The following is a 111,216-nucleotide window of genomic DNA, read 5'->3' as shown; positions in this document are numbered from 1 at the left end:
GGCGGCAAGGTCGCGGTGGACGCGGCGCTGGCCCACCCGGGGCGGATCTCGGCGCTGGCCCTGTTCGACGCGCCGCTCTCCGGCAACGAATGGTCGGAGGAGACCGAGCAGCTCTGGGAAAGCCTGGTCGGCGACGTGGACCCGGCGGACTTCGACGCGACCGCCGCCGGCGAGGTGCGCTTCTGGGTGGTCGGCCCGGGCCGCCGCCCGGAGGACGTGGACCCGGAGCTCGTCCGGTTCGCCGAGGAGATGGACCGGCGGGCGCTCGCCGCCGAGCTGGCGCTGAGCGCGATCGAGGTCGGCGAGCTCGACCCGCCGGCGATCGAGCGGCTCGGCGAGCTGCGGATGCCGGTGCTGGTCGGCGCCGGGGCCGCGGACGTAGCGGACCTCAGCCGGCTCGCCGACCGGATCGCCGCCGAGGCGCCCGGCGGGGTACGCCTGCCCGACGTCCCGGACGCGGCTCACCTGCTGCCCCTGGAGCGCCCCGGACCGGTCAACGCCGCCCTGCTCGACTTCCTGCCCTGAGCTGGCCCGCCACGCCGGTCGGACCGCCACCCGCCGGGCCCTGCCGGCGGGTTGACCCGGCGCCGGGCCCTGCCGGCGGGTGGACCCGGCGCCGGGCACTGCCAGCGGACCGCCCGACGACGGCGACGATCGAGGGGCAGCGGGCGTGTCGCGTCGGCGAGGCGACATGACCGACGAGCGATATACCTGAGAGGCATATTCATACCTCTGCGTCATACGGCTCGCTGACCTACCGGTCGAGGGCGGCGGCGACCAGCCGTGGCCGGCCACGCGCAGCGTCACCCGCGGCGGGTCGAGGACGGGAGCGGTTACCAGACCGCGCGGACCGCGCCCACCGGAAGGCCGCCGCCGAGCAGCGGCACCTCGGCGTACTCGGTCAGCACGGGAGCCGCCACGCCGAGCCGGCGCAGCGCCGAGACCAGCACGGGCATCCGGGCGCGGGCCGCGCCGTCGTCGATCTTGAGGGCGACCGCGCCGACCCCGGGGACGGCCGCCGCGATGACGCCCTCGGCGCCGACCTTGGCCAGCAGCCCGGGTACGCCCCGCATCAACCGGGTGTCGTCGGCCTGGGTGCCGCCCACCAGTTCCGGGTACGCCCGCATCGCGTTGGCCACGGTCCGCTCGACCGTGCCCGGCTCCGCCGCGACCAGCCGCAGGTACGCCCGGGCCAGCCCGGTCAACGAGACGGCGAGCACCGGCGCGCCGCAGCCGTCGACCCCGACCGCCGCCGCCTCCTCGCCGGTGAACTCCTCGATCGCGGCGGTCAGCCGGCGCTGCAGCGGGTGCTCCGGCCGCCAGTACCCGTCCAGCGGCCAGCCGGCCGCGACACAGGTCGACAGCATCCCGGTGTGCTTGCCGGAACAGTTCATCTGGATCCGCGTCGGCCCGCCGCCGGCGCGCAGCACGGCCTCCCGGGCCGCCTCGCCCACCGGCAGGTCGGGCGGGCAGTGCAGCGCCGACTCGTCGAGCCCGGCGCGGCGGAGCAGGGCGGCGACCCGTTCCAGGTGGAACTGCTCGCCGGCGTGGCTGGCCGAGACCAGCGCCACGTCGGCCGGGTCGGTCAGCGGCAGGCCGGCGCGGAGCATCCCGATCGCCTGCATCGGCTTGCTGGACGAGCGCGGAAAGACCGGCGAGCCGACGTCCCCGGCGCCGGCCACCGTCGCGCCGGCCGCGTCCAGCACCACCACCGAGCCGCGGTGCAGCCCCTCCACGAAACCGGAGCGGACCACCTCGACGAGCGGCACGCCACCCTCGTACGTCTTTGCCACGAGGTGGACGGTACCGACGGGCCCGGCCGACCCGACACCGGGGTGACCAGCGACGTCGGCCCCGGGCGTACAGGAGTGCGGGGCGGGGGTGGGCTTACAGGCCGAGCAGCTGCCGGGCCTCGGCCGTGGTCAGCGGCGGACGCTGGGCGAGCTGGGCGAAGCCGACCGCCCGGGCGACCAGTTGCATGTTCGACTCGACCGGCCGGCCCTTGGCGTACGTGACGGTGTCCTCCATGCCGACCCGCAGGTGACCGCCGGCCGACAGCGAGGCCAGCAGCACCGGGATCGTGCTGCGGCCGATGCCGGTGGCCGAGAAGGTGGTGCCCGCCGGCAGGTCGCGGAGCATCTGCTGGGCGGCGACCAGCGTCGCCGTGGTGCCCGGCATGCCGCCGGGCACGCCCATCACGAAGTCGACGTGCACGTGCCCGCCGTGCGGCAGACCGTACTTGCCGAGCAGGCGCTGCAGGGCGGTCAGGTGACCGAGGTCGAAGATCTCGTACTCCGGCACGATGCCCTTCTCCTGCATCCGGGTGTGCAGGCCGACGATGAACTCCCAGCGGTTGAGGAAGACGTCGTCACCGAAGTTGACCGTGCCCATCGTGCAGGAGGCCATGTCCGGCCCGGCGTCCAGCACCGCCAGCCGGTCGGCCTCCGGGTCGGTCACCGCGCCGCCCGAGGAGAGCTGCACGATCAGGTCGGTGCTGTCCCGCAGCGCGGACACCGTCTCCCGCAGCCGCCCCTGGTCGAGGGTGGGCTTCGCCGCGTCGTCCCGGATGTGGACGTGGATGACGGCGGCGCCGAGCGCCTCGCACTCCTTGGCGGTCAGCAGCAGCTCGTCGAGGGTCACCGGCAGCGCCGGCACCTCCGCCTTGGCCGACTCCGCACCGGTGGGGGCAACCGTGATCAACGTCCCTGTCGTCATGCCGGCGATCCTAACCGTCCCGCTCGCCTCCGGTCGACGGCCGGAGCGCGTCGCGACGGAAGAATCATGCGTGCCGGCCCGCAGAAGAGGAAAACTTCCCGCGTTACGGGCGTCAGCAAGGCACCCTTACGCCGGGTCGATGGCGGCGGCCGTCTCCCCCACCAGCAGCCGGGCGTCGTCGGGGACGTTGCGCTTGATCACGGCGAGGGCGACCTGGCCCAGCTCGTAGTGGTGCACGGCGGTGCCGACGAAGCCGACCGCCCGGCCGTCCAGGGTGACCGGCGTACCGGCGGTCGGCGGCTGGTCGGTTGTCACCCCGTCCAGGTGCAGCAGGACGAGGCGACGCGGCGGCTTGCCCATGTTGTGCACCCGGGCCACCGTCTCCTGGCCCCGGTAGCAGCCCTTTTCCAGGTGCACCGCCGGGGCGATCAGCCCCACCTCGGCGGGGATGGTCCGGTGGTCGGTGTCCACCCCGGCCCGGGGCTGCCGGGCGGCCACCCGCACCGCCTCGTACGCCCACAGCCCCGCCACCGGCACCCCGGCGCCGCGCAGCTCGTCCACCACCTGGGTCATCGCGTCCCGGGGCAGCAGCAGGTCCACGCCGAGCGCCACCCGCCGGGCCCACCCGCCGATCGCCAGGGGCTGCACGTCGTACACGATGGTCGGCCGCGGGGGAAGCTCGCCGGAACGGAACTTCGGACCCGGCACCGCGACCAGGTCGGGCTCGGCGAGGCTGCCGGCGACGCCGAGCGCGCCGAGCGCGCCGACCGCCTCCGGCCCGACCAGCGAGAGCAGCGCGTGGTCGGCGGTGGCGTCCCGCGGGTCGACCTTGCTGAAGAACCGCATCCGCTCCAGGTATGACAGGAGGCCGGCGGTGGCACCCGGCTCGGTGTCCAGCCAGGTGGTCTCGCCGTCCTCGGCGACCATCGCGTGCTGCTCGACGTGCCCGTGCGGAGAGAGCACCAGCAGCTCGGTGCCCTGGCCGGCGGCCAGCGTGGCGAGGTGCTGGCTGGTCAGCGTGTGCAGCCAGCCGATCCGCTCCTCGCCGGGCACCGCGATGACGCCCCGGTGCGACCGGTCGACCAGACCCACGGCGGTGGTGAGGGTGCGCTGCTCGCGCATCGGGTCGCCGTAGTGGGCGGCGACGCCCCGCACCCCGGCCGCCCGGTGGGCCGGCTCGGGCTGGTCCCGGGTCTCCTCGTCGATCGCCTCGGCGGCCACCGCTCCCGCGATGTCGATCATTTCCGTTCCCCGTCCTCGCAGTGGCCGCAGACGCCGAAGAGCGCCACGTGCCCGATGTCGACCTGGAATCCACGCTGAGCGGCCAACTGGTCGGCGAGCGGGCGGAGCAGCTCCGGATCGATCTCGTCGATCGCGCCGCACTCCCGGCAGACCAGGTGGACGTGCTGGTGCTCGCCGGCCGCGTGATAGGTCGGCGAACCGTGCGAAAGGTGGGTGTGGGTCACCAGCCCGAGCCGTTCCAGCAGCTCGAGGGTGCGGTAGATGGTGGTGATGTTGACCCCGGCGGCCACTTCCCGGACCGCGGTGTGCACCTGCTCCGGCGTGGCGTGCCCCAGTTCCAGCACCGCCTGCAGAACCAGCTGCCGCTGGGCCGTCAGGCGCAGCCCGCGGGAGCGGAGCAGTTCCGCCAGGGAGGATTCGGACACCGTCCGATCATAGTTCGGCCGCCGCGCCGGACCGGGCGCCGCGGGCGTACGCCACTACGCTCGGCGGCCATGGTGGCATCACGGATGGCCGTGCTCGGGCGGGGCGTCGTACCGGCCGGGGAGCCGGTGCTGCGTGGCGACGACCGCGGCGCGCTGCACGGCGACGGGCTCTTCGAGACGCTGCACCTGCGCGGCGGGCGGCCGTGGCTGCTCGACGCCCACCTGGCCCGGCTGCGCGCCGGCGCGGCGGCCGTCGAGCTGCCGCTGCCACCCGACGGCGTCCTGGTCGAGCTGCTGGACGCGGTCCGGGCGGGCTGGCCGGCCGAGGTGGAGGGGGCGCTGCGGCTGGTCTGCACCCGGGGGCCGGAGGGCGGTCCGCCGACCGTCTACGCCACCCTGGGCGAGGTGCCGGCGGAGGCCAGGCGCGCCCGGCGGTCCGGGGTGACGGTGGCCACCCTCCCCCTGGGCGTGGCCGCCGCGACCCGCCCCGCCCTGGACTGGCTGCCGGCCGGGATCAAGTCCACCTCGTACGGGGTGAGCACCGCGGCCCGCCGCTGGGCGGCCCGCAACGGCGTGGACGACGTACTCTGGCTCTCCACCGATGGCTACGTGCTGGAGGGGCCGACCGCGAACGTGGTCTGGCTGGCCGACCGCACCCTGTGCGCGGTGCCCGCCGCGACCACCGGCATCCTGCCCGGCGTCACCGCCCGCTGGCTGCTCGACCACGCCGGGGAGCTGGGCCTGAGGGCTGCCGAACGGATGGCCACCCCGACGGACCTGCGCGGATCCGCGGGCGTCTGGCTCACCTCGTCCCTGCGCGGCCTGACCGAGATCCGCACCCTGGACGAGACCCCCCTGCCCCGCTCCCCCCACACCGAGGCCCTCCGCACCCTCCTCGCCTTCCCCTAGCCCGCGTTGATCCGGCGGGTCAGCCGGCCACGCGGATGAGGCGGGCGGAGAGGTGGGGGCTGAGGGGGTGGCCCAGGGCGGCCATCTCCTGGGCGTAGAGCAGGGCGCCCTCGACGATGCCGAAGAGGCGGGCACCGGCGGTGACCTCCTTGGCCGTCGCCGTCCGGATCACCGCGTCGGTGGCGAACTCGATCTGGGTGCCCTTGCGCTTGCCGATGTGCAGCTCCATCACCCCGGTGGGCACGGTCATCAGGGCTTCCAGCTCGTCAGTGACCCGGTCGCCGTCCATCACCGGACGCCACCAGCCGACCTCGCGACCGGCCGGGCGCACCGGACGGCTCTGCTCGTCGAGGATCCACGCCCGGGACTCGTAGAACAGGAACGGCCGGCCGTCGTGGCTGATCCGGATCTCCTGCGCGAAGTCGAAGTCCTCGATGGTCGGGAAGCCACCGCGGCCCCGGCCGCGCCACACGCCGATGTACGGCAGCAGACCGTCCAGGCTGGGGTGCAGCTTCGGGCCGACGCGCAGGTCGTGGCTCTCCTCGAACGGGTACGGATCGACCGGCGGCGCGTTCAGCCACGGCGGCTGCAGCGGGTTCTCCTCCGACGGGTTCGCGCTCACCCGGCCACCTTCGTTCGCGACTGCGGGGCTCGCAAACCCGGCTCACTCCTCGCGCTCACCATTTACCTCTCGAAATCCTCACAGCCAGATAGACCAGGCCGCCCGCGAGCGCGCCCAGGCCGGCGACCAGCAGGCTGACGAACCCGATCTCGGTAACCATCCGGGCCATCCTATGCTGGCGCCATGGCCCGCACTCTCGTCGTCAAGGCCACCGCCGGCGCGGACGCTCCGGAGCGGTGTGCCCAGGCATTCACGGTCGCCGCCACGGCGGCGGCCGCCGGGGTCGACGTCTCGCTCTGGCTGACCGGCGAGTCCACCTGGTTCGCGCTGCCCGGGCGGGCGCAGGAGTTCGACCTGCCGCACTCGGCGCCGCTGGCCGAGCTGCTGCACGTGATCCTGACCACCGGGAAGGTCACCGCCTGCACCCAGTGCGCCGCCCGCCGGGACATCGGCCCCGGCGACGTGCTCCCCGGCGTACGCATCGCCGGGGCGGCGGTCTTCGTGGAGGAGGCGATGACCGAGGGCGCGCAGGCGCTGGTCTACTGACGCCAGCTCGACCCGGCGCATGTCCGTTCCGGGTGGAGTGACGATACTGACCCGACATGTCCGCCCGCTGCCTACGATTCGGGTGTGGGCGAGGCGATCGAGCAGTTCTTCGCGTCACTGCCGGCGCGGGCCCCGGCGGTGCTGCGCGGCCCGACCACCGGAGCCATCCAGCTCGACCTGACCACCGGCAACCGGACCGACCACTGGCTGGTCGAGATGCGACCGGGGGCGGTCCGGGTCACCCACGGACGCGGCCCGGCGGACGCGATCTGGAACAGCAGCGCCGACCTGTTCGAGCGGCTGGTCACCGGCCGGGCGGCGGCCATGGCCGCGGTGCTGCGCAACGAGAGCACCTACAGCGGCAGCGTGGTCCTCTTCCTCGACTTCCGCCGCTTCTTCCCGGATCCGCCGGGCACCCGGGACCCCCGCGACACCGCGCGTGAGCGGCTCGGACGGTCGGGATGAGGGAGCGGGTCAGCATCCTCGACGGCAACACCTTCCTGGTCTGCGACCGCCGGGGGGACATCGAGCCGTCCTTCGACTTTCCCACCGGGCTCTTCTCCTTCGACACCCGCTTCATCTCCACCTGGCTGCTGACCCTGAACGGGGAGCGGCTGCACGCCCTCTCCATCGACGACGCGCAGTCGTACCGGACCCGGTTCTTCCTGGTCCCCGGCGAGCCGACGCACTACCTGGACGCCAAGGTCTCGGTGATCCGCAGCCGTTCGGTCGGTGGCAGCTTCGACGAGGAGTTGACCGTGCTCAACCACTCGGGTCAGGAGGTCGAGTTCACCCTCCGGCTCGACATCGGCGCCGACTTCGCCGACCTGTTCGAGATCAAGCACAAGCGGCACAAGAAGGGGCGGACCACACCGTCGGTGGCCGGGGGTGAGCTGCGGCTCGCGTACCGCCGCGAGAAGTTCCACCGCGAGGTGGTGGTCAACACGAGCACGCCGGGCAACATCGACGAGTCCGGCATCACCTACCGGATCCGGGTCGGGCCGCACGGCGAGTGGACCACCCAGCTGCACATCGCGACCGTGATCTACGGGGCCCGGGGCGAGGACATCCGGGCCACCCTGCCGCTGGGCGGTCACCGTTCGGCCGCGGCGATCCACGCCGAGCAGGACGAGCTGATCGCGCGGGCGCCGAAGCTCGGCTGCGACTGCGCACCCCTGGCCGGGGCGTACCGGCGGAGCCTGAACGACCTGGCCGCGCTCCGGTACGAGTCGATCGCGCTCGGCGTCCGGCTGCTCGCCGCCGGCCTGCCCTGGTTCATGACCCTCTTCGGGCGGGACAGCATCTTCACCTCGCTCCAGGTGCTGCCCTTCCTGCCGGAGCTGGTCCCCCCCACCATCCTGATGCTCGCCGCCCTGCAGGGCAGCCGGCTCGACGACTTCCGGGACGAGGAACCGGGCAAGATCCTGCACGAGCTCCGGTACGGCGAGACCGCCGGCTTCGAGGAGCAGCCGCACTCCCCGTACTTCGGGTCGGCCGACTCCACCGCGCTCCTCGTGATCCTGCTCGACGAGTACGAGCGGTGGACCGGGGACGGCGACCTGGTCCGGCGGCTGGAGTACCAGACCCGGGCCGCGCTGGACTGGATCGACACGTACGGCGACCTGCTCGGCACCGGCTACGTCTGGTACCGGACCCGCAATCCGGAAACCGGCCTGCAGAACCAGTGCTGGAAGGACTCCTGGGACGCCGTCTCGTACACCGACGGCCGCCTGCCGGAGTTCCCCCGGGCCACCTGCGAGCTCCAGGGCTACGCCTACGACGCCAAGCTGCGCGGTGCCCGGTTGGCCCGCACGTTCTGGAACGACCCCGCGTACGCCGACCGGCTGGAACGGGAGGCGGCGGCGCTCAAGGAGCGGTTCAACCGGGACTTCTGGATCCCGGAGCGGGAGTACTACGCGCTGGCCCTGGACCCGGACGGCCGGCACGTGGACGCCCTCTCCTCCAACATCGGGCACCTGTTGTGGAGCGGCATCGTCGACGAGTCCCGGGCCGCCGCGGTGGTCGGCCACCTGCTCGGGCCGCGGCTCTTCTCCGGCTGGGGGGTGCGCACCCTCGGCGACGACCAGGGGCGGTACAACCCGATCGGCTACCACGTCGGCACGGTGTGGCCGTTCGACAACTCGATCATCGCGTGGGGCCTGTGGCGGTACGGCTTCCGCGAGGAGGCCGGCCGGATCTGCGAGTCGATGCTCAGCGCGTCCCGGTTCTTCGGGGGGCGGCTGCCGGAGGCGTTCGCCGGCTACGACCGGGACCTCACCGACTACCCGGTGCAGTACCCGACCGCGTGCAGCCCGCAGGCCTGGTCCGCCGGGACCCCGCTGCTGCTGCTCCGGGTGATGCTGGGCCTCGACCCGCAGGGCGAGCACCTGATCATCGACCCTGCCGTTCCCGAGGGGATGGGCCGGGTCGAGCTGCTCGACATTCCCGGGCGCTGGGGGCGGGTGGACGCGCTCGGTCGGAGCCGCACCCCGCGCGACCACGCCCGCGGCCACTGACCGGGGTCACCGGATCGCCCGGGCACGTGGGCGCCGGAGCCGACCGGGCGCGAGCGGTGGGCGCGAGCGGTGGGCGCGAGCGGTGGGCGCGAGCGGCCCGATTCAGCCGGCGCAGCCGGTGGAGGCGGCGAGGCGCAGCCGCTCGCCGGTGACGTCCGCGACGACGACGGCCGGGCCGCGCCGGTAGGCGTACACCTCGGGGGTGTCGAGCAGGGCGGCGCCGGCGGCCAGCGGCTTCAGTCCGGCGAGCGGGGCCGGCGCGGCGCCGGCGGTGGCCCAGCGGGTCCGCGCGTTGCCGCCGCCGGGGCACGGCGCGGCGAGTGATCCGGCCCCGGCCTCGGCGGTCCGCCCGAGGGCGCGCAGGGCCTCGTCCAGAGCGGGTTCGCCGGGGGGACCCGGCAGCAGGTCGGCGAAGTCCGTGTCGGCCGGGCGGCAGCCGGTCTCGGCGGCGAACCGGACCCGACCCGGGCTCGCCACCCACCCCTGCACCAGCACGAACTCCCCGGCGTCGGCGCGCAGCCGCGGGCCCGAGGAGGAGCTGCGCACGCCGGCCCGCCAGTCGCCTGGAAGGCGGGCAGCCACCCTGTCCAGCAGCGCCCGCTCACCACCCTCGGGCAGCACGACGTCCACTCCGCGACGGTACGCGGCCCCGTCGGCCATCGGAGTCACCCGGCAGCCCCGGTCGAGCCGCGGCTCGGTCAGCACCCACGCCGCCTCGCCGGTCGCGGCGACGAGCTGTCCGACCGCCCGGTCCGTCACCCGGGCGGCCGCGGACAATGGGCGCTGCTCCCGCACCGTCGGCGGGTCGTGCCGGACCGACCACCAGGTCAGGCCGGCCAGCAGCACCGCCCAGGCCACCGTGGCGGCCAGCAGCCAGCGCGGCCGGCCCCGCTCCGGCGCCGGCTGCGGGGGACCACTCGGCGGGGCCCACCCCGCCTGGACAGCACCGCTCACCGCCCCATCGTGTCACGCACCCGCCCCTTACCCACCGGCAAGGGGCTCATGATCCGTTGCCCGTCAACGGGCCGACGCGCCGCGGAGCCCGGCGGAACGTCAGACGCTCCTGGCGGCCGCGCGGGACCCGGAGCGGGCCGCGGCCCACCGCCCCGGGGGGGGACGGCGGGCCGCGGCGCCGGTCAGAGCGTGGGTCAGGCGGCCACCGTGACGGTGACCTCGTTGATCCCGCGGGCGGCGGTGACGGCGGTGTCGCCGTTGCCGTGCCGGGAGAGCGCCCGCAGGGTCCAGTTGCCCGGCGCCGCGAAGAAGCGGAACTGGCCGGCCGGGGAGGTGACCACCTCGGCGGTGAACTCGCCGGTGGAGTCGAGCAGCCGGACGTACGCGCCCGGCACGACCTCGCCGGACTCGGCGGTGACCAGACCGGTGATGACGGTTTCCTTCTCCAGGTCCAGGCTGGCCGGCAGCGGGGCGGCCTGGTCCGGAGCGGCGCAACCCGCAGCGGTGGGAGCAGTCATGACTCAGGCCTCCCCAGGTTCGTCGCCGAGCGCGACCGGCACGCCGACCAGCGAGCCGTACTCGGTCCAGGAACCGTCGTAGTTCTTTACGTTGGCGTGGCCGAGCAACTCCTGGAGCACGAACCAGGTGTGCGAGGAGCGCTCGCCGATCCGGCAGTACGCGATGGTCTCCTTGCTGTCGTCCAGGCCGGCGGCGGCGTAGATCTTCCGCAGCTCGTCGTCGGACTTGAAGGTGCCGTCCTCGTTGGCCGCCTTGGACCACGGCACGCTGATCGCGGTCGGCACGTGGCCGGCGCGCTGCGCCTGCTCCTGCGGCAGGTGGGCGGGGGCGAGCAGCCGGCCGGCGTACTCGTCGGGGCTGCGCACGTCGACCAGGTTCTTGGTACCGATCGCGTCGATCACCTCGTCCCGGAAGGCGCGGATCGAGGTGTCCGGCTCCTGCGCGACGTACTGCGTCGCCGGGCGCTCGACCTTGTCGGTGACCAGCGGGCGGGCGTCCAGCTCCCACTTCTTGCGGCCGCCGTCGAGCAGCTTGACGTCCCGGTGGCCGTAGAGCTTGAAGTACCAGTACGCGTACGCGGCGAACCAGTTGTTGTTGCCGCCGTACAGGACGACGGTGTCGTCTCCGGCGATGCCACGCTCGGAGAGCAGCGCCTCGAACTGGGCCTTGTTGACGAAGTCCCGGCGGACCGGGTCCTGGAGGTCGGTGCGCCAGTCGAGCTTGATGGCGCCGGCGATGTGGCCGGTGTCGTAGGCCGAGGTGTCCTCATCGACCTCGACGAAGACGACGCCCGGGCCGTCGATGTTCTTCTCGGCCCATTCGGCCGAGACGAGTGCGGTGTCGCGACTCATCAGATCACTCCCTGTGAGGATGGATGGTGAGCCAGCGCGCGGAGATCGAAGTCGCTGATTGTCGCACCACGCGCGGGACCCAGAGCTAGGAACGGGATCACGGGTTCGTGCGACGGCGCCGCTGCCGGGCGATCAAGGGAGCACCGGAGGGTACGCGGACCCTGCGTGCCGGTGGCCGCTAGGCGGCCGAGGACAGCCCCGCCGTCAGATGACGGGGCGACACAGGCAGGTGGCCACGCGGCACAGGTCGACCGCGCGCCGTTTGGTGAGGAGCGTCCCCATGGGCAGGGAGCCTACCAGCCGGCCCTCCGAGCACCACCGGACCGACCAGCATCCGGGACGCCGATCCCGGCCGGAGGACACCGACGGCCCGACCGGTGGGTCGGGCCGTGCGGGGGCGTACCGGTGGTGGTCAGCCGGCCGAGTTGATCGGGACGTTGCGCGCGTCGGCCGTCACCGTCAGCCCCTCCGGGCGCGGCTCGACCTTGCGGACGTTGAGCTGGAACGGCAGCTCCGGGAGGGGAACGTCGACCGAGATGCCCTTGGCGTAGTTGGCCAGCAGCGTCCGGGCCAGCGGCACGTTCGGCAGCCCCTGGGCGTCGAGGTCGTTGAAGCGCAGCGCCACCTTGCCGTCGTTGACGGCCACGTCGGCGGTGCCGACCACGGTGAGCTTGACGCCGAGGATGTCCACCGGAGCGGTGACGGCCAGCTTGCCGCCCTGCTCCCCGAGCGTGAGGCCGGGCCGGTCGAGCAGCTTGGCCAGGCTGTCGTAGGCGATGGTGCCGCGACCGTCGACGCTCTCGGCGACCACGTCGCCCTGACCGGAACGGAGGGTGTCCAGCGACGCCTTGACGTTGTGGGCGTCCACATCGAGCCGCGGCACGCTGACGGTGTCGCCGCGCACCGGGCCCTGCACGTCGGTGAGCACGATCGAGATGTGCTCGTACTTCCCGGCCAGCACCTGGGTCAGGAATGGGAAGCCGCCGACCTCGACCTGCGGCGCCGCGGACTGCGCGTCCTGCTTGGCGACCTCCTGCTTCACCTGGTCGGCGATGGCCCGCTCGGCCACGCCGGCGGCGACCCGGTCGGCGACCACCAGCAGCCCGGCCAGGACCAGTAGCAGGACGACGAACCCGATCAGCACCTTGCGACCGCGCCGCCGGGGCCGTTCCTCGTACGCCGCCTCGGCCTGTGCCACGCCGCCTCCTGTGTTCGCTGTCGGTCGCCGCAGTGCGGCGCACCGGTAGTACCCGATGGCTGGATCGCTCAATCGCCGGCTCAGAGGAAGAGCACGCACATGGCGTACGCGGCGGGCGCGGCCAGCGCGAACCCGCCGAGCGGGCCCTGCATGTGCCGGGCCACCCACATCGTCGGCGGCTCGCCGGCCATCAGCCGGCCCGCCTCCGCGTACCCCACGGCGAGGTCGGCCAGCACGGCGGTCGCGGCGGTGACCAGGCCGATCACGGCGGCGCTGGTCGGGGTGAACCCGACCAGGTAGCTGCCCAGGACCGCGCTGACCAGGGTGCCGATCATGGCGCCGCCGACCACGCCGGCCGCGCCCCGGGGCACCTGGGGGGCGAGCCGGGGCCACGGCGCCACCGCGTCGGTCAGCCGGGCCACGAAGAGGGCGGCCCCGGTGGCGGTCAGGCAGACGGTGATGGCCTGGGTGCCGGCCGGGATCCGGCTGAGCACGATGAGGGTCCCGAAGGCCACCACGCCGACCACGATGAGCAGGGTGCCGCCGAGCGAGTCGGTCACCCGTACCCGGTCGACCCGGCGGACGAGCTGGCCGAGCACGCCGAGGACGAAGCCGCCGACCGCCACGTACCCGAGGGGGGCCAGGCCGGCGATCTCCGACTGCACGGCGGCGGCGTCGGCCGCCGCGGCGACGCCGGCGCTGAGCAGGGCGACCAGCAGCAGCGCCGGCGGCCGCATGGCCATCGTCCAGGCGAGCACGAAGAGCAGTTGGACGCCGAAGATGATGAACGCGAACGGCAGCCGGTGCCCCGGCCCGGCCGTCTGCGCGCCGAGCACCAGGCCGACGCCGAGCAGCGCGGCGAACCCGGCCACGGTGAGCGCGAGCGGCCGGCGTACCTCGACCGGCTCCACCTCGTCCTCGACGGCGTCGTCGGCCGGCTCGTCGTCGGGCCGCCGGGCCGGGCCGCTCTTGCGCAGCCGGCGGGGCCCGCCCCGCTCGCGCCGCTCCCCGGCGTCGTCGGCGGCCGGGCCGGTGCGCGGGCCCGGCGGGTAGCCGCGGGAGGGGTCGGCCGGTCCCGGGCGGGCGGCGCCGGCCCAGGAGTCGCGGCCCGTCTCGGGCGAGCTGGAGGGAAACACGCCCCGATCGTGCCAGACCGGGCCGCCCCGGCGGAGGTCACGGTTTCAGCAACGTTAAAACCTGGGCCGCGATCAGGGGCAGATCAGACAAAGGGGAAAGGGCACGGAGGTGCAGGGCGGGCCATCGGTTACGCTCAAGCCGTTACCCGCCCGTCAGCGACGCCGGGACCCACGCAAGTTCTCAGCGCCACCCCGGTCGGGCGTGCCGCTGGTCGCGCGCGGTCGAAGGACCGCCGGGACGGAGGTGATCGTGTGGAGCTCCTGCTGCTGGTGACCGCGCGTGCAGGTGAGCCATCGGCGGTGCTGCCGGCACTCGACCTGCTGCCGCACTCGGTCCGGACCGCGCCACGCGACGTCCGCACGCTGGTCAGTGGCCCCAGTCCGGACGCCGTCCTGGTGGACGCCCGCTCCGAGCTGAGCGAGGCCCGGGCCACCTGCCGGATGCTGCACGCCACCGGGCTCGGCGTGCCGCTCGTCGCGGTCGTCACGGAGGCCGGCCTGATCGCGCTGAACGCCGACTGGGGCGTGGACGACGTGATCCTGGCCGGCGCGGGCCCCGCCGAGGTGGAAGCCCGCCTGCGGCTCGCGGTGGGCCGGCTGAGCAACGCCACGGCGGGTGCCGGCGGTTCGATCCGGGCCGGCGAGCTGACCATCGACCCGGACACCTACGCGGCGAAGCTCAAGGGCCGTCCGCTCGACCTCACCTACAAGGAGTTCGAGCTGCTGAAGTTCCTGGCCCAGCACCCGGGCCGGGTGTTCACCCGGGACCAGCTGCTCCGCGAGGTCTGGGGCTACGACTACTTCGGCGGCACCCGGACGGTCGACGTGCACGTCCGGCGGCTGCGGGCCAAGCTCGGCTCGGAGTACGAGTCGATGATCGGCACGGTCCGCCAGGTCGGGTACAAGTTCGTCGTGCCGCCGTCGCGTTCGCTGCCCGAGTCGGAGCCGGCCCCGCTGCCGGTCTGACCTCGGCTCCACCACTGCTCACCCCTTAGGGGCATATTTCCTATATGCCCGTTTTTGCCTGCCTGGTCGATCTTATTCTGACTGCCGGGTTACGGACAAAAGGGGGCGACGGTGCGTGCGGTGACCACGGGGGCGACGACAGGTCCGTGCCGGGATCCGAACGGTCGGGGCCTCTGATGCCGAGCCGGACACTGCGGGCCACCGGCATCGTGACCCTGGTCGCGGCCGCGCTGCTCGGCTCGGCGTACGCCCTGGGCCGCAGCCTCGTCCCCGACCAGCCGGGGCACGACACCGGCGTGCCGGCGAGCGTGCACAGCCCGCACTACGCCGATCAGCCGCCGGCCCCGGTCGGCTCCCCCGCGACGACCGGGGCGCCCGCGTCGCCGATGGAGCACGGGCAGGACCCCGCCGACGACGACCAGGGACCCTTCGGCAGCCTGGTCTCCACCGGCACAACCCGGGTCGCGCTCACCTTCGATGACGGGCCGGACCCGCAGTACACGCCCCAGGTACTCGCGCTGCTGCGGGAGTACGGCGTCAAGGCGACCTTCTGCGTGGTCGGCGAGAACTCGGCGGCCCACCCGGAGCTGATCCAGGCGATCGTGGCCGAGGGCCACACCCTGTGCAACCACTCCTGGGACCACGACATCACCCTCGGCAAGCGTCCCCGGGACACCATCCGGGCCGACCTGCTCCGCACCAACGCGGCGATCCGGGCCGCGGTGCCGGACGCGCGGATCGAGTACTTCCGGCAGCCCGGCGGGGCGTGGACGTACCCGGTGGTGGCGGCCTGCGAGGAGCTGGGGATGGCGCCGCTGCACTGGACGGTCGACCCGTCGGACTGGCAGGCGCCCGGCGCGTTGAGGATCACCGCAACGGTGATGACCGAGACCGCACCCGGCGCGATCGTGCTCCTGCACGACGCGGGCGGCGACCGCGCCGGCACCGTCGAGGCGCTGCAACGCCTCCTGCCGGAGCTGATGGTCCGGTTCCAGCTGGAGGCGCTGCCCAACGGCACGACGTGACGCGCGTCGCGGCCCGCGCTCGTCGCGTCCCGGGTGAGTGGCCCGGCGGGGGCCGCTACGGTGACGGGATGAGCAGCACCGAGCCGACCGCCGACCGTGTCGCCCGCGCCGACCGGCTGGCGCCGGTCGAGGTCGCCGAGGTGCTGGCGCTGGCCCGCACGGCCGGGGACGCCGACGGCGCAGACCCGCTCGACGAGCACGTGCTGCTGCGGCTGCGCGAGCCGGAGGCGCCCGCGGTGCACCTGACCGCCCGGGCCACCGACGGGACCCTCACCGGGTACGCCCACCTGGACACCACCAACCCGGCCACCGGGATCGGGGTGGAGCTGGCGGTGCACCCGACCTTCCGGCGGCGCGGCACCGGCCGGGCGCTGGCCCGGGGGGTGCTGGCCGCGGCGGCCGGCCCGCTGCGGGCGTGGGCGCACGGCGACCACCCGTCCGCCGCCGCACTCGCCGTGGACCTGGGCTTCACCCGCGCCCGGGTGCTCTGGCAGCTGCGCAGGCCGCTCACCACCGCGCTGCCCGAGGTGCGCCTGCCGGACGGGGTCGAGCTGCGGGCCTTCCAGCCGGGCACCGACGACGACGCCTGGCTGACGCTGAACAACCAGGCCTTCGCCGCCCACCCCGAACAGGGCCGGTGGACCGAGGCCGACCTGCGGGTACGCCTCGCCGAGCCGTGGTTCGATCCGGCCGGCTTCCTGCTCGCCGTGCAGTCCGCCACCGGCCGGCTGCTCGGCTTCCACTGGACCAAGGTGCACGAGCGCCCGGGGTCGGCCCGGATCGGGGAGGTCTACGTGATCGGGGTGGACCCCGCCGTGCACGGGGGCGGCCTCGGCAAGGCGCTGACCACCGCCGGGCTGGCGTACCTACGGGACCGGCGGGGCCTGGACCGGGTGATGCTCTACGTGGACGAGTCGAACGCGGGCGCGGTGCGGCTCTACGAGCGGCTCGGTTTCGCCCGCTGGTCGGCCCACGTCAACTACCACCTGGGCTGACCCCGCCCGGGCGGCCCCGGTGGTCGCCGGGGGCCCGAAGATCCGTCACGGCGGTGTCACACGGTGGACTCGACGGGATAACGAGTGCCCGGATAAAAGACGCTATTAGCGATAGCGGGCCGCGAGTTCACGAAACGGACAACCCCCACTCAGCTCCCGGTCACCGCGCCGCGCGGACCTGTTCATCTCTCGTTCACTTCCGACCGGCGAACCGTCCACCTGGCACTTCTAACTTCAAGTCAGCCGGTCAGCGCCGGCACCCGGCTCCGTCCGGGCGACCTGACCAAAGACGTGAAGGGAACCCCCCAGGTGAAGCTCCAGCGGCACGGCGCCATTGCCTGCCTCGCTCTTACCGCGGTGCTCGGTCTCAGCGCTTGCGGTTCGGACAACAACGAGCCGACCGGCACGTCCGCCTCCGGCTCGGCCGCCGCGGTCGACTGCGGCAAGGGCACGCTGAACGCGCAGGGCTCCTCCGCCCAGAAGAACGCCATGGCCGAGTGGATCAAGGCCTACCAGCAGGAGTGCGCCGGCACCACGATCAACTACGAGCCCACCGGCTCCGGCGCGGGCATCCAGGCCTTCATCGCCGGCACCGCCGACTTCGCCGGCTCGGACTCCGCCCTCAAGCCGGAGGAGCAGCCGCAGGCCGACGCCAAGTGCGCCGGCGGTCAGGCGCTCAACCTGCCGATGGTGATCGGCCCGGTGGCGGTCGTCTACAACGTGAGCGGGGTGGACAACCTCCAGCTCAAGCCGGCCACCCTGGCGAAGATCTTCGCCGGCAAGGTGACCAAGTGGGACGATGCGGCCATCAAGGCCGACAACCCGGACGCCAAGCTGCCGGCCACCGCGATCCAGGCGGTGCACCGCTCCGACGAGTCGGGCACCACCGACAACTTCACCAAGTACCTCACCAAGACCGCCGAGGCGGACTGGACCTTCGGCAACGCCAAGGCGTGGAAGGCCCCGGGTGGCGTGGGCGCCGCCAAGTCCGACGGCGTGGCCAGCAAGGTCAAGGGCACCGACGGCACGATCAGCTACGTCGAGTGGTCGTACGCCGAGAACGGCGGCCTGAAGAAGGCCAAGGTGCAGAACGGCGCCGGCGAGTGGGCCGAGCTGACCGCCGAGTCGGCCGGCAAGACCATCGCCGGGGCCAAGTTCGAGGGCCAGGGCGACGACCTGAAGATGTCGATCGACTACAACACCAAGGCGGCCGGGGCCTACCCGATCGTCCTGGCGACCTACGAGATCGTCTGCAGCAAGGGCCTGGCGGCCGACAAGCTGCCGCTGGTCAAGGGCCTGCTGAGCCACGCCGCCAGCGCCGAGGGTCAGGCCGACCTGGTCGAGCTGGGCTACGCCCCGCTGCCGGACTCGGTCCGCACCAAGGTCGAGGCCGCGGTCAAGAACCTCTCCTGACCGTCGAAGAGCAACACCACCTCCTCAATTCGAAGCGAGCGAGCAGATGGGTGAAACCCCTCACCGCTCGGCACACGCCGGCACCGGCGGGACCCGCGTGACCTCCGGTCACGACTGGCCCGCCGGTGCCTCGGCGCGGTTTGCCGAGACCTCAGGCAATCCTCGTACCCCGACCGGGAACGGGCTGGGCGGCGGCGGTGGCCTGCCCCGGGCCCGCGCCTTCGGCGCGGAACGGGCCTTCCGCGGCCTCACCGTGGCCGCCGGCGCCGCCGTGCTGGTCATCATCGCGGCGATCGCGGTCTTCCTGATCGCCAAGGCCGTGCCGGCCCTTCAGGCGAACACCGAGGACTTCTGGACCTTCGAGGGCTGGTTCCCGAACGACAACCCGCCCAAGTTCGGCATCGGCGCGCTCGCCTTCGGCACCGTGCTCACCGCGCTGCTGGCGCTGCTCGTCGCGGTGCCGGTGGCGCTGGGCATCGCCCTCTACCTCACCCACTACGCCCCGCGCCGGATCGGCACCGGCCTCGGCTTCGTGATCGATCTGCTGGCCGCCGTGCCCAGCGTGGTCTTCGGCCTCTGGGGCCGGGACTACCTCGTCGGGCCGGTCACGGACCTGTCCACCTGGCTGAACCGGTACTTCGGCTGGATCCCGATCTTCGGCGACGGCCCGTACGGGAACTCGATCCTGCTCGGGTCCCTGGTGCTGGCGATCATGGTGCTGCCGATCATCACCTCGCTCTCCCGCGAGGTGTTCCTGCAGACCCCGACCGCCAACGAGGAGGCCGCCCTCGCGCTGGGCGCCACCCGCTGGGAGATGCTGCGCACCGCCGTGCTGCCGTACGGGCGGCCCGGCATCATCGCCGCGGTGATGCTCGGCCTGGGCCGCGCGCTCGGCGAGACCATCGCGCTGGCGCTGACCCTCGGGTCCACCTACGCCATCTCGTTCAACGTCCTGACCAGCGGCGGCAACACCATCGCCGCCAACATCGCGAACCGGTTCGCCGAGGCGAACGACACCGGCCGGGGCGCGCTGATCGCCTCCGGCCTGGTGCTCTTCGCGATCACGCTGATCGTCAACATCACCGCCCGGGCGATCATCTACCGCCGTCGCGAGTTCACGGAGTCGGCCGCATGAGCAGCCTCGTCACCAGTCACCGCACCCGGCCGCCGGCCCAGCCGGCCACGCTGCGGGCCAAGCGGCTGCCGCGGTACGCCGCACCCGTCATCGCCGTCGCGGCCCTGCTGGTCGCCGCCGGGGTCGTCTACGGCCTCGGCATCGGCGGCCCCGTCCTGGTGGTGGTCCTCGGCGCGCTCCTCTACCTGGCCGGGCTCTTCACCGCCGCGAACGCGGTCGAGGGGCGGCGGGCCGCCCGCAACCGCACCTGGAGCGCGCTGATCCACTCGGCCTTCGTGCTGGCGGTGCTGCCGCTGGCCTCGGTGGTCTGGACCCTGGTCAGCAAGGGCGCCGAACGGCTCGACGGGGACTTCTTCGGCACCTCGATGAACAACATCGGGGCCCGGGACGCGAACGGTGGCGCGTACCACGCCATCATCGGCACGCTGGAGCAGGTCGGCATCGCGACCCTGATCACGGTCCCGCTCGGAGTGCTCTGCGCGATCTACATCGTCGAGTACGGCCGGGGCAGATTCGCCTTCGCCATCCGGTTCTTCGTCGACGTGATGACCGGCATCCCGTCGATCGTCACCGGCCTCTTCGTGCTGGCGTTCTGGGTGCTGATCGTCTCGCCGTGGTTCAACGACGGCCAACCGGGCTTCTCCGGCTTCGCCGCCGCGCTGGCCCTGAGCGTGCTGATGCTGCCGACCGTGGTGCGCTCCACCGAGGAGATGCTGCGGCTCGTCCCGGCGCCGCTGCGCGAGGGCGCTTACGCCCTCGGCGTGCCGAAGTGGAAGACGATCCTGCGGGTCGTGCTGCCGACGGCGCTGCCCGGCATCGTCACCGGCATCATGCTCGCCATCGCGCGGGCCGCCGGTGAGACCGCCCCGGTGCTGCTCGTCGCCGGCGGCGGCGCCGCGATCAACTTCAACCCCTTCGAGAACAACCAGTCGTCGCTGGCCCTCTTCGTCTACCAGCAGGCCGGCGAGGCCTCGAAGTACTCGCCGGCGCGGGCGTGGACCGCGGCGCTGACCCTGGTCGCCCTCGTACTCGTCCTGACCATCGCGGCGAAGCTGCTGGCCCGTCGCAACCGGCTCGGCCGATGAACCCCGGAGGTACCGCCACCATGGCCAAGCGCATCGAAGCCACGAACGTCAGCGCCTACTACGGCGCCTTCAAGGCGATCGAGAACATCAACCTGACCGTCGAGCCGAAGACGGTCACCGCCCTGATCGGCCCCTCCGGCTGCGGCAAGTCGACCTTCCTGCGGTCGATCAACCGGATGCACGAGGTGCTGCCGGGCGCCCGGGTCGAGGGCAGCCTGACCATCGACAACCAGGACATCTACGACCGGGACGTGGACGTCACCGCGGTCCGCCGGATGATCGGCATGGTCTTCCAGCGGCCGAACCCGTTCCCCACCATGAGCATCTTCGAGAACGTGGTGGCCGGCCTGCGGCTGAACGGGGTCCGCAAGAAGTCGATCCTGGAGGAGACGGCCGAGAAGGCGCTCCGCTCGGCGAACCTGTGGGACGAGGTCAAGGACCGGCTCGGCAAGCCGGGGGCCGGCCTCTCCGGCGGTCAGCAGCAGCGGCTCTGCATCGCCCGGACCATCGCGGTCGAGCCGCAGGTGGTGCTGATGGACGAGCCCTGCTCGGCGCTGGACCCGATCTCGACGCTGGCCATCGAGGACCTGATGTTCCAGCTCAAGGACAAGTTCACCATCATCATCGTCACCCACAACATGCAGCAGGCCGCCCGCGTCTCGGACCGCACGGCCTTCTTCTCGATCGAGAAGACCGGCGACCCGGGCCGCCTCATCGAGTACGACAACACCCAGAAGATCTTCAGCAACCCGAGCGTGAAGAAGACCGAGGACTACATCACCGGCCGCTTCGGCTGAGCCGCTGGTCCCCGGTCCGCGAGGGGCGTCGGTCGCACTGACCGGCGCCCCTCGGCGTGTCCCCGGATCAGGACAGGAGGAAGCGGGGCTTGTCGTCGTCGGTCAGGTCGAGGCGAGGGGTGACCGGGTTGGCGGCGTCCCGGGTGGCCGCCGCGCGGGCCACGCCGGCCAGGTCGCCGGCCGCGGCAACCTGGGCCAGGGTGACCAGGGTGGGCGGCAGCATGGTCAGCTCGCCGGCCTCGGCGCGGGCCAGGGCGTCCGCGGGACGGATCCACATGGTGTGGTCGGCCTCGCCGGAGACGTCCCGGGTCCGCTGACCCTCGGGCAGCAACGCCACGAAGAAGTACGTGTCGAAGCGGCGCGGCTCGAACTCCGGGGTGATCCACCGGCTCCACGGCAGCAGCAGATCGGCGCGCAGCGTCAGCCCCCGCCCGGCCAGCAGGTCGGCGAAGCCCACCCGCCGCCCCACCAGGTCCTGCCGGGCGGCCTCCCAGTCGTCGCCGCTGACGTCGCCGACCACCGTCGCGGCGTCCGGGCCGGCCAGCAGCACGCCGGCCTCCTCGAAGACCTCCCGGGCCGCGGCGCAGACCACCGCCTGGGCGGCGTCCTGGGCGAGACCGAGCCGGTCCCCCCAGTGCGCCGGCTCCGGGCCGGCCCAGTCCAGGTGCGCCTGGGAGTCCGAGCGGTCGACGCCGCCCCCCGGGAAGGCGTACATCCCGCCGAAGGTCATCGCGGCCACCCGGCGGATGACGTACACCTCGAAGTCGTCACCGGCGGGGCGGAGCAGCAGCACGGTGGCGGCGACCCGGGGCGTGGCCGGGGTGCCGCCCTCGGCGCGGAACCGGCGGGCGTGCTCCACCAGGGCGGGGGGTGCGGCGAAGCCGTCGATCGTCATGCCGCGAGCCTAGTTCCCGACGGGTGGATCATCCTCCCGGTGACCGGGCGGCCCGGGATAGCGTGCCGGCATGACGCGTTCAAGTCACGCCATCGATGCGGTAATCATGGAGGCCGAAATCGCCCAGCTAGGGGACCGTGAGAGGCCCCAGAAACGCCGAAAGCCCCGGCCCTAGCTGGACTAGGTACCGGGGCCGAGCGAGCGCGGGAAGGAGTCCTACGGGGGGTCAGGCGCGGCGGCGGCGGCTGGTCGGGACGGGCCGGCAGACCGGGCGGCGGACGGGCCGGGGCTCGCCGAGCTGGTCGGCGATCCACCCGCACAGCTCGTCGATGAGGTCGGCGGGGAAACGCGGCGGGGGCGGCGTTGTCACGGCTGGCTCCTTTGTGGGCCCAAGGGGCCGCCAGCGTACCCGCGCGGCGAGCGTGACGCGCGGGCGCGGCGGGCGGTCAGAAGCCGAAGACCTCGCGATCGCTCGGCGGGGTCGGCTCCTGCTCGACGGCGTCGGGGTTGGCCGCGATCCACGAGTCGGCCAGGGCCTCCCAGTCGCGGCGGCCGTACCGCATCGCCCAGAGGCGCGCCTCGACGCGGATCGTCCAGCGGTCGACGGTCGACGGTCGACGGTCGGCGCGTGGGTCGTCCAGCCGGTGTTGGCTCGCCGGGGCTGGACGCGGGCCAGCGGGTCGAAAGGCGGCGCGGTCTCCGCGTGCGAGGCGTACCACGCTCGGGCGGCGGCGTCGGTGAGGTCGGCTCGGCGCGGACCGTGGCGAGGTAGCCGAAGCCCGGCCCGTACTGCTGCAGGAGAAGGCGGATCTCGTCGGCGAGGCGGGGCTCGTCGGCGGCGAATTCGGACCAGGAAGCCATGCCGACATTCTGTCGAACACATGTACGAACGCGCAGTCCGACACGCAGGTTACCCGCACCGGTCGCTATGGTGTCTCCCGGCACTGCGAAACGGTCAGACCTCGTCTTCGAGATCAGAGCGGGCGACATCGCCCGGACGCGCGGGATGCGATAGCTCCCGCCGGAGGGCAAAAGCCCTCCGGTCCTCGAACCCGAGGGGGTGACGGTGACGCGAGGCCGTGGGCCTACCGGCCCGAGAAAGACCCGGCAGACCAAAGCCGATCGGTGGAGGCGAGCCGCGGATTGGGCGGTGCTCGCACTGCGGGCGGCCGTCTACGTGGTCCAGCTCATCGCTTCGATGAGCGACAACCACAACGGCCTCACCTGACGAGTCAGGCGAGGCCGTAGGGGGGTCGAGTCGGCTCCGGGCCTGGTAAGCAGGGGCCGGCTCGTCCTTCCGGTGTTGCTTCTACGCAACATGGTGCAACGCCGTGCACGATACCGCCTTGCCGATGAGGCACAACACGGTGTTGCCGATTTACCTCGTCAAGTCGACTTCTTCTTAGGCGACGGTACCGATACGGGGACTTTCGATGTCCTCATAAGGAACCCGCCCTTCGGCTGAGCAGTCAGGTTCGGAGCGACGGGCGCCAGGGCGGGGGGCCTCCTCCGAGTGACGGGACGGACGGGGCCGGCGGCCGTGATGGCGCACCGGCCCCGCTGGCGGACGTTAGGCGGCGGCTACGACAAGTGCGGGCGACGTCGCGACAGACTGGCGCGGCCAGTGTCGCTGCGCCGTGCGGACACTGACGCCGAGGACGGCGGCCACGCTCGCCGGGGTCGCGCCCGGCGCGCTGGCGGCGTCGCTGATGGTGTCGGCGGACGACAGTCGCGACGGAAGACGGGGCGGCGTCGCGGGACGGTCGGGCACCGGGGCGACGCTGGCGGCGGGCGACAGGTCGGCGACCGGGGCCGGGGTCACGTCGGCGACATGGACGCCACGCTCGGGCGTCGCCGTGTCGGCGACGGTGGCGGGCGACGACGAGAAGACGAGCTTGACCAGCGCCATAAAGGCCAGCGCCGGGACGGCCGACAAGAGGCCGCCGGACAGGCCCGGCTTGGCGACGGCGAGCTGCGCCGAGAGCGACAGACCGGCGGCGGCGACGAGGAGCGCCAGCGGGTAACCCGCGGGCTTGCTTGCGCGGCGACGGCGGCGGATGTCCAGCAGCGCGGCGACCGGGACAAGCTCGGAAATGCACGCGTTGGCCCAGCCGAACCAGTCCGGCGTACCGGCGGGGCTGTTGGTCATGGTCCAGTCGTGGACGTGGCTAAAGCTCGCGGCCCCGGCGGCGAGGCCGACGACGAGGAGGATCGCCACGAGGACGACGGACTCGGCCCGCTCGGCGCGGGTCGGTCGGTGGGTAGGCTCGGACATAGCGGAAGGTCTCCTCTTCCGTTAGGGCCTCGGCAGCGCTGCAATCGCTCGCCGGGGCCTGGCTTATACGGGGGTCAGTTCTCTTCCGAGGGGCGCACCCACGCGATCGAGACGCGGGACGCGACGGGCGTCCGGCGCCCGACCGTGGGCGCTTTCGCGACCGTGATGCGGCGGACGAACAGAGCGACCATGGCGCGCCGTTCGGGCAGGGTGGCGCGGTCCCACCACGAGCCGGGGCCGAGCGGGTCCTCGCCGGGCTCGCCGAGCCATTCCCCGATCGGGAGGACGGGCGAGGCAGCGGCGTCGATGGCGGCGAGCTGCTCGGTGAGGGTGTCGATGCGTGCCGAGAGGGCGCGCTCCTCCTCCAGGAATCGGCGCTGACCCACCTTCCCCGAGTAGCCGCCCTGCTTGCGGTCGTCGTAGAGGGTGTCAAGGGCGCGCTCGGCGTCGTCCAGCTCGCCCGCGATCGCGCCACGCTGGGCGGCGGTCGCGGGGTCGGCGCTGGCGAGGCCAAAGAGGCGCGTAGCTTCGGCGATCGTCTCCAGGACGTCGAGGTCGTCGGCGGTGTCGGCGGTGGCGATCAGGGCGAAGATTCGCCGGGCGACGTAGTCGTCTAGTAGGTCCTGCTGGACGGTGCAGTCTCCGGCGTGCTGGCCGGGCTCACGCACCCCGACAGGTCGAGTGCACCGATACGCAGACCATCTGAGACTGTCGTTCCGTCGGTGCGACTTCATCCGGGCGCCGCACCCGCAATGCAGGATTCCGAGCGACGACAGCAGCGACGGGGCGGGGGTCGCGGTGGGTGCAGTCTGCGGCGTGCGGCCGTTGAGGCGAGCCTGTAGCTCGTACCAGGTCGCCTCGTCGATGATCTCGGGGTGCGCCTTGACGGGCGCCCCGGCCTCGTCGCGGATGATCCGGTACCCGGCTATTCCTGTCGGCTTCCGGCCGTCCTGGCGCGGCACGTAGATCACCTCGGCACCGAACCCGGCGATGCGCGGGTCGCGCATGATGCGCGCGAGGGTCCGGGGCGACCACCGGCTACCGGCGTCAACCTTCCCGACCGTGGCGCCTCGCGTCGGCACGCCGGATTCGTTGAGCCACTTTGTGACTGCCAGCAGAGGTGCCGGACGGACCGGGTCGAGCACTCGGGCGACCATGTCGCGAATCACGGCGGCTTCGTCGTCGCGCCGGGCGAGGATCTGCACGGCGATCGGGCGCCCGTTGGCGTTCGTGCGAGTCTCGGGGCTCAGCGCGAACCCGTATGGGGGCTTCCCCGAGGTGTACCCGCCGAGGGCCTTGGCGGCGTCTTTCGCGCCCTTGACGGCAATGCTCTTGTTCTTCGACTCGCTGTGGGCGGCGTCCAGCCTCATGATCAGGTGGATGAGGTCCATGAGGTTGCCCTTGCGGAACTCGCCCTCGGTCACCGAGATGATCGTTACGCCGCGGTTGAGTAGGTCGGTCACGACCGGGATCGCGTCGAGGGGGTCCGCGCGGGAGAAGCGGCTCACGTAGTAGACGATGATCGTGTTTACACGCCCGGCGCGGCAGTCGGCGATCAGTCGCTCAAAGCCGGGACGCTCGGCCCCACTGAACGCGGAGATACCGAGGTCTTCGTAGCTACCGACCCAGGTCGCCTTCATCTGCTCGGCGCGGGCACGATTGGCGTCGCGCTGGGTCGCGGGTGATGCTTCGGACTTGTTCTCGCGGGCCTTGGATTGCCGGACGTAGCCGGCGGCGCGTACTTGAAGGGGTGACATGGTCGCGAAATATACCCCCGGTGGCATGACCCGTTGGGGGATCCTCGCCACCGGACACATCGCCGGACGCTTCGCCGAGGACCTGCGGCTGGTACCGGACGCCGAGCTGGTCGCGGTCGGCTCGCGTACGCCGGACAGCGCCGAGCTGTTCGCCGCCCGGCACGGCGTCCCGCGGGCGTACGGCTCCTGGGCGGAGCTGGCCGCGGACCCGGACCTGGATGTGATCTACGTGGCCACCCCGCACGCCGCGCATCACGAGGCGACCATGACCTGCCTCGCCGCCGACCGGGCGGTGCTGGTGGAGAAGCCGTTCACCCTCGACCTGGCCACCAGCACCGAGCTGATCGAGACGGCTCGCGCCCGCGGGGTCTTCCTGATGGAGGCCATGTGGATGCGCACCAACCCGCTGATCCTCCGCGTGGCGGAGCTGATCGCGGACGGGGCGATCGGCGAGGTGACCAGCGTACGGGCGGACTTCGGGGTGGCCGGGCCGTTCCCGCCCGAGCACCGGATGCGGGCCCGGACGCTGGGCGGCGGCGCGCTGCTCGACCTCGGGGTGTACCCGCTGAGCCTGGCCCACCTGCTGCTCGGCGTGCCCCAGCACGTGCACGCCTGGGCCAAGCTCGGCCCGGAGGGCGTGGACGAGAACACCGGCATCGTGCTCGGCTGGGACTCGGGCGCGGTCGCCACGCTGAGCTGCGGCTTGGTCGGCGCGACCGCGATCACCGCCTCGATCACCGGCACCACTGGCCGCGTCGACCTGCCCGAGCCCTTCTACCGGCCCGGCTCGGCCGTGCTGCACCGGCTCGGGACCGAACCGGAGACCATTCCCGCCGACCTGACCGGCGGCGGCTACCAGCACGAGGCCGTCGAGGTGCAGCGCTGTCTGGCCGCCGGGCTGACCGAGAGCCCGCTGGTCCCGCACGCCACGACGCTGGAGGTGATGGCGCTGCTGGACGGGATCCGGGAGCGGATCGGGGTCCACTACGCGTGAGGGCCCACTGCCGTGGCAGCAAACCCGTCGACTACGCGTGAGGGGCCCCCTGCCGTGGCAGGGGGCCCCTCGACGGTCGGCGCGTCAGAACAGCGGCCGGACCACCAGGTAGGAGAGGCAGGCGATCGCGGCGGCCGCCGGGAACGTGATGATCCAGGCGATCACGATGTTGCCGGCGACGTTCCAGCGGACCGCGGAGAGCCGCTTGGTCGCGCCCACCCCCATGATCGCCGAGGTGATGGTGTGGGTGGTGGAGATCGGGGCCTTCAGCACCAGGGCGTTGAAGTAGAGCACCGCGCTGGCCACCGTCTCGGCGGCGAAGCCCTCCGGCGGGCCCAGGTCGATGATCTTGCGACCCAGGGTGCGGATGATCCGCCAGCCACCGGCGTACGTGCCCAGTGCCAGCATGGTCGCCGAGGTCCAGAAGACCCAGCCCGGGATGTGCGTCTTGTCGTCCTGGAAACCGCCGGTGTAGAGGGCCAGCACCACAATGCCCATGGTCTTCGCGGCGTCCTGCATGCCGTGGCCGACCGACATGGCCGCCGCCGAGGCGGTCTGTGCCCAGCGGAAGCCCCGGTTGAGCTTGCCCGGCTGCCCCTTCCGGAACAGCCAGAGGATGGCCAGCATCAGCAGGTAGCCGAGGGTGAGGCCGACGATCGGCGACAGGATCATCGGGAGGATGACCTTCTCGCCGATGTTGGCCCACTGCACCACGCCGCCGGTGGCCAGCAGGGTCGCCCCGACCAGGCCGCCGAAGAGGGCGTGCGAGGAGGACGACGGCAGGCCGAAGTACCAGGTGATCAGGTTCCAGGCGATGGCGCCGAGCACCCCGGCGAAGACCACCCCGAGGCTGGCCACGCCGGTCGGGAGCGTGACCAGGCCGTCGCCCACGGTCTTGGCCACGCCGGCGCCGAAGTGCGCGCCGACGAAGTTGCCGACGGCGGCCAGCACCAGGGCGATCCTGGGCGTCAACGCCCGGGTCGAGACGCTGGTCGCGATCGCGTTGGCGGCGTCGTGGAAGCCGTTGGTGTAGTCGAACGCCAGGGCCACCGCGATCACCGCCAGCACGGCGATGAGTTCGGGAGTCACAGGATCAGGACTCCTTGACCGTGATGGTCTCGACGGTGTTCGCCACGTGCTCGAAGGCGTCGCAGGCGGCCTCCAGCTCGTCGGCGACCTCCTTCATCTTCAGCACGGTGAGCGCGTCGTACTCGCCGGAGAAGAGCCGGACCAGCAGCATCCGGTACGCCTGGTCGCCGTCGTTCTCGAGCCGGTTGCACTCGATCCAGTACTCCTCGAGATCCTTCATCGACTTCAGCCGGGGCATCGCCTCGGCGGTCAGCTTGGCCTGCAGGTCGAGGACGTTCACCAGCTCGTGCAGCTCGCGCGGCAGCGCGGGGAGCTTGGTCAGGCCGTACAGGTAGAGCAGGTTGCCGACCGCCTCCAGGTGGTCCATCACGTCGTCGAGCAGCGAGCCCAGCCGGTAGATGTCCTCCCGGTCGAACGGGGTGATGAAGGTGGAGTTGATCTTCTTGTACAGCTGGTGGGTGATCTGGTCACTGTCGTGCTCGACCTCGGTCAGCCGCTCGCTGACCGACTGGACGTCGACGCCGGGCAGGGCCAGCTCGTTGAGCAGCTCGGTACCCCGCACCAGGTTCTGCGCGGCCCTGGTGAAGAGCTCGTAGAAGGCGCCCTCGGTGGGACGGAAGGAAAACTTCACAGCACGGACCTCGTCGTGTCGGTGGAAGGGTGGCCGACGCCCCCGGGCGCCTGCTCTGGGCATGCTAAGGACACGGCGGGAGCGGGGATTCCCCGGCCCACCCCTGGTCAGGCCGGATTCACCGCTCGTTCACCTGTCGTTCACCTTCGGCCCCTCGTCCCCGCTCCGCAACCGCTGGCGCTCCCGCTGCACGTCGAAACCGGCAGCCGGATACCCCAGATCAAGTCCGCCGAACGTCTCCCGGAGCAGGTGGGCGACCGCCCAGTCCCGGTACCACTTGCGGTCCGCCGGCACCACGAACCAGGGGGCGGCGTCCGCGTCGCACCGGGCCAGGGCGTCGGCGTACGCGGCCTGGTAGTCGGCCCAGCGGGCCCGCGATTCCAGGTCGCTGGGGTTGTACTTCCAGTACTTGTGCGGGTCGGTCAGCCGCTCCATCAGCCGCTCGCCCTGCTCGGCGTACGAGATGTGCAGCATCACCTTCACCAGGGTCACCGCGCCGTCGACCAGCTCCCGCTCGAAGGCGTTGATCTCGTCGTACCGGGCCCGCCAGGTGGCCTCGTCGACCAGCGCGCCGACCCGGGCGATCAGCACGTCCTCGTAGTGGGAGCGGTTGAAAATCCCGACATAGCCGGGCGGCGGCAGGGCCCGGCGGATCCGCCACAGGAAGTCGTGCCGCAGTTCCTCCTCGGTGGGCGGCCCGAACGAGCGGATGTGCAGGCCGAGCGGGTTCATCGCGCCCGCCACCCGCTTGATCGTGCCGTCCTTGCCGCCGCAGTCCATCGCCTGGAGCACCAGCAGCACCCGGCGCGGCCGTTCGCCGTCGAGCTGGGCGTCCGCCGCCGTCGGAGCGCTGGTCGGCGCATCCGGGCCGGCCGCGCCCTTCGCCGACGCGTACAGCATCTCCTGCTGCCGGCCCAGCTCGGCGCCGAGCAGCTCGACCTGCTCCTGGGCCCACGCCTTGCGCCGCTTTCCGCTGCCCGCGGCCGCCGGCAGCCCGGGCGTGGAGCGTGGGTCGATCGCCGCCAGGTCCACCGTCCCGCCGGCGGGCCGCACCCGCAGCAGCTCCCGCATGCCCCCGCCCACGGGCCGCAGCACGCCCGCCTCATCGACTCCACTCATCCCCCCATGCTCACCCACCCCGCTGTTCGCCGCCTCCCGACGCCCTCCGCCCGCCCTCACCCCCCGAATGCGCACTCTCCGAGAAAGAGGGCCCTTCGTCGCTCGGAAGGCCACCCCGCTCTCCTGGAACGTGCGCGGATCTTGGGCGGGGGGTGGGGGTGGGGGAGAATGCGGGTCGGAGAAGGGAGAGCGTGGTGGCTGATCTCGCGGCGGAGTTCGAGGCCGAGTTCGAGGCGGAGCGGGGGCACCTGACCGCGGTGGCGCACCGGATGCTCGGCAGCCGGAGCGAGGCCGAGGACGCGGTCCAGGAAACCTGGCTGCGGTACGCGGGCGCGCTCGCCGATCCGGCCGCCCGCGCCGAGATCCGCCAGTTGCGCGCCTGGCTGACCACCACCTGCTCGCGGATCTGCCTGGACGTGCTCCGCTCCGCCCGGGTACGCCGGGAGACCTATCCCGGCCAGTGGCTGCCCGAACCCGTGGTGACCGCCGTACCGGCCACGGACGGCTTCGCCCCGGACCCGGCCGAGCGGGCGGTCCGCACCGACCAGCTCGGCACCGCGCTGCTTTTGGTGCTGGAGCGGCTCGCGCCGGAGCAGCGGGTGGCCTTCGTCCTGCACGACGTCTTCGCGGTGCCGTTCGCCACCATCGCCGACGTGCTCGGCACCACTCCCGCCGCCGCCCGGCAGCTCGCCTCCCGGGCCCGCCGCGCGGTCACCGGCCCGGACGTCCCCCGGCACACCGCCGACCTGGCCGAGCAGCAACGTGTGCTCGCCGCGTTCGCCACGGCGGTGGAGTCCGGCGAGCTGGACCGGCTGGTCGAGGTGCTCGCCCCGGACGTGGTCATGGTCGGCGACAGCGGCGGGCACTTCCCGGCGGCCCGCCGGCCGGTGGTGGGCGCCGAGGCGGTGGCCCGCTTCATCCTCGGCCTCTTCGGCCAGGCCGCCCGGTTCGCCGGCCCGCTGCTGGTCCGGCCGGTGCTGGTCGACGGCGCCCTCGGCTGGCAGATGGAGACCGTCTACCGGGACGGCCGCACGCTGCGCCTGGTCAGCGCGTACGCGGTGCACGAGGGGCGGATCACCGGCGTCTTCCACCAGCTCAACCCGGAAAAGCTGGCTGCCCTGCCCGACTTCCGGCCGGACGACGTCTGGCCGCCGCGCTGGTGAGCCCCGCTCAGACCACCAGGGTCAGCCACTTCCGGTACGACGTGGCGAACGGCTCCGTGCCGTCGCCGAGGGCGCCGAAGAGCCAGCGGGCTGCCGCCTCGGCCTCGGCCACCACGTCCTCCGGGTAGCCAAAGCGCGCCCGGTGCTCGGCGAACTCGTCCTCGTCGCGCAGCTCGACCAGGCCGGTGGCGCGGCGCCGGACCACGTCCAGGTCGAGGTCGACCAGGTGCACGGTGTCGTCGCCCTCCCAGCGGGCCGGGGTGGCGATGTCGCAGTAGACCTCGCTGGTCCGCGGCGGCGGGTTGAACATCCCCGTCCACCAGCCGTGGTGCGGCACCAGCAGGACGAAGGGGATCTGCTCGACCGAGGGGCGGCCGTGGTAGACCGATTCGGTGCCGGCCGGCACGCCGAGCCAGACGCCGAGGTCGTCCTCGGCGAGGCGGCGGGCCGGGTAGTCGCGGTGCGCGCCGCCGTCGTACTTGCGGTAGATCACGCGGACCACGTCGCTCGGCATGACTGGCACCCTAACCGATTCCAGCCACGCGACGCGATCGGCAGGTAACCGGACGCGACCCACCGGAAACCGGACGGTGACCACGCCACGCCCGGCGGATCGGCGACGCCGGTGTCGGCCGCGGCGGGTACCGTCGCACGGTGACTCCGCCCCGCACCGCCGCCGGCCCCGCCACGTCCCGGAAAGGTCGGGGTGCCCGGCCGAGCGGGGCCGATCTGCTCGCCGCGGCGGTCGGCGCCGTGCCCGGCGGGTCCGCCCGGCCAGGCCAGCAGCAGATGGCCGAGGCGATCGAGCGGAGCATCGCCTCCCGCGAGCACCTGCTCGTCCAGGCCGGCACCGGCACCGGCAAGTCGCTGGCGTACCTCGCCCCGGCGCTCACCGTGGACGGCCCGGTGGTGGTGTCCACCGCCACCCTGGCGTTGCAGTCCCAACTCGTCGAGCACGACCTGCCCCGGCTCGCCGACGCGGTGGAGCCGCTGCTGCGCCGGCGGCCCACCTTCGCCGTGCTCAAGGGCCGGCACCACTACCTCTGCCTGGCCCGGCTCGACAACTCCAGTGAGGACGAGCCGGAGGACAGCCTCTTCGACGCCCCGGCCGCCCGCCCCGGCGGCGGGACGAAGTGGCTCGGCGAGGCGGGCCGGCTCGGCAAGCAGATCCAGCGGCTGCGCGACTGGGCGGAGAAGACCGCCACCGGCGACCGGGACGAGCTGGACCCGGGCGTCGACGACCAGGCCTGGCGGCTGGTGTCGATGCCGGCCCGGGAGTGCGTCGGGGCCACCCGCTGCCCATTCGGTCAGGAGTGCTTCGCCGAGGCGTCCCGGGCCCGGGCCCGCGAGGCCGACATCGTGGTCACCAACCACAGCCTGCTCGCCGTCGACATGCTCGCCGACCGGCACATCGTGCCGCCGCACAAGCTGCTCATCGTGGACGAGGCGCACGAGCTGGCCGACCGGGTCTCCTCGGCCGCCCAGGCCGAGCTGGTCCCGGAGCTGATCGACCGGTCCACCCGGCGGGCCCGGCCGCTGCTGCGCCCGGAGGTCGCCGAGCGGCTCACCGAGGCGGGCGACGCCCTCGCCGTCGGGCTGGCCGAGGCGCCCGCCGGGCGGCTGACCGCCGGGCTGCCGGCACCGCTGCGGGAGGCGTGCACGCTGCTCGACGCGGCGACCCGGGCGGCGCTGGAGGCGATCGGCGAGGTCAAGGCCGACGACCCGGACCCGGTGCGCAAGCAGCAGGCGAAGGCGGTGCTGGACGAGCTCTCCACCACCGCCCAGCGGCTGCTGGAGGAGGCCGACCACGACGTGGCCTGGGTGGAGAAGCCCGACAACGGCAGCCGGCGCGCCCTGGTGGTCGCCCCGCTCTCGGTGGCCGGCACCCTCGCCACCCACCTGTACGACGAGCGCACCGTGGTCGCCACCTCGGCCACCCTGGCGCTCGGCGGCCGGTTCGACACGGTGGCCAGGGCGCTCGGGCTGGACGCGCCCCCGCCCGCTCCGCCGTCCCCGGCCGCCGCCGCCCTGGCGGCCAGCACCGCGCGCGGGGACGCCGCCACCCCCGCGCCGGTCGCCGCCGCGCCCGGCAGCCGGGCCGCCACCGGCACCGTGCCGGCCACCGAGGGGCCGGGTTGGCGGTCGCTGGACGTCGGCTCGCCGTTCGACTACGCGCGGCAGGGCATCCTCTACGTCGCCGCGCACCTGCCCCGCCCCAGCGTCTCCGGGCTGCCCGAGGCGGCCGGCGAGGAGCTGCTGGCGCTGGTCGGGGCGCTCGGTGGGCGTACCCTCGGGCTCTTCTCCTCCCGACGGGCCGCACAGCAGGCCGCAGAGCTGGTCCGCGCGCGGACCGACCTGCCGGTGCTGCTGCAGGGCGAAGAGGCACTGCCGCTGCTGGTCCGTCGGTTCCGGGAGGAGCGGTCGAGTTGCCTGTTCGGAGTGATGTCGCTCTGGCAGGGAGTGGACGTGCCGGGCGAGGCCTGCCAGCTCGTGGTGATCGACCGGCTGCCCTTCCCCCGCCCGGACGAGCCGCTCGCGGCGGCCCGGGCCGCGGCGGTGGACGCGGGCGGCGGGTCGGGCTTCGCCGCGGTCAGCGTGCCGATCGCCGCGGTGCGGCTGGCGCAGGGGGTGGGGCGGCTGATCCGGGCCACCGGCGACCGGGGGGTCGTGGCGGTGCTCGACTCCCGGCTGGAGACCGCGCGGGGGTACGGCCCGTTCCTGCGCCGCTCGCTGCCGCCGTTCTGGTACACCACCCGGCCGGACGTGGCGCGCGGCGCCCTGGAGCGGCTCGGAAAGAGCTGACGGAGCGAGCGGACGACCCCGTCGGCCGTCCGCCCGCTCCCCCGGCACGGCCGCCCCGGAGAATGTGCAGGAAGCAGGGTGATCGACCGCCAACCGCCCGGGCCTCGGTCAATCAATTCCGATCAAATCACGGCGCCTGCGAGGCGACCACCACCGCGTCCGGCGGGGTGTCCGGCACCGTCCGGGCGGCCAGCCGGCGGACGGCCGTGTTCAGCACCGCGATCAGCGGCACCGCGACCAGCGCCCCGGTGATCCCGGCCAGGACGACGCCGGCGGCGATCCCGATGATCACGGCGAGCGGGTGGATGGCCACCGCGCGCCCCATGATCAGCGGCTGGAGGACGTGCCCCTCCAACTGCTGCACGCCGATCACCACGCCGAGGATGATCAGCGCCCTGATCGGCCCGCTGTCGACGAGCGCCACCAGCACCGCCACGACGCCGGAGAGCGCGGCGCCGACGATCGGGATGAACGCCCCGAGGAAGACCAGCGCGGCCAGCGGGAAGGCGAACGGGATGTCGAAGATGACGAGGAAGATGCCGATGCCGACCGCGTCGATGAAGGCGACCAGCACGGTGGCCCGGACGTAGGCGCCCAGCGTCGACCAGGACGCCCGGCCGGCGTCGTCGACCTTCCAGCGGGCCGCGACCGGCAGCAGCCGGACCAGGAACCGCCAGATCCGGCTGCCGTCGCGGAGGAAGAAGAAGGTGGCGAAGAGCACCAGGATGGTGCCGGTGAGCACCTCGGCCAGGGTGGCCGCGGTGGAGAGCGCGCCGCTGGTGAACGTCTTGGTGTTGGCGTCGATCCAGCCCTGCGCCTCGTCGATGTAGTTGTTGAGCTGGCCGTCGGAGAGGTGCAGCGGCCCGGTCTTGAGCCAGTTCTGGATCTGCCGGACGCCCTCCGACGACTTCTCGGTCAGCTTCGGCACGCCCTGGATGAACTCGTTCACCACCAGGGTCAGCGTGCCGACCACCGCGGCCAGCCCGCCGACCAGCACGACGCCGGTCGCCAGGGACCGGGGGAACCGCGCCCTGAGCAGCCAGCCGACCGCCGGGGCGAGCAGGGCCGAGAGCAGCAGCGCGATCGCCAGCGGGATGATCACGATCCGGATGGTGCCGACGATCCGGAGCAGTACCCAGACCACGATGCCGACCACGATCAGCCGCCAGGACCAGGCGGCGGCGAGCCGGAGCGCGTGCGGCACGTCGGCGTCGTCCCGGCTGACAGTGGAGTTGTGCATGGCGGCCGGTGGCTCCGCGCCCACCACCGTCGCCGCAGGCGGCGCCACCGGACCGGGCGCGGCCGGCGTGGCCACCCCCGGCTCGTCGGGCTCGCCCGCCGGCTCGGCGCGGCTCAGGCGCACCGACTCGCGTCCCGACTCATACGCGCGACGGAGCCGTCCGCGCATCCGCTCGAAGCGGCTCAAGCGCACCTCCCGCAAAGCTGGTCCGCCCAGGACACAGGGGGGGACAGGATACGTCCGTCCGCCCCACCGTAGGGCGGATCCGCCACACATTGCCCCCGCCCGGGCCCGCCCAACCACGACGACGATCGACCACCGCCCACGCGGTAGCGTCTTCGGGTGACCGCCGACCAGAACCTCGACTCCGGCCTGCCGATCCGCCTGCTGCACGACCGCGTGCTGGTGCGCGTGGAGGGCGGCGAGGGCGAGCGCCGCTCCACCGCGGGCATCGTCATCCCGGCCACCGCTTCAGTGGGCAAGCGCCTGGCCTGGGCCACCGCGGTGGGGGTGGGCCCGCACGTCCGCTCGATCGTCGCCGGGGACCGGGTGCTCTTCGACCCCGACGACCGGTCCGAGGTCGAGCTGCACGGCCGCGGGTACGTGCTGCTCCGCGAGCGCGACGTGCACGCCGTCGCCGCCGAACGGGTGGAGAAGGAGCCGACCGGTTCGACCGGCCTCTACCTGTAGGCCCGTCCCGCCCCGGGATGTCGTTTGCCGTCCGTCCCGACGGGAAGCCAGGCATCTCCAGCGCCCTGGGGAGGGACGATGCCGGTATTCCTGAAGAAGCTGCTGTTCTGGGGCTTCGTCGCCTTCCTGATCTACTTCATGGCGTTCCGGCCGGACGGCGCGGCCCAGCTGTTCAAGGGGATCGGGGCGGCGCTGATGGCGATCGCCCAGGGGCTCGGTGACTTCCTCACCGGCCTGATGAGCTGACCCGCTCCGCCGCCTCCCCGCGCCCACCTGTGGACCGGTCAGGCGCCGGGATGCCAGGGAGCCACCGGCCCGGGACCGTACCAGCCGGGCGGACCATAGCCGGCCGGGTGGGCCGGGGGCGGCGGGGTGAGCACCACCGGGATCGGCACCACCGGCTCGTCCGGCGCCGGCACCGCCCGCTGCGAGCCGTCCGGGAACCGCAGGTGGTAGCGCTGCCCGTCCCAGACCCCCACCGGCGCCTGCGGATCCCGGCCGACGAAGAACGACCGGTACGCCGCGATCGCCTCCAGCAGCTCCCGTTCCTCCCGGGCCGTCCGGTCCCGGTCGGCCTGCTTCTGGTCCAGGCCCCGGCGCATCCCGTCGCGGAGCAGCGCCAACCGGGTGGCCGCGAACTGGTAGCCGCGCATCGCCCGCACCCCGCCGTCACCGGCGATCCGGCGGGCCCAGGTGCGCGCCGCGTGCCGCCGGCCCAGGCTGCCCAGCGCGGCCACCTCGGGCGGGGTGAGCCAGCCGGCGCGCACGTAGTCGGGCAGGGTGCGTTCGGTGAGCCGTCCCTCCCAGGCGCGCAGCCAGATGGCCAGCCCCACCATGCCGAAGAAGATCGGCACCATCACGCCGATGTAGCCGTACAGCACGATCAGCGGCTGGCCGGTGGCCGCGGCCAGCGAGGGCAGCAGGTTCCAGGTGCCGTGCAGCATCATCGCCAGCAGCAGGCCGGCGATCGGGGCGAGCACCCGGACCCGCCGGTCGGCGCTCCGCGCGGCGATGCCCAGGCCCACCCCCGTCATCGAGGTGAACAGCGGATGCGCGAAGCCGAAGAGCAGGATCCGGACGATGAAGATCGCGATCACCTGACGGGCGCCGGTCGCCGGGCCGTACTCCTCGACGCCGGTGCGGTAGCCGTACCCGCCCAGATAGAGGATGTTCTCCACCATGGCGAAGCCGATCGCGGAGAGCCCGCAGTAGACCAGCCCGTCGGTGATGCCGGACCACTCCCGGCGCCGGAAGATCAGCAGCAGGATCGGTCCGAGCGCCTTGGTCAGCTCCTCGATGAACGGGGCGACCAGCACGGCGGTGAGCGCGGAGGGCAGCCCCCAGTTCTTGAACTGCTGGGCGGCCGTCTCGTTGACCAGCAGCGAGATGGCGGTGGAGACGAAGGCGCCCCAGGCGAAGCAGAAGATCAGATACTTCAGCGGCTCCGGCTCGTAGCGGTCCAGCCAGAGGAAGCACGCGACCAGCACCGGCACCGGCAGGACGGCCGCGACCACGCCGACCAGCAGCGCCTGGGCACCGAGGCTCTCGCCGAGGGTGAAGACCATGAAGACCGCCCCGGCGGCGATCAGCAGCACGACCGCGGCGAGCGCGAAGAACCGCCGCCAGCCCAGCCGGCGCAGCGGCATCCGGGGGGTCACCGACGGCGGGGCGGCGGGCGCGATCGGCGGCGGGGCTCCGCCGGGCGGGGTGTCGGCCATGCGGTCAGCGTAGTCACCCGTGGCCCTCTGGTCCGGCCGCATCTCGGCCGCTATGCTGCCGTACAGGTCACGAGTGCCAGCGCGAAGCCCCGGCTTGCTGGCCGGCAACCCTCGTAGTTCGCGGTGGGGTGCCCCGGGTGATGACCGGGCCCAGCCCGAACGGCGTGCTGGGCAAGCGCGGACCCCGTCCCGGTGCTGCCACCCGGGGTCCCCTGGACCCGGAGGCCTCCGGCATGACCCTCACGCTCGCACCCTCGCTGCCCGCGCGCCCGACCCGGCCGGTCGGCACCGACCCGCTCGGCGTGCTCGGCGTACCCGGGCAGATCAACCTGGACTACGCGGCCAGCGCGCCGTGCGCGCGGGCCGCGGCCGACGCGGTGGCCGAGCTGCTGCCCTGGTACGCGAGCGTGCACCGCGGCGCCGGCGCACTGTCGCGGCGCTGCACGCTGGCCTACGAGCGGGCCCGGCAGACGGTCGGTGACTTCGTCGGGGCCCGCGCCGGCGACCACGTGATCTTCACCCGGAACACCACGGACGCGCTGAACCTGCTGGCTCGGGCGCTGCCCGCCGGCACCACCGTGGTCACCTTCGCCGGTGAGCACCACGCGAACCTGCTGCCCTGGCCGCGTGGCTCGGTCCGGCTGCCGGTGCCGGAGAGCCCCGCCGGGGCGGTCCGGGCGCTGGACGCCGCCCTCGGCGAGCTGCGTCGGGACGCCCGGCCGGGGCTGCCCGTGCTGGTCGCGGTGGCCGGGGCGAGCAACGTGACCGGGGAGCGCTGGCCGGTGGCCGAGCTGGCCCGGGTGGCCCGCCGGCACGCCGCCCGGATCGTGGTCGACGCCGCCCAGCTCGCCCCGCACGCGCCGGTCGACCTGACCGCGCTGGACGTGGACTACCTGGCGCTCTCCGGCCACAAGCTGTACGCGCCGTTCGGCGCCGGGGTGCTCGTCGGGCGGTCGGACTGGCTGGACGCCGCCCCGCCGTACCTGGCGGGGGGCGGCGCCACCGGTCACGTCGGCGCGGCCACCCACGACGTACGGTGGGCCACCGGCCCGGCCCGGCACGAGGCCGGTACCCCGAACCTGCTCGGCGCGGTCGCCCTCGCCGCGGTCTGCGCCGCGCTCGGCGGGGCCGACCGGGACGCGTTGCACGCCCGGGAGCAGCGGCTGCTGGCCCGGCTGCGGACCGGGCTGGCCGCCCTGCCGCACGTGGTGGAGCTGCGGACCTTCGCCCCGGACGCACCCCGGGTGGGCATCGTCTCCTTCGTGGTGGCCGGCCGGGACTCCGCCGAGGTCGCCGCGCACCTGGCCGGCGCGCACCAGATCGGGGTCCGGGACGGGCTGTTCTGCGCCCACCCGCTGGCCCGGCGACTGCTCACCGAGGCGGCGGCGCGCAGCGGCCGGCGGGACCTCCCGGAGACCGCGTTGCGGGCCAGCATCGGCCTCGGCAGCACCGTGGCGGAGGTGGACCGGCTGGTCGCCGCCCTGGCCGAGCTGGGCTGAACCCGGGTCACCCGACCGGGGGCGCCGTCGGCTTCTTCGGGGCGCCCTCCTGCTCGGCCTGGCCGCTCGGCGGCTGCTCCGCGTCGCCGAACGACCGCCGGACGAGCCGGTTCGCCTCCTCCTGCTCGATGCCCGAGGCGACCATCAGGTCGCTGGCCGCGGTCCGCACCTGGGCGATCACCACGCTGCCCGAGAAGCCGACCCCCTGCGCGTACGCCCGGCCGGCCTCGCTGACCGCGCGCAGGGACCGCTCGCGGGCCTTCTCCGGTTCCTCGCCGACGGCGAACTCGTGCCGGAGCAGGCGGACCGACTCGGCCAGGTGGGCGATCGCGTCCGGCATCGGGTCCGGGATCGGCTCCTCGTCCTCGATCAGGGTGACCGAGCGGCGGATCAGGGTGCCGCTGTTGCGCATCGCCCGGTCGATCGGGCCCGCCGCCTCGGCGTAGTGGGTCAGCTCGTTGCGCCGGTGCCAGCGGGCCGGGGAGAGGGTGCTGGTCTCTTTGGCCCCCTCGATCGCCTCGCTGAAGGTGGCCAGCTCGTCCTTGTTCTCCCGCAGCCGTTCCAGCGCGCGCTGGGCGCTGTGCCGGTCCCGCTTGCGCAGCGCCTCGGCGGTGACGTCGAGCTGCCCGGCGAGCAGGTCCAGGGCCGGCCGGGCGGCTCGGTTGATCACCCGGAGCGGGTTGAGCGGTAGCAGGATCGCGGTCACCAGCAGCGCGATGCCACCGCCGATGAACGCGTCGACGAAGCGCGGTATCTCCAGGTTCTGGGTGGACGGGCTGAGCGTCACGATCAGCACGGCGGTGGCCGCGGCCTGGATCACGATCGCCACGCTCGCGCCGAAGAAGATGGTCAGCAGGATCGCGGCCGTCACCACCACGCCCAACTGCCAGCCGCCGTTGCCGAGCAGATAGATCAGGAAGTCGCCGAGGGCCACCCCGACCGCCACGCCGACGATCAGCTCGACGGTGCGGCGCAGGCGCTGGCCGACCGACGCGGCGAGCGTGCCCACCGCGGAGATCGGCGCGAAGACCGGCTGTGGGTTGCCCAGCAGCTTGTGGGAGACGACCCAGGCCAGCGCGGCGGCCAGCCCGGCCTGCACGGCCAGGCCCAGCGCCAGCCGGACCCGGTGCAGCCGGTCGTGCAGGGTGGCCCTCCCCCGGTGGCGCAGTTGCTCCACCGCCTCGGCGATCCGCGCCGCGTCGACGTCTGGCACTGCGCGCTTCGACGCGGCACGCCGCAGCAACGACGGTCGTCGGTCCCGGGCCACGGCCATGGCGGGGACTACCCGCATCGCGCCCGGTGAATCCTCGCTCCCGGCGGCAGTGGGGCAGACTGCACCGGGTGGGAGAGCTGATCGCGCGGTGGCGGGACGCGGCCCGGGGCGCCGGGGCGACCGACCCGGCCGGGGTGGACCGGGCCGGTGCCCGGCTGCTGGCCGGCTGGCGGGAACCACACCGGCACTACCACACGCTCACCCACCTGACCGCGGTGCTCGACGTGGTCGACGGGCACGCGACGCTGGCCCGCCGGCCCGACCTGGTCCGGCTGGCCGCCTGGTGCCACGACGCGGTCTACGACCCGCGGGCCGGCGGCGACGCCAACGAACGGGCCAGCGCGGCCCTCGCCGACCGGCTGCTCGCCGACGCCGGGCTCCCGGCCGGGGCGGTGGCCGAGGTCCGCCGGCTGGTGCTGCTCACCGCCGGGCACGCGGTGACCGGTGACGACCCGGACGGGGCCCTGCTCTGCGACGCCGACCTGGCCGTCCTGGCCGACCCGCCACCGGCGTACGACCGCTACGCCGCCGCCGTCCGCCGGGAGTACGCCCACGTTCCCGACCCGGACTTCCGCGCCGGCCGGGCCCGGGTGCTGGAGTCCCTCCTCGCCCTCCCCCGCCTCTACCGCCTCCCCACTCTGCACTCCCGCTGGGAGACCCCCGCCCGCACCAACCTCACCCGCGAACTGGCCACCCTCCACCCCTAATGGGAGGCGTCGGGTCGGGGATCCTGCCGATGCCGACCGGGCGGAACGGGCACCTCAGTCCAGCTCGCGGACCGAACGTGCACGATCGTGGGGAGGGTGGGGGAGGTGGAGGTGTTTGGGGCGACGGAGGCCGGCGTCGCGGAGGAGCCGGACCAGGTCGCGGCTGGGGACGACGTGGGCGCCGAGCCAGACCGCCATCCGGAAGCGCTCGGCGGGAAGGTCATAGTGGTCCCGGTCGAAGCCGCGGCGGGGGGCGCCCAGCGCCTCGGCGAAGGCGTGCAGCTCGGCGTAGGAGACGTCGCTGATCAGGTGCGACCAGAGCCGCCCCCGCCAGAGCACGGCCGGCCGGTCCAGATACAGCATGACCGCCAATCTAGTGCGGCCGAGGGCCGGTTGATGATCAGCAGGCGAGGACCTAGCCTTCCCCGCATGGCCGGTGCTCCCCTCCTCGACGACCTGCGGGCCGCGCTCGGCGACGCCGCCGTCCTGACCGACCCGGACCTGCTCCGGACGCACGAGCGGGACGAGGCCGATCTCTGCGCCGCCGGCACACCCCTGGTCGTCACCCGGCCGCGGGACACCGAGCAGGTCGCGGCGGTGGTCCGGGCGGCCGCCCGGCACGGCGTACCGGTGGTGCCGCAGGGGGCCCGGACCGGGCTGGCCGGCGGGGCGAACGCGGTCGACGGCGCGGTGGTGCTGAGCACCGTCGCGATGGACTCGATCCTGGAGATCGACCCGGTGAGCCGGATCGCCGTGGTGCAGCCCGGCGTGGTCAACGCGACGCTGGCCGGGGCGGTACGGAAGCACGGCCTCTGGTACCCGCCGGACCCCGGCTCCTGGGAGTCCTCCACCATCGGCGGCAACGTGGCCACCAACGCCGGCGGCATGTGCTGCGTCAAGTACGGCGTCACCACCGAGTACGTGCTGGGCCTGACCGTGGTGCTCGCCTCCGGGGAGGTGCTGCGCACCGGCCGGCGTACCGCCAAGGGGGTCGCCGGGTACGACCTGACCCGGCTGTTCGTCGGTTCGGAGGGCACCCTCGGGGTGATCACCGAGATCACCGTCTCGCTGCGGCCGGCGCCCGAGGAGTCGCTGACCCTGGTCGCCGTCTTCGACTCGGCCGCGGCGGCCGGGACGGCGGTGGCCGGGATCGCCGAGCGGGGGCTGAGCCCGAGCCTGCTGGAGCTGCTGGACCGGACCCACCTGACGGCCATCGAGGCGTACCGGCCGATGGGGTTGCGCACCGACGCGCAGGCGCTGCTGCTGGCCGCCGTGGACACCGGCGGGCGGGCCGCCGAGGACCTGGCCCGGATCGCCGAGGTGTGCGAGGCGGCCGGCGCCGTCGACGTGTGGGCGGCCACCGACGCGGTGGAGGCGGCGGCCCTGCTCCAGGCCCGTCGGCTGGCCCACCCGGCGATGGAGCGGTACGCCGCCGAGGCGTACCCGGGCGGCAACGGCGGGCTGGTGATCGACGACGTGGCCGTGCCACGCGGCAGGCTCGCGGCGCTGCTGGACGGGGTGGCGCGGATCGCTGAGGAATGCGCCGTGCCGATCGGCGTGGTCGGGCACGCCGGGGACGGCAACATGCACCCGAACATCGTGGTCGACCGGGCCGACCCGGCCAGCCTGGAGCGCGGCCGGCGGGCCTTCGACGAGATCATGCGGCTGGGGCTGGAGCTCGGTGGCACCTGCACGGGCGAGCACGGCGTGGGGCTGCTCAAGCGGGACTGGTTGGCCCGGGAGATCGGGCCGGTCGGGGTCCGGGTGCACCAGGCGATCAAGGCGGCGCTGGACCCGGAGGGCCTGTTCAACCCCGGCAAGGTGCTCTGACCGGCCGGCCCGGTCAGCGGGCGGTCAGCCGCCGCGGACCTCGGCCGGGGTGACCTGGGTGAGCAGCAGCAGGATCTCGCCGGCGACCGGCGGCCGGTCCTCGCCCGGGCAGTCCTGCGAGGTGATGGTCAGGCCGGGCGGGATGAGCAGCGTCGAGGTCAGCGCGTCGATGCAGGCCTGCTTGTAGTGGCGGGCCTCGTCGGTCTCTTGCGCCAGGCCGGGGTCGGCGAGCATCTGCTGCAACCGCTGCACCTGGCCCGGGTCGAGCGCGCCGGTGGAGTTGACCCCGTCGCCGGCGCAGTCCTGACACTGCCATTTCCCGTCCGGTGTCACCTCCAGCGACCGGACCGGGCCGTCCGCGCCGAGCTTCTGCACCAGCGAGACCCGGCGTGGCCCGGTGGGCGCCGACGCCTGGTCGCTTGAGGGAGCGTCGCCGCGCTGTTGCACGGTGGACCCCTCGGCCCGGTCGAAGACCGAGCACCCGGTCAGGGCGATCGCGAGCAGGACGCCGGCCGAAAAGGGGATGAGAGACGACCATGAGGGGCGAACCACGCACGGCAACCTACCCCACCGTAGGTTGCGCCGGTACCCGCCGACCGGCCGGCCGTCTGCACCGACCGGAGCCGGACCGGATCGGCTACCGGGGGGACGAGGGAAGTTCGACGACGTCGCCGTCGACCCCGCGATCCGCCGCGAACCCCCGGACGTCCGGGGCCCCGAGCCGGGCGGCGTCCGCCGCCACGTCGTCCGCCATCAGCTGCGACTGCCGCTCGGCCTCCACCCGGGCCCGGTAGTGCGCCACCTCGCGCGCCCGGGCCGCGGCGTCCCAGCCGAGCACCGCACCCATCAGCTCCGCGGCGTGCTCGGCGGAGTCCAGGCCGCGGTGGCTGGTCTCGAAGGAGATCCGGGTACGCCGGGTCAGCACGTCCTCCAGGTGCAGCGCCCCCTCCGCCCGGGCCGCGTACGTCACCTCGGCGGCCAGGTACTCCGGGGCGCCGGCGAGCGGGGAGCCCTGCAACGGGTCGGCGTCGATCAGGGCGAGCAGGTCGCGGGTGAGGGTGCCGTACCGCTCCAGCAGGTGCTCGACCACCCCGACCGGCACCCCGTGCCGGCGGGCCAGGTCGGCCCGGTCCCGCCAGGTCGCCGCGTACCCGTCGGCGCCCAGCAGCGGCAGGTCCGCCGTCCGCGACGGGCGGGTCCAGCCGAGCCGGTGCACCGCCCGGTCGACCACGTCCGAGGCCATCACCCGGTAGGTCGTGTACTTGCCGCCGGCGACCAGCAGCAGCCCCAGCATCGGCTCCACCACGGCGTGCTCCCGGGAGAGCTTGGAGGTGGAGTCGGCCTCGCCGGCCAGCAGCGGGCGGAGCCCGGCGTACACGCCCTCGATGTCCGCGGTGGTCAGCGGCCGGTCGAGCACCGCGTTGACGTGGTCCAGCAGGTAGTCGATGTCCTTCGCGGTGGCCGCGGGGTGGGACCGGTCCAGCCGCCAGTCGGTGTCGGTGGTGCCGATGATCCAGTGCCCGCCCCACGGGATGACGAAGAGCACACTGGTGGCGGTACGCAGGATCAACCCGGTCTCGCCGGTGATCGCCGAGCGGGGCACCACCAGGTGGACTCCCTTGGACGCCCGGACCCGCACCCCGCGGCGCAGCCCGACGTCGTTGAGCATCCGGGACATGTCGTCGCTCCACACCCCGGTGGCGGCGATGACGGTGCGGGCGCGTACCTCGAACTCGGCGTCCGGCGAACCGGCGGGCGCCTCCAGGTCGCGGACCCGGACCCCGGTGACCTCGCGGGCCTGGCGGATCAGGCCGACCGCCCGCGCGCTGGTCACCACGGTCGCGCCGAGGCTGGCCGCCGTCCGGGCGAGGGTCACCACCAGGCGGGCGTCGTCCACCTGCCCGTCGTAGTAGCGGATCGCCCCGGCCAGGGCGTCCGCCCGGAGGCTGGGGAAGATCCGCCGGGCGCCCTCGCGGGTCAGGTGCCGGTGCAGCGGCATCCCGCGCCCACCGCCGAAGATCCCGGCGAAGGCGTCGTACGTGGCCACGCCCGCGCCGTAGTAGGAGCGGCGGAAGAAGCGGCCGGGCAGGTCGCGCAGCCCCCGCCCGGCGGGGAGCGGGACCAGGAACGGCACCGGGCGCACCAGGTGCGGCGCGAGCCGGGTGGCGAGCAGCCCGCGCTCGGTCAGCGCCTCGTGGACCAGGTGGAACTCGAGCTGCTCCAGGTAGCGCAGGCCGCCGTGGATGAGCTTGCTGGACCGGCTGGAGGTGCCGGCGGCGTAGTCCCGCGCCTCCACCAGGGCCACCTTGAGGCCGCGGGACGCGGCGTCCAGCGCGGCGCCCGCCCCGGTCACCCCGCCGCCGATGACCAGCACGTCGAACCGCTCCGCGCGCAGCCGGCGCAGGTCGTCGGCGCGGCGGGTGACGGAGAGCTGACCGGCCTCGGATCGGGACACATTGGGGTCGCGCACCCGTCCACGGTAACCGTCCGGGTGCTCCGGCGGCACGCGCCTGGGCCGTACCGTGATCCGCATGGAGATCGGTCCCCGGCCGCCCGCCGGTCCACCCGCCCGGCCACCGGCCACCGGGCCGGACCGGCCGGGCCCGTGGCCGGTGGTGGCGGCGGCCCTGGTCGGCGGGTGGACCGTGCTGGTGACGGTGCTCGGGCAGGTGGTCGGCTGGGCCGTCGACCAGGCGATGCTGGTCGCCGGCCTGGACCGGGCGGTGCCGGTGTGGCCGCTGGTCGCCCTCGGCACCGTGCTCCTGGTGGGCGCCCCCACGCTGGCGCTGGCGCTGCTCCCCCGCTCCCCGGCGATCCGGGCGACCGGTCGGGCCTGGCTCGCCGGCGCGCTGGTGCTCGGCGCGTTGACCGCGCTGCGGGCGGTGCCGCCGGTGCACCAGGAGGCGTACCTGGCCGCGCTGGCCGGCACCGCCGCGCTGCTGGCGGTCGTCCTCGGCGGGCTCCGCGCCCGCCGGGTCGCCTCGGCGACCGGCGCGGCACCGCGCGGCGCACGGCCTGCGCCGGAGACCCTGCTCGCGGTGGCGGCCGGGGCGGCGCTGCTGCTGCCCTGGGCGGTGCTGGGCGCGCTGGGCGGGGCGCTGGAGACGCTGCTCGCCGAGCTCGCCGCCGCCGCGTTCGGGGTGCTCGCCGGGGTGCTGCTCGACGCCGCGTTCTGGGCCCGCTTCGACGCCGGGCCGGCCCGCCTGGTGCTGGTCGGTGGGCTGGTCGCCGGCGTGGTCCTGCTGCTGCTCGCGGCCGGGGCCGGGCACTCCGGCGCGCAACTGCCCGCCCTGTTCCTGCTGCCGCCGCTGGGTTTCGCGCTGGCCGCGTTGCGCGCGGCAGCCGCCCGCGCCGGCCGGCCCGTCGGCCCCGTCCCCGCGCGCTGGCTGGTCGGGCTCGGCGTGCTGGGGCCGCTGGCGTTCGCCGACCCGGACGAGCTGACGGCGCTCCTCGCCACCACCCGCGACGTGCCGTACTGGGTCGCGGTGGCGACCGGCGCCGCGTTCGCGGTCGCGGTGCTGCTCGCCGTCGGGTACGGCGTGCTGCTGGCCCGCCCCCGCGCCGGCGCGCCGAGCCGGCGGGTGGCCGCGGTGGTCGCCACGGCCCTGCTCGCCGCGGTCGCGCTGGGGTACGTGGTCCCCGGGCAACCCGGCCTGCACGGCGACCGGCTGCTCGTGGTGCTCCGCGAACAGGCCGACCTGACCGGCATTCCGGCCGGCGCGCCCGGCCGGGCCGGCCGGGACGCCCGGGCCGCCGAGGTTTACCGGCGGCTGGTGGCCACGGCCGACCGGACCCAGGCGCAACTGCGCCGCGAGCTGACCCGGCTGCGCCTGCACCCGACGCCGTACTACCTGGTCAACGCCATCGAGACGGACGGCGGACCGGCCGTTCGGGCCTGGCTCTCCGGCCGGCCCGAGGTGGCCCGGGTGCTGGTCAGCCAGCGGCTGCGCCCGCTGCCGGCGGTGGCCCCGCCCGCCCGTGGCACGCTGCCCGCGCCGACCGGTCCGGCCTGGAACATCTCGCTGATCGGCGCCGACCGGGTCTGGTCGGAGCTGGGGGTGACCGGCTCGGGTGTCGTGGTCGGCGCCTCCGACTCGGGCGTGGACGGCGGGCACCCGGCGCTGGCCGCCGGCTTCCGCGGCGGCGACGACTCCTGGTACGACCCGTGGGCGCACACCCGCAGCCCGAACGACCAGGGCGGGCACGGCACCCATACCGCGGGCAGCGCGGTGGGCCGGGAGGGGATCGGCGTCGCCCCCGACGCCCGCTGGGTGGGCTGCGTCAACCTGGACCGCAACCTGGGCAGCCCGGCCCGGTACCTGGACTGCCTCCAGTTCATGCTGGCACCCTTCCCGTTCGGCGGGGACCCGTTCACCGACGGGCGGCCGGCCCGGGCGCCGGACGTGCTGACCAACTCGTGGGGCTGCCCGCCGATCGAGGGCTGCGACGCCGGGGCGCTCCGGCCGGCCACGGCCGCGCTCGCCGTTGCCGGCATCCTGGTGGTCGCGGCCGCCGGCAACACCGGTCCGTACTGCGGTTCGGTGGCCGATCCGCCGGCGCCGTACCCGGACGTGCTGACGGTGGGCGCGGTGGACCGGGCGCGGCAGCTCACCCGCTTCTCCAGCCGGGGGCCGGCGACCGGTGGGGCGGCGAAACCGGACCTGGTCGCGCCCGGCGCGGACGTGCTGTCGGCGTTCCCGGGCGGCGGGTACGCCACCCTGGCCGGCACCTCGATGGCGACGCCGCAGGTGGCGGGGGTGGTGGCGTTGATGTGGTCGGCGAACCCGGCGCTGGTCGGGGACCTGGAGCGGACCGGGCGGATCCTCCGAAAGACCGCCACTCCGGCCGGGGTACGTCCCGACGACCCGGAGGCGCCTCGCTGCGGCGGCGACGCGGACCTGGTCGGGGCGGGCGTGGTCGACGCGTACGCCGCGGTGCGCGCCGCTCGCGCCGGCTGAGCGAACCGGGTGCGATCGGGCGGTGCCGACCGGCCGCCGGATGACCTAGGGTCGGCGACCATGGACGTGGAGATCATCGAGCTGAGCCCGGACCGCCTGCCCGCGGTGGTCGACCTGTGCCGGCGGGCGCTGGACCTACCGGAGGACGGCGCCGAAGCGGCGGCCATCCTCGACGCCCTGACCACCCGGGCGGCGGCCGACCGTCCGGTGGTGCTGCTCGGCGCGGTACGCGGCGCGGAGCTGGTCGGGGCGCTGGTCGGGTCGGTGGCCCAGCGGGACGCCCGGCTCGGGCACGTCGACCTGGTGGCGGTGGCGCCCGAGACACGCCGCCGGGGGGTCGGGCGGGCCCTGCTGACCGAGGCGGAACGGCGGCTCGCCGGGCTGGGCGCGGCCGAGCTGCTGCTGGCCGGGAACCCGCCGTACTACGCCTGGCCGGGGATCGACGTGCGGTACACGCCGGCGGTCTGCGCGGCACTGCGGCTCGGCTACCGGCAGGACCGGACGGCCTGGAACATGACCGCGGACCTGTCGGACCGCTCGCCGGCGCTGCGGTCGACGGAGGCCGCCGAACGCCGGCTGGCCGGTGAGGGCGTCACGGTGCGCCGCGCCGAGCCGGCGGACCTGGCGGCGCTGGCCACGTTCGCCCGGGCCACCTTCGGCGGGACGTGGGACGGCGAGCTGGCCGGCTCGGTCGGGCGGCCGGGCGCCGGGGCGCACCTCGCCGAGCGGGACGGCGAGATCCTCGGCTTCGCCGCGTACGGGTCTTCGCGGCCGAGCTGGTTCGGGCCGATGGGAACGGCCCCGGCGGCGGAGGGTTCCGGCATCGGCGGGGTGCTGCTGCGCCGCTGCCTGCGGGACCAGGCGGCGGCCGGGATCGGCGCGGCGCAGATCGGCTGGGTGGGGCCGGTGCCGTTCTACTCGGGCAGCGCGGGCGCGCGGATCGAGCGGGTGTTCTTCCTGTACCGGAAGGAGATTGGCGGGCACCCGGCCGGATAGCCAATGGGGCGAAAGGGATATAGACGCCAATAATCCCGTTTACCGGCGTCGGTCATCGACCGCCCCCTACGGTTGCCGGTAGAGGAGGCAGCCATGACCACGGATGACGAACGGACCGACGACCAGCCAAGCCGCTGGCCACCGGTCACCGAGCTTCCCGGGCAACTGCCGTTCGACCGGCTCGACTACGGCGACGCCGAACAGCTGGCCGAGATGGTTGGCGCCGACGAACCGGACGTCGAGGAGACGCGGCAACCGGTGGACGAGCCGATCCGGATCTCGCCGCCGTACGACCGGACGCACAAACGACGCAACCAGCGGCCACTGCCGACGTGACGGACGGAAAGGGGGCGGACCGCAGACGCGGCCCGCCCCCTTTCGGCGTTCGGTGGAACTGGACTCAGAAGTCCATCTCCCCGCCACCCGGGCCAGCCGGGGCGGCCGGGGTCTTCTCCGGCTTGTCCGCCACGACGGCCTCGGTGGTGAGGAAGAGCGCCGCGATCGACGCGGCGTTCTGCAGCGCCGACCGGGTCACCTTGGCCGGGTCGATGATGCCCGCGGCCAGCAGGTCCACGTACTCGCCGTTGGCGGCGTTGAGGCCGTGGCCCGGCTCGAGGTTGCGGACGTGCTCGACGACCACGCCACCCTCGAGGCCGGCGTTGACGGCGATCTGCCGCAGCGGGGCGTCCAGCGCGATCTTGACGATCTGCGCGCCGGTCGCCTCGTCGCCGGCCAGGTCCAGCTTGTCGAAGGCGGTCTTGCCGGCCTGCACCAGCGCGACGCCACCACCCGGGACGATGCCCTCCTCGACGGCGGCCTTCGCGTTGCGGACGGCGTCCTCGATGCGGTGCTTGCGCTCCTTGAGCTCGACCTCGGTGGCCGCGCCGACCTTGATCACCGCAACACCGCCGGCCAGCTTGGCCAGGCGCTCCTGCAGCTTCTCCCGGTCGTAGTCGGAGTCGCTCCGGTCGATCTCGGCCCGGATCTGGTTGACCCGGCCCTGGATCTGCTCGGCGTCGCCGGCACCGTCGACGATGGTGGTCTCGTCCTTGGTCACCACGACCTTGCGGGCGCGGCCCAGCATGTCGACGCCGACGGCGTCCAGCTTGAGGCCGACCTCCTCGCTGATGACCTGGCCACCGGTGAGGATGGCGATGTCGGCGAGCATGGCCTTGCGGCGGTCACCGAAGCCCGGCGCCTTGACGGCGACCGACTTGAAGGTGCCCCGGACCTTGTTGACGACCAGGGTCGCCAGGGCCTCGCCCTCGATGTCCTCGGCGATGATCAGCAGCGGCTTGCCGCCCTGCATGACCTTCTCCAGGATCGGGAGCAGGTCCTTCACCGACGAGATCTTGCTGTTGACGATCAGGAGGTACGGGTCGTCGAAGACGGCCTCCATACGCTCCGGGTCGGTCATGAAGTACGCGGAGATGTAACCCTTGTCGAAGCGCATGCCCTCGGTGAGCTCGAGCTCCAGGCCGAAGGTGTTGCTCTCCTCGACGGTGATGACGCCTTCCTTGCCGACCTTGTCCATCGCCTCGGCGATGATCTCGCCGACGGTGTTGTCACCGGCGGAGATGGAGGCGGTGGAGGCGATCTGCTCCTTGGTCTCGACGTCCTTGGCGAGCTTGAGCAGCTCCTCCGAGACGCTGGTCACGGCGGCCTCGATGCCCCGCTTCAGGGCGATCGGGTTGGCGCCGGCGGCCACGTTGCGCAGGCCCTCGCGAACCAGGGCCTGGGCCAGGACGGTCGCCGTCGTCGTGCCGTCACCGGCGACGTCGTCGGTCTTCTTGGCGACCTCCTTGACCAGCTCGGCGCCGATCTTCTCGTACGGGTCCTCGAGCTCGATCTCCTTGGCGATGCTCACACCATCGTTGGTGATGGTGGGGGCACCCCACTTCTTCTCGAGCACGACGTTGCGGCCCTTGGGGCCGAGCGTCACCTTCACGGCGTCGGCGAGCTGGTTCATGCCCCGCTCGAGGCCGCGGCGCGCCTCTTCGTCGAACGCGATCATCTTGGCCATACGGCGTTGTCCTCCTGGACACTCACGGGCCACCCGAGTGTGTCCCCCGGATGGGCCGCCTGGTGTACGCACCTTGGGACGTCGCCACCTGGCGACGACGACGTCTCCTCGGTCGGGCCGGACAGCCCGCGACGACCGGCCATGTGCCACCTCGGCGCCATCGAGACGCCGGCGTGGCCGTAGCCCTACCGCCCCGACCATTGGCACTCACGGTATGCGAGTGCCAATGACCTGTTTAGCACTCTCCCTTGCCGAGTGCAAGCAGGATGCCGCCGCTCAGCCGAGTTCCGTCGCCAGTCGGGCGGCGTTCACCGGGCCCTCATGGGCGCGCTGCTCGGCGTAGGTGACGAGCAGCCCCACCAGCTGCGCCAGGTAGACCGGGACGACCAGGACGGCGGCCACCAGCGCCACCGCGGCCGAGCCGGCCGCCGTGCCCGGCGAGTCCATCGGGTGGGTGCCGAACGGCAACTGGCCGACCGCCTCCACCACGAACCCGACCAGGACGCCGACGAGCAGCGCCGCCACGACCAGCGCGACCCGACCGAGCACCATGCCGAAGCGCTGGTGGAAGATCCGGAAGGAGCGGCCGATCGGGTTTTCCCGCTCGAAGAGGTACACCGGACCGACCAGGGCGAAGGCGAAGGCCAGGTAGAGCCCGGGCAGCAGGCAGAAGCAGACCCCCACCCCGATGAGCAGCGAGCTGAGCAGCGTCCAGCCCCAGAGCCCGAGCACCCGGCGCAGCCCGAAGCGGAACGCCGCGCCGAGGCCGACCGGCTCGCCGGCGGCCTGCCGGGTGACCACCCAGGTGCCCGCCGCCCAACCGAGGCTCTGCACCGGGCCGAGGATCAGGCTCGCGGCGAGCACCGCGGCGTAGAAGGCCAGCACGTCCCGGAAATAGCCGTCGGGCAGGACGGGGGCGCCGTCGGCGGCGGTGCCCACCTCGCCGGACGGGGCGAGGGCGAGGGAGAGCACCGAGATCACCGCGGCCGGCGCCGCCTGGGTGAGCAGCATGATCGGCACCAGCAGGCGCCAGCCGCGGCGTACCGCGCCGGCGCAGCGGGCGAACCACCCGCCGATCCCGGCGTGCGGGGGCGTGACCAGCGGATCGTTCGGATCCCACCCCGCACCCGCCGGATACCAGCCCGGGTACGCCCCGCCGGGATACGGCGCGGCGGGATAGGTACCCCCGGGATACGGCGCCCCGGGGTACGCCCCAGAGGCGTACGGCCCACCGGGGTAGGCCGTGGCGTACGGGCCGGCGGGGCCGCCCGGGGCGGACCAGCTCCATTCCTGCGGCTGCCCGGCCGGGTACGGCACCCCGGGCTGGCCGGGGACGACGGGCGCGGCGGGGTCGGTGGCGGCGGGCACGGCCGGCGCTGCCCCCTGGCCGGGTACCGCGCTCGGATCGGTGACCGGCACGGGGAACGACGTCGGATCGGCCCGTCCCCGGTCACCGGGTGGCGGCGGGGAGACCGGATCGACGGGACCCGACGGGGGCTGGTCGGACATGAACCCTCCTCAGCGGCGATGGCTGGAACGGCTCATGATCTTCCCCGGTGCACGTCCGCACCGCAGCCCCTGGTCGGGCTGGAGACGCCGCCGGACGGGCCGCGCCGGCTCAGGCGACGACGCGGACGCGCTCGGCCTGCGGGCCCTTCTGACCCTGGGCGATCTCGAACTCGACCCGCTGGCCGTCGTCCAGCGCCTTGTAGCCGTCCATCTCGATCGCGGAGAAGTGGACGAAGACGTCCTGCCCGCCGTCGACGGCGATGAAGCCGTAGCCCTTTTCGGCGTTGAACCACTTCACGGTGCCCTGTGCCACGGTGCACTTCCTCACTCTGCGCGGCGTTCCTCAACCCCCGGGACACGGGCCGCGCCCGCGCCCGCGACACCGTTCCGGCGATCGGCGACGGCCGCTGAATCGGTGACCGAAATCGCACGCTACACGAGGCGTGACGGCGGCGCACGACCACAAATCGGGCGCATTCCGGGCGGGATCGGCCCCGGCGCGACATGGACGTTCGTCCCTCCGGTATGCATGCCACATGACGACCGCGCCGACCACGACCGCCACCCGGAGGGCCACCGTCCGCCGGGTCCGCCCGCCGGACGCCGCCCGGATGCGGGCACTGCGGCTGGAGATGCTGGCCGACGCGCCGCTGGCCTTCCTGGAGACCGTCGCGGAGGCCGCCGCCCGCCCGCACGCCGACTACGCGGCCCGGATCGCCGCGGTGTCGCGCGGCACCGCGACGGCGCAGTTCGTCGCCGACCCCGGTGGCCGGTTCGTCGGCCACGCCGGCGGTACGGCCGCCCCGGACGAGCCCGGCCTCACCGTCATCTACGCCGTGTACCTCACCCCGGCCTGGCGGGGCAGCGGACTCCTCGCCCACCTGGTCGACGAGGTGGCGGCCTGGTCCCGCGCGTGCGGCCGGCCGGAGCTGATGCTGGAGGTGGTGGTCGGCAACGACCGCGCCTGCCGGGCCTACCAGAAGCTGGGCTTCGTGGACACGGGGGTCCGGGTGCCGCACCCGAAGATCCCGACCCTGCGCGAACTCCAGATGCGCCGCCCGGCCTGAGCGGACGGGCCCCTCCCGTCGGGCAGGGGCCCGTCCCGCCCGGTCAGGCGTGCCGGCGGCTCTGCACGATCCGGAACCGGTTCGCCACGTACGCGCCGTCGGTCAGCGCGGAGTTGGCGGCCGGGTTGGCGCCGCTGCCGTGGAAGTCGGAGAACGCCGCGGACTGGTTGACGAAGACGCCGCCGGTCAGGTTGCAGGACAGGTGCACGCCGGCGTCGATCGCCGCCGCCTCGGCCGCGTCCAGCACCGCCTCGTCGGTGGAGTAGACGCCGGCGGTCAGCGCGCCCTTCTCCCCCACCGTGGTGCGCAGGATCTCCAGGCTGTGCGCCGTCGAGTCGGTCGCGATGGCGAACGAGATCGGCCCGAACCACTCCCGCGAGTAGGTCGCGGTGTCGTCGGCGGCCAGCTTGACGATGGTCGGCGTCCGGACCACCGCGCCGGGGAACGCCGGGTGCTCGACGGTCCGCGACTCCAGCACCGGCTCACCCACCTTGGTGACCTCGTCGAGGCGCTCCAGCACGCCGTCGTTGACGATCGCGCCGGTCAGCTCGACGCCCCGGGCCGGGTCGGCGGTGAGCTTGCCGACCGCGCCCGCGATCCCGGCGGCCACCTCGTCGAAGCTCTTGTGCCCCTGGTCGGTCTCGATGCCGTCGCGGGGGATCAGCAGGTTCTGCGAGGTGGTGCACATCTGGCCGCTGTACAGGGTCAGCGTGAAGCCCAGGTTGCGGCACAGGCCGGCGAAGTCGTCGGTGGAGTCGATCACCACCGTGTTCAGGCCGGCCTTCTCGCTGTAGACGGCGGCCTGCCGGGCGTTCGCCTCCAGCCAGTCGCCGTACTCGGTGGAACCGGTGAAGTCGACGATCCGCACGGCCGGGTGCAGGGCCAGGGTGGAGGCGAGCTTCTCGCCGGGGGCCTCGGGGGCGAGCAGCACCAGGTTCGGGTCGAAGCCGGCCTCGGCGAGAACCTCACGGGCGTACTTCACCGTGATCGCCAGGGGCAGCACGGCCCGCGGGTGCGGCTTGACCACCACCGGGTTGCCGGTGACCAGCGAGGCGAACAGCCCCGGGTACGAGTTCCAGGTCGGGAAGGTGTTGCAGCCGATCACCAGCGCCACGCCGCGCGGCACCACGTGGAAGGTCTTGGTCATCCGCAGCGGGTCGCCCTTGCCGGCGGCCTTCTCCCAGCCGGCCGTCCCCGGGTGCCGGGTCATCTCCGCGTACGCGTAGGCCACGGCCTCCAGCGCGCGGTCCAGCGCGTGCGCGCCACCGGCCTGGAAGGCCATCACGAAGGCCTGCCCGCTGGTGAACTGCACCGCGTTGGCCAGCTCGAAGATGTGCTTGTGCAGCCGGTCCAGGATCTCCAGGCAGACCCCCGCCCGGGTCTGCGGGCCGGCGTCGCGCCAGGCCGGCAGGGCGGCGGAGGCGGCGGTCACCAGCTGGTCGGCCCCGGCGTGCGGGTAGCGCACGTTCAGCGCCAGCCCGAACGGGCTGGCCTCGGTGGCCACGGTCTCGCCGTCACCGGGCTGGTCCAGGGGGAAGTCGCCGTTCAGGTACGCCTCGAAGGCGGCCTTACCGTCGGCGGCGGCGGTCTCGCCGTACAGCCGGGGGCTGGGTGACTCGGGATAGGCCGACCAGTATCCCCGCTCCGTGATCGCGGTCAGCGCGCGGTTGAGGGTGTCGGCGTGCCTGTCGTACAGGGGGTGCGGGGTCTCCGTCATGCCCGCCATCATGCAACAGGAGCCGCCGCGATCAGTAGGGGCTTGTCACAAGGTTGATCGTCAGCTGCCACTCAATCGCCCCGGCACGGGCACCGGTTCAGCGGGGACGAGGACTTCCACCGGGCGGTGCCGAGCTGGCCCGGCGGCTCGACGCCGCCGGACCCGGCGCGGTCAGAGGGTGAGCTGCCAGTCCGTCCAGGCATCCACCGGGCGGAAGCCGAGCTGCTCGTTGATCGTGATCATGTGCCGGTTCTCGGCGGCGTTCCAGGTGTCGATCGCCCGCAGCGCCGGCTCGTGGTGCAGCACCCAGCGCAGGTTCGCCGCCTTGGTGAACAGGCCGAGCCGGTGCCCCCGGTGCGCCGGATCGACGATGGTGATCTGCTGGAAGGCGTGCCAGTCGGCGCTCGGACCGCGGTCGATCAGGGTCCAGGCGACCACCCGGCCGGTCGCCTCGTGCACGGCCGCGTGGTGGTAGCGGCAGCGGCCCCGGGCGTCCAACGCCCGTTCGGTGCCCCGCAGCCGCGCGACGTCGACCCGCTCCGGCTCCCACTCCAGGTCGCCGAGGGGCGCGTCGGTCATCAGCCGGCCGTCGAGGTAGGCCACGTCGGCGGCGTACTCCTCCGGGGTGTCGCCCTGCCAGCGGACGAAGCGGTAGCCGGTGGCGTGCGCCCGGGCGTCGGCGGTCAGCGTGTCGAGCGCGACGTGGTCGACCCCGTCGGTCGCCAGCCGGCGGCGCACCTCCGCGAGCACCGGGCGGGCGCCCATCGCGGCGGCGAAGGCGCCGCCCACGTCCGGCCGGGCGATCCCCCCGGGCAGCGCCGAGACCGCCATCCCCATCACCCGCTTGCGGCCGTGCTCACCGAGCAGCCGCAGGCAGTGCTCGTGCAGCGCCCGGCCGACGCCGCGCCGCCGGTACGCCGGGTGCACGACCAGGTCGACGGTGGCGTTGTCGGTGTTGTCGAGCTGCGGCAGGTCCAGCCCCAGGTAGCCGGCCGGCACGCCGTCCAGCCGGGCCAGCGCCCAGCGCGGCGAGTTGCCCGGCATCGGGTGCCCGACCGCGGCGTGGAAGCGCTGCCGGCAGAACGGCGGAAAGTCGGGGAGATCGGCCTCGTTGGCCGCCGCGCCGATCCGGTACGCCTCGTCGATCGCGGCCGGGTCGGCGGCGTCGAACGGCGCGATCGTGATGCCCATGTCGACGAGGGTGCGCCCGGAACGCGATCGGGGCCAGCGAATTTCGCTGGCCCCAAAGGCGACGTTGGTCGGGAGGGACGATCGCACAACGCCTTCGGCGCTGGGTCGTAAGAACTTGGAAAGTCTCCGGCGAAACGCCCTCCCGCACGGAGCATCTTGCGCCGTCCGAAACCTGTCGTCAAGTCCTTAGCGGCGGGTTTTCCGTACTCACAGCGAAAAGCCAGTTACCCCACGGATCCGCCCGATCCCCCGTCCGGGCGATCCGCCGTCCCCCGACCGGCCCTGCCCGCGCCCGGTTCGGCGACGTGGGAGCGGGGCGGGCCCGGCGGAGGGCGCGGGTCGGTCAGCCGAGGAGGCCGGCGTCGCGGGCGGCGCGCAGGGAAGGCTTGATCCGGTGGGTGGGGCCGACCTCGCCGGCGACGGCGTCGATCGTCTTCAGGCCCTCGCCGGTGTTGAAGACGACGGTCTCCGCCGCCGGGTCCAGCCGGCCGGACTCGACCAGCTTGCGCAGCACCGCCACGGTCACCCCACCCGCCGTCTCGGCGAACACGCCGGTGGTCCGAGCGAGCAGCCGGATGCCGGCGCGGATCTCGTCGTCGTCGGCGTACTCCATCCAGCCGCCGGTACGACGGACGGCTTCGAGGGCGTACAGGCCGGCGGCCGGGTCACCGATGTTGAGCGACTTGGCGATGCCGGTCGGCTTGACCGGGGTGATGGTGTCGCGGTCGGCGTGCAGCGCGGTGGCGATCGGGTTGCAGCCGGCCGACTGGGCGCCGAAGACCTTCCAGCCGCCGGCCGGCGCCTCGACCAGGCCGATCTCCACCAGCTCCGAGAACGCCTTGTCGATCTTGGTGAGCAGCTCGCCGGAGGCCATCGGGATGACCACCTGCGCCGGGATCCGCCAGCCGAGCTGCTCGGCCACCTCGTACCCCAGGGTCTTGGAGCCCTCGGCGTAGTACGGCCGGACGTTCACGTTGACGAACGCGGTGTCCTCGAACTCGTCGGTCTCCACCAGCTCGCCGCAGAGCCGGTTCACATCGTCGTACGAGCCGTCGATGGCGACCAGCTCGCCGCCGTAGACGGCCGTGGTCACCACCTTGCCCTGCTCCAGGTCGCTGGGGATGAAGACCACCGACGGCGCCCCGGCCCGGGCGGCGTGCGCGGCGACCGAGTTGGCCAGGTTGCCGGTGGAGGCGCAGGCGTACCGGGTGAAGCCGAGCGCCCGGGCCGCGGTCAGCGCCACCGACACCACCCGGTCCTTGAACGAGTGGGTCGGGTTGGCGCTGTCGTCCTTGACCCAGAGCGGGGCGGTGATGCCCAGCTCGGCGGCGAGGTGCGGGGCGGCGACCAGCGGGGTGAGCCCGGGGTCCACGGTCACCCGGGTGGCCGGATCCTGGCCGGCGGGGAGGAGCGCGGCGTACCGCCAGAGGTTCTTCGGGCCGGCCTCGATCTGCTCCCGGGTGACGGTGGCGAGCGCGGCGGCGTCGTAGTCGACCTCCAGCGGGCCGAAACACTCGTAGCAGGCGTGCTGCGCCGCGAGCGGGTAGCGCGCGAGGCAGGCGCGGCAGACCAGGGCGCGGGCCGGGCTGAGGGTGGTGTCGATGCCGGTGGCGGCGGGAAGCGTCGACGTCATGTCGAGGAGTTCCTCTCATCTTTCCCCGCATCGCACCCTGCGGCGGGGACGGAATTGGCACCTGCCCGCTCCTCGCTCGTCATCGAGCGCGCGGGTGGTTGCCGGGGCGTCGTCGGGCCGTATCCCTCAGCCCCTCTGGATGAGGTATTCAGTTGTGCCGCCAAGTCTAAGCAATCCCGCCGCCCCCACCGCCCCCACTTCCCACGCTATGAACCCCCACCCCCCACCCCAAGTGCTCAGCTCAGCGCGCGACCACGGCGATCGGGTCGGTGACCGCCGGTCGGTCGGTGACGGCGAACGGCACGGGGGTGGCGGCGGGCGCACCGGTGCGGGCCGCCGCGCCGCCGGGGGCGGGCCGTGCGCGGGTGAGCAGGTTGGCGGCGACCAGGGCGGCGATGGTCAGGGCCGCGCCGGCCAGCTCCACCGCACCGGGCCGGTAGCCGCGCACGGTCTGCACCACGAAGGTGGTCACCGGGACCAGGTTCATGAAGAGGGCGGCGTCGGCCGCGCCGAGCCGCTGCACCCCGGTGTTCCAGGCGAGCACCGCGAGGACGGCGGCGACGATCACGGCGTACGCGAGCTGCGGGGCGACCGCACCGAGGTCGGCGGCGGCCGGCAGGTGCTGCCAGCCGGCGAGGTCGGCGGTGAGGCTGGCGGCCAGCATGGCCGCCGTGCCGGCCACCGCCGTCAGGGTGGTGTAGCGCAGCGGTGACCAGTCGGTGAACCGGCTCGCGCCGTGGGTGTAGACCGCCCAGCCGAGCACCGCACCGATCATCAGCAGCCCGCCGACGCCGAACTGGCCCAGCCCGTCGAGCCGGCCCCGGGTGATCACCAGGCCGACGCCGACGAGGGCGAGCAGCGAGAAGCCGAGCAGCACCGGCCGGGGGCGTACGCCGTCCCGCGCCCAGCGGACCAGCTGGGTGACCAGCGGGGTGGTGGCGACGAAGAGGGCGATCTGCTGCGGGGCGGCATGCCCGAGCGCCAGGTTGGTCAGCACGTTGAACCCGGCGAAGCCGAGCACGCCGAGCACGACCAGCTCGACCGCCCGCCCACCGGCCCGCAGGGCGCCGCCGCCCTCCCGGACCAGCAGCAGGGCGAGCAGCACGGCGGCGGCGAGCCCGTACCGGGCGGTGGTGAGGTTCAGCGCGTCGACCCGGGTCAGCGCGCTGGCCAGCACGGGGAACATGACGCCCCAGCTGAGCACCGCGAAGAGCGGAAAGGTGGCGTGACGAGAACGCATCACAGCTCCAATGTTCGAGTATCGTCGAACCAACGGCACTGACTCTAGGAGCTTGTTCGACGACTGTCGAACAACGGTTACACTGGTCACATGGAGCTGCACGAACCCGAACTGCGCGACGTACCGGTCACCGCCGTGCTCGCGGCGCTGGCCGACGACGTACGGCTGAAGATCGTGCGGACCCTGGCCGACGGCGGCGAGCACGTCTGCGGCACCATCGAGCTCGGCATCGCCAAGGCCACCCGGAGCCACCACTTCAAGGTGCTCCGCGAGGCCGGCCTGACCCGGACCCGGGTCGCCGGCACCAGCCGGTACGTCCGGCTGCGCCGCGAGGAACTCGACCGCCTCTACCCCGGTCTGCTCGACGCGGTCCTCACCGCCCCCGCCCGCTCCTGACCCTCGCGCCCCGACCCGCTGATCCACGCGGAGTGCGGCAGGTCGGGGTGTCGGACCGACCGGGACACCCCGCCCCGCCGAACCTGGAGTGGATCAAGCGGGACCGTCGTCAGCTCGTGACGTCCTTGCGGGTGAAGCGCCAGAAGGCCAGCCCCCAGAAGAGCGTCGCGTAGCCGACCGCCGAGATCGTGCCGCGCACCACGTCGTCGGTCTGCACCGGCGTGGAGAGCAGTCCCAACCAGGCGCTGCTGTAGTGGGTCGGCAGGAAGGCGCGCAGGCCGCCGAGCGCGGTGATCTGGTCCAGGATGCTGGAGAGGATCCAGAGCAGCACCGCGCCGCCGACCGCGCCGAGCGCGGCGTCGGTGGTCACCGAGAGCAGGAAGGCCAGCCCGGCCACCACCAGCAGGACGATCGCCAGGTAGCCGAGCACGGCCAGCAGCCGCAGCAGCCCCTCGCCGGGCGCCAGCTCGGCGGAGACCTGGCTGCGCAACGGCGACCAGCCGTACCGCAGGGTGCCGGCGAGCAGCGCGGTGCCGGCGAGCAGCAGCAGGGCCAGACCGGAGTACGCGAGCGCGACCAGCAGCTTCACGGTGAGCAGCCGGGCCCGGGGCACCGGGATCGCCAGCAGGTAGCGCAGGCTGCCCCAGCTCGCCTCGCTGGCCACCGTGTCCCCGCAGACCAGGGCCACCACCACGACCAGCAGGAACGACGCCGACACGAAGATCGAGAAGAGCGTGAAGTTGAGCCCGCCCGAGGTGGCCAGGTCGACCAGGCTGGCGAACTCGTTGCGCCCGTTGTCGTCGTCGCCGCCGGAGTCGAACTGGAACGCGATCAGGATGATCAGCGGCAGCAGCACCATGAACCCGAGCGCCAACTGGGTACGCCGCCGCGACGCCTGCCGGCGGAACTCGGCCGCGAACGGCAGGGTGGCCGACGGCCGGTAGCCCGCCGCCGCCCCGCCCGGGCCGACCGCACCGGCCGCGTCCCGCGACCCGACCGAAGAGCCTGCCATCACCGGTCACCGCTTCCCCGAGAGTTCTCGCCCACCAGGGCGAGGAACGCGTCCTCCAGGCGGCGCCGGGGCACCACCCGGTCCACCCCGATGCCGGCCCGGACCAGCTCGGCCACCACCTCGCTGCGCGCGGTGCCGTTGGTGTCCACCACCAGCCCGCCGTCGCCGTCGGGCAGCACCCGGACCCCGTGCAGCCGGTCCAGCACCGTCCGCGCGGCGGCCGGGTCGGTCACCTCGAAGAGCACGCTCGGCGAGTCCCCGACGATCTCCTCGACCGGCCCGGACGCCACGATCCGGCCCTTGTTCACCACCACCGCGTGGGTGCAGGTCTGCTCCACCTCGGCGAGGAGGTGGCTGGAGACCAGCACCGCCCGGCCGTCGGTGGCGTACCGCTGGAGCACCCGGCGCATCTCGGCGATCTGCGGCGGGTCCAGGCCGTCGGTCGGCTCGTCCAGCACCAGCAGCTCGGGCAGGCCGAGCATGGCCTGCGCGATCGCCAGGCGCTGCCGCATGCCGTGGCTGTAGTTCTTCGTCCGGCGGTGCACCGACGAACCGAGGCCGGCGATCTCCAGCGCCTCGTCGAAGTGCGCGTCCGCCCACGGCCGCCCGGTCGCCCGCCAGTACGCCTTTAGGTTCTCCAGCCCGGACAGGTGCGGCAGGAAGCCCGGCCCCTCCACCAGCGCGCCGATCCGGGAGAGCACCGGCGAGCCGGGCACCAGCCGGTGCCCGAAGACGTAGATCTCCCCGGCGGTGGGCTGGGTCAGCCCCATCAGCACCCGCAGGGTGGTGGTCTTGCCGGCACCGTTCGGGCCGAGCAGGCCGACCACCTGGCCGGGGTGCACCTCGAAGTCCACGTTGGAGACCGCGACGAAGCCGTCCGCGTACTCCTTGCGGAGCTGGCGGACGGCGAGCGGGATGCCCGCGTACTCCGGGTGGACGGAGCTGTCCTGGCGGCGGTGCCGGCGGCGGGCGACCAGGACGACCACGACGAGCCCGACCGCGATCGCGGCGAGCAGCCCGGCCAGCACCCAACGCCAGACCGTGGCGGTGGTGGGGATCGGCTCGCCGTCCACGGTCGGCAGGGTCACCGGGCCGCCGCCCGGGGCGACCGTGTAGACGGTCGGCTCCGGCGGCGTGGCGTACGCCTGGTCGGAGGTCGCCACCACGATCCGCAGCCGGTGCCCGGCCTCGATCCGGCGGACGATCGCCGGCAGGGTGACCGGGACCGGCTGGGCGGCGTCGATGGTCTTCGGCAGGCCGGTGAGACGGACCGGGGCGACCAGGCCGTCGGGCAGTGTCGCCGCACCGGCCGGGTCGACGTCGTAGAGCTTGACGAAGAGCACCGCCTCGCCCGTGGGCGACGCGGCCCGGATCCGGACCGTCGGCGCGCCGACCACGTCCACCGCCTCGTCGAGTGGCGCGGACTCGAACCGAACGTGCTGGCCGGGGATGTCGCCGGCCACCCCGTTCAGCAGCGAGCCGAGCGCCCCGGCGAACGGCACCGCGGAGATGGCCGCCGGGTTGCCGTTGGGCGGGTTGGCGATCTGCTGGGTCGGGCCGGTGACCTGGACCTCGCGGCGGGCGTCGCCGGTGACCCCGGGGTAGTCGGCGGTGCGGTAGCCGGTGGCCACCAGGCCCCGGTCGAGCGCGTCGAAGCCGGCGATCCGGGAGAAGGTGAAGCCGTCGCCGGGGGCCGCGCCATCGCCCTTGACATAGTGGTCGAGCCACTGCGCGGTCAGGAACTTCACCCGGTCGGAGTCGCTGGTCGGTCCGGCGCCGCCGTCGTGGCCGCCGGTGAACCAGGCGACCCGGACGGGGGTGCCGGCGGCGGCGATCCCCCGCGCGTTGGCGTCCGCCTCGGCCAGCGGGAAGAGGGTGTCCGCCTCCCCCTGCACCAGCAGGGTGGGCGCCTTGATCCGGTCCAGCACGCCGGCGGGCGAGGAGCGCCGCAGCAGGTCCACCGCCGCCTGGTCGGCCCGGCCGGTGGTGGCGATCCGCAGGTACGCGGCGCAGACGTCGGCGGCGAACCGGCCGCAGGACGGGTCGGCGGCACCGGCCGGGGCGCGCCCGGATCCGGTGCCGGGGCCGGCACCGGGCCGCGGGCTGGGCGCGCCGGCCGACGCCGGGGCGCCCTGCGGCTGCGCGGCCGTGGTGCCGGAGATGCCGGCCGGCCCCGAGCCGGCGCTGCCGCCGCCACCGAAGAAGATGCCGGCCCAGCCCTTCTTGAACACGCCCTCGGTGGGCGCCCTGCCGGTGCTCTCCGGCAGGAAGGCGCGGGACAGGTCGTTCCAGGTGATCATGGGGACGATCGCGTCGACCCGCGGGTCCTGGGCGGCCAGCAGCAGGGCCAGGCCGCCGCCGTACGAGCCGCCGACCACGCCGACCCGGGGGTCACCGGCGGCGTCGGTACGGATCTCCGGGCGGGCGGCGAGCCGGTCCAGCAGGCGAGCGGCGTCCCGCACCTCGTAGTCGGGACTGTCCAGGTGGATCTCGCCGCCGCTGCGGCCGAAGCCCCGGGCGGTCCAGGTGAGCACGGCGTACCCGCGGCGGACCAGGTCCTCGGCGTCCGGGCGGACCGACTCCTTGGTGCCGCCGAAGCCGTGCGCCAGCAGGACCGCCGGGACCTTGCGCCCGGCCGAGGCGTCCGCCGGCAGATAGAGCGTGGTGTCCAGGTCGACCGGCTGGTCGCCGGCCGGTCCGGAACGGACGGTGACCATCGCCGGCTCGGCGCGAAAGTCGGCCGGCTGCGGCCGGGCCGCCCAGAGCGCGGCGGCCGCCACCAGGACGACCGCCACGGACGCGGCGACCACCCGGCGTCGGCGGGTGGCCAGGGCACGCCGGACCCGCGCGGCCGACAGCGGTGATCTCATGCGGCACACGGTACGGCGGGGACCCTGAGCATTGGCTGAGATCCGCCGTACGTCCGTCCGGTTGCCCTGATCGGCGCGTGAGTTCGATCGACCGCGCAACGTCCACAACATCCCAGCGAGATGAATTCGGATCCCGTGCATTGACGTGTAGACGGATAAACCCCTGCTGATCGTCCCATGCCGCACGGCTCGCGGAACACTCTGTGGCGACAAGGTCAACAAGACGTGACATCGCTGGAAGTGACGCGAAGCTGACTCAGCGATGGCCGTCACACCCCCGCGAGCTTCGACTAGTTTTCCGGTCCGGTGCACGGGACCCCATCGGCGACCCCGCCACCACCAGGAAGTCCCCCGCCGTCGCCGGAGGAGACAGACCATGACCGTCCCCGCGCCGCGGGTCCGTCGCCGGCCCGCCGTACCGGGTCGTGTCCTGCCCCTGCTGCTCGTCGCGGCCCTGCTCGCGCCCGTGGGGCTGCTCTTCGCCCAGACGCACCGGTCGACCGGGGACGACCGCGACCTGGCGACCCGGGAACGGCTCGGCGTGCAGTATCTGCGGGCCCTCGGTCCGGTCACCGACGCCCTGGTGGACGCCCAGTCCGCGGCCGTCAGCGGCCGACCCGTCTCCCGTGACGCGCTCACCGCCGCCGTCGAGCAGGCCACCACCGTCGACAGCGCGGTGGGGGACGAGCTGCGCAGCCACGATCGGTGGTCCGGGCTGCGCGCCAAACTGGAGGCCCTGCCCGACCGGGGGATCACCGACCCGCAGGCCGCCTTCGTCGCGTACGGGGAGGTCACCGACCTGCTGCTGGCCCTGTACCGCAAGGTCCGGGAGAGCTCCGGCCTGATCCGTGACCCGCAGCCCGACTCCTTCTACCTCCAGGAGGGCATCGGCGCGGACCTGCCCCAGGCGATCGTGGCCGCCGGCCGCCTCGCCGACCTCACCGCGCTGACCGCCCAGCGCCCGGCCGCCGAGCGACCGCGGGCGATCGCCGAACTGGCCGCCCTCCGGGTCGGCGCGCTCGGACCGGCCACCGAACTGGGCGCCGACCTGCGGGCCGCGGTGGACAACTCGGAGAGCACCGAACTGGGCGCCAACGTCCTCACTCCGCTGGACACCTACCAGCGGGCCGTCGAGGCGCTCGCGGCGCTCTCCGCGCCGACCGGAAGCTCCGGCACCGACCCGGGCCAGGTGGCCGCCGCCCGGCTCAACGCGCAGTCCGCCGCCAAGCAGCTGCAACCGGTCATCCTCGACCAGCTGGACGCGCTGCTGAGCGAGCGGGTCGACGGGCTCGACCGGGACCGCTGGGTGGCGGTCACCGCCGCCGCGCTCGGTGTGCTGCTGGTCGTCGTCCTGGCCGGGGTGCTGCTCGCGGCGCGCCGCCGGGCCCGCCGGCACGCCGTCGACGAGCGACGGGCGCGGAAGGACTCCGGCGCGCCGCCGCCGGCGTGGCAGCCGCCGGCCGCGCCGCGTCCGCTCCAACCGGTCGGGCCGGGCCGACCCGGTGAACCTGAGCGGTGGGGGCCCTTCGATGCTGCTCGGTAGGCTCCGGATCCGGGGCAAGCTCGCCCTGCTGGTGATCATCCCGCTGCTCAGCATGGTCGGGCTGGCCGTACCGGTGGTGCTCGACCGGGTGGCCGCCGCCCAGCGGGCCGGCGACACCGCCGACACCGTCCGGGTCGCCAGCCGGATCGGCAGCCTCGTCCAGGACCTCCAGCAGGAACGGCTGCTCTCCGTCGGACTGCTGCTCGGCCGGGTGACCCGGACCGAGCTGATCCAGAAGTCGACCGCCGTCGACGACCGGGTCGCCGACCTGCGGGCCGAACCCCTCCCCGACCGGGTCGCCGCCGCCCTCGACGGGGTCCGCAAGCTGGCCGACCTGCGCACCGCGGTGCTGGCCGGGAAGGCGACGCCGACCCAGCTCATGCACGCCTTCGGACCGGTCGACATGGCGCTGATCGAGGCGCTGCGGTTGCCCTTCGGGGTGGACACCGAGACCTCGGCCGGGCGGCAGGTGCTGGCCCTGGACGCGCTGCTGCGGGCCGACGAGGGGCTGGGCGCCTGCGCCACCCTGATCGTGCTGGTCAAGGCGACCAGCGACCCGAAGGCGGCCGCCGCCTACATCGCCTGCATGGCCGCGCTTCAGGTGGACAACCTGCGGTTCCGCAGTCTGATCACCGCCGAGCAGTACCAGCTGGCCATGTTGGACGACGCGGCGGTGGCGGCCCGGACCAGCCCGACCTTCCTCGTCGACAGCGTCAAGGACCCGATCGCGGCGATCGCCGCGGTGCCGCTTGACGCCCTCTTCCCGTCCGTCCGCTCGATGATCACCCTCGGCCAGTTCGTGGAGAAGAAGATCGTCGCGGACGTCATCGCCGAGACCGGCACCGAGCAGCGCGACGCGCTCACCGCGGCCTGGCTGGTGGGTGGGGCGGCCGCCCTGATCCTGCTGATCGTGGTGCTGCTCAGCATGGCCGTCGCGCGGACGGTGGCCCGGCCGCTGACTCGGCTCACCCGCTCCGCCGACCGGGTCGCCCGGGTCGCCGAGGCCGAGCTGGTCCGGGTGGTCGACGACGAGTCCGAGGCCGGCCAACCGGTCCGGCTCGACCCGGTCGACGTAGGGGCCAGGGACGAGATCGGCGACCTGGCCCGCGCCTTCGAACGGGTGCAGAGCACCGCCGCCCGCCTCGTCGAACGGCAGGTCGCCGGCCGGCGCAACGTCGCGCAGATGTTCGGCCACGTCGGCCGGCGTACGCAGAACCTGGTGGGCCGGCAGATCGCGCTGATCGACCGGCTGGAACGGCAGGAGACCGACCCCGGTCGGCTGGAGCACCTGTACCTTCTCGACCACATCTCCAGCCGGCTGCGCCGCAACGCCGGCAGCCTGGTGGTGCTCTCCGGCGCGGCCGGCGCCGACGGGCACGTCGCCCCGGTGCAGCTCGTCGACGTGGTCCGGTTGGCGCTCGGCGAGATCGAGGACTACACCCGGGTCGACGTGCAGGTCCCGCCCGGGGTGTCGGCGGCGCCCGCCATCGTCGGCGACCTGGTGCTCGCGCTGGCCGAGCTGATGGAGAACGCCACCGCCTTCTCCCCGCCGCACACCCGGGTGGTGGTGGGCGGCGAGCTGACCGACGGCGGGGCGCGGCTGACCGTGGTGGACCGCGGCATCGGCATGACCGAGGACCGGCTCGCCGAGGAAAATGCCCGGCTCACCCGGCGGGAACGGCTCGACCTGGCCCCGACCGAGGTGCTCGGGCTCTTCGTGGTGGGCCGGCTGGCCCGCCGGCACGGTTGGACCGTGGATCTCGCCCCGACCGCCGGCGGCGGGGTGACCGCCCGACTGGAGATCCCCGTCGCGCTGCTGGTGATCCGCCGGCCCGACCGGGCCGGTGCCACGGTGGCCCGGGCCGCCGTACCGGCGCGGGACCGGCGGGGCTTCGGCGAGCCGGCCCGGCCTCGTCGGGCACTCACCGCAGCCCCGGGCCCGGTGACCCTCGACGACCAGCTGGGCTTCGACCCGGCGCTGCTCAGCCGGGCCACCCACAGCCTGGAGACCGCGGAGTCGTGGAACGCCTTCGGCGCGGCCGGGGAACCGGCCGGCGAGGGCGGCGTGCCCGCTCCGGCCGGCCGGACCGAGGTCGAGCCGCCCGCCACCCCGCCGCCCGCCCGGCCCGCCTCCGCCGCTCGCCCGACCGGCGCCGGACCCTTCGTGGGCAGCGGCTTCGCCCCGCAGGTCGCCGCGGACCCGCCCACGCCGCTGACTCCCGCCGCGCCACCGCCGGCCGGGCCGGCACCCGCCACAGCGCCACCGAACTGGCCGGCTCCCGCCGCGGCGCCGGCCGGCGGACGGCCGCTGATCCGGCAGCGGGTGCCGGGCGCCAGCCTGCCGCGTACCGGGCCGGCGGTCGGGCCGATCGACGCCACCCGGGCCGACCCGTCCGCCGTCCGGGCCCTGGTCGAGGAGTTCCAGTCCGGGGTACGGCGCGCCGAACAGAGCGCACCCCCGACCGAGCCCACTCCGGACCGGCCGCGGCTGAGCCGGCGGGTGCCCGGGGCGAACCTGACCGTGGCGCCGGCCCAGGCGCCGGTGACCAGCCCGCACCCCGGAGACCCGACCGAGGTCCGCCGCCTCATCACCGAGTTCGAGGCGGGCGTCGCCCGCGCGCTGCGCGAAGTCGATCCAGACCACCACCGCTACGAAGAGGGATCATCACGGTGACCAGCCCTTTCCTGCACGACAACGTCGACAACCAGAGCACCGGGGAACTCAGCCCGGAGGCCCGCACCTTCAACTGGCTGCTCGACTCGTTCACCTCCAGCACCGCCGGGGTGATGGAGGCGATCGCGGTCTCCTCGGACGGGCTGCTGATGGCGATGTCCTCCATCAAGGACCGGTCCAACGCCGAGCGGCTCGCCGCCGTCGTCTCCGGAATGACCAGCCTGGCCGGGGGCGCGGCCAGCTGGTACGCCCTCGGCGGCCTGAACCGGGTGATCGTCGACATGGCCGAGGGGTACCTGCTGATCAGCGCGATCAGCAGCGGCTCGGTGCTCGGCGTGGTCGCCGACCGGTCGGCGAACCTCGGCACCGTCGCGTACGAGATGACCCTCTTCGCCGGCCGGGCCGGCGGCGCGCTGAGCCCGCGGCTCATCGCCGAGCTGAAGAACGCCGTACAGCAATGACCCCGGAGGTGACCGGCGAGGAACCGGACCCGGAACCGGATGTCCGGATCCGGCCCTACCTGCGGTCGCCCTCCCCGAGCGGCGAGCCGGCGCCCCCGGTCCCGGCGTACCCCGCCGAGAAGGCCGAGGGGGACGCCGGCGGGCCACCGGGCCCGCGCCCGTTCGTGCTGACCTCCGGGCGGGTCGCCGGCGCCGACCCGGCGATCGGGCTGGAGACCCAGGTGACCGCCCGCCCGGAGAGCGGGTCGTGGGCGGTGTCGTCCCGACTCCCGCCGGAGCTCCAGGCCATCGTGGCGCTCTGCGCCGACCCGATCTCCGTCGCGGAGATCTCCGCCCAGACGCGGATGCACTTCGGCGTGACCCGGGTGCTGGTCGGCGACCTGCGCGCCGCCGGCCACCTCGACGTGCACGTGGGCGGCGGCGCCGAAGCCCTTCACCCCGACCTCATCCTGCGAGTGATTGATGGACTCCGTGCGATCTCCTGAATGGCCCGCCGCCGCGGCCGGCGGGCTCGCCGGCAACAGCGCCGCCGCCCGGTACGGCGGGCCGGCCAGTCCCGGCGCGGCCGCCGGACGGACCGTCCCACAGCCCGCCCCGCCGCCGTACCGGCCGCCGGTGGCGCCCGCCCCGGCGACCGTTGGCGTACCGGCCAGCAAGCCGCCGATCCCGGTGAAGATCCTGGTCGCCGGCGGGTTCGGCGTCGGCAAGACCACCACCGTGGGCGCGATCTCCGAGATCGCTCCGCTGACCACCGAGGCGGAGATGACCAGCGCCGGCATCGGCGTCGACGATCCGGGAGTACGGTCGACGAAGACCACCACCACGGTGGCGATGGACTTCGGCTGCGTGACCATCGACCGGAGCCTCAAGCTCTACCTCTTCGGCACCCCGGGGCAGGCGCGGTTCGGTTTCATGTGGGACGACCTGGCCCGGGGCGCGCTCGGCGCGCTGGTGGTGGTGGACAGCGCCCGGCTGGACGACTGCTATCCGGCGGTCGACTTCTTCGAGCGGGCCGGGCTGCCCTTCGTGGTCGGGGTGAACGCCTTCGACGGGCGGCTCGCGCACGACCTGGCCTCGGTCCGGTGGGCGCTGGCGCTCGGCGACCAGGTGCCGCTGGTGCAGTTCGACGCCCGGGACCGGCTCTCGGTACGGGACGCCCTGCTGGTCGTCCTGGATCGCGCGCTGGACCGGGCGACCCGGGAGAGGGGAGCCTGAATCGACCGTCGGTTCGACCCGTTTCAGGGAAAGGGGTGGACGTGATGAGAGGTGATCTGGACGAGACCCTGGCCCGGCTGGCCCGCCGCGAGGAGGCGCTGCGGCGCCGCGCGGGCGGGCCGGGCGAGGAGGCCGGTGGGGAGGAGCCCCGACCCGCCGATCCACCACGGGAGGGGCACGGCGCGTACCGGTTACGGGGCGGGAGCCGCCCGGCCGACCGGGACCCGGTGGAGGAGGTGGCCGAGGCGGTCCGCCGGGTGGTCGCCGAACATCCGGGGCTGGCGGTCACCCTGCGGGTGGAGCACGACGGCCAGGCGTACCCGCTGCGGGTCTCCTGGGCCGGGGCGGACGTGACGGTCGGCGAGGAGGCGGCGGTCGCCCGGCCACCGGTGTGGCCGATGTCGGTGAAGACGGTGCCGGCGTCCGGGCAGGACGGCCTGAGCGCGGACCCGGCGGCCCGGCTGGCCGAGATGATCCGGCGCGATCCGTCGCTGCTGGAGGACACCGGGCCGCTGCCCTGAGCGCCCACCGCCCGGCACGAGGTGGTGCCGGCGGCTACTGTCGGGCGGGTGGCGGAACCCGACCTGACCCTGACCGCGAGCCTGCGGCCGGCGGCGCTGGACGCCCGCCGCGGCGTCGTCCGCCTGCACCCCGAGGTGCTGACCGCGCTGGCACTGCACCCCGGCGACCCGGTGCGGCTGGCCGGTCGCCGGGTCACCGCCGGCATCGCCGCGCCGGCCGAGCCGACCGCCAGCACCGCCCTGCTGTACGCCGACGACCTGCTGCTGGGCAATCTGGGCGTCCGCGACGGCGGCCAGGTGACGGTGAGCCGACTGCCGGTGACCCCCGCTCGCCGGGTCACGCTCACCGGCCCGGTGGAGATCGTCGCCGCAGTGTCCCCGGAGATGCTGCGCCTCGCCCTGCTCGGCAAGGTGGTGACCGCCGGGGACGACGTCTCGCTGCTGCCGCAGGACGTGCTTCCCGACGCGGCGGTGCGCGGCCTGGTCGAGGCGGCCCGGCGCAGCCTGGCGAACACCGTCGGGTACGCCTGGACCAGCACCCTGCTCACCGTGTCCGCCGTCGAGCCGGCCGGCGGCCCGCTGGTCACCATGGACACCGTCGTCGGGTGGGAGCACGGGCCGACGACCCGCGGCTCCGGACCGCTCGGCCAGGACCCGGCCGGCCGGCTCACCGACACCACGGCCACCGCCGGCGGCCCGGCGCCCGCCGGGAGCGGGTGGGGCGGCGCGTCCGGTGGGAAACCGCTGCCGACGTCACGGGCGCCCGGCGGGGCCGCGCACGGTACGCCGACCGCACCGGCCGGAACCGGCGGGCCGGCCCTGGTCGGGTCGGAGGACGCGCCGAGCGTCGACGAGCTGCCCGGCCTGCGGGCGCAGGCCGAGGAGCTGACCGAACTGCTCGACCTGGGCTTCCACCACCGGGAGGTACTGGGCCGGTTGGGCACCACGGTTTCGCTCGGCGTCCTGCTGAGCGGGCCGGCCGGCTCGGGCAAGTCGGCGCTGGTCTGCGCGGTCGCCGCCCGGGTCCGGGCCCGGGTCTGCCCGCTGTGGGCGCCGGAGGTGGCGGCGCTGACCAACGACGCGGCGGCCCGCCGGCTCCGGGAGGCCGCCACCGCCGTACGTGACCACGGCCCGGCCGTCCTGCTGGTCACCGACGTGGAGGCGCTGGCGCCGGCCGACGAGCCCGGCCCGGTGGCGACGGTGTTCCGGCAACTGCTCGCCGAGACCGTCCGGGCCGGGGTGGCCGTGGTCTGCACCACCGGCCGGCCGGAGGCGGTGGATCCGGCGCTGCGCGCGCCGGACCTGCTCTCGCTGCGGATCACCGTCCCCCTGCCGGACCAGGCGTTGCGCCGGGAGCAGCTCACCGTGCTCACCCGACAGGTACCGCTCGCCGAGGACGTCCGGCTGGACGAGGTGGCCGGGCGGACGCCGGGGTTCGTCGCCGCGGACCTGGCGGCGCTGGTCCGCGAGGCCGGGGTGCGCGCGGCGCTGCGACAGAAGGCGGCCGAGACACCGACCGTGGCGATGGGCGACTTCGCCGCTGCGCTGGAGGTGGTCCGGCCGACCACGATGGCGGCGTCCACCCTGGAGCTCGCCTCGGTGACCCTGGACGACGTCGGTGACCTGGTCGCGGTGAAGGAGACGCTGACCGAGTCGGTGCTCTGGCCGCTGACCTACCCGGACACCTTCGCCCGGCTGGGCGTGACGCCGCCGCGCGGGGTGCTGCTCTACGGGCCGCCCGGCTGCGGCAAGACCTACCTGGTCACCGCGCTGGCCGGGTCGGGGCGGGCCAACGTGCTGTCGGTGAAGGGCGCGGAGCTGCTCTCCAAGTGGGTGGGCGAGAGCGAGCGCGCGGTCCGCGAGCTGTTCCGCCGGGCCCGCGAGGCCGCGCCGACCCTGATCTTCCTGGACGAGGTGGACGCCCTCGCCCCGGTGCGCGGTCAGGCCACCGACGGCGGTACGACGGACCGGGTGGTCGCCGCCCTGCTCACCGAGTTGGACGGGGTGGAGGCGCTGCGCAACGTGGTGGTGGTCGGCGCGACCAACCGGCCGGACCTGGTCGACCCGGCGCTGCTCCGTCCCGGCCGGCTGGAACGGCTGGTCTACGTGCCGCCGCCGGACGGCCCGGCCCGGGCGGAGATCCTCCGCGCGGCGTCCCGGAACGTGCCGCTCGCCGCCGACGTGGACCTGGCCACCCTCGGCGAGGAACTGGCCGGCTTCTCGGCGGCCGACTGCGCCGCCCTGGTCCGCGAGGCCGCGCTGGCCGCGATGCGGGAGTCCCTCACGGCCGCCACGGTCACCGCCGCCAACGTCGAAGCCGCCCGTCGGCGCGTCCGCCCCTCCCTCGAACCCACCCAGGTCGCCTGGCTCGCCGCCTACGCGGAGCAGCGGAGCGGCTGACGGCGCCCAGCCGGAAGCGGGCCGGCACGGGTCCAGCCGGCGCGGCCGCACGGGTCCGGCTGGCCGGACTGGCACCGGCGGGAGCGCCGGCCCGGTCAGTGGACACCACGAGCGATATACCTGAGAGGCATAAATATGACTCTCAGGTATATCGCTGCCAGTGACAGCCCCTCCCGACCGTCGCGAGCGCGCGTGGTCAGTCCGTCGGCAGCAGCGGACCGAGGGGGCCCAGGTCGAGGTTGAGGTCCTCGGGCGACAGCCCGAAATACTCACGGAGCTGAGCCATCTGCTGCTCCAGGGCCATCAACGTGGCCCCGATCCGCTCGATCTGCTCCTCGGTCAGGTCGCCGAGGTCGACCCGGCGCAGGGCCTGCCGTTCCATCAACTGCCGCAGCAGCTCGACGACGGTGAGTACCAGGCTGGCCAGGCCGCGCTCGACCGAGTCGGCGTCCACGGCGAGCCGGCGGTCCAGCGGAGTCACCCGGGGCGCCTCCCAGGCCGGCTGGCCCAACGCCGCCGCCAGGTCGGCCGCCTCGTCACGCCGGGGCTCGTCCCGTCCCGGCGGGCGGTCCCGGCCGGTCATCCGGCCGCACCGAGGTTGCCGGCCGCACCGCCGGACGCCGGGGCCGACGGCGGCGCGGGCAGCTCAGGCGGCGCGAGGGCGCCGACCGAGGCGACCAGGGCGCGCAGCGAGATCCGGACCAGATCGATGTCGGCGATGGCGAGGGTGATGTCGCCGCTGATCACCACGCCGGTGGCGAGCACCCGGTCGAGCAGGTCCACCAGCGCCACCGGCCGGTAGGCCAGCGGGTCGTCGGCGCTGCTCGGGGCGAGCGTGGTCACGCCCATGCCGACCCCCGCGCCGCGGTCACGCCGGCTCCCGCACCTGGTGCGCGGGCTCCCCGGCCGGTTCCGTCACGAAGGAGTACGGCGGCCACGGGCCGGTCAACTCCAGCCGGAGCTCCGGATGCCGGTCGGCCAGGGCCCCCACCAGCGCGGAGAAGCCCGCCACGGCGGCCCGCTCGACCAGGTACGCCCCGTTGAGCACCATCGCGGTGGCCGCACCGGACAGGCGCCGGTCCTGCGGGGCGTGCCGGCGGGCGGCGACCGCGTACCCGGCGAGGGCGGTGTGCGCGGCGGCGGCCGCGGCGGCGGCGATCCGCTGCCCCTCCTCGCGGGCGGTGAGCTGGGCCCGGCGCCGCCGCAGGTACGCCGCGCCGGCCCCGCCGCCCACGCTCGCCTCCGCGCCGCGGGGCACCGCCCCGGGGACGACGTACCCCTTGACGCCCCACTCCTCGCGGTCGGTGAGCCGGGCCAGCGTGGCGACCAGTTCGGCCCGCCGCTCGGTGAGCACCCGGGCCACCCGCCCGTCATCGCGGTGCACGGTGGCGAGCCGGGCCGGCACCACCGCGCCGGACCGGGACAGCGCGTCCACCACCGTGTGGTGGGTCCGCGCGGCCCGCTCCAGCCACGCCAGGTCCTCCAGGTTGCGTCGCAGGGCCTCCTCGCCGTACTCGGCCAGCGGTGCGGCACTGACCACGGCGGTCAGGCCGGCGGCCCGGATCGCGCGGATCGGGCTGCCGTCCATCCCGGCGATCCCGGTCAGCGTGGCCGGGTCGGCGTCGACCACCACGCCGTGCAGCCAGACGCCCGACCCGGCCGTCGGGGCGCCGGCCACCGGGGCGGTGCCAGCGGTCGTACTCAATCCCACTCCTCCCGCTCGGCCCGCGCGGCGACCCGGGGTCGCCGGGACGCCTCGACCTCCTCCGGATCGCGCGGCCCCGGCTCGACCGGCGGGCGGGCCCGCGAGCTGAGCCACGGGTCGTGCTCCCACCAGTCGATGCCGATCTGCCGCGCGGTGTCCACAGAGGCGATGACCAGCCGCAGCTTCAACGTCAGCAGCTCGATGTCGAGCAGGCTCACCCGGATGTCGCCGGCGATGACGATGCCCCGGTCGAGCACCCGTTCCAGGATGTCGCCGAGGTTCGCCGGTTCGTGCCCGGCCGGCAGCACCTGGCCCGAGTTCTGCACCACCGAGGGTGGCCGTGGCGTGGTCATGTCAGCCCCCGTCGCCCTTGCCCCGCTGGTACCGGCGCGACCGCCGGTAGCCGAGCAGGCTGCCCGTCATGTCCAGCTCCACCTCGTAGAGGCCGAGCAGGTCGGTCGAGGCCGGAATGCGGTGGTCCTCGACCACCTCGACCCCGACCAGCCAGCCGTCGTCGGTGGGCTGGACCGAGGTGATGCCCACCGGATCCTTGCCGGTCAGCCCGATGATCTGGCGCAGCCCCTCCCGGGCCGCCTCGGCCGCCGACACCGCCTCGTACTCCTCCTCGTCGACGTACCGGTCGTCGTCCCGGGCGCCCCGGTCGCGCGAGCGCTCCCGGTCGCCGTCGCCACGGATACGTTCTGCTGTCATCTCAGTCCCCTCACCCGCGGTGCTGGTCGCCCCGTCGACCGGCGGCCTCGGGAGGGGTGACCTCCGCGCCGCCGGCCGGGGTGATCAGCCGGTCCAGGACCTGCTGCTGTCCCCGGTCCCGTTCCTCCGGCGTGATGTCGCCGGCCGCCGCCGCCCGGTCCAGCTCCTCCAGCTCCCGCCGGATGTTGACCGGGTTGTGCTGCTGCGATTCCGCCTCCCGCGCGATCACCTTGACCACCGAGGTCAACCCCCGCACCGGGGCGTACGGCAGGGTCAGCAGCCCCCACAGGATGTCCACCGGTCACTCCGCCAACTGGTGCGCGCCGACGAAGTCGTACGCGGCGAGCGGGCCGAGCAGTCGCATCCGGATCAGCTCGCGCCGCTGCTCGGCGAAGTCCTCCACCGTCCGGATGAAGTCCTCCTCCGCATCGCCAGCCACCAGGAAGGCGACGTTGACCGCGTCCAGTTCGCTGCTCGGCGGGCGCGCCACGTGCGCCACCGCGTACGGGGTGAGCGCGTCGATCAGCGCCGCGTTCTCCGCCTCCCGGCGCAGCTCCACCCCCTGGCTGATCATCTCGCCGAGCCGGATCCGCTGCTCCCGGCTCTCCGCCTCGGGCCGGCCGCGCACCTGCTGGGCGAGCGCGGCCGCATCGGGGTTCTCGGCGAGGAAGCCGCCGAGCATCGCCCGCTCGTCGAAGCGGCCGTGCACGGTGTACTGGAGCCGGTCCTCGAGCTCCGCCAACGCGGCGGCGAACTCATCGCGGTGGGCGGCCAGCAGGTCCTCCACCGCGTCCGGGCCGGTCACCACGGTGCCGAACCGGACCGGCAGCACCGGCGCCACCGCCGCGGTGCCGTCCAGCAGCGTCTCGTACGCGGTCAGGTCGGCGGGCCGGCCCATCGGCTCCTCCAGCCCCACCTCGCTGACCAGCGCCGCGAGGTCGTCGTACCGGATCGCGACGACCTCGCCGGCCGGGCTGCCGACCCCCTCGGCGTCCGGAGTCGGCTCCACGTCGGACGGCACGATGCCGTAGATGAAGAGCCCGGTCTCCTCGGCCATCAGCGTCCCTCGTCCCGTCGTCGGCGGGGTCGTTCCGGCCGGCGCCCCGTCGCCTCATTCACCGTGCCGGCCGCCGTGCGACCCAGCTCCCCGGCCGTTCCGCCCAGCTCGCGGACGGCGCCGCCGGCCTCACCGACGGTCTGGCCCAGGCCCGAGGTGACCTGTCTGGCCGCGCCGGTGACGTCGCCGACCAGCCCGGAGAGGCCGCCGCCCTCCTTGGGCGTGATGTCCAGCCGGTCGGTCATCTCGGCGAACTTCAGGTACGTCTCGATGCTGGCCACCACCACCCGGGCGTTGATCTCCACCAGCGGGATGCCGACCACGCCCACGGTGACCTGTGCGTCGATCACCACGCCCTTGTCCAGCACCGTCTCCACGACATCGGCGAGTCCACTGGCACCGCCGCGCTCCAGGGCGCCGCCCTCGGCCTGGCCTGCGCTCGTCGTCACGATGCTCACCGGTCGCCCTCCTCCCGGCGCCGGCGGACCACCGGACGCCGGGGCGCCTCCGGGGCGCGACGCACCGGGCGGGGACGCTGCGGCTCCTCCCGGGTCTCCCGCGGCTCCTCCCGGGTCTCCCGCGGCGGCTCACGCCGGACGCGCTGCGGCTGACGGCGGCTGGGCGGCGGCGGCTTCTCCTCGAGCTCCTCCTCGTCGTACCCCTCTTCGTAGTCCTCGCCCTCGTCGTAGGCTTCGTACTCCTCCGCTTCCTCGGGCGGACGGCGGCGCTGCGGCGCGCGACGGCGGCCGCGCTCGGCGGGCCGGCGTTCCTCCTCCGGCTCCTCCGCCGGTTCCTCCGGCTGGCCCTGCCGGGCGGCCTCCTGCTGCTCGCGCTGCTCCTGCTCCTCGCGCAGCGCGGTCTCGTGGTCCTTGACCACCTGGGAGTCCTCGATCTCGCCACGCCAGCCCTCGACCGAATCCGGGTCGAGCACGGTCTGGGTCATCACGTGCCGGACGAAGTGCTTCAGCTCCAGCCGCACCCGTCGGCCCTGGGCCCGCCACAGGTTTCCGGTGTGCTCGAACAGGCCCTGCGGGTGGTACTCCAGGACGACCAGGATCCGGGTGAGCTCGGGTCCGACCTCGTGGAAGCTGACCGTGCCGTCGACGGAGCCCTTCTCGCCCTTCGAGCGCCAGTGGATGAGCCGGTCGGGGATCTGCCGGACGATGGTCGACTCCCAGGTGCGGTGCGACCAGAAGACCTGCGCCTTCCAGGTCATCTTCTCGTCCGACTCGCAGTCGGCCTGCTCGACCTTCTTCATGAAGCTCGGGAAGTCACCGAAGGTCGTCCACTGGTTGTAGGCGACCCGGACCGGCACGCCGACCTCGATCGTCTCGACGATGTTGGTGACCTTGAGCTTCTTGCCGCCGCCCTTGCCACCCTTGCCGCCGCCACGACCGAACGCCGCCATCACCTTCTCCTTACTGCTGGCCAGGCCGGCATGGAACATGGCCCTCATCGGGGAGTGGCCCTCGGCCAGCTTCTGCGCGCCGGTGGCCGCCGCGATCAGGCCGGGGCCCCCGCCGGACTTGGCGTACTCGCTGAGCCGGCCGGTGGCGCCGGTGACCCGGTCGGTCACCGCCTGCACGGCCCGCTCGCCGATGGCGCTGGCCAGGTTCCGCAGCTCGCCGCCGAGCTGCTGTCGGGCCCGGTCCGCGAGATTGGGGTTGGTCGCCATGGTCACCGCCCCCGCTGCCCGCGGGCCCCGACCGGCCGCTTGTCGCGGTCCTGGTCACCCGGTTGCTGGTCGTCGCCAGCTGCGGGCTGGTCGGCGAGATCCTGCTCCTCGTCCGGCGCCGACCGCTGGTCAGCGCCGGCGTCCTGGTCCGGCCGGCCCCCGCCGGACTTACGGCGCAGGGCGTCGGCGCCACCACGCAGCTTGCCGCCGAGGGCGTCGATGCCGCTGCCGGCGGCGGCGGTCGCCGCGGCCTTGCCGGCGGTGGCCAGCGGGCTGCCGAGCTTCGCGAGGTTACCCAGCTGGGGGGACGCGGTCAGCATGTCCTTGCCGTGTTTCAGCAGGCCGCCGGGGTTCCGGCTGGCCCGTCCCACGGCCACCGCGGCGGCCAGGGTGAGGGCGGTACGCAGCTTCTTGCGACGGCCCAGGAGGTAGCCGAAGCCCACCGCCAGCGCTACCCGTGCTCCGCTCTTCATTCGGTTCTCCTTCACTCCCCGGCGGACGCGGACACCGCTTCGTGGGGCAGGCCGGTAATCAGCTACCGGGGAATAGCGCGCAATAGGCCTGCCACCGGGTGCCCCGTATTAGCGGACCCGGCCGGCAGTACCCGGCGGCCAAACCGCGAAACATTCGCGCGCAATTCTTGGGTGGGCCGTGACAGCTTCATTCGGATGAAGATCGCCGCACCGGATAAGCCGCGCAAACCGGTCACTGGCAGCGTAACAAGCAGGAGAAAGGATGTACTTGCAAACAGAGCCCTCAGAGGGCCGGCAGGGCCGAATCCAGACACATTTCCGCGCGCACCTTGGCGCCATCCTCACGCAATTTCGCGCCGCATTTACGCAACACCGACAACGCGCCCGCGTTGTCCGGCGTGGTCTCGGCGACGACGGTCTGCATCCCGGCCGCCGCAGCCGCGCTCAACAGCTCCCGCAGCGCCACCGCGCCGAGCCCCTGCCCGCGGGCCGAGCGGCCGAGCCACATCCCCGTCTCCACCGTGGCCGGCTCGTCGCAGCGGGTCATCCGGACCATGCCGACCACCTCGCCGGCGGCGAGGATGGCGTACATCTGGGTGCGGGTGGGGCCGTCGAGGCCGCCGAAGCTGGCCCGGTGGAAGTCGCGGAACGCCTCCCGGCGGGCCAGCGACCAGCCGGCCGGGGCATCCACCGGCGGCATCACGTCGTCCGGCTCCGCCTCGGCGGCCGCTACGGAGAGCAACGGCTCCAGGTTCCGCTCGTCTACCGGCTCCAGCCGTACCGCACCCGCCACGTGCCGCAGTCTGCCGCCCGTACCAGCCGGAGTCCAGCCCTTTGGGCCGGGACTGCCGATCCGGCGGAGCGGACCGGCCGGTCGGACCGCCTTCGTGTTCCGCCTCACGCTCCGCTGTCGGCCGGCCGGTCCGGGCCGCGTGCCGGACCGTTCAGTCCGCCGGGTCGAACTCGCAGAACACCACCGAGGCGTCGTCGGTCCGCTTGTGCCGGCGCAGCCGGTCCGGGTGGTCCCGCTCGGCCGCCCGCACCCGTCCGATCAGGCCCTCCGGACCCTCGGCGGCGGTCACGTCCAGCAACCCGGCCCAGTCGAAGAGGCCGAACTGCTCGACCGCGCAGGACGCGCCGTCGCTGAGCAGCGCGGCCCGCCTCAGCGCCCCCGGGCCGCGCACCGGCAGCGTCCCGGTCACCGCGTGGTACGCCGCGTCCGGGTCCGCGGCCGCCACCCAGTAGCCGTGCGTCCGGTTCATCCGCTCCCGCTGCGCCAGCACCGCCCGCCGGAACCGGGTCACCGGGTCCACGTCGCCGGGCAGCTCCGCGGCCGTGCCGCGCAGCTCCGCCAGCGCGGTGTCCAGCCGTTCGTCGGAGACCACGCTCACCGACCCGCCGGTGTCCAGCACCAGCGGGCTGTCACAGAGCACCAGGTAGTCCACCTGGTCGCCGCCCTCCCGGAGCAGGCAGACCGTGGACGACGGGGTCCCCGGGTGGTCCGGGTCGCAGTCGCCGCCGTGGTCGGCGCGGACCGCCAGGATGGCCGCCGCGAGGCTGCTCATCAGGGTCGCCGCCGGGCGGACCGCGACCGCCAGGCCGATCCGGGCGGCCAGGTGCCGGACGTACCAGCCGGGTCCGTGCACGCACCCGGTGTCGAAGCCCTCCGGCACGGTCGCCCCGTCCAGGAGCCCGACCAGCGAGCCGAACCGGAAGACCACATCTTCGTTCTCCGGTCTGCCGGGCGCCGGGGCGGAGGCGGAACGTACCCGCATCATCGGCGCCGCCCCGATCAGCCGCGCCGGGCGACTCCCGGTCGGGTACCGGCGATCTGGTGCCCCCATCGGTTCGCTCCCTCCGTCGCCGACCCGCCTACCCGGACCGGCGGACGCCATGCGGACGGCGACCGGAGGCTGGCCGGTCAGCGCCGCCGGTTGCGCGCCCGCGAGGAGCGCAACCGACGCAGCCGGCCGATCAGCACCGGCTCGGCGGCGAGCGCGGCCGGGTGGTCCAGCAGCCCGTTGAGCAGCTGGTAGTAGCGGGTCGCGGAGAGCCCGAAGGTGTCCCGGATGGCCTGTTCCTTGGCCCCGGCGTGCTTCCACCACTGCTGTTCGAACGCGAGGATCCGCCGCTCCCGCTCGGTCAACCCCTCCGCGGGCCCGATCTCGGCCGCCGCCGCCCCGTCCCCCGATTGGGCGGGGACGTCCGCCGCCGCCCCGGCCCGCTGCTCAGGTGCCGGAGGCGCCGGGGCCGGATCCGCCTCGACGGCCGGGGCGGAGCGCGGCGGGGGGACCGTGACGCCACCCTCGCGACGCGCGACGTCGACAGGCCCGGACGGCTCGGGCCGCTCGGTGGCGGCGTCGGCGGGCATGGCGCTCCTCTCCGAGGGCGGGGGCCGGCAGGCGTCACCGACCGGGGGGACCCCAGCCTAACCAGGGCCCGCCCCGGTCGCACCGGACGCGGCGACCGTCAGGAGATGTCCCGGCGCCGCATCGTCCAGAAGGCGACCACCAGCACCAGCGCGCTGCCCAGGCCCAGCACCAGCGCGGAGTCCTGCCAGGTGACCAGCATCTCCTTCGGGTTGCACTGCCCCTGCACGAAGTCGCACGACCGGTAGTCGATCAGCTTCCACTGCTTCTCGAACCACGCCAGGGCATAGGTGGACAGGACGTAGCGCTCCCCGAAGCGCACCCCCGCCATCGTGACGGCCAGCCGGATGCCGATCTCGCTGATCACGCCGACCCCGACCGCCGCGCCGAGCGCCATCGCGGTGTGCCGGCCGAGCGAGGCGAGCGCGAAGGCCACCGCCCCCACCACCAGCACCAGGGCCAGCGCCCGGACGCCGCTGATCGCGGTGGACTGCCAGACCCCGGAGGTCACCTTCGCGGTGCTGCCCCGGTACGTGCCGATCAGCCAGAAGGCCAGCGTCCAGAGCGCACCGAGCACGACGCTCACGCCGAGCAGCGCGGTCAGCACGGCGGCCAGCTTGGTGCCGAGCACCGCCAGCCGTTTCGGGCGCCAGAGCAGCAGGTTCATCATCCCGCCGGTGCTCCACTCGGCCCCGACGAAGGACGCCCCGACCAGGAACGCGAAGAGCGCGACGGCGCCCGCGAAGACCGCGATGAAGATGCCGAACTCGCCGCGGAAGTCGAACTGGTAGGGCAGGTTCCACTTCGGGTCGAACATCTCCGGCTGCGGCTGCCACTGCCGGCCGCAGTCCGGGCCGTACCGTTCCTCGGTCTTCTCGCCGCGCGCGGCGGCGGCGTCGCACTCGGCGACCGACCGCTCCCAGTCCTTGACCGCCCGCTGGTAATCGGCGTCCGATTTGGCCTGCGCCTCGGCGACCACCGCCGGGGAGAGCTTGTGGCTGGAGAAGGCGAAGGCGGTGGCGATGCCGGCCAGCCCGAGCACGAGCAGCACCAGCAGGAGCCGGGTGAGCCGGCGCTTGGCCAGCCGCCGCAGCTCGGTGACGTACAGGCTCATGCGCCCCAACCTCCTCCGGTGCCGCCGGAGCCCGGCTCACCGACCTTCGTGGACTGGTCGACCTGCCGGTGCTGGCCGGGCACCGGCGCGGTGGCGGTCAGTTCGAGGAAGACGCTCTCCAGGTCGACGGCGACCGGCGCCAGCTCGCTGACGTACAAGCCGTGCTCGGCGAGGAGGCGGCTGACCGCGGCCGGCTTGTCGACCCCGGCGAGCATCAGGTGATCGGGCTCGGCGGCGACCCGTACCCCGGCCCGGGTGAGCACGTCGGCGGCCTGCGGCAGGTCGGTGACCGCCTCCAGGCGGATCCGGACGCTGCTCTGCGAGTGCTCCGCGAGCACCTGCTCCACCGGGCCGTAGGCGACCCGGCGGCCCAGCGAGATGATGGTGACCGAGTCACAGATCAGCTGGATCTCGCCGAGGATGTGGCTGGAGAGCACCACGGTCATGCCGGCGGCGGAGAGGTCGCGCATCAGGGTGCGCATCTCCCGGATGCCGCCCGGGTCGAGACCGTTGGCGGGCTCGTCGAGGATCAGCAGCTTCGGGTTCTTCAGCAGCGCGGAGGCGACGGCCAGCCGCTGCTTCATGCCCAGCGAGTAGGTCTTCACCCGCTCGCCGGCCCGGTCCCGGAGCCCGACCAGCTCCAGCACCTCGTCGACCCGCCGCCCGGGCAGCTGCCCCGCGCCGGCGAGCAGGCTGAGGGTGTCCCGCGCGGTGAAGTGCGGGAAGAACTGGGGACTCTCCACGATGGCTCCGACCTGTCCGGCGACGGCCGGCAGCGCGTGCGGAACCTCGTGACCGAGGATCACCATCCGGCCGCCGTTCGGCCGGATCAGGCCGAGCAGCGTCCGCAGGGTGGTCGTCTTGCCCGAGCCGTTGGGACCGAGGAAACCGTGCACCTGGCCCGCCTCGACCCGCATGTCGAAGCCGTCGAGCGCGTGCCGTACCCCGCGCCGGCGACTCCGGTACGTCTTGCGGAGACCTTCTATCTCCAGGACAGCCGACAAGCTGACCTCCCCCGATGATTGGCGATGACAGCGGACACCATACGCGGTATGCAGGCCAGGACAATACCGGGTATGTATCGGGGTTTCCCCGGATTCGCCTCAGGCGCAGACGACGTGCACGCCGGCGTCCCGGAAGGCCTGCACCACGGCGGGCGCCGCACCGGAGTCGGTGACCAGCGTTTCCACCCGGTCCACCGAGCAGATCCGGGCGAAGGCGTGCCCGCCGAGCTTGGACGAGTCCGCGATGATCACCACCCGCTTGGCGCGGGCGACCATCAGGTTGTTCATCGCCGCCTCACCCTCATGGTGGGCGGCGGCCCCGAGCTGCGGGTCGATGGCGTCCACGCCCAGCAGGGCGATGTCCAGGGTCACCTCGCGCAGCAGCGCCCCACCCAGCGGGCCGACCAGCTCGAACGACTTCGGCCGGACCACGCCACCGGCCACCACGACCTTCATCCGGGAGCGGACCAGCAACTCGTTGGCGATGTTCAGGGCGTTGGTGACGACGGTGAGCTGGGCACCCTCGGCGCTGGTGTTCAGGTCGGGCCGGACGGCGAGGGCCCGGGCCACCTCCGTGCTGGTGGTGCCGCCGTTGAGGCCGACCACCGTGCCGGGGGTGACCAGCGCCGCGGCGGCCGCGCCGATCCGTTGCTTCTCGGCCGAGTGCTTGGCGGTCTTGTAGCGCAGTGGCAGGTCGTACGAGACGCCGTTGGCCACCGCCCCACCCCGGGTCCGCGTGATCATCTGCTGCTGGGCGAGCTGGTCGAAGTCCCGCCGGATGGTCGCCTGGGAGACCTCCAGGCGCCCGGCCGCCTCCTCGACGCTGACCCGACCGTTGTCGGTCAGCATCTCGAGCAGCGCGTTCCATCGGGCGTACCGGTCCACCGCGGGGGCCCTCCACTGACTCTGCACGAACGGTGATTGATTGCGTGCACAGTAGTGCGCGAAACTGCTGGTGCGCAAAACCTTCGGCTGCGCGATCTGGGAGCTGGTTGCCACGGCCACCCGGGCTCGCGCAGAATAACGCGCGAAAGACGGCTATAACGAGCCGTATTGCGCAACGGTCTCCGATGCGAGGAGTTGTCCATGGCGTACGTGCACGCGGAGATCGCGAGCCAGCCCGACTGCTGGCGGCAGGCGGCGCAGCTCGCCCCGACCGTCGCCGACCGCCTGCCGCGCCCCGGCGAGCGGGTCGCCGTCGTCGGCTGCGGCACGTCGTGGTTCATGGCCATGGCGTACGCCGGCCTGCGCGAGCAGGCCGGCCAGGGCGAGACCGACGCCTTCCAGGCCTCGGAGTTCCCCATCGGCCGCCGCTACGACCGGCTCATCGCGATCACCCGCTCCGGCACCACCACCGAGGTGCTGGAGCTGCTCGCCGCGCTGCGCGGGCAGCTGCCCACCACGGTCCTGGTCGGCGATCCCGGCTCCCCGGCGGTCGAGCTGGCCGACGCGGCGGTGACCATGCCCTTCGCCGACGAGCGGTCGGTGGTGCAGACCCGCTTCGCCACCACCGCCCTCGCGCTGCTCCGCGCCCACCTCGGTGACGACCTCGGCCGGCTGGTCGCCGACGCCGAGGTGGCCGTCCGGGCCCCGCTGCCGATCGACTCGGCCACCATCGAGCAGGTCACCTTCCTCGGCCGGGGCTGGACGGTCGGGCTCGCCCAGGAGGCCGCGCTGAAGTGCCGAGAGGCGGCCACCTTCTGGGCCGAGGCGTACCCGGCCATGGACTACCGGCACGGCCCCATCTCCGTGGCGGCTCCGGGCCGGCTGGTCTGGGCGTTCGGGCCGATCCCCGACGGGCTGCCCGAGGACGTCGCCGCCACCGGCGCCACGTTCGTGCACAGCCGCACCCACGGCTGCCACACCGTGCTGACCAGCTGGGCGGCCGGGCGTACCCCGGTCGACCCGATGGCCGATCTGATCCTCGCCCAGCGGTTCGCCGTCGCGCTCGCCACCAGCCGCGGCCTCGATCCCGACGCGCCCCGCCACCTGACCCGCTCCGTGGTCCTCGCGTGACCGCAGCCACCCAGGTCGTCGTCGCGCTGGACGTGGGCGGCACCGGGATGAAGTGCGCCCTGGTCCGCCCGGACGGGGTGGTGGTGCACGCCGAACGGCACCCGACCGACGCCGGACGCGGCCCGGACGCCGTGGTCGACACGATCCTGGAGGTCGCCGAAGGGCTGGCCGGCAAGGCCCGCGCCGACGGGCTGGAGCCGGTAGCCTGCGGCATCGCCGTACCGGGGGTGGTCGACGAGGCGCGCGGGGTGGCCGTGTGGTCGGCCAACGTGGGCTTCCGGGACGTACCGCTGCGGAAGCTGGCGGAGGCGCGGCTGGGCCTGCCGGCGGCGCTGGGCCACGACGTGCGCGTCGGTGGCCTGGCCGAGGCCCGGCTCGGCGCCGGGCGCGGCGCCGGCCACGTGCTCTTCGTCGCGATCGGCACCGGCATCGCCGCCGCCCACGTGGTCGACGGGTCGGCCGCCGTCGGCGCGCACGGCGCCGCCGGAGAGATCGGCCACATCCTGGTACGCCCCGACGGCCCGCGCTGCGGCTGCGGACGCCCCGGCTGCCTGGAGGCGGTCGCCTCGGCCGCCGCGATCGGCCGCCGGTACGCCGAGATGGCCGGTGCTCCCGCGACCGCCGCCGAGGTGGCGGACCGCGCGGCGGCCGGTGAGCCGCTGGCCGCCCGGGTCTGGCGCGAGGCCGTCGAGGCGCTCGCCGACGGGCTCGCCACCGGTCAGGCCCTCTTCGACGTGGCCACCATCGTGATCGGCGGCGGCCTGGCCCAGGCCGGTCCGCGCCTGCTCGACCCGCTGCGCGGGGCGCTGCGCGAGCGGCTGACGTTCCATCGGGAGCCGCGCCTGGTCACGGCGGCGCTGGGCGACGAGGCCGGCTGCCTCGGCGCCGCGCTGCTGGCCCTGGACGCCCGGCCCCGGCCCTGACTGACCTGCTGATCCCGGACTGTGGAGGAGAGCTGATGACCCTGCGGGTGAACGGCAAGGTGGTGACCCCGACGGGCGTGATCCGGCAGGGCTGCGTGGAGATCGCCGGCGACCGGATCCGCGCGGTTGCCGAGTACCCGTCGGTACGCGACGGGCACTGGATCGTGCCGGGCTTCGTGGACATGCACACCCACGGCGGCGGCGGGCACACCTTCACCACCGGCGACGTCGACTCGGCCCGCGAGGCCGCCGCGTTCCACCTGCGACACGGCACCACCACCGTGCTGGCCAGCCTGGTCAGCTCCCCCTTCGCGCTGATGCGGGACGCCACGACGGCGTACCGCCCGCTGGTCTCCTCGGGCGTGCTGGCCGGCATCCACTTCGAGGGCCCGTACCTGTCGGCGGACCGCTGCGGCGCGCAGAACCCGGAGTTCCTGCGCGACCCGTCCACCGAAGAGCTGGCCCAGCTGATCGAGGCGGGTGCGGGCGCGGTCCGGATGGTCACCCTGGCCCCGGAGCGGGACGGCGCGCTGGACGCGATCAAGCTGCTGGTGTCGCACCACGTGGTCGCCGCCATCGGCCACACGGACGCTACCTGGGAGCAGACCCGGGCCGCCGTGGCGGCCGGGGCGAGCGTTGGCACCCACCTGTTCAACGGGATGCGTCCCATGCACCACCGGGAGCCCGGCCCGGTGGTGGCCCTGCTGGAGGCCCCGAACGTGGTCTGCGAGCTGGTCGCCGACGGCGTCCACCTGCACGACGGCATGCTCGGCTTCGCCACCTCGGCCGCCGGCCCGGAGCGGGCCGCCCTGGTCACCGACGCGATGGCCGCCGCGGGCATGCCCGACGGCGCGTACGAGCTGGGCGGCCAGGCCGTCACCGTGGCCGACGGGGTGGCCCGGCTGACCGAGGGCGGCGCGATCGCCGGCAGCACGCTGACCATGGACGCCGCCCTGCGGCACGCCGTCGCGGCCGGTATCGCCCTGCCGGACGCCTGCCGGATGGTGGCCACCACCCCGGCTCGGGCCATCGGCCTCGGCGCCCAGGTCGGCGCCCTCCAGGCCGGCCTCCGCGCCGACCTGGTGGTCCTCGACGACGACCTGAACGTGGTCCGGGTGATGCGCGCCGGCTCCTGGGTGGAGTGAGCCGGGCTGCGGGCTGCGGGCTGCGGGCTGCGGGCTGCGGGCTGCGGGCTGCTATACCTCGGAACACGCTTTGGAGCTGATATCACGAACGAATCGGTGTCATGTTGATTCGTTTACGACATCAGCTCCAAAGGAAGCCACAACCACGTCTTCCGCGGCACGCCGGGGCCGGGCACCGGGCACCGGGCCGAGCGGCCCAGGACCGCATCGCGAAGCGCCACACCGCAAGGGCGCCGAACCGCAAGGGCGCCGAACCGCGGCTGGGCAGAGGTGCCGTCGGCGGTCGGACCGCGCGGCCCACCACATACGGCAGGGGCCCGGGGACCCGGGTCAGCCGACGGCGGGGACCTCGACGCCGAGCACGGCCTGCTCGTCGGGGCGGTGCACCAGCACGTCGGCCAGGTACGACTGCACGGCCGGCCCCATCCCGACGTCCCGGCCGGCGCGCTCGGAGAGCAGCCACTTGTGCTCGATGATCTGGGCGAAGATCTCCTGCGGCTCAAGCTTGTGGCGCAGGTGCGCGGGCACCGCGCGGACCACCGGCTCGAAGACCTCGGTCAGCCAGCGGTGCGCCGCCTGCTGCTCGTCGGTCAGGTCGCTCTCCACCCGGTACGCGTCCAGGTCGTTGAGGAGCCGGCGGGCCTGGTTCTCCTCGGCGTCCAGGCCGGTCAGGCGGAGCAGCCGCCGGGTGTGGTAGCCGGCGTCCACCACCTTGGGCCGGACCAGGTAGCGGCCGTTGTCGGCCGTCGACAGGGCCACCTCGGCGACGTCGAAGCCCAGCTCGTTGAGGCGGCGGATCCGCCCCTCGATGTCGTGCCGGGCCTCCCGCTCGACCTGCTGCTCGTAGGTGATCTCGTGCCAGAGCCGCTCGTAGCGCTGCACGACCTCCTCGCAGACCACCTCCGGGTCGATGGACTCGTGCAGCAGCCCGGCGGCCTGGAGGTCCAGCGCCTCGCCGAAGATGTTCACCCGGGCGATCTCCAGGTCCTCGCCGCGCTGGCCGTTGGAGAGCGAGCTGTGCAGCGCCCCGGTCTCGGCGTCGACCAGGTAGGCGGCGAACGCCCCGGCGTCCCGGCGGAACAGCGTGTTCGACAGCGAGCAGTCGCCCCAGAAGAAGCCGGTCAGGTGCATCCGCACGATCAGCGCGGCGAGCGCGTCGAGCAGCCGGCTCATCGTCTCCGGTCGCAGTGTGTGCGAGAAGAGCGCCCGGTAGGGCAGCGAGAACTGCAGATGCCGGGTGATCAGGACCGACTCCAGAGGTTCCCCGTCCTCGGTCTGCCGGTCGGCGACGATCGCCACCGCCTCGACCGACGGGAAGTCGATTCGCTCCAGGGCACGGAGCAGGTCGTACTCCCGTTCGGCGATCCGCTCGCGGGTCTCCTTGAACGCGTACACGTAGTCACCGAGCCGGACGAACCGGACGATGTGCCGGGAGATGCCCTGCGGCAGGGCGACCAGGTGCTGGGCGGGCCACTCCTCCAGCGGGGTCGACCAGGGAAGGTCGAGCAGCGCCGGGTCGACGAGGGCCGAGGTGATCCGCACGGGCACAAGTGTGCCGGCTCTCCCACCCGAGCGCTTCCCTTCGTGGCTTGGCACACAGGCACCGCCGCCCGCGTCGGTCCGGCGCTGTCCGCGGCCGGTAGCGTGGTCGCGTGCGGGAGGCCACGGGAGTACGCCAGCGGGTGCCGCACCGGCCGGCCGGCTGGTGGTGGGACGCGCTGCTGCTCGCCGCCCTGGTCGGGCTGACCGTCGCGCTCGCCAGCGGCCAGTTCCTCGGCCTCGACCGCGCGGTCGCCGACTGGGCGGACGCGCACCGGCCGGCGGCGGCGTACTGGTTGGCGCGGGTGCTCAACTATCTCGGCCAGGGGACGCCGCTGACCCTGCTCGCGGCGGGGCTCGGCGTGCTGGTGGCCGTCCGGTCCCGGTCGATCCGGCCGGTGCTACCGCCGGTGGCCGCGTTCGTGCTGACGGTCCTGACCATCGGGCCGCTGAAGCTCTGGTCCGATCGGGCCGCACCCACCGCCAGCGTCAAGCCGCCCTACCTGCCGGAACCGGACACCGTCCAGATCTTCCACACCGACGGCCCCTACGGGGTGTCCTACCCGTCCGGGCACGTGGCCAACTCGATCGTCTGGTACGGCATCCTTGCGCTGCTGCTTCCCGCGCTGCTGCGCACCCTGCACCGCCCGGTACCGGACAACCTGATCATGGCGGTCCGCGTGCTGCCGCCGGTGATCGTGTTCTGCACCACCACCTACCTGGGCTGGCACTGGCTGACCGACTCGGTGGCCGGGCTGCTGCTGGGCCTGCTGCTGGACCGGCTGCTGCACCGGGTGCCCTGGGACGACCTGCCGCTCCCCGGCCGGTTGCGAGCCTGGGACCGGCCGTTCACCTCGACGCCCTAGCCTTCGCTGATGGATCAGCTGAGGCGGCGGTTGGGCGTACCCGATGCGGTGGTCGTCGGTCTGGGGTCGATGCTCGGCGCGGGCGTCTTCGTGGTCTTCGCCCCGGCCGCGGCGGCGGCCGGCGGCGCCGGGCTGCTGCTCGCGCTCGCCCTGGCCGGCTTCATCGCCTGGTGCAACGCAACCAGCTCGGCCCGGCTGGCCGCCCGCTACCCGGAGTCCGGCGGCACCTACGTCTACGGCCGCGAGCGGCTGCACCCGTTCGCCGGGTTCCTCGCCGGCTGGGGATTCGTGGTCGGCAAGACGGCGAGCTGCGCGGCGATGGCGCTGACCATCGGGGCGTATCTCTGGCCGGGGCACGCGCGGCTGGTCGCGGTCGCCGCGGTGGTGGCGGTGACCGCGGTGAACCTGCGCGGCATCGGCAAGACCGCCGCGGCGACCCGGGCGCTGGTCGGCCTCGTGCTGGTGGTGCTCGCCCTGGTGGCGGTGACCGGTGCGCCGCACGTCGCCGTGGACCGGCTGGACGACCTCGCCGGCACCGGGGCCCGGGCCGTGCTCACCGCCGCCGGCCTGCTCTTCTTCGCCTTCGCCGGGTACGCCCGGATCGCCACCCTCGGCGAGGAGGTCCGCGACCCGGAGCGGACCATCCCCCGCGCGGTGCCGCTCGCCCTCGGCGTGGTGCTGGCGATCTACCTGGCGCTGGCCGTGGTGGCGCTCGGCGTGCTCGGCGAGGAGCGGCTCGCCGCCTCGGCCGCGCCGCTGGCCGACGTGGTGACCGCCGCCGGCCTGCCCGGCCTGGCCTGGGTGGTCCGGGCCGGGGCCACCGTTGCGGTGACCGGGGTGCTGCTCTCCCTGCTCGCCGGGGTCGGACGCACCACGCTGGCGATGGCCCGGCGGCGGGATCTGCCCGGCGCGCTGGCCGCCGTGCATCCCCGGTACCAGGTCCCGCACCGCGCCGAGCTGGCCGTCGCCGCCGTGGTGATCGTGGTGGTCGCGCTCGCCGACGTGCGGGGAGCGATCGGCTTCTCCAGCTGCACCGTGCTGGTCTACTACGCGATCGCCAACGCCTCGGCGCTCACCCTCGGCCGGGAGCCGGCCCGGAAGCTCCCGGTGCAGCTGCTCGCGGCGGCCGGCCTGGTCGGCTGCGTCGTGCTCGCGGTCAACCTGCCGTGGGCCAGCGTGCTCACCGGCTTCGGCGTCCTCGCCCTCGGCGCCGCCGGGTACGCCATCCGGCACACGGTCGCCAGCCGACGCTGACGGCGCGATCGGCCCGGAGTCGTCAGTCCTCCTCGGCGGACCGCGGCACGGGAACGCCGCCCGGTGCGGCCGGGGGCGCGGCCGGCGGCGGGGTGGTCTCGCGGAGCAGGGCGCTCAGCCCGGCCCGCCGGGCCACCACGGTCAACCGGTCCCCCGCCGAGATCACCATCCGGGGATCGGCGGTCCAGTCGGTCTTCTGGCCGGCCCTGGTGTGCGCGAGCAGGCGCACCTCGCCGGGGCGGGCCACCGCGGCGAGCGGCCGGCCGTCGATCGGGGAGCCGGCGACCACCGGCACCTCGGTGACCAACAGCGCGTGCCGGCCGACCGGGATGGTGGCGATCACCGCCCGGTCCAGCAGCGCCGCCGCGAACGAGGGTGCGGCCAGGTACGACACGCTGGCCGAGATGCCGATGCCGAACGCTTTCTGGATCCGTTCGGCGAAGTCGCCGTCGAAGAGCCGGAGCACGACGCGCAGCTCGGCGTTGAGCGCCCGGCCGTTCAGTGCGGCGCGCAGGTTGGTTCCGTCGTCCGTGGAGACCACGACGAGGGCCTGGCAGGTGTCGACCGAAGCGCCCCGCAGCGTCTCCTCCAGCCCGGCGTCGCCGACGATCACTGGTACGCCGAGCCGGTGCGCCAGCGCCGCGCCGCGCGCGTCCGCGACCTTGTCGATGGCCACCACCTCGACCCCGAAGTCCTGCAGCTGAGCCATCACCCGGGTGCCGATGTTGCCGAGCCCGACCACCACCACGTGCCCGGAGCGGTCCGGTTGGATCCGGCCCGCGTGCAGGGCCAGCCGGGCGTTGACGATGCCGTCCACCACCACCGCGGTGATCAACGGGATCAGCGCCAGCCCGGCGAGGTTGAGCACCACCTGCATGACCTGGGCGGCGGCCGGCTTGGTGACGTCCGGGTCCTGCCCGCTCAGGGTGGTGACCAGGGTCAGGTAGAGCGCCTCGGTCCAGCTCACGTCCACCGCGCGGCCGTTGAGCCAGCCGAGCAGGGCGATCACCGCGAGCAGCAGCATCACCGCGATGCCGATCTTGCGGGTGGCGAAGCTGCGGGCCGCGCGGAGCAGCATCGCGACCGGCTCCCGCCGGCGCCGGGCCCGGACCAGCCGGCGGGCGGCGAGCTCAGTGCCGGGCGGCTGGCCGGTCGCCTCGGCCAGCACCACGTCGGCCGCCGACTCGTCGGCGGGCAGGACCCGGACCAGGTCCGGGTCGGTGGTGACGGCCAGTCCGCTGACCACGTCCCCGGGGCGTACGTCGGTGCGTCGGGCCACGTAGAGGGTGCGTCCCGCGTGCCGGAAATGGGTGGGGGCGAGTTCACCGAGCGCGGCGGCCACGAAGGCCGGCGCCGCCATGGAGGCGTCGGAGAGCACCGCCGAGTCGGGGAAGATCTGCCGTACGCCGTTGGCGAGGCTGGTGTTGAACATTCGTACCACCAGACGCAGCCGTGGCTCGATCTCCTGGGCGCAGAGCGCGGCGTGCATGTTGCCCACGTCGTCCTGGTGCAGCAGGGCCAGCCCGTCGGCACCGGCCAGCCCGGCCCGGCGGAAGGCCGCCTCGTCGAGCCGGTCGGCCCGGACCACCTGGATGCCCTCGATGTCGCGGCCGTCGGGGCCGTCGGAGCGGCGGCGCTCGGGCACGACCAGGGTGACCCGGACCCGGGCGGCGGCCGGCTCGGGGCCGAGCAGCGCCTTGACCACCCAGTAGGCGAGCGGGTCGCGACCGCAGACCACGTAGTGGGGGCGGAGGTCGCCGTTCATGCGCAACCGCCAGCCGGTCGCGCGGCGGGCACGGTCGCGCAGGGGCTCGGCCATGCCCGGATCGTAGTCAGCCGCTCGCGGCCGGCGCAGCCCCGCGATCATGAAGCATGGCGTACGCCGGGACGGGTAGAGCAGCCGGCATGCAGACATTCCTCCCGTACCCGGATTTCCTGGCGAGCGCCCGGGCGCTGGACCAGAAGCGGCTGGGCAAGCAGCGGGTGGAGACGATCCAGGTGCTGCGCGGGCTGACCCGCCCGGACTACGGCTGGCGCAACCACCCGGCGGTGAAGATGTGGGCCGGGTACGAGGAGGCGCTCACCCGGTACGGGTTGGACATGTGCGCGGTCTGGTGCGAGCCGGGCCGGGCGGACACGTGCGCGGGCACCATGACCACCGACCTCGCCACCGCCTGCGGCATCGACATCATCCGGACCCAGGCCGAGCTGGCCGCGGCCGGTGAGCTGCCGCCCTGGCTGGGCCGCGACGACCTGCACCTGAGCCACCGCTCCTCGCTGCTGCGCAAGGACCCCGCGCACTACGGCCCCCGGTTCGGTGACACCCCGGTCGATCTGGAGTACGTCTGGCCGGCCTCGGACCGGGAGCGGCGCTGCCTGCTGCCGCCGGCGGCATGATCGGGCAGACTGTAGGCCTGTCGTCGAAGAGGTCGCCCATGGCGCTGTCCCAAGTGGTCGGTCGGTTCATCGGCGTACGCGAACACGTGGTGGACCCCGGCGACGATGGCGCCGCCCGCGTGCCGCGCCCGCTCGCGGCGGTCGTGGTCGGCGGCGGGATCGCCGGCATGTCGGCGGCGGTGGTGCTGGCCGAGCGCGGGGTGGACGTCACCGTGCTGGAGGCGGCGCCGACCCTGGGCGGGCGGCTCGGTGCCTGGCCGGAGGCCCTGGCGGACGGGACGCAGCGCAACGAGCACGGCTTCCACGCGTTCTTCCGGCAGTACTACAACTGGCGGTCGATCCTCCGCCGGGTCGACCCCGACCTGGGCTTGCTGAAGCCGATCCCCGGCTACCCGATCCTGTCCGGGCAGTGGCCCACCGAGGAGTTCGGCAAGCTGCCGCCCGCGCCGCCGGCGAACCTGCTCGCCCTGCTGCTGCGCAGCCCGAGCGTGCGCTTGGCCGACCTGCGCGGGATGGACCGGGACGCGGCGCTGCCGCTGCTCAGCTACGACCCGGTGCGCACCTACGCCGAGTTCGACGACATGACGGCCGACGAGCTACTCACCTCGCTGCGGCTGCCGGACCGGGCCCGGGCGATGCTCTTCGAGGTCTTCTCGCACTCGTTCTTCAATCACGAGGCGGAGATGTCGGCCGCCGAGCTGATCGCCCAGTTCCACTTCTACCTGTTGGGCAACCCGGAGGGGCTGGCCTTCGACTGCCCGGACGAGGACTACGCCACGGCGATCTGGGAGCCGCTGACCCGGCACGTGGAGCAGCACGGCGGGCGGGTGCGGACCGGTGCCGCCGTCACCCGGCTGGACCGGGAGCCGGGCGGCTGGCGGGTGACCGTCACGGACGGCTCGTCGCACGCCGCCGGCCACGTCGTGCTCGCCGTCGACCCGCCGGCGCTCGCCGCGCTGGTCGCGGCCTCCCCCGTCCTGGCCGCGGCGGCGCCCCGGCTGGTGGCGCGGATGCCCGCGTTCGGCAAGGCCGGTCCGCCGTACGCGGTGGCGCGCTACTGGCTGGATGGGGACGTCCGCGCCGACCGGGCGGTGTTCAGCGGGGTGTCCCGCCAGCCCACACTGGACTCGGTCACCCTCTACCACCGGCTGGAGAACCGGCCGCGCCGCTGGGCGGAGGGGACCGGCGGTTCGGTGGTGGAGCTGCACGCGTACGCCTGCGAGCCGGACGTGCCGGCCGAGGAGCTGGCCGAGCGGATGCGGGTCGAGCTGACCGGGCTCTGGCCGGAGGTGGCGGAGCTGACGGTCCGGGAGCTGCGCGCCCGGGTGGAGGCGCGGGCACCCGCGTTCACCCCGGGCAGTCACGCGTGGCGGCCCGGGGTGCGTACCGACGCCGACGGCCTCTACCTGGCCGGCGACGGCATCCGCACCGAGTTCCCGAGCGCGCTGATGGAACGGTCCGCCGCGACCGGCATCATCGCCGCGAACCACATCCTGCGCGGGGCGGGCGGGGCGACCGAGCCGCTCCGGTCGGTCCGGCCGCGCGGTCTGCTCGCCGGCCGGCGATGACACCGCTGAACGTGGCCGTGCTGCGCCGGGCGATGGCCACCAACCACCGGGCCGGCCGGCAACGCCACCCGGCCGACGGCGGATCGAAATACGTTGCCCGCCTTTCCCGCGCGGAACTACCGTGACCGCGCAAGGTCAACCACCGTTCCGGGAGCCGTCGATGTCGCAGCCGCACGTCACCACCGTGCCGTCGAGGCTGCTCGGCGACGGTTGCCGAACCGAAGGTCCAGTCGCCGGACGACCCGACTGACGCGTCCCCACGCGCCCAGCCGCCCGTCCGCATCCCGGACCGGGCGGCTTTTCGCTGTCCGGGCCGGATCCACACCACCGTCAGTCGAAGGGAGAGCCCGGTGGACGCCGTCCTCGTCATCAACGCCGACCTCGGCCCGCTGCACCGGGTCACCGTCCAACACGCCATCCGGATGCTCTGCCGGCGGGTCGCCGAGATCCACGAGGCCGAGCCGGACCAGCTGATCGGGGTCTTCCCGGTTCCCCGGGTGGTCCGCCTCGTCCGGTACGTCGTCACCCGCTGGCGGTTCAGCGCCGGGCCGGCCTGGTCCCGGGCCGGCGTGCTGCGCCGCGACGGCCGCCGCTGCGCGTACTGCGACGCCGCGGCCAGCACCATCGACCACATCCTGCCCCGCTCCCGGGGCGGCCGGAACACCTGGAAGAACACCACCGCCGCCTGCTACGAGTGCAACCAGCGCAAGGGCGACCGGACGCCGGCCGAGGCGGGCATGCCGCTGCGGCGGGAGCCGGGGACGCCGGGCTGGGCGGCGCTCGCCGGGCGGTGAGGAGACCGGCCGGCGGGCACAGGGGGCCGCGCCGGGGGTACGCCCCCGGCGCGGCGCCCGCCGGCCCTCCTGGCCCTGGCCTCCGCGCCGGCGCGTCCCGTGCCCGAGCGTCGTGCCTGAGCCGGCCCCGGAGAACGTGCGCCACGGCCAGCCCTGATCGAACGGTCAGGGATGGCCGGGCGGCACCCAGCCGAAGCGCGGCGGCCGGCGCTCGTTGGCGGCCGCCACCCCCTCGCGGGCCTCGCCACTCGCCCGGACCTGCCCGTGCCACCAGGCGATCCGCTCCTCGTCGGCCCGGTCGTCGACGATCTCCTTGGCCGCCGCGACGGTCAGTCGGGACCGCTGCGCGATGGTGGCGGTCAGGGCCGCCACCCGACCGACGACCGCGTCGGCGGCCAGCACCTCGTCGACCAGCCCGATCCGCAGCGCCCGCTCGGCGTCGACCAGTTCGCCGGTGAACAGCAGGTGCTTGGCGGCCGACGGGCCGACCAGCCGGGCCAGCCGCCGGGTGGTCGGCGCGGGATAGACCAGCCCGAGCCGCGCCGGGGGTACGCCGAACCGGGCGTCCGCGGCGGCGATCCGCAGGTCGCAGGCGACGGCGAGCTGGCAGCCCCCGCCGACGCAGGCCCCCTGGATCCCGGCCACCGTGGGCTTGGCGAACCTGGCCAGCCGCTCCTCGGCGGCGACCGCGATGCTGGCGTCACCGGCGTCCAGCAGCTCGTCCAGGTCACCGAGGTCCGCCCCGGCACAGAAGGTGCCGTCCGCGCCGGTCAGCACCAGCGCGTGCACCGCCGGGTCCGCCTCCAGCCCGTCGAGCAGCACCGGGAGCTGCCGCCACATGGCGGCGCTCATCGCGTTGCGGCGCCCCGGGTTCCGGATCACCACCGTCGCCACCGGGCCGGTCACCTCGACGGTCAGCTCCGCGTCCGACATCTCTCCCCCTCCAGGGCCGACGGTCCGGCCGACCATAACGGCGCGGGCCCGACGACCACCCGCCTGGGGTGGCCGCCGGGCCCGCGAAGGGCGTAGGAAGGGGAAGAGGGCGAGCGCTTTCCTGCCGGACACTTGGGCCGAACGGATGAGGCGACCCAGGTGGGGGAACCGGGCGGCACCGGCGCGCGTCCGACCGACATGAGCTGGAGTCCCGCCGCCGCGGCCACCATCGCCGCCCTGCTCGCCACGCTGAGCGGTTGCACGTCGACCGGCCCGACCGGCGCCGAACCCACCGCCACCGGCACGCCGCCCACCGCGACCCCGGCGCCCGCCACCACCACGCCGACCGCCGCCGCCTCCCCCACCACGGCGCCCCCGGAGACCCCCACCCCGGGCACCCCGGCCACCGCCGCCCGGGTCGTGCTCGTCCGCGCCGGGGGCATCGCCGGCATGCGGGACACGGTGACCGTCGAGCCCGACGGCCGCTGGACCAGGGCCGACCGGGCCGGCGGCACCCGGACGGGCCGGCTCAGCACGACCGACCAGGACCGGCTTCAACAGCTCCTGGCCGACCCGCGGCTGGGCACCGAGACGACGGCCACCGCCGACCCGGGCGACTGTGCCGACGCCTTCGCCTACCGGCTCACGGTCGGCGACCGGACCACCGGTTACGTCGACTGTGACGCAGGCCCCGCACGCCCGCCGGCCACCGAGGCCCTCGTACGACTGCTGATCGGCGTCACCGGCTGACCGCCGCCCGGCCGTCGGGTCCGGGCAGGCACCGGCTCACCAGCCGCCGGCCGCCGAGCCCCGCAGCTAGAAGCGGTAGTCCGGCGGTAGGCCGGTGCCGCGCAGCTCCGGCGGCAGGTGCGCCACGTCGTTGACCGCGATCAGGTTCGGCGGCCCGCCCGAGCCGTAGCGGATGACGGTCAGGCCGCAGTTGTGGTGGTTCAGCCCCAGCCACCGCCGTTCCGGGGCGTCCAGCGCGTGCCGGACGAACCAGGCGATCAGGAAGCTGTGCGTGATCACCAGCTCGCGCACGTCCCCGTCGGCCGGGGGCGTGGCGAACCGGGCTACGGCCTCCGCCGTCCGGCGCGGCCCGTCGGCCCGCTCGCGTGCGTCGAATCCGGCCAGGAAGTTCGCGTACGCCGGTGGCAGGCCGGCCCGGTCGGTGTCGTACGGCAGGTGGTCCCCGACCATCTCCGCGGCCCGCACCGGCACACCCGGCAGCGCGGCGGCGACCAGCTCGGCGGTCTCCGCGGCCCGGCGCAGCGGTCCGTGGTGGACGGCGTCGAGCGGCAGCCCCCGCAACCGCTCCCCCAGCAGGGTGGCCTGCCGGCGGCCCCGGTCGGAGAGCCCGGCCTCCGGCGCCTCGTCCTCCGCCCGGTGCTGCTCGCCGTGCCGGGCCAGGTAGAGCAGCCGACTCGCCATTCCCACCTCACACCTGATCGCGGGGGCGCGAGCCTAACCCGCGCCCCCGCGATCGTGCCGACCTCAGACGGCCCGGCCACGGTCCGCCCGCCACAGCGTCACGGTGACCCAGGCCCAGCCGACCGCCACGGCGAGACCGAAGCCCACCATGGTTACCGGCGCCGGCCGGACGATCAGCGCCACCCAGGCCACCGCGAAGTACGCCCCGCTGGCCAGGCTGTACGCGGCCCAGCTCCGCTCGCCCCGGCGGGCGCCCCGGCGGGCGGCGCCCACCGCGGCGATGATCAGCGCGACGAAGCCGATCGCCGCCGCGAGGAAGTGCAGCCCGCCGTGCCAGCTGACCTCACCGGCGCCGCGCGGCGTGCCGGCGGGGAAGCCGTCGGCGGGGTCGGCCCGGAAGACCCCGGCGAGCAGCAGCCCCGCCCCGTAGAGGGCGAGCAACCGCGGCAGCCACCGGGTACCGGTGTCCCGGCGGCCGAGCGCGGCGGCGGCACCGAGCACGAGCAGCCCGCTGGTGAGGAAGGTGGCGATCTGCACCCATCCGAGAGCGCCGTTGCTGAGCACGCTCACCGGGTGCCGGCGGAAGTCGAAGCCGTCCCGGGTGAGGCCCTGCACCAGCGCGGAGCCGACGAAGAGCGGGCCGGCGAGGAGGCCGCCGGCCAGCAGCACCCGGTCCCGACCGACGGTGCTCGGACGTGCCTGGAGCGGAAGCGCCTGGGTCATCGGTCCGCTCCCCTCAGACCCGCGGGTACATCTGGCCGACGCGGATCCGGTTGCCGAACGGGTCCCGGATGCCGAAGTCGATGCCGTACGGGCGCTCGGTCGGCTCGTCGGTGATGTCCACGCCCTTGGCCACCAGGTCCTCGTACGTCTTGCGGGCGTCGTCGGTGGTGAGGCAGAGCCAGCCGCCCATCGCGCCCTTGGTCAGCAGCTCGCGGACCTGCTCGGCGGTGGCCGGGTCGAGGGCCGGCGGGCCCGGCTTCTCCAGCAGGATCTCGTGCTCCGGGTCGCCGGGGACGTTGACGGTCAGCCAACGCATGAAGCCGAGGTCCTGGTCGGTGTTCACCTCGAGGCCGAGCTTGCCGACGTAGAAGTCGAGGGCCTCGTCCTGGTCGAGGACGTAGAGCTGAGAGCGGGAAATCGAATTCATCGTCATGCCGATCACGCTAGACCGGGCCCGTGAGCTGGTGCTTATCCAAAACTGCTGGGCTGGCGGCGGACAGCAGCCCTGCCCGATGTTGGTCGTTTGTCCCATGGGACAACGGCGTCCGTCACCGACTGTTAACTTGCGCGATACGGAGTCATCCGTTTCGCGAGTTCGGGGTAAGCGCCCATGCACGTCATGTTGGCCTGGTTCGCCGAGTCTCCACTGCCGGAGAGCGCGCGGCGGCTCCGTCGTGCCCGGGCCCAGCGGGCCCTGGCGGACGTGGTGCCGCCGGCATACCGCCGGCATGAGTTCGGCGCCGAGGACTGGGGCCTGACTGTGCGGCACCCCGTCGATCCGGGCGCGTACCGGTGGCCGACCGTCGCCGCCGAGGGCCCGGTCACCGCGGTCTCGCTCGGGCTGCCGGTGGGGCTCGACGTGACCGGCGGGCCGGCCGCGCTGGCCGGGCGCCTCCTCGCCGGCGAGGACGTGCACCGGGAGGTGGTGCCACCGTTCGGTCTGCTGGCCCTCGACCCCGCGCGGTTCAGCCTCCAGCAGGACTGGCTCGGCATGTGCCGGGTATTCGCCGGCGAAGCGGACGGGATCCGTGCGTTCTGCACCCGGCTCGGCCCGCTGGCCGCGTTCCTGCACGGCTCGGCGCGCCCGGACCTCGACGGCTGGGCGTCGTACACGCTCTGCGGGCACTTCGGCGGGGACCGCGCGCCGCTCGTCGGCACCCGGCTGCTCCGCCCCGGCGAGCGGGTGACCGGCCGCCGTCGCGCGGGCGGCGGCTGGACCGTGACCGGCGAGCTCCGGTACGCCGTTGACGACGTGGTGATGAGCGGGTTCGCCGGGCAGGGCCGACCGCTCGACGAGCAGTTGGACCGGGCGGCCGCCGCCCTCACCATGACCGCATCGAGCGTGCACCGGCTCTACGGCGACGAGGTCACCCTCGGCCTGTCCGGTGGCAAGGACTCGCGGCTCATCGCCGCGTCGCTGGTCGCCGCCGGCCGGACGCCCCGGCTGGTCACCAACGACGACCTGCGGGCGGAGGGTGAGGTGGCCCGGCAGCTCGTGCAGATCCTGCGGGACCGGCGTGGCCTGGACCCGGAGCACCGGCTCGTGCTCGGCAGCGCGCCGGCCAACGTGCTCACCATCGGCCTGCGGGAACGCGCCCGGCGGCTGCAACGACTGCACGACCACCAGTTCCCGTCCACCTACCTGCCGCGCCCGGCCGTCCGGCCGACGCTTCCCGAGCAGGTCCGGGCGGCGAGTTTCACCGGCGCGGCCGGGGAGCTCGCCGTCGGGTTCTGGTACCCGGCAGCCGACGCGCAGAGCGACCTGCCACCGGAGCAGGTCGGCATGGCCAAGCTGCTGTCGGCGGTGCCGACAGCGGCGGTCGCGGCGGAGGTGGTGACCGCCGAACGGGACCGGATCGCCGCCCTCTTCGCCCACGCCCGGGGCGTCGGCCTGCGCGACCTGCACCTGATCGACTATCTGTACCTCGTGGAGCGGGTGCGCCGCTGGTACACCTCCGCCTACACGACGGGGATGGTCACCCCGTTCCTGACGCCGGGCTTCGTCGCCGCCACCTTCGGGCTGACCCCGGCCCAGAAGCGTGGCCGGCTGCTGCACACCGAGCTGATCGCCCGGCTCGTACCGGAGTGGGCGGGGATACCCTTCGTCAGCGCGGCCACCGGGCGGTCCACCGCCACCCGGGTGTGGGAGGGGGACGGCGCCGAGGTGATCGCCGACCTGCTCGACACCGCGCACGGGCCGCTCACCGGGCTGATGCGCCGCCCGGTGGTGGAGCAGACGTTGCGGACGGCGGTGCGGGGCGGCCGCCCCGATGCGCGGATCCTCCAGCAGTTCACCTGGCTGGCGGTCGCCTCCGAGCGGCTCGAACCCGCCACCACCCGCCGCTCCACCGGCGCGACGTACGCGCGGATCACCGCGCCGCCGCAGCCGCGCCGGCCCACGAACGACAGCTTCTCCCGGCTGCGGTGGATCCGCCGGACCAGCCTCGGTGACCGGCTCTGGGTGACGGTGCGCGCACGGGTGCGCCGCCGCTGACCGGCTCAGCGGGCGGCGCTCGGGCGCATCCAGGATTTGGTGAAGCAGCTCGGCACGGCCGCGGCGGAGGCCTTACGCCGCCGGTAGTCCGACGGAGACTCACCGACGATGTCGCGGAACGTGCGGCTGAACGTGCCGAGACTGCCGAACCCGACCGCGTAGCAAATTTCGGTCACCGGCTGGCCGGTCTGCACCAGCAGGTACATCGCCCGCTCGACCCGGCGGCGTTGCAGGTAGCGGTGCGGGGTCTCGCCGAAGGTGGCGCGGAAGGTCCGGATGAAGTGCGCCGCGGAGACGTGCGCGATCCGGGCCAGCGCCGGCACGTCGAGCGGTTCGGCGTACGACCGGTCCATGGCGTCCCGGGCGCGCAGCATCGCCCGGTTGGACTCCTCCACCGCGCGGCTCATCGGCCCCTCCCGGGTCAGGTTAGCGAACCGGCCCTTCCGACCGGTCCACCACGAGGTCGAGCTCGCCCAGCTGCTCCGGGTCGGCCACCACCTCGATGCCGATGATCCGGTCGGTGACGGTGAAGCTGATCACGAGGCGGTTCCGGCCATCGGCGATCACCAGGGCGCCGGGCAGCGCGTCGACGAGCGCCGGCACCGCGGCCTGTGCGCGGCCGGAGAAGAACGCGGCCACGGCCGACGCGCCCCGGGTCTCGGCGGCCCCGCCCATCCGTACGGCGGCCGGGTCGGCGCGCAGCACCACGTGCGGGTCGAGCAGGGTGAGCAACTCCTCGAACCGGCCCTCCCGGGAGGCGGCGAGGAACGCCGCGACGACCCGGCGCTGCCGGGCGGGGTCGACCTCCGGCGCCGCCGACCGGCCCTGCACCCGCCGCCGGGCGCGGCTGGCGATCTGCCGTACGGCCGCGGGACTGCGGTCGACCACGGTCGCGATCTCCTCGAAGGAGACCGCGAACATGTCGTGCAGGACGAACGCCAGCCGCTCGGTCGGGCCGAGGGTGCCGAGCACCACCTCCAGGGCCTGCCCCACCGACTCGGAGAGCACCGCCTCCTGCTCCGGGTCCCGCCCCCCGGGGTCTGCCGGCGTCCGCTCCTCCTCCGGCCCGTCGACCGGCCGTTCGTGCCGTACCGGGCCGGAGCGCAGGCGGTCCAGACAGACCCGGCCCACCGTGGTGGTCAGCCAGCCCGGCAGGTTGTCGATGGCGTCGACATCGGCGCGGCTGAGCCGCAGCCAGGTGTCCTGGACGGCGTCCTCGGCCTCCGCCGGCGCGCCGAGCATCCGCTGGGCCACCGACCGCAGCCGGGGACGCTGCTCCTCGAAGCGCTGCACCAACAGGTCGGTGTCGTGCACGGCCCCCGCCATTTCGATCACCGTCACCGCTCTCGGGTGACCGCCGTCACATCTGTCACGCCGCCGGTCCGACCGTCGACATGACGGTGACGGACAAGCTGCTGCGGCGCACGGAACGCTGGCCAGCCTAACAGGACAGGACGGATGAAAATGACCATGCAGGCTCGGATCGAGAACCCGGCCAAGCTGCTTCCCGACACGGTGCAGGCGGTCAACCTGCTCTACAAGGCGGCGCACTCCGCCGGCGTCCCGACCAGCACCCTGGAGCTGGTCCACCTGCGGGCCAGCCAGATCAACGGCTGCAGCGCCTGCGTCGACTCGGGCGCCCGGAGCGCCCGGAAGGCCGGCGAGACGGAGGAGCGGCTCTTCGCGCTGGCCGCCTGGCGGGAGACCCCGTACTTCACCGAGGCGGAGCGGGCCGCGCTCGACCTGACCGAGGCGGCGACCCGGCTCGCCGACCGGAGCGACCCGGTGCCCGACGCGATCTGGGACGAGGCCGCCCGGCACTTCGACGAGAAGGGCCTCGCCGCGCTGGTGGTGTGGCTGGCCACCACCAACTTCTTCAACCGGATCAACGCGACGACCCGGCAGCAGGCTCCCCAGTACTGGGGCTGACCGACCACGAGGGACGGGGGGCGGCGGCCGTTCCTGCCGGTCGCCGCCTCCGGTGCGGTCGACCGCCACCATCAGCCCCGTCCGCCGGGCAGGATGTGAAGTGGCTGGCCTCCGACAGCGTCGGGATCCGTTGATCGCGCCCTCCCGAACGGCGGCCGCTGCCGAAGCCGACCCCGCCCACGAGAGGAACGCGCCATGATCGAGGAGTCCGGCGTGCGTGCCTGGGTCCGGCGCTACGAACGCGCCTGGCGGACCGCCGGCACCGACCAGCTCGACGAGCTGTTCACCGGCGACGTCACGTATCAGATGGCGCCGTTCCAGGATCCGCATCGCGGCCTCGAGGCCCTGCGCGTCCTGTGGGACGCCGAACGCGCCGGTCCCGACGAGGAATTCGAGCTGTGGTTCGAGGTCGTCGCCGTTGACGACCCGCGGGCGGTGGTCCGGCTGGAGGTGCGCTACGGCGACCCGGATCCCCAGCAGTTCCGGGACCTGTGGATCCTCGAGTTCGCCGCGGACGGCCGGTGCCGGGCCTTCGAAGAGTGGGCGTTCAGCCCCAAGGGCCCGGTGCCGTAGTCGTCGTCAGCGGCGCCGGTCGTGGGCGGGGCGAGGTGATCGGTGCTTGCCGACGCGTAGACGACTTTCGCCCTCCACCGCACGGGCAAGCCCGAACCGCCACGACCCCGGCGACTTCGGTCGGCTGCGTTGGGTCGCGATCCGGCAACATCCATCCCGGTGCGGCGGCGGAACTGGGCAGTTCAGCGCGGTGGCGAGGGTGCCTGGTCCGGGTATCTCCACTCGCGTATGCCGTCCCACGCCGCAACCCCGATCAGGACGACGGCGGCGGCGCTGGTGACGATCACCGGCGCCCGGCGGACCATCACCGGCGTCAAGGCGGCAAGCGCGAGCAGTCCGAGCACCCGGGACGGGGACACCCGGGCAAACACTTCGTACTCGAGGCGGGACCGCCCGGCCAGGAACAGCGCGGGCCCACCGAAGATGACCGCGAGCCAGAGCGGATCCTGGTGTCCGCGCGGTTCGTTGATCACGAGTGCGTAGCCGACGCCGGTGGCGAGAATGCCGGTCACCATGACCAGATGGGTGTAGAACCCGGACTTACCGAGGCTGCCCGGACGGGGGGCGGCCTCGACGGCGGCGGGGAACACCGTCCCGGCGCGGTGGAAATAGATTCGCCACATCATCACCGCGGTGGCGAAGGACATCACGGTCGGCAGCACCCGGTCGGGTGTGAACTCGTCGGCGAACGTCATGCCGGTGAGCAGGATCGTTTCGCCGATCGTGATGATGATGAACTGCTGGTAGCGCTCGGCGAGGTGTGCGCCCGCGAGTCTCCAGTCCTCCGCTCGGGTCCGACCGAGCCCCGGTATGGGCCAGCCGAGTATGAATCCCGCGCAATCCAGTGTGATCGCCAGTGTCCACAGCACCCCGCGCTCGGGACTCTGCGGGAATAGCGCCGCTCCGACGATCCACGGCACGGCGGATACCGCGCCCCAGCAAAAGTGTCGCAGGGGGCGGTGCCGCTCCCGGTCCCGCCGGGCGAGCAGGAGGATGGCGGGCTTGCCGACCTGGACGGCGACGTACGCGACCGCGAAGACCACCGCTCGCTGGCCGAACGCATGGGGCAGCGTGACCGCCACGATCAGGCTGCCGAACATGGTGATGACGATCAACAGCTGGATCACCGGATCTTCTGTCTGGTACTTACTGGTCACCAATGCCGCGTGGACCCAGACCAACCACAGAGCCAGCAGCAGCAGCGCCGTCTGACCGACTTCAGGCAGGACGACCCGCCGATCCGTGGTGAAGTCCTCAACAAGGCGCTCCGAGAACCGGGTGAGCACCAGGACATAAACCAGATCGAGGAGCAGCTCCCCCTCACGGCTCTGCAGCAGACCGCGCCAGCCACCGCTCGTCATCTGCCGCTCGTCTTCCGTCGGCTTCGCCCCGGTATTGACCCAGTCGTACCACGCCGCTCGTGGCCTCCGACACATGTCTGCCAGGCGTCCACCCCTTGCCCGGGTCGATCGCCGGCCCGGGCGACGCTCCCCCGAGCATTGGGGGATTCGCGCCGTGCGGCTGCCGGCATGGTCATCTGGTGCGTTGACATGAACGGCGCGAATGCGGGAAGAAGCGGTTCTCCGTGGTGAGCGGATCAGGTCGAGGAGGGCAGTCGTACGAGTGACATCCGGGGCCCGCGTCGAGGTGCCGGTTGCCGCGTACGGGCTACGCCGCGTCTGTTCACCGGCGAGTCAGGACGAAGCCGTCGTGCGCGTCGCCGGCTCCCCGGGCACCGGTACGCGGTTCGCGTCGGCCCACGGCACGCGGAGCAGGTCGGCCCGGGCTCCCCGGCAAGGGCCCGTCCCGCGAGCGCGCTCAATCATCTTTGTCCGGTGCGATTTGTCTGACCGATTCTCCGATCACGCCACCCGGCCCGCCGGCCGATGCCGGGAGATGGCGATGGGGAAATCCGACGGTTGATGGGCGAACAGGCGGGGCGGGTGCGGGAGGGGGTCTTGTGGCTGGAGAGGCGCAGGCGGCCGGCACGGCGGCCAGACCCGTACGAACCGCCGCGTGGTCGTGGTGGGCCGATGCGATCACCTCGGCCGGCGCGGTCAGCCTGCTGATCGTGGTCGCGCTCTGGGTGCGGGGCGGCGGTGTGCAGGATCTTCGTGGCTGGGCGGCGGGCGTGACGTCGCTCGGCCGGTTGACCGGGCTTGTCGCGGCCGACCTGCTGCTCATCCAGGTGCTGCTGATGGCGCGCGTGCCGTGGATCGAGCGCACCTACGGACAGGACAGGCTCGCCCGGTGGCACCGCGTCGTCGGGTTCGTGTCCTTCGATCTGATGCTCGTGCACATCGCGCTGATCACGGTCGGGTACGCCGCGACTGGTGGGGTTTCCGTGACAGCTGAGGCGTGGAGCCTGGTCACCACGTACCCCGGAATCCTATTGGCGGTCGCCGGGGCGTCCGCCCTGACGATGGTCGTGCTCACCTCCCTGCGGGCCGCGCGGCGGCGGCTGCGCTACGAGGCGTGGCACCTGCTGCACCTGTACGCCTACCTCGGCGTGGGCCTGGCGCTGCCGCATCAGCTCTGGACCGGCGCCGACTTCACCGGCTCCCGAGCCGCGACGCTGTACTGGTGGACCGCGTACGCCGCGTGCGCCGGCGCGGTGGTCGCCTTCCGGCTCGGGCTGCCGGCCTGGCGGACAATGCGGCACCGAATCACGATCGCCGCAATCGTCCCGGAGGCTCCCGGCGTTCACTCGATCTACATGCGCGGACGCCACCTGGACCGGTTGCCGGCACACTCCGGGCAGTTCTTCCAGTGGCGTTTCCTCAGCGGCCCGGGTTGGAGTCGCGGCCATCCGTACTCACTGTCCGCGGTGCCGCGTGAGGACATGCTGCGGATCACGGTGCGATCCCGCGGCGAGGGCAGCGAGCCGGTGTCAGAGTTACGCCCGGGAACCCGTGTGCTGATTGAGGGGCCGTATGGCCGGCTGACCGCCGCCCAACGCACGGCTCCACGGGTAACCATGATCGCGTCCGGGATTGGAATCACCCCGCTGCGGGCGTTGTTGGAAGAGTTACCGTACGCGCCGGGCGAAGCCACGCTGCTGTACCGGGCGCGCTCGGCAGAAGACCTGGTGTTTCGCCAGGAACTGGAGCGCCTCGCGGCCGTCCGTGGCCTGCGCGTGGAGTACCTGTTGGGGCCGCGCGGGCGGGAGGACTCATGGTTGCCGGCCGGGTTCGGCGACGACGCGAAAGCCTTGCGTGAGCTTGTCCCGGACATCGCGCAGCACGACGTGTTCGTCTGCGGACCGGATGAATGGATGCAATCGGTGGTTTGGGCCGCTCGGCACGCAGGCGTGCCGGCGGAGCGCATTCATCTTGAGCGCTTCACCTGGTAACTCGGCCACCCATCCTCATGGCGCTCACAATCCCACCCGAGGAGGACGACATGCGCAGGATCACCATGTGGTTCCTGGCCACGATCGCGGTGGTGGTACTTCTCTTCAGCTACCGGACGTCGACCGGAGCCGACAGCTCGCCTTCGGCCACGCCGGCCGTGGTAAGCGGCCCCGGTGCGTCGGCGGACCCCGGTAGGTCACGGGGCACCATCGCACGGTCCGGTTCCAGCACCGTCGCCGACGGCCCAGTCGTGCAGACGAAGCGGGGGAACGTCCAGGTGCAGGCCCAGATCAGCGGCGGCCGGATCACCGAGATCACGCCGATGACGGTGCCGAGCACGAACAGCCGCTCCCGCGAGATCAACAAGCACGCGGTGCCGCAGCTGCGCACGGAGGCGCTCGCCGCGCAGAGCGCGCAGATCGACGCGGTGTCCGGGGCGACGGCGACCAGCGAGGGCTACACGGAGTCGCTCCAGGCCGCGCTGGACGGCGCTCACTTCAAGGCCAAGCCGTGACCAGGCAGGCGTTCGTCGAGCAGATCATGGGTCTGCCCGTCAGCGTGCATGTGCGTGGTCCCGGTGCCGACTCGCCGGCGGCGGCGAACGCCGTCGCCGGGGCCTTCGCCGAACTGCGCGCGATGGACGCCGTCTTCAGCCCGTACCGCCCGGACAGCCGGCTGAACGCCCTGAACCGGGGAGAGCCGGTAGATGACCCGTTGGTCGACGCGGTACTCGACCTGTGCGAGCAGGCGCGGCAGCGTACCGGCGGCTACTTCAACGCCTACCTCCCCGAACCCGGCGGTGGCACCCGCTTCGACCCGTCCGGCCTCGTCAAGGGCTGGGCCGTCGAACGCGCCGCGGAGCACCTGGAGGGGTACGCGTTCTACCTGAATGCCGGTGGGGACATGACGGTACGCGGATCCTGGCGCGTGGGCGTGGAGGATCCGGCACAGCCCGATCAGCTCCTCACCACCATCGAGGTGGTCGACGGGGCCGTCGCGACCTCGGGCACTGCACACCGCGGAGCGCACATCGTAGATCCGCACACCGGCGCCCCCGCCCGGGGCCTGCGCTCGGTCACCATCATCGGGCCGTCTCTGACCTGGGCGGACGTGTACGCCACCGCAGCGGCGGCGCAGGGACCCCAGGCAGTGACCTGGCTCGCCACGCTACCCGGGTACGAGGCCCTGCTCGTCGGCGACGACGGTGCCCTACTGGCCACGCCCGGCTGGTCACTACCCGCGTAACGCAGCGGGCGAGCTCGACCTGCACCTCTTCGGACTGTCCGGTCGACGCTTGCCTTCTTGCTGCCTGGGCTGCCCTTCGGTCGGCCTCGGGCGAGCCGCCGAGCCGGCGCGTCAGATTGCGACCGGGTGGCGCGGTTCGTAGAGACCGAGTTCGCCGCCACCGGGCAGCCGCAGGGCGGTGCGCAGCCCCCACCGCTCCTCGGTGACCGGGATCGTGAACTCGACGCCCTTCGCGGCCAGGTCGGCCATGGTCGCCGCGACGTCGTCGCACATCAGGAAGAGTTCGTGGGCCGGCTCGCCCTCGCTCGGGTGCATGGCGAGCTCGGCCGGCGGGAGCTTAAAGATGAGCCAGCCATGGCCGGCGTCGACGTGGTGGTAGCCGAGCGCGTCCCGGAAGAAGGCGCGGTCCGCCTCTGGGTCACGGCTGTAGATGATCACATGAGCACCACTGATCATTCACCGACCATAATGCTGAGGTCCGACGTGGCAACGCCAATCTCGCGTGCTGTGCCACGCCGCCTGCTGTGGTGACGTGTCAGCCACAGGCGGCACGTTCGATGCTTCCTCGCTGCTTCCGCGCGGGCGGTCGCTCAGTCGGAGATGCCGGTGTGCCCGACGACCTTCTCCACGGTCAGGCGCACCAGCAGTTCGCCCGGCACGGCGTTGCGCGCCCCGTATGCCTCGGCCAGGTCCCGCCCCATGTAGCGCTCGGCGATCCGGATCGCCCACCGCCGCATCTCGGGCAGGTCCTCGGTGATCGTCGCGCGCCCACGCAGCGTCACGAACGCGTACGGCGGTTTCTCGTCGTCGACGCACAGCACGGCCCTGCCGTCGCGGGCGAGGTTGCAGCCCTTCACCGAGGTCTTGCCGGTGTTGAACAGCACGTCGTCGCCGTCGAGTACGAACCACACCGGGACGACGTGCGGCGAGCCGTCGGCCCGTGTCGTCGCGAGCTTGCCGGTGCGGGTGCCGTAAGAGACGAACTGCTGCCACTGCCCATCGATCATCGACTTTGCCATGCGGCCATTATGGTGCCGTCCGGCGCTGCAACCATCGCGGACTGCCCCTGCCTGACGCCTCGCCTACAAGCTCTGTGCATGGCGTCCGTACACGTCCAGGATCGTTCGTACGCTCCGAGTCGCGTCCGTGCCAGCGCTCGTCAACCTCCGCCGGCCGTCCCACTGGGGCTGAACCCTTCGTCCCGAAGGAACGATCGCTACTCGATGAGCTGGGCGAGTAGCGGACCTGAGCCGCCCAGGCGGTCCGCCAAAGTTCGCCGCTGCCCGTTCGTCGCGCCCTTCGTCACTCGGCGAGTCACTCAACTGCGACGCCCAAAGGTTCCGTCGCCCACGTGTCGCGCGGCGACCCAGATCAAGCGGACCAGGCCGTGGATGACTACGTTGACCGTCGCGGGCCCAAGCACCAGTACCAGCCACATGCTTTTGGCGAGATCGCCGTCTGCGTTAAAGAAGGCAGCCGACCAGGGCAGCCCAAGCGCGAGCAGCGGAAGGCCAGGCAGCATGAGGCCGACACCTGCGGTCGGGCCGTCGGCGCTGACATACAAAGCAAGAAAAACGGCCACAAGGACGAGCACTATCGTGGCATGGGCGAGCAGGACCCGCGATCCGAGTGACTTCACGGCGGCACCTTAACCTTGCCCGCTCGAAAGTGGATGACCACGGAGACCAAGCTTCCCGATGCTTTTGTGGAGGTCAAGTGGTCAGGGCAGCGAAGTCGGCGGCCAGGGCGGTGTAGACGTCGCGGACGATGTAGCGCTTGAGGCAGCGCAGGATCTCTTGCTAAAAAGTGGACAAGCCCGTCTATGTGAGCAGGAGGCGGGGTGAGCAGTTGGGCGTCTGGGTACGTCCCAGGAACCAGCGAATGGAGGTCAGCATGAAGACCACCATCTGGCTCATCCCCGTTGCCTATTTCGTCTACTTACTCATCGGTGGGATCGTTGGCGAGCGTAATCGGCGCCGTGGCGGCGATCCGAACGGCCCGACGAACCTCGGACCGCTGGTGTACATACTCGCGGAGCTCGGTCTGGCGCTCGCCATGTTCCGGGCAATGGTGGGCAGGGCCCAGTACATCGCCGCGTTGGGCGTGCCTCCGGCGTGGACACGACCTCCGCTGCGCGATGTGGAAGACGTCGACCTGCGCCGATCGGACAACTTGATCTGTGGGCTCCGGGCACCATGGCCGGGCGAACGCGACGTCGTTTTGGCCGCGGCGCGCGCCCGGGTGGAGGGACTGCTGTCCATCGTGCTCCCGGGCGTCCTACTGGCGCTGGTTTCCCTGAGAGCTGTGATGGCGCGAGTACCCGACACGCTGCTGTCGATAGTCGCGCTACTCAACCTTATCCTGGGGCTCGTCATGGGTGGACTGCCGTGCGCTACGGCGCGGACGCGCAGCGTGCGCGCGTCTATCTAACGCAATTCTCGGGGGCCGCCGGTCCCACTCTCCCGTCACCTGGATGACCCGGACAGGCACGGCACTTCGTGATCTACCCCTTGAGCCCGGGCACCCCGGTACGGCAACCTGACCCGCCTTTTTCGAGCGCACGAGATCGAGCTGCCTGACCGCTGGTGGAGGTGCGTGGTCGCTGGTGGGACGGGTCTTGGGGTCGTATGGCCCGGCGCGACATCTGGTTGGTCTCTGACGGCCGGCTCTGGCGGGTCCGTGGCCGCCTCGGTGGTGACGGTGGGCAGGAGGTCTCGCACGACTTCCCGGACGAAGCATCCGCCCGCTCGATGGTTGATCGGATTATGAAGACCTCTGCCGGCACCTGGCGGGGCCTCACGGAGACGATCCGGCAGGAGTCCAACTGTCGGCTGACTGAGTAGCCAGCGCTCAATACGGGCCCGGCCCCCTGACGGTCTTCGGTATCCTGGAACATGTTGATCTAGTCAATCCATGTCCTATCAGGAGCTTCCTCGCATCCCGAGTCCCACCCCCGCCCCCGCCCCCGCCGAAAACGGAACCATTATCAGCAAAAGGCCTTGAGTTTAGGTCAGTGCCGCCTGGGTAGACCGACGGAGCGCTGAGTCGTAATCGCCGCATCGCGGTTCAACCAACACGAACAGGAGGGTAAAATGTCGGAGCCCTATCCACTCGCCACTGAACCCGAAGGCGTCGTCGCGTCGCTGGTTGAGCGATTTAACTCCGGCAAGGTCAGCGCAATGATGGCCCAGTTCGAGCCGGGGGTCGTGCTCGTCGCGAAAGACGGGCGACCCCTCACTGATCCCACTGAGATCGCTGCCGAACTTGAGCGCGATCTCAGACTCGGTCTGCCGCTGAAGGCCAAGGCGCGCCATGTGTTCGTTGCCGGCGATATCGCCCAGATCGTGCTAGACTGGTCGATTGATGGCACAGGTCCCGACGGCGAGCACGTACACGTCGAAGGCTCGGCAAGTGATGTCGTGCGCCGCGGCGCGGATGGACGCTGGCGGTACCTGATCGACAATGCTCTTGGGACGGCGGTGCGGCTGCGACAGCCCGCCTGACAGTGTGCGCCACGGCAGCTCCCGCTGATGGACCCACTCTTCAGTGTGGCGTCGACGGTCACCGGCACGTGGTGAAACTTGCTCGTATCACGGGAAGGTTAGGTTTCCACGTTCAAGCCTCACGTGAACGGGCCGTCGGTTGGGTAATACCAGTGCGCTTGATGTGGTCGAGATTTTGGACCTGAACGCCCGAATCCTCCGGGGACGACCGAATCCCATATGGTGCTGGCGCACTGACCTAAACTCAAGGCCGATTGAGGTGTAT

111 protein-coding genes, 3 pseudogenes and 2 riboswitches (1 of these 116 only partly in view) are annotated in these 111,216 nt (G+C 73.6%); of the genes and pseudogenes, 50 read left to right on the top strand and 64 right to left on the bottom strand.

Features of this window, described 5'->3' with window-relative positions; translation table 11 throughout:
• Window positions 1-525, top strand: the 3' portion of a protein-coding gene (locus I8N68_RS16160) for an alpha/beta fold hydrolase (protein WP_200210808.1). It extends 273 nt beyond the left edge of the window; only the last 525 of its 798 coding nucleotides appear in the window; its start codon lies beyond the left edge, outside the window; it ends in the stop codon at window positions 523-525.
• A gap of 308 nt (window positions 526-833) precedes the next feature.
• Here the strand turns inward: I8N68_RS16160 and I8N68_RS16155 are convergent, their stop codons facing one another.
• The 4 genes from I8N68_RS16155 to I8N68_RS16140 all read right to left on the bottom strand — a co-directional run bounded on the left by I8N68_RS16155 (window position 834) and on the right by I8N68_RS16140 (window position 4,382).
• Window positions 834-1,793, bottom strand: a complete 960-nt coding sequence (locus I8N68_RS16155; RefSeq protein WP_200210807.1) for an asparaginase — start codon at window positions 1,791-1,793, stop codon at window positions 834-836.
• 94 nt (window positions 1,794-1,887) lie between these two features.
• Window positions 1,888-2,715: a beta-keto acid cleavage family enzyme gene (locus tag I8N68_RS16150; RefSeq protein ID WP_200210806.1), complete on the bottom strand. Its 828-nt coding sequence runs from the start codon at window positions 2,713-2,715 to the stop codon at window positions 1,888-1,890.
• 126 nt (window positions 2,716-2,841) lie between these two features.
• Entirely contained in the window at window positions 2,842-3,957 is a 1,116-nt protein-coding gene (gene ygfZ, locus I8N68_RS16145) for a CAF17-like 4Fe-4S cluster assembly/insertion protein YgfZ (protein ID WP_200210805.1), read from the bottom strand.
• Window positions 3,954-4,382 (bottom strand): Fur family transcriptional regulator, encoded by a 429-nt coding sequence (locus I8N68_RS16140; RefSeq protein ID WP_200210804.1) that lies wholly within the window; start codon window positions 4,380-4,382, stop codon window positions 3,954-3,956. Before I8N68_RS16140 ends, ygfZ begins: the two co-directional genes overlap by 4 nt.
• A 69-nt stretch (window positions 4,383-4,451) precedes the next feature.
• Here I8N68_RS16140 and I8N68_RS16135 point away from each other — a divergent pair, with 69 nt between their 5' ends.
• Window positions 4,452-5,291 (top strand): aminotransferase class IV, encoded by an 840-nt coding sequence (locus tag I8N68_RS16135; protein ID WP_200210803.1) that lies wholly within the window; start codon window positions 4,452-4,454, stop codon window positions 5,289-5,291.
• Window positions 5,292-5,310: 19 nt separating this feature from the next.
• On the opposite strand, the gene I8N68_RS16130 is transcribed toward I8N68_RS16135, so the two are convergent.
• The gene (locus tag I8N68_RS16130; protein WP_200210802.1) at window positions 5,311-5,913 is read right to left on the bottom strand and encodes a heme-binding beta-barrel domain-containing protein; all 603 of its coding nucleotides are present in this window, start codon (window positions 5,911-5,913) and stop codon (window positions 5,311-5,313) included.
• A gap of 55 nt (window positions 5,914-5,968) precedes the next feature.
• A complete protein-coding gene (mtfM, locus tag I8N68_RS33625) occupies window positions 5,969-6,073 on the bottom strand; it encodes a small membrane protein MtfM (RefSeq protein ID WP_046570768.1) in 105 nt (34 codons plus the stop codon).
• 23 nt (window positions 6,074-6,096) lie between these two features.
• Between mtfM and I8N68_RS16125 the strand changes: the two genes are divergently transcribed.
• From I8N68_RS16125 to I8N68_RS16115, 3 genes are all read left to right on the top strand, one after another.
• A complete protein-coding gene (locus I8N68_RS16125; protein ID WP_200210801.1) occupies window positions 6,097-6,459 on the top strand; it encodes a DsrE family protein in 363 nt (120 codons plus the stop codon).
• Between the two features lie 84 nt (window positions 6,460-6,543).
• Window positions 6,544-6,924: an SCP2 sterol-binding domain-containing protein gene (locus I8N68_RS16120; RefSeq protein WP_200210800.1), complete on the top strand. Its 381-nt coding sequence runs from the start codon at window positions 6,544-6,546 to the stop codon at window positions 6,922-6,924.
• On the top strand, window positions 6,921-8,975 hold the full coding sequence (locus I8N68_RS16115) for an amylo-alpha-1,6-glucosidase (RefSeq protein ID WP_200210799.1): 2,055 nt from the start codon (window positions 6,921-6,923) through the stop codon (window positions 8,973-8,975). The genes I8N68_RS16120 and I8N68_RS16115 overlap by 4 nt, the downstream gene beginning before the upstream one ends.
• Before the next feature lie 102 nt (window positions 8,976-9,077).
• Here I8N68_RS16115 and I8N68_RS16110 read toward each other — a convergent pair whose 3' ends face one another.
• The 6 genes from I8N68_RS16110 to I8N68_RS16090 form a co-directional block, all read right to left on the bottom strand.
• Window positions 9,078-9,929 (bottom strand): hypothetical protein, encoded by an 852-nt coding sequence (locus I8N68_RS16110; protein ID WP_200210798.1) that lies wholly within the window; start codon window positions 9,927-9,929, stop codon window positions 9,078-9,080.
• A 194-nt stretch (window positions 9,930-10,123) separates the two neighbouring features.
• Window positions 10,124-10,447, bottom strand: coding sequence for a DUF1416 domain-containing protein (locus I8N68_RS16105; protein ID WP_200210797.1), 324 nt, complete (start codon window positions 10,445-10,447; stop codon window positions 10,124-10,126).
• Window positions 10,448-10,450: 3 nt separating this feature from the next.
• Window positions 10,451-11,299 (bottom strand): sulfurtransferase, encoded by an 849-nt coding sequence (locus I8N68_RS16100; RefSeq protein WP_200210796.1) that lies wholly within the window; start codon window positions 11,297-11,299, stop codon window positions 10,451-10,453.
• A gap of 204 nt (window positions 11,300-11,503) precedes the next feature.
• The gene (locus I8N68_RS34245) at window positions 11,504-11,581 is read right to left on the bottom strand and encodes an Ms5788A family Cys-rich leader peptide (protein WP_311202345.1); all 78 of its coding nucleotides are present in this window, start codon (window positions 11,579-11,581) and stop codon (window positions 11,504-11,506) included.
• Between the two features lie 130 nt (window positions 11,582-11,711).
• On the bottom strand, window positions 11,712-12,497 hold the full coding sequence (locus tag I8N68_RS16095; RefSeq protein ID WP_200210795.1) for an LmeA family phospholipid-binding protein: 786 nt from the start codon (window positions 12,495-12,497) through the stop codon (window positions 11,712-11,714).
• Between the two features lie 80 nt (window positions 12,498-12,577).
• On the bottom strand, window positions 12,578-13,633 hold the full coding sequence (locus tag I8N68_RS16090) for a hypothetical protein (RefSeq protein ID WP_200210794.1): 1,056 nt from the start codon (window positions 13,631-13,633) through the stop codon (window positions 12,578-12,580).
• A gap of 252 nt (window positions 13,634-13,885) precedes the next feature.
• Between I8N68_RS16090 and I8N68_RS16085 the strand changes: the two genes are divergently transcribed.
• The 7 genes from I8N68_RS16085 (at window position 13,886) to pstB (ending at window position 21,049) form a co-directional block, all read left to right on the top strand.
• A complete protein-coding gene (locus I8N68_RS16085) occupies window positions 13,886-14,599 on the top strand; it encodes a winged helix-turn-helix transcriptional regulator (protein WP_200210793.1) in 714 nt (237 codons plus the stop codon).
• Window positions 14,600-14,775: 176 nt separating this feature from the next.
• Window positions 14,776-15,624 carry a polysaccharide deacetylase family protein gene (locus I8N68_RS16080; RefSeq protein WP_200210792.1) on the top strand — a complete coding sequence of 283 codons (849 nt, stop codon included), beginning with the start codon at window positions 14,776-14,778 and terminating at the stop codon, window positions 15,622-15,624.
• Between the two features lie 68 nt (window positions 15,625-15,692).
• The gene (mshD, locus tag I8N68_RS16075) at window positions 15,693-16,619 is read left to right on the top strand and encodes a mycothiol synthase (protein WP_200210791.1); all 927 of its coding nucleotides are present in this window, start codon (window positions 15,693-15,695) and stop codon (window positions 16,617-16,619) included.
• Between the two features lie 309 nt (window positions 16,620-16,928).
• Complete coding sequence (gene pstS / locus I8N68_RS16070) at window positions 16,929-18,032, top strand: phosphate ABC transporter substrate-binding protein PstS (protein WP_200210790.1); 1,104 nt, start codon at window positions 16,929-16,931, stop codon at window positions 18,030-18,032.
• Window positions 18,033-18,078: 46 nt separating this feature from the next.
• Complete coding sequence (gene pstC, locus I8N68_RS16065) at window positions 18,079-19,167, top strand: phosphate ABC transporter permease subunit PstC (RefSeq protein ID WP_200210789.1); 1,089 nt, start codon at window positions 18,079-18,081, stop codon at window positions 19,165-19,167.
• The gene (gene pstA / locus I8N68_RS16060; protein ID WP_200210788.1) at window positions 19,164-20,252 is read left to right on the top strand and encodes a phosphate ABC transporter permease PstA; all 1,089 of its coding nucleotides are present in this window, start codon (window positions 19,164-19,166) and stop codon (window positions 20,250-20,252) included. The genes pstC and pstA overlap by 4 nt, the downstream gene beginning before the upstream one ends.
• Window positions 20,253-20,272: 20 nt before the next feature.
• The gene (pstB, locus tag I8N68_RS16055) at window positions 20,273-21,049 is read left to right on the top strand and encodes a phosphate ABC transporter ATP-binding protein PstB (protein ID WP_200210787.1); all 777 of its coding nucleotides are present in this window, start codon (window positions 20,273-20,275) and stop codon (window positions 21,047-21,049) included.
• Between the two features lie 67 nt (window positions 21,050-21,116).
• On the opposite strand, the gene I8N68_RS16050 is transcribed toward pstB, so the two are convergent.
• The 5 genes and pseudogenes from I8N68_RS16050 to I8N68_RS16030 form a co-directional block, all read right to left on the bottom strand.
• Complete coding sequence (locus I8N68_RS16050) at window positions 21,117-21,944, bottom strand: NUDIX hydrolase (protein ID WP_200210786.1); 828 nt, start codon at window positions 21,942-21,944, stop codon at window positions 21,117-21,119.
• A gap of 226 nt (window positions 21,945-22,170) precedes the next feature.
• Window positions 22,171-22,314 (bottom strand): hypothetical protein, encoded by a 144-nt coding sequence (locus I8N68_RS16045; protein WP_200210785.1) that lies wholly within the window; start codon window positions 22,312-22,314, stop codon window positions 22,171-22,173.
• Window positions 22,315-22,679: 365 nt separating this feature from the next.
• A pseudogene (locus tag I8N68_RS16040) lies at window positions 22,680-22,805 on the bottom strand (pyridoxamine 5'-phosphate oxidase family protein); the annotation flags it as partial.
• Between the two features lie 709 nt (window positions 22,806-23,514).
• Window positions 23,515-24,219, bottom strand: a complete 705-nt coding sequence (locus I8N68_RS32850) for a DUF2637 domain-containing protein (RefSeq protein ID WP_234039827.1) — start codon at window positions 24,217-24,219, stop codon at window positions 23,515-23,517.
• Between the two features lie 74 nt (window positions 24,220-24,293).
• Window positions 24,294-25,976, bottom strand: coding sequence for a recombinase family protein (locus I8N68_RS16030; RefSeq protein ID WP_200210784.1), 1,683 nt, complete (start codon window positions 25,974-25,976; stop codon window positions 24,294-24,296).
• A gap of 25 nt (window positions 25,977-26,001) precedes the next feature.
• Here I8N68_RS16030 and I8N68_RS16025 point away from each other — a divergent pair, with 25 nt between their 5' ends.
• Complete coding sequence (locus tag I8N68_RS16025) at window positions 26,002-26,970, top strand: Gfo/Idh/MocA family protein (protein WP_200210783.1); 969 nt, start codon at window positions 26,002-26,004, stop codon at window positions 26,968-26,970.
• An 84-nt stretch (window positions 26,971-27,054) separates the two neighbouring features.
• Here I8N68_RS16025 and I8N68_RS16020 read toward each other — a convergent pair whose 3' ends face one another.
• The 3 genes from I8N68_RS16020 to I8N68_RS16010 form a co-directional block, all read right to left on the bottom strand.
• Complete coding sequence (locus I8N68_RS16020; RefSeq protein ID WP_200210782.1) at window positions 27,055-28,059, bottom strand: inorganic phosphate transporter; 1,005 nt, start codon at window positions 28,057-28,059, stop codon at window positions 27,055-27,057.
• Window positions 28,060-28,063: 4 nt separating this feature from the next.
• The gene (locus I8N68_RS16015; protein ID WP_109804640.1) at window positions 28,064-28,690 is read right to left on the bottom strand and encodes a DUF47 domain-containing protein; all 627 of its coding nucleotides are present in this window, start codon (window positions 28,688-28,690) and stop codon (window positions 28,064-28,066) included.
• 129 nt (window positions 28,691-28,819) lie between these two features.
• Window positions 28,820-29,809, bottom strand: a complete 990-nt coding sequence (locus I8N68_RS16010) for a PPK2 family polyphosphate kinase (protein ID WP_234039826.1) — start codon at window positions 29,807-29,809, stop codon at window positions 28,820-28,822.
• A 194-nt stretch (window positions 29,810-30,003) separates the two neighbouring features.
• Between I8N68_RS16010 and sigJ the strand changes: the two genes are divergently transcribed.
• On the top strand, window positions 30,004-30,972 hold the full coding sequence (sigJ, locus tag I8N68_RS16005; protein WP_200210781.1) for an RNA polymerase sigma factor SigJ: 969 nt from the start codon (window positions 30,004-30,006) through the stop codon (window positions 30,970-30,972).
• Between the two features lie 7 nt (window positions 30,973-30,979).
• On the opposite strand, the gene I8N68_RS16000 is transcribed toward sigJ, so the two are convergent.
• The gene (locus I8N68_RS16000; protein WP_200210780.1) at window positions 30,980-31,486 is read right to left on the bottom strand and encodes a DUF402 domain-containing protein; all 507 of its coding nucleotides are present in this window, start codon (window positions 31,484-31,486) and stop codon (window positions 30,980-30,982) included.
• Between the two features lie 140 nt (window positions 31,487-31,626).
• On the opposite strand from I8N68_RS16000, the pseudogene I8N68_RS34240 reads away from it, so the two are divergent.
• Both I8N68_RS34240 and I8N68_RS34235 read left to right on the top strand, forming a co-directional pair.
• Window positions 31,627-32,967, top strand: a pseudogene (locus I8N68_RS34240) (ATP-dependent DNA helicase); the annotation flags it as partial.
• A gap of 120 nt (window positions 32,968-33,087) precedes the next feature.
• Window positions 33,088-33,774 (top strand): annotated as a pseudogene (locus I8N68_RS34235) (ATP-dependent DNA helicase); the annotation flags it as partial.
• A gap of 127 nt (window positions 33,775-33,901) precedes the next feature.
• On the opposite strand, the gene I8N68_RS15990 reads toward I8N68_RS34235, so the two are convergent.
• Window positions 33,902-35,200: an AI-2E family transporter gene (locus I8N68_RS15990; protein ID WP_372433741.1), complete on the bottom strand. Its 1,299-nt coding sequence runs from the start codon at window positions 35,198-35,200 to the stop codon at window positions 33,902-33,904.
• Between the two features lie 156 nt (window positions 35,201-35,356).
• On the opposite strand from I8N68_RS15990, the gene I8N68_RS15985 reads away from it, so the two are divergent.
• Together I8N68_RS15985 and I8N68_RS15980 are read left to right on the top strand one after the other, a co-directional pair.
• Window positions 35,357-35,704 carry a GroES family chaperonin gene (locus tag I8N68_RS15985; protein ID WP_200210778.1) on the top strand — a complete coding sequence of 116 codons (348 nt, stop codon included), beginning with the start codon at window positions 35,357-35,359 and terminating at the stop codon, window positions 35,702-35,704.
• Window positions 35,705-35,782: 78 nt separating this feature from the next.
• Entirely contained in the window at window positions 35,783-35,950 is a 168-nt protein-coding gene (locus I8N68_RS15980; RefSeq protein ID WP_200210777.1) for a hypothetical protein, read from the top strand.
• A gap of 38 nt (window positions 35,951-35,988) precedes the next feature.
• Here I8N68_RS15980 and I8N68_RS15975 read toward each other — a convergent pair whose 3' ends face one another.
• Complete coding sequence (locus I8N68_RS15975; protein WP_200210776.1) at window positions 35,989-37,464, bottom strand: PrsW family intramembrane metalloprotease; 1,476 nt, start codon at window positions 37,462-37,464, stop codon at window positions 35,989-35,991.
• Between the two features lie 23 nt (window positions 37,465-37,487).
• Window positions 37,488-37,606, top strand: a riboswitch (SAM riboswitch).
• 49 nt (window positions 37,607-37,655) lie between these two features.
• Here I8N68_RS15975 and I8N68_RS15970 point away from each other — a divergent pair.
• Entirely contained in the window at window positions 37,656-38,921 is a 1,266-nt protein-coding gene (locus tag I8N68_RS15970; protein ID WP_200210918.1) for an aminotransferase class V-fold PLP-dependent enzyme, read from the top strand.
• 7 nt (window positions 38,922-38,928) lie between these two features.
• Here I8N68_RS15970 and I8N68_RS15965 read toward each other — a convergent pair whose 3' ends face one another.
• Window positions 38,929-40,188, bottom strand: coding sequence for an FUSC family protein (locus tag I8N68_RS15965; RefSeq protein ID WP_372433745.1), 1,260 nt, complete (start codon window positions 40,186-40,188; stop codon window positions 38,929-38,931).
• 74 nt (window positions 40,189-40,262) lie between these two features.
• Between I8N68_RS15965 and I8N68_RS15960 the strand changes: the two genes are divergently transcribed.
• Entirely contained in the window at window positions 40,263-40,901 is a 639-nt protein-coding gene (locus I8N68_RS15960) for an HD domain-containing protein (protein WP_200210775.1), read from the top strand.
• Window positions 40,902-40,955: 54 nt separating this feature from the next.
• Here the strand turns inward: I8N68_RS15960 and I8N68_RS15955 are convergent, their stop codons facing one another.
• The gene (locus I8N68_RS15955) at window positions 40,956-41,264 is read right to left on the bottom strand and encodes a DUF4031 domain-containing protein (RefSeq protein ID WP_200210774.1); all 309 of its coding nucleotides are present in this window, start codon (window positions 41,262-41,264) and stop codon (window positions 40,956-40,958) included.
• 66 nt (window positions 41,265-41,330) lie between these two features.
• On the opposite strand from I8N68_RS15955, the gene I8N68_RS15950 reads away from it, so the two are divergent.
• On the top strand, window positions 41,331-42,731 hold the full coding sequence (locus I8N68_RS15950; protein ID WP_200210773.1) for an FAD-binding oxidoreductase: 1,401 nt from the start codon (window positions 41,331-41,333) through the stop codon (window positions 42,729-42,731).
• Window positions 42,732-42,755: 24 nt separating this feature from the next.
• On the opposite strand, the gene I8N68_RS15945 is transcribed toward I8N68_RS15950, so the two are convergent.
• On the bottom strand, window positions 42,756-43,283 hold the full coding sequence (locus tag I8N68_RS15945; protein ID WP_200210772.1) for a hypothetical protein: 528 nt from the start codon (window positions 43,281-43,283) through the stop codon (window positions 42,756-42,758).
• 85 nt (window positions 43,284-43,368) lie between these two features.
• The gene (locus I8N68_RS15940) at window positions 43,369-45,186 is read right to left on the bottom strand and encodes a glycerol-3-phosphate dehydrogenase/oxidase (protein ID WP_200210916.1); all 1,818 of its coding nucleotides are present in this window, start codon (window positions 45,184-45,186) and stop codon (window positions 43,369-43,371) included.
• A 76-nt stretch (window positions 45,187-45,262) separates the two neighbouring features.
• On the opposite strand from I8N68_RS15940, the gene I8N68_RS15935 reads away from it, so the two are divergent.
• The 3 genes from I8N68_RS15935 (at window position 45,263) to I8N68_RS15925 (ending at window position 49,021) form a co-directional block, all read left to right on the top strand.
• Window positions 45,263-47,689: a S8 family serine peptidase gene (locus tag I8N68_RS15935; RefSeq protein ID WP_200210771.1), complete on the top strand. Its 2,427-nt coding sequence runs from the start codon at window positions 45,263-45,265 to the stop codon at window positions 47,687-47,689.
• Window positions 47,690-47,749: 60 nt separating this feature from the next.
• Window positions 47,750-48,685 carry a GNAT family N-acetyltransferase gene (locus I8N68_RS15930; RefSeq protein ID WP_200210770.1) on the top strand — a complete coding sequence of 312 codons (936 nt, stop codon included), beginning with the start codon at window positions 47,750-47,752 and terminating at the stop codon, window positions 48,683-48,685.
• Between the two features lie 93 nt (window positions 48,686-48,778).
• Window positions 48,779-49,021, top strand: coding sequence for a hypothetical protein (locus tag I8N68_RS15925; protein WP_200210926.1), 243 nt, complete (start codon window positions 48,779-48,781; stop codon window positions 49,019-49,021).
• Between the two features lie 64 nt (window positions 49,022-49,085).
• Here I8N68_RS15925 and groL read toward each other — a convergent pair whose 3' ends face one another.
• From groL to I8N68_RS15910, 3 genes are all read right to left on the bottom strand, one after another.
• Window positions 49,086-50,708: a chaperonin GroEL gene (gene groL, locus I8N68_RS15920; RefSeq protein ID WP_200210769.1), complete on the bottom strand. Its 1,623-nt coding sequence runs from the start codon at window positions 50,706-50,708 to the stop codon at window positions 49,086-49,088.
• A gap of 276 nt (window positions 50,709-50,984) precedes the next feature.
• Complete coding sequence (locus I8N68_RS15915; protein ID WP_200210768.1) at window positions 50,985-52,217, bottom strand: hypothetical protein; 1,233 nt, start codon at window positions 52,215-52,217, stop codon at window positions 50,985-50,987.
• Between the two features lie 109 nt (window positions 52,218-52,326).
• A complete protein-coding gene (locus tag I8N68_RS15910) occupies window positions 52,327-52,530 on the bottom strand; it encodes a cold-shock protein (protein ID WP_007073263.1) in 204 nt (67 codons plus the stop codon).
• 223 nt (window positions 52,531-52,753) lie between these two features.
• Here I8N68_RS15910 and I8N68_RS15905 point away from each other — a divergent pair, with 223 nt between their 5' ends.
• Window positions 52,754-53,284: a GNAT family N-acetyltransferase gene (locus I8N68_RS15905; RefSeq protein WP_200210767.1), complete on the top strand. Its 531-nt coding sequence runs from the start codon at window positions 52,754-52,756 to the stop codon at window positions 53,282-53,284.
• Window positions 53,285-53,327: 43 nt separating this feature from the next.
• On the opposite strand, the gene paaN is transcribed toward I8N68_RS15905, so the two are convergent.
• The 4 genes from paaN to I8N68_RS15885 all read right to left on the bottom strand — a co-directional run bounded on the left by paaN (window position 53,328) and on the right by I8N68_RS15885 (window position 59,065).
• Entirely contained in the window at window positions 53,328-55,001 is a 1,674-nt protein-coding gene (gene paaN, locus I8N68_RS15900) for a phenylacetic acid degradation protein PaaN (RefSeq protein ID WP_200210766.1), read from the bottom strand.
• Between the two features lie 171 nt (window positions 55,002-55,172).
• Window positions 55,173-56,192: a GNAT family N-acetyltransferase gene (locus I8N68_RS15895; protein WP_200210765.1), complete on the bottom strand. Its 1,020-nt coding sequence runs from the start codon at window positions 56,190-56,192 to the stop codon at window positions 55,173-55,175.
• A gap of 343 nt (window positions 56,193-56,535) precedes the next feature.
• Window positions 56,536-57,825 (bottom strand): threonine synthase, encoded by a 1,290-nt coding sequence (thrC, locus tag I8N68_RS15890; protein ID WP_200210764.1) that lies wholly within the window; start codon window positions 57,823-57,825, stop codon window positions 56,536-56,538.
• A 12-nt stretch (window positions 57,826-57,837) separates the two neighbouring features.
• Window positions 57,838-57,971, bottom strand: a riboswitch (SAM riboswitch).
• 95 nt (window positions 57,972-58,066) lie between these two features.
• Window positions 58,067-59,065, bottom strand: coding sequence for a DMT family transporter (locus tag I8N68_RS15885; RefSeq protein WP_200210763.1), 999 nt, complete (start codon window positions 59,063-59,065; stop codon window positions 58,067-58,069).
• 90 nt (window positions 59,066-59,155) lie between these two features.
• Here I8N68_RS15885 and I8N68_RS15880 point away from each other — a divergent pair, with 90 nt between their 5' ends.
• Window positions 59,156-59,461, top strand: coding sequence for an ArsR/SmtB family transcription factor (locus tag I8N68_RS15880; RefSeq protein ID WP_200210762.1), 306 nt, complete (start codon window positions 59,156-59,158; stop codon window positions 59,459-59,461).
• 109 nt (window positions 59,462-59,570) lie between these two features.
• Here the strand turns inward: I8N68_RS15880 and I8N68_RS15875 are convergent, their stop codons facing one another.
• A complete protein-coding gene (locus I8N68_RS15875) occupies window positions 59,571-60,473 on the bottom strand; it encodes an ABC transporter permease (protein ID WP_200210761.1) in 903 nt (300 codons plus the stop codon).
• Window positions 60,473-63,343, bottom strand: coding sequence for an alpha/beta fold hydrolase (locus tag I8N68_RS15870; protein ID WP_200210760.1), 2,871 nt, complete (start codon window positions 63,341-63,343; stop codon window positions 60,473-60,475). Before I8N68_RS15870 ends, I8N68_RS15875 begins: the two co-directional genes overlap by 1 nt.
• A 376-nt stretch (window positions 63,344-63,719) precedes the next feature.
• Between I8N68_RS15870 and I8N68_RS15865 the strand changes: the two genes are divergently transcribed.
• From I8N68_RS15865 to I8N68_RS15835, 7 genes are read left to right on the top strand one after another with little or no spacing between them, the layout of a single operon-like run.
• The gene (locus I8N68_RS15865) at window positions 63,720-64,886 is read left to right on the top strand and encodes a hypothetical protein (RefSeq protein ID WP_200210759.1); all 1,167 of its coding nucleotides are present in this window, start codon (window positions 63,720-63,722) and stop codon (window positions 64,884-64,886) included.
• Window positions 64,873-67,560 (top strand): sensor histidine kinase, encoded by a 2,688-nt coding sequence (locus I8N68_RS15860; protein ID WP_200210758.1) that lies wholly within the window; start codon window positions 64,873-64,875, stop codon window positions 67,558-67,560. Before I8N68_RS15865 ends, I8N68_RS15860 begins: the two co-directional genes overlap by 14 nt.
• On the top strand, window positions 67,557-68,021 hold the full coding sequence (locus tag I8N68_RS15855) for a roadblock/LC7 domain-containing protein (RefSeq protein WP_200210757.1): 465 nt from the start codon (window positions 67,557-67,559) through the stop codon (window positions 68,019-68,021). Before I8N68_RS15860 ends, I8N68_RS15855 begins: the two co-directional genes overlap by 4 nt.
• Window positions 68,018-68,506, top strand: coding sequence for a DUF742 domain-containing protein (locus I8N68_RS15850; RefSeq protein WP_200210756.1), 489 nt, complete (start codon window positions 68,018-68,020; stop codon window positions 68,504-68,506). Before I8N68_RS15855 ends, I8N68_RS15850 begins: the two co-directional genes overlap by 4 nt.
• Complete coding sequence (locus I8N68_RS15845; protein ID WP_200210755.1) at window positions 68,484-69,236, top strand: GTP-binding protein; 753 nt, start codon at window positions 68,484-68,486, stop codon at window positions 69,234-69,236. Before I8N68_RS15850 ends, I8N68_RS15845 begins: the two co-directional genes overlap by 23 nt.
• 44 nt (window positions 69,237-69,280) lie before the next feature.
• On the top strand, window positions 69,281-69,757 hold the full coding sequence (locus I8N68_RS15840) for a hypothetical protein (RefSeq protein ID WP_200210754.1): 477 nt from the start codon (window positions 69,281-69,283) through the stop codon (window positions 69,755-69,757).
• Between the two features lie 48 nt (window positions 69,758-69,805).
• Window positions 69,806-72,157, top strand: a complete 2,352-nt coding sequence (locus I8N68_RS15835) for an AAA family ATPase (protein ID WP_200210753.1) — start codon at window positions 69,806-69,808, stop codon at window positions 72,155-72,157.
• A 196-nt stretch (window positions 72,158-72,353) separates the two neighbouring features.
• Here I8N68_RS15835 and I8N68_RS15830 read toward each other — a convergent pair whose 3' ends face one another.
• The 16 genes from I8N68_RS15830 to I8N68_RS15755 form a co-directional block, all read right to left on the bottom strand.
• Window positions 72,354-72,740 (bottom strand): gas vesicle protein K, encoded by a 387-nt coding sequence (locus I8N68_RS15830; protein ID WP_200210752.1) that lies wholly within the window; start codon window positions 72,738-72,740, stop codon window positions 72,354-72,356.
• Complete coding sequence (locus I8N68_RS15825) at window positions 72,737-73,006, bottom strand: gas vesicle protein (RefSeq protein WP_200210751.1); 270 nt, start codon at window positions 73,004-73,006, stop codon at window positions 72,737-72,739. The genes I8N68_RS15830 and I8N68_RS15825 overlap by 4 nt, the downstream gene beginning before the upstream one ends.
• Before the next feature lie 19 nt (window positions 73,007-73,025).
• On the bottom strand, window positions 73,026-73,862 hold the full coding sequence (locus I8N68_RS15820) for a GvpL/GvpF family gas vesicle protein (RefSeq protein WP_200210750.1): 837 nt from the start codon (window positions 73,860-73,862) through the stop codon (window positions 73,026-73,028).
• Window positions 73,859-74,215, bottom strand: a complete 357-nt coding sequence (locus I8N68_RS34480; protein ID WP_200210749.1) for a gas vesicle protein — start codon at window positions 74,213-74,215, stop codon at window positions 73,859-73,861. Before I8N68_RS34480 ends, I8N68_RS15820 begins: the two co-directional genes overlap by 4 nt.
• 1 nt (window position 74,216) lies before the next feature.
• Window positions 74,217-74,573 (bottom strand): gas vesicle protein GvpO, encoded by a 357-nt coding sequence (locus tag I8N68_RS15810; RefSeq protein ID WP_200210748.1) that lies wholly within the window; start codon window positions 74,571-74,573, stop codon window positions 74,217-74,219.
• Window positions 74,574-74,583: 10 nt separating this feature from the next.
• The gene (locus I8N68_RS15805) at window positions 74,584-74,871 is read right to left on the bottom strand and encodes a gas vesicle protein GvpG (protein ID WP_200210747.1); all 288 of its coding nucleotides are present in this window, start codon (window positions 74,869-74,871) and stop codon (window positions 74,584-74,586) included.
• 3 nt (window positions 74,872-74,874) lie between these two features.
• A complete protein-coding gene (locus tag I8N68_RS15800) occupies window positions 74,875-75,630 on the bottom strand; it encodes a GvpL/GvpF family gas vesicle protein (RefSeq protein WP_200210746.1) in 756 nt (251 codons plus the stop codon).
• Window positions 75,630-76,088 (bottom strand): gas vesicle protein GvpJ, encoded by a 459-nt coding sequence (gene gvpJ / locus I8N68_RS34475; RefSeq protein WP_200210745.1) that lies wholly within the window; start codon window positions 76,086-76,088, stop codon window positions 75,630-75,632. The genes I8N68_RS15800 and gvpJ overlap by 1 nt, the downstream gene beginning before the upstream one ends.
• Complete coding sequence (locus tag I8N68_RS15790) at window positions 76,085-77,305, bottom strand: SRPBCC family protein (protein WP_234039852.1); 1,221 nt, start codon at window positions 77,303-77,305, stop codon at window positions 76,085-76,087. Before I8N68_RS15790 ends, gvpJ begins: the two co-directional genes overlap by 4 nt.
• A gap of 2 nt (window positions 77,306-77,307) precedes the next feature.
• On the bottom strand, window positions 77,308-77,778 hold the full coding sequence (locus I8N68_RS15785) for a hypothetical protein (RefSeq protein ID WP_200210744.1): 471 nt from the start codon (window positions 77,776-77,778) through the stop codon (window positions 77,308-77,310).
• A gap of 283 nt (window positions 77,779-78,061) precedes the next feature.
• Window positions 78,062-78,571 carry a GNAT family N-acetyltransferase gene (locus tag I8N68_RS15780; RefSeq protein WP_200210743.1) on the bottom strand — a complete coding sequence of 170 codons (510 nt, stop codon included), beginning with the start codon at window positions 78,569-78,571 and terminating at the stop codon, window positions 78,062-78,064.
• A gap of 151 nt (window positions 78,572-78,722) precedes the next feature.
• Window positions 78,723-79,622 (bottom strand): hypothetical protein, encoded by a 900-nt coding sequence (locus tag I8N68_RS15775; protein WP_200210742.1) that lies wholly within the window; start codon window positions 79,620-79,622, stop codon window positions 78,723-78,725.
• A 77-nt stretch (window positions 79,623-79,699) separates the two neighbouring features.
• Entirely contained in the window at window positions 79,700-80,149 is a 450-nt protein-coding gene (locus I8N68_RS15770) for a DUF3263 domain-containing protein (RefSeq protein WP_200210741.1), read from the bottom strand.
• Window positions 80,150-80,247: 98 nt separating this feature from the next.
• Entirely contained in the window at window positions 80,248-81,261 is a 1,014-nt protein-coding gene (locus I8N68_RS15765) for an ABC transporter permease (RefSeq protein WP_200210740.1), read from the bottom strand.
• Window positions 81,258-82,265 (bottom strand): ABC transporter ATP-binding protein, encoded by a 1,008-nt coding sequence (locus tag I8N68_RS15760; protein WP_267909593.1) that lies wholly within the window; start codon window positions 82,263-82,265, stop codon window positions 81,258-81,260. The genes I8N68_RS15765 and I8N68_RS15760 overlap by 4 nt, the downstream gene beginning before the upstream one ends.
• A gap of 99 nt (window positions 82,266-82,364) precedes the next feature.
• On the bottom strand, window positions 82,365-83,150 hold the full coding sequence (locus I8N68_RS15755) for a DeoR/GlpR family DNA-binding transcription regulator (protein WP_200210739.1): 786 nt from the start codon (window positions 83,148-83,150) through the stop codon (window positions 82,365-82,367).
• Between the two features lie 201 nt (window positions 83,151-83,351).
• Here I8N68_RS15755 and I8N68_RS15750 point away from each other — a divergent pair, with 201 nt between their 5' ends.
• From I8N68_RS15750 to nagA, 3 genes are read left to right on the top strand one after another with little or no spacing between them, the layout of a single operon-like run.
• Window positions 83,352-84,281, top strand: coding sequence for an SIS domain-containing protein (locus I8N68_RS15750; RefSeq protein WP_200210738.1), 930 nt, complete (start codon window positions 83,352-83,354; stop codon window positions 84,279-84,281).
• Window positions 84,278-85,204, top strand: coding sequence for an ROK family protein (locus I8N68_RS15745; RefSeq protein WP_200210737.1), 927 nt, complete (start codon window positions 84,278-84,280; stop codon window positions 85,202-85,204). Before I8N68_RS15750 ends, I8N68_RS15745 begins: the two co-directional genes overlap by 4 nt.
• Before the next feature lie 35 nt (window positions 85,205-85,239).
• On the top strand, window positions 85,240-86,349 hold the full coding sequence (gene nagA, locus I8N68_RS15740; RefSeq protein ID WP_200210736.1) for an N-acetylglucosamine-6-phosphate deacetylase: 1,110 nt from the start codon (window positions 85,240-85,242) through the stop codon (window positions 86,347-86,349).
• 330 nt (window positions 86,350-86,679) lie between these two features.
• Here nagA and I8N68_RS15735 read toward each other — a convergent pair whose 3' ends face one another.
• Window positions 86,680-87,891, bottom strand: a complete 1,212-nt coding sequence (locus tag I8N68_RS15735) for a DUF4032 domain-containing protein (protein WP_307812845.1) — start codon at window positions 87,889-87,891, stop codon at window positions 86,680-86,682.
• Between the two features lie 110 nt (window positions 87,892-88,001).
• Between I8N68_RS15735 and I8N68_RS15730 the strand changes: the two genes are divergently transcribed.
• Together I8N68_RS15730 and I8N68_RS15725 are read left to right on the top strand one after the other, a co-directional pair.
• Entirely contained in the window at window positions 88,002-88,754 is a 753-nt protein-coding gene (locus tag I8N68_RS15730) for a phosphatase PAP2 family protein (RefSeq protein WP_200210734.1), read from the top strand.
• Between the two features lie 9 nt (window positions 88,755-88,763).
• A complete protein-coding gene (locus I8N68_RS15725; RefSeq protein ID WP_200210733.1) occupies window positions 88,764-90,008 on the top strand; it encodes an APC family permease in 1,245 nt (414 codons plus the stop codon).
• Between the two features lie 22 nt (window positions 90,009-90,030).
• Here the strand turns inward: I8N68_RS15725 and I8N68_RS15720 are convergent, their stop codons facing one another.
• Complete coding sequence (locus I8N68_RS15720; protein ID WP_372433739.1) at window positions 90,031-91,827, bottom strand: potassium channel protein; 1,797 nt, start codon at window positions 91,825-91,827, stop codon at window positions 90,031-90,033.
• Window positions 91,828-91,913: 86 nt separating this feature from the next.
• Between I8N68_RS15720 and I8N68_RS15715 the strand changes: the two genes are divergently transcribed.
• From I8N68_RS15715 to I8N68_RS15705, 3 genes are all read left to right on the top strand, one after another.
• On the top strand, window positions 91,914-92,405 hold the full coding sequence (locus I8N68_RS15715; protein ID WP_200210732.1) for an MSMEG_6728 family protein: 492 nt from the start codon (window positions 91,914-91,916) through the stop codon (window positions 92,403-92,405).
• Window positions 92,406-92,443: 38 nt separating this feature from the next.
• A complete protein-coding gene (locus tag I8N68_RS15710; protein ID WP_200210731.1) occupies window positions 92,444-93,973 on the top strand; it encodes an FAD-dependent oxidoreductase in 1,530 nt (509 codons plus the stop codon).
• Window positions 93,974-94,323: 350 nt separating this feature from the next.
• Complete coding sequence (locus I8N68_RS15705; RefSeq protein WP_200210730.1) at window positions 94,324-94,767, top strand: HNH endonuclease; 444 nt, start codon at window positions 94,324-94,326, stop codon at window positions 94,765-94,767.
• 165 nt (window positions 94,768-94,932) lie between these two features.
• Here the strand turns inward: I8N68_RS15705 and I8N68_RS15700 are convergent, their stop codons facing one another.
• Complete coding sequence (locus tag I8N68_RS15700; protein ID WP_200210729.1) at window positions 94,933-95,700, bottom strand: enoyl-CoA hydratase/isomerase family protein; 768 nt, start codon at window positions 95,698-95,700, stop codon at window positions 94,933-94,935.
• 159 nt (window positions 95,701-95,859) lie between these two features.
• On the opposite strand from I8N68_RS15700, the gene I8N68_RS15695 reads away from it, so the two are divergent.
• On the top strand, window positions 95,860-96,450 hold the full coding sequence (locus I8N68_RS15695) for a protealysin inhibitor emfourin (RefSeq protein ID WP_200210728.1): 591 nt from the start codon (window positions 95,860-95,862) through the stop codon (window positions 96,448-96,450).
• A gap of 66 nt (window positions 96,451-96,516) precedes the next feature.
• Here the strand turns inward: I8N68_RS15695 and I8N68_RS15690 are convergent, their stop codons facing one another.
• The 3 genes from I8N68_RS15690 to I8N68_RS15680 form a co-directional block, all read right to left on the bottom strand.
• Window positions 96,517-97,131 (bottom strand): histidine phosphatase family protein, encoded by a 615-nt coding sequence (locus I8N68_RS15690; protein ID WP_200210727.1) that lies wholly within the window; start codon window positions 97,129-97,131, stop codon window positions 96,517-96,519.
• 63 nt (window positions 97,132-97,194) lie between these two features.
• Entirely contained in the window at window positions 97,195-97,854 is a 660-nt protein-coding gene (locus I8N68_RS15685) for a DUF998 domain-containing protein (protein WP_200210726.1), read from the bottom strand.
• A gap of 13 nt (window positions 97,855-97,867) precedes the next feature.
• Window positions 97,868-98,287: a VOC family protein gene (locus I8N68_RS15680; RefSeq protein WP_200210725.1), complete on the bottom strand. Its 420-nt coding sequence runs from the start codon at window positions 98,285-98,287 to the stop codon at window positions 97,868-97,870.
• A gap of 177 nt (window positions 98,288-98,464) precedes the next feature.
• Between I8N68_RS15680 and I8N68_RS15675 the strand changes: the two genes are divergently transcribed.
• Entirely contained in the window at window positions 98,465-100,348 is a 1,884-nt protein-coding gene (locus tag I8N68_RS15675; RefSeq protein ID WP_200210724.1) for a hypothetical protein, read from the top strand.
• 5 nt (window positions 100,349-100,353) lie between these two features.
• Here the strand turns inward: I8N68_RS15675 and I8N68_RS15670 are convergent, their stop codons facing one another.
• Together I8N68_RS15670 and I8N68_RS15665 are read right to left on the bottom strand one after the other, a co-directional pair.
• Complete coding sequence (locus I8N68_RS15670) at window positions 100,354-100,755, bottom strand: helix-turn-helix domain-containing protein (RefSeq protein WP_200210723.1); 402 nt, start codon at window positions 100,753-100,755, stop codon at window positions 100,354-100,356.
• A 19-nt stretch (window positions 100,756-100,774) separates the two neighbouring features.
• On the bottom strand, window positions 100,775-101,689 hold the full coding sequence (locus I8N68_RS15665) for a sigma-70 family RNA polymerase sigma factor (protein WP_307812844.1): 915 nt from the start codon (window positions 101,687-101,689) through the stop codon (window positions 100,775-100,777).
• Between the two features lie 123 nt (window positions 101,690-101,812).
• Here I8N68_RS15665 and I8N68_RS15660 point away from each other — a divergent pair, with 123 nt between their 5' ends.
• Both I8N68_RS15660 and I8N68_RS15655 read left to right on the top strand, forming a co-directional pair.
• Window positions 101,813-102,277 (top strand): carboxymuconolactone decarboxylase family protein, encoded by a 465-nt coding sequence (locus tag I8N68_RS15660; protein WP_504739818.1) that lies wholly within the window; start codon window positions 101,813-101,815, stop codon window positions 102,275-102,277.
• Between the two features lie 195 nt (window positions 102,278-102,472).
• The gene (locus I8N68_RS15655; RefSeq protein ID WP_200210722.1) at window positions 102,473-102,850 is read left to right on the top strand and encodes a nuclear transport factor 2 family protein; all 378 of its coding nucleotides are present in this window, start codon (window positions 102,473-102,475) and stop codon (window positions 102,848-102,850) included.
• A gap of 182 nt (window positions 102,851-103,032) precedes the next feature.
• Here I8N68_RS15655 and I8N68_RS15650 read toward each other — a convergent pair whose 3' ends face one another.
• Window positions 103,033-104,211 (bottom strand): low temperature requirement protein A, encoded by a 1,179-nt coding sequence (locus I8N68_RS15650; protein WP_200210721.1) that lies wholly within the window; start codon window positions 104,209-104,211, stop codon window positions 103,033-103,035.
• A 599-nt stretch (window positions 104,212-104,810) separates the two neighbouring features.
• On the opposite strand from I8N68_RS15650, the gene I8N68_RS15645 reads away from it, so the two are divergent.
• Genes I8N68_RS15645 through I8N68_RS15635 form a run of 3 tightly spaced genes read left to right on the top strand, consistent with a single transcriptional unit; the run spans window position 104,811 to window position 107,448 of the window.
• Window positions 104,811-106,202, top strand: coding sequence for a ferredoxin reductase family protein (locus tag I8N68_RS15645; protein WP_307812843.1), 1,392 nt, complete (start codon window positions 104,811-104,813; stop codon window positions 106,200-106,202).
• A gap of 50 nt (window positions 106,203-106,252) precedes the next feature.
• The gene (locus I8N68_RS15640) at window positions 106,253-106,717 is read left to right on the top strand and encodes an FMN-binding protein (protein WP_200210720.1); all 465 of its coding nucleotides are present in this window, start codon (window positions 106,253-106,255) and stop codon (window positions 106,715-106,717) included.
• Window positions 106,714-107,448, top strand: coding sequence for an FAD:protein FMN transferase (locus I8N68_RS15635; protein ID WP_200210719.1), 735 nt, complete (start codon window positions 106,714-106,716; stop codon window positions 107,446-107,448). The genes I8N68_RS15640 and I8N68_RS15635 overlap by 4 nt, the downstream gene beginning before the upstream one ends.
• 111 nt (window positions 107,449-107,559) lie before the next feature.
• Here I8N68_RS15635 and I8N68_RS15630 read toward each other — a convergent pair whose 3' ends face one another.
• From I8N68_RS15630 to I8N68_RS15620, 3 genes are all read right to left on the bottom strand, one after another.
• Window positions 107,560-107,904, bottom strand: coding sequence for a VOC family protein (locus I8N68_RS15630; RefSeq protein WP_200210718.1), 345 nt, complete (start codon window positions 107,902-107,904; stop codon window positions 107,560-107,562).
• 134 nt (window positions 107,905-108,038) lie between these two features.
• A complete protein-coding gene (locus I8N68_RS15625) occupies window positions 108,039-108,467 on the bottom strand; it encodes a PPOX class F420-dependent oxidoreductase (RefSeq protein ID WP_200210717.1) in 429 nt (142 codons plus the stop codon).
• A gap of 299 nt (window positions 108,468-108,766) precedes the next feature.
• Window positions 108,767-109,087 (bottom strand): hypothetical protein, encoded by a 321-nt coding sequence (locus I8N68_RS15620; protein ID WP_200210716.1) that lies wholly within the window; start codon window positions 109,085-109,087, stop codon window positions 108,767-108,769.
• A 254-nt stretch (window positions 109,088-109,341) separates the two neighbouring features.
• Here I8N68_RS15620 and I8N68_RS15615 point away from each other — a divergent pair, with 254 nt between their 5' ends.
• Window positions 109,342-109,878 carry a hypothetical protein gene (locus I8N68_RS15615; protein WP_200210715.1) on the top strand — a complete coding sequence of 179 codons (537 nt, stop codon included), beginning with the start codon at window positions 109,342-109,344 and terminating at the stop codon, window positions 109,876-109,878.
• A 662-nt stretch (window positions 109,879-110,540) separates the two neighbouring features.
• A complete protein-coding gene (locus tag I8N68_RS15610) occupies window positions 110,541-110,951 on the top strand; it encodes a YybH family protein (RefSeq protein ID WP_200210714.1) in 411 nt (136 codons plus the stop codon).
• The last annotated feature ends 265 nt before the right edge of the window (window positions 110,952-111,216 follow it).

It is taken from the genome of Micromonospora coerulea (assembly GCF_016598485.1).
In the GTDB taxonomy this organism is placed as follows: domain Bacteria; phylum Actinomycetota; class Actinomycetes; order Mycobacteriales; family Micromonosporaceae; genus Micromonospora; species Micromonospora coerulea.
This window is presented reverse-complemented; position numbering and strand designations above follow the sequence as displayed.

Coding starts and splice junctions, on each gene's coding strand:
- I8N68_RS16150 (WP_200210806.1), bottom strand. CDS start 2,715: ATGACGACAGGGACGTTGATCACGGTTGCCCCCACCGGTGCGGAGTCG.
- ygfZ (WP_200210805.1), bottom strand. CDS start 3,957: ATGATCGACATCGCGGGAGCGGTGGCCGCCGAGGCGATCGACGAGGAG.
- I8N68_RS16135 (WP_200210803.1), top strand. CDS start 4,452: ATGGTGGCATCACGGATGGCCGTGCTCGGGCGGGGCGTCGTACCGGCC.
- mtfM (WP_046570768.1), bottom strand. CDS start 6,073: ATGGTTACCGAGATCGGGTTCGTCAGCCTGCTGGTCGCCGGCCTGGGC.
- I8N68_RS16125 (WP_200210801.1), top strand. CDS start 6,097: ATGGCCCGCACTCTCGTCGTCAAGGCCACCGCCGGCGCGGACGCTCCG.
- I8N68_RS16115 (WP_200210799.1), top strand. CDS start 6,921: ATGAGGGAGCGGGTCAGCATCCTCGACGGCAACACCTTCCTGGTCTGC.
- I8N68_RS16105 (WP_200210797.1), bottom strand. CDS start 10,447: ATGACTGCTCCCACCGCTGCGGGTTGCGCCGCTCCGGACCAGGCCGCC.
- I8N68_RS16100 (WP_200210796.1), bottom strand. CDS start 11,299: ATGAGTCGCGACACCGCACTCGTCTCGGCCGAATGGGCCGAGAAGAAC.
- I8N68_RS34245 (WP_311202345.1), bottom strand. CDS start 11,581: ATGGGGACGCTCCTCACCAAACGGCGCGCGGTCGACCTGTGCCGCGTG.
- I8N68_RS16080 (WP_200210792.1), top strand. CDS start 14,776: ATGCCGAGCCGGACACTGCGGGCCACCGGCATCGTGACCCTGGTCGCG.
- mshD (WP_200210791.1), top strand. CDS start 15,693: ATGAGCAGCACCGAGCCGACCGCCGACCGTGTCGCCCGCGCCGACCGG.
- pstC (WP_200210789.1), top strand. CDS start 18,079: ATGGGTGAAACCCCTCACCGCTCGGCACACGCCGGCACCGGCGGGACC.
- pstA (WP_200210788.1), top strand. CDS start 19,164: ATGAGCAGCCTCGTCACCAGTCACCGCACCCGGCCGCCGGCCCAGCCG.
- pstB (WP_200210787.1), top strand. CDS start 20,273: ATGGCCAAGCGCATCGAAGCCACGAACGTCAGCGCCTACTACGGCGCC.
- I8N68_RS16050 (WP_200210786.1), bottom strand. CDS start 21,944: ATGACGATCGACGGCTTCGCCGCACCCCCCGCCCTGGTGGAGCACGCC.
- I8N68_RS32850 (WP_234039827.1), bottom strand. CDS start 24,219: ATGTCCGAGCCTACCCACCGACCGACCCGCGCCGAGCGGGCCGAGTCC.
- I8N68_RS16030 (WP_200210784.1), bottom strand. CDS start 25,976: ATGTCACCCCTTCAAGTACGCGCCGCCGGCTACGTCCGGCAATCCAAG.
- I8N68_RS16025 (WP_200210783.1), top strand. CDS start 26,002: ATGACCCGTTGGGGGATCCTCGCCACCGGACACATCGCCGGACGCTTC.
- I8N68_RS16010 (WP_234039826.1), bottom strand. CDS start 29,809: ATGAGTGGAGTCGATGAGGCGGGCGTGCTGCGGCCCGTGGGCGGGGGC.
- I8N68_RS16000 (WP_200210780.1), bottom strand. CDS start 31,486: ATGCCGAGCGACGTGGTCCGCGTGATCTACCGCAAGTACGACGGCGGC.
- I8N68_RS15980 (WP_200210777.1), top strand. CDS start 35,783: ATGCCGGTATTCCTGAAGAAGCTGCTGTTCTGGGGCTTCGTCGCCTTC.
- I8N68_RS15975 (WP_200210776.1), bottom strand. CDS start 37,464: ATGCGGCCGGACCAGAGGGCCACGGGTGACTACGCTGACCGCATGGCC.
- I8N68_RS15970 (WP_200210918.1), top strand. CDS start 37,656: ATGACCCTCACGCTCGCACCCTCGCTGCCCGCGCGCCCGACCCGGCCG.
- I8N68_RS15955 (WP_200210774.1), bottom strand. CDS start 41,264: ATGCTGTATCTGGACCGGCCGGCCGTGCTCTGGCGGGGGCGGCTCTGG.
- I8N68_RS15950 (WP_200210773.1), top strand. CDS start 41,331: ATGGCCGGTGCTCCCCTCCTCGACGACCTGCGGGCCGCGCTCGGCGAC.
- I8N68_RS15935 (WP_200210771.1), top strand. CDS start 45,263: ATGGAGATCGGTCCCCGGCCGCCCGCCGGTCCACCCGCCCGGCCACCG.
- I8N68_RS15930 (WP_200210770.1), top strand. CDS start 47,750: ATGGACGTGGAGATCATCGAGCTGAGCCCGGACCGCCTGCCCGCGGTG.
- I8N68_RS15925 (WP_200210926.1), top strand. CDS start 48,779: ATGACCACGGATGACGAACGGACCGACGACCAGCCAAGCCGCTGGCCA.
- groL (WP_200210769.1), bottom strand. CDS start 50,708: ATGGCCAAGATGATCGCGTTCGACGAAGAGGCGCGCCGCGGCCTCGAG.
- I8N68_RS15915 (WP_200210768.1), bottom strand. CDS start 52,217: ATGTCCGACCAGCCCCCGTCGGGTCCCGTCGATCCGGTCTCCCCGCCG.
- I8N68_RS15905 (WP_200210767.1), top strand. CDS start 52,754: ATGACGACCGCGCCGACCACGACCGCCACCCGGAGGGCCACCGTCCGC.
- paaN (WP_200210766.1), bottom strand. CDS start 55,001: ATGACGGAGACCCCGCACCCCCTGTACGACAGGCACGCCGACACCCTC.
- I8N68_RS15895 (WP_200210765.1), bottom strand. CDS start 56,192: ATGGGCATCACGATCGCGCCGTTCGACGCCGCCGACCCGGCCGCGATC.
- thrC (WP_200210764.1), bottom strand. CDS start 57,825: ATGACGTCGACGCTTCCCGCCGCCACCGGCATCGACACCACCCTCAGC.
- I8N68_RS15885 (WP_200210763.1), bottom strand. CDS start 59,065: ATGCGTTCTCGTCACGCCACCTTTCCGCTCTTCGCGGTGCTCAGCTGG.
- I8N68_RS15880 (WP_200210762.1), top strand. CDS start 59,156: ATGGAGCTGCACGAACCCGAACTGCGCGACGTACCGGTCACCGCCGTG.
- I8N68_RS15875 (WP_200210761.1), bottom strand. CDS start 60,473: ATGGCAGGCTCTTCGGTCGGGTCGCGGGACGCGGCCGGTGCGGTCGGC.
- I8N68_RS15870 (WP_200210760.1), bottom strand. CDS start 63,343: ATGAGATCACCGCTGTCGGCCGCGCGGGTCCGGCGTGCCCTGGCCACC.
- I8N68_RS15865 (WP_200210759.1), top strand. CDS start 63,720: ATGACCGTCCCCGCGCCGCGGGTCCGTCGCCGGCCCGCCGTACCGGGT.
- I8N68_RS15860 (WP_200210758.1), top strand. CDS start 64,873: ATGCTGCTCGGTAGGCTCCGGATCCGGGGCAAGCTCGCCCTGCTGGTG.
- I8N68_RS15850 (WP_200210756.1), top strand. CDS start 68,018: ATGACCCCGGAGGTGACCGGCGAGGAACCGGACCCGGAACCGGATGTC.
- I8N68_RS15845 (WP_200210755.1), top strand. CDS start 68,484: ATGGACTCCGTGCGATCTCCTGAATGGCCCGCCGCCGCGGCCGGCGGG.
- I8N68_RS15840 (WP_200210754.1), top strand. CDS start 69,281: ATGAGAGGTGATCTGGACGAGACCCTGGCCCGGCTGGCCCGCCGCGAG.
- I8N68_RS15830 (WP_200210752.1), bottom strand. CDS start 72,740: ATGACCGGCCGGGACCGCCCGCCGGGACGGGACGAGCCCCGGCGTGAC.
- I8N68_RS15825 (WP_200210751.1), bottom strand. CDS start 73,006: ATGGGCGTGACCACGCTCGCCCCGAGCAGCGCCGACGACCCGCTGGCC.
- I8N68_RS34480 (WP_200210749.1), bottom strand. CDS start 74,215: ATGACCACGCCACGGCCACCCTCGGTGGTGCAGAACTCGGGCCAGGTG.
- I8N68_RS15810 (WP_200210748.1), bottom strand. CDS start 74,573: ATGACAGCAGAACGTATCCGTGGCGACGGCGACCGGGAGCGCTCGCGC.
- I8N68_RS15800 (WP_200210746.1), bottom strand. CDS start 75,630: ATGGCCGAGGAGACCGGGCTCTTCATCTACGGCATCGTGCCGTCCGAC.
- I8N68_RS15790 (WP_234039852.1), bottom strand. CDS start 77,305: ATGGCGACCAACCCCAATCTCGCGGACCGGGCCCGACAGCAGCTCGGC.
- I8N68_RS15785 (WP_200210744.1), bottom strand. CDS start 77,778: ATGAAGAGCGGAGCACGGGTAGCGCTGGCGGTGGGCTTCGGCTACCTC.
- I8N68_RS15775 (WP_200210742.1), bottom strand. CDS start 79,622: ATGGGGGCACCAGATCGCCGGTACCCGACCGGGAGTCGCCCGGCGCGG.
- I8N68_RS15770 (WP_200210741.1), bottom strand. CDS start 80,149: ATGCCCGCCGACGCCGCCACCGAGCGGCCCGAGCCGTCCGGGCCTGTC.
- I8N68_RS15765 (WP_200210740.1), bottom strand. CDS start 81,261: ATGAGCCTGTACGTCACCGAGCTGCGGCGGCTGGCCAAGCGCCGGCTC.
- I8N68_RS15750 (WP_200210738.1), top strand. CDS start 83,352: ATGGCGTACGTGCACGCGGAGATCGCGAGCCAGCCCGACTGCTGGCGG.
- nagA (WP_200210736.1), top strand. CDS start 85,240: ATGACCCTGCGGGTGAACGGCAAGGTGGTGACCCCGACGGGCGTGATC.
- I8N68_RS15725 (WP_200210733.1), top strand. CDS start 88,764: ATGGATCAGCTGAGGCGGCGGTTGGGCGTACCCGATGCGGTGGTCGTC.
- I8N68_RS15720 (WP_372433739.1), bottom strand. CDS start 91,827: ATGGCCGAGCCCCTGCGCGACCGTGCCCGCCGCGCGACCGGCTGGCGG.
- I8N68_RS15715 (WP_200210732.1), top strand. CDS start 91,914: ATGCAGACATTCCTCCCGTACCCGGATTTCCTGGCGAGCGCCCGGGCG.
- I8N68_RS15710 (WP_200210731.1), top strand. CDS start 92,444: ATGGCGCTGTCCCAAGTGGTCGGTCGGTTCATCGGCGTACGCGAACAC.
- I8N68_RS15700 (WP_200210729.1), bottom strand. CDS start 95,700: ATGTCGGACGCGGAGCTGACCGTCGAGGTGACCGGCCCGGTGGCGACG.
- I8N68_RS15690 (WP_200210727.1), bottom strand. CDS start 97,131: ATGGCGAGTCGGCTGCTCTACCTGGCCCGGCACGGCGAGCAGCACCGG.
- I8N68_RS15685 (WP_200210726.1), bottom strand. CDS start 97,854: ATGACCCAGGCGCTTCCGCTCCAGGCACGTCCGAGCACCGTCGGTCGG.
- I8N68_RS15680 (WP_200210725.1), bottom strand. CDS start 98,287: ATGACGATGAATTCGATTTCCCGCTCTCAGCTCTACGTCCTCGACCAG.
- I8N68_RS15675 (WP_200210724.1), top strand. CDS start 98,465: ATGCACGTCATGTTGGCCTGGTTCGCCGAGTCTCCACTGCCGGAGAGC.
- I8N68_RS15670 (WP_200210723.1), bottom strand. CDS start 100,755: ATGAGCCGCGCGGTGGAGGAGTCCAACCGGGCGATGCTGCGCGCCCGG.
- I8N68_RS15660 (WP_504739818.1), top strand. CDS start 101,813: ATGACCATGCAGGCTCGGATCGAGAACCCGGCCAAGCTGCTTCCCGAC.
- I8N68_RS15655 (WP_200210722.1), top strand. CDS start 102,473: ATGATCGAGGAGTCCGGCGTGCGTGCCTGGGTCCGGCGCTACGAACGC.
- I8N68_RS15650 (WP_200210721.1), bottom strand. CDS start 104,211: ATGACGAGCGGTGGCTGGCGCGGTCTGCTGCAGAGCCGTGAGGGGGAG.
- I8N68_RS15640 (WP_200210720.1), top strand. CDS start 106,253: ATGCGCAGGATCACCATGTGGTTCCTGGCCACGATCGCGGTGGTGGTA.
- I8N68_RS15630 (WP_200210718.1), bottom strand. CDS start 107,904: ATGATCAGTGGTGCTCATGTGATCATCTACAGCCGTGACCCAGAGGCG.
- I8N68_RS15625 (WP_200210717.1), bottom strand. CDS start 108,467: ATGGCAAAGTCGATGATCGATGGGCAGTGGCAGCAGTTCGTCTCTTAC.
- I8N68_RS15615 (WP_200210715.1), top strand. CDS start 109,342: ATGAAGACCACCATCTGGCTCATCCCCGTTGCCTATTTCGTCTACTTA.
- I8N68_RS15610 (WP_200210714.1), top strand. CDS start 110,541: ATGTCGGAGCCCTATCCACTCGCCACTGAACCCGAAGGCGTCGTCGCG.